Source organism: Microbacterium sp. LRZ72, from assembly GCF_033792225.1.
In the GTDB taxonomy this organism is placed as follows: Bacteria; Actinomycetota; Actinomycetes; order Actinomycetales; family Microbacteriaceae; genus Microbacterium.
The window spans coordinates 1-112,585 of record NZ_JANGEX010000003.1 but is presented as its reverse complement, the minus strand read 5'-3'; the positions used below and the strand labels follow the sequence as shown (position 1 = coordinate 112,585).

The 112,585-nt window shown below is 67.3% G+C and carries 117 protein-coding genes, 2 pseudogenes and 1 other annotated feature; of the genes and pseudogenes, 71 read left to right on the top strand and 48 right to left on the bottom strand.

Annotated features, from left to right (window positions below):
* Window positions 1–242 precede the first annotated feature (242 nt).
* The 6 genes from rpsF to M4I32_RS05310 all read left to right on the top strand — a co-directional run bounded on the left by rpsF (window position 243) and on the right by M4I32_RS05310 (window position 7,648).
* Window positions 243–608 carry a 30S ribosomal protein S6 gene (gene rpsF / locus M4I32_RS05335; RefSeq protein ID WP_319033553.1) on the top strand — a complete coding sequence of 122 codons (366 nt, stop codon included), beginning with the start codon at window positions 243–245 and terminating at the stop codon, window positions 606–608.
* Between the two features lie 5 nt (window positions 609–613).
* The gene (locus M4I32_RS05330) at window positions 614–1,108 is read left to right on the top strand and encodes a single-stranded DNA-binding protein (protein WP_319033436.1); all 495 of its coding nucleotides are present in this window, start codon (window positions 614–616) and stop codon (window positions 1,106–1,108) included.
* 95 nt (window positions 1,109–1,203) lie between these two features.
* Window positions 1,204–1,458, top strand: a complete 255-nt coding sequence (gene rpsR / locus M4I32_RS05325) for a 30S ribosomal protein S18 (protein ID WP_319033435.1) — start codon at window positions 1,204–1,206, stop codon at window positions 1,456–1,458.
* A 9-nt stretch (window positions 1,459–1,467) separates the two neighbouring features.
* Window positions 1,468–1,920: a 50S ribosomal protein L9 gene (gene rplI, locus M4I32_RS05320; protein WP_319033434.1), complete on the top strand. Its 453-nt coding sequence runs from the start codon at window positions 1,468–1,470 to the stop codon at window positions 1,918–1,920.
* 592 nt (window positions 1,921–2,512) lie between these two features.
* On the top strand, window positions 2,513–3,880 hold the full coding sequence (gene dnaB / locus M4I32_RS05315) for a replicative DNA helicase (protein WP_319033433.1): 1,368 nt from the start codon (window positions 2,513–2,515) through the stop codon (window positions 3,878–3,880).
* Window positions 3,881–4,036: 156 nt separating this feature from the next.
* Window positions 4,037–7,648: a P-loop NTPase fold protein gene (locus M4I32_RS05310; RefSeq protein ID WP_319033432.1), complete on the top strand. Its 3,612-nt coding sequence runs from the start codon at window positions 4,037–4,039 to the stop codon at window positions 7,646–7,648.
* Here the strand turns inward: M4I32_RS05310 and M4I32_RS05305 are convergent.
* Window positions 7,645–7,968 (bottom strand): hypothetical protein, encoded by a 324-nt coding sequence (locus M4I32_RS05305; RefSeq protein WP_292809371.1) that lies wholly within the window; start codon window positions 7,966–7,968, stop codon window positions 7,645–7,647. The genes M4I32_RS05310 and M4I32_RS05305 overlap by 4 nt on opposite strands.
* A gap of 284 nt (window positions 7,969–8,252) precedes the next feature.
* Here M4I32_RS05305 and M4I32_RS05300 point away from each other — a divergent pair, with 284 nt between their 5' ends.
* The 7 genes from M4I32_RS05300 to M4I32_RS05270 are packed head-to-tail and all read left to right on the top strand — an operon-like array spanning window position 8,253 to window position 15,364.
* Window positions 8,253–8,975: a TnsA-like heteromeric transposase endonuclease subunit gene (locus M4I32_RS05300; protein WP_319033431.1), complete on the top strand. Its 723-nt coding sequence runs from the start codon at window positions 8,253–8,255 to the stop codon at window positions 8,973–8,975.
* Entirely contained in the window at window positions 8,972–9,286 is a 315-nt protein-coding gene (locus M4I32_RS05295) for a hypothetical protein (RefSeq protein ID WP_319033430.1), read from the top strand. Before M4I32_RS05300 ends, M4I32_RS05295 begins: the two co-directional genes overlap by 4 nt.
* Before the next feature lie 41 nt (window positions 9,287–9,327).
* Entirely contained in the window at window positions 9,328–11,481 is a 2,154-nt protein-coding gene (locus tag M4I32_RS05290) for a DDE-type integrase/transposase/recombinase (RefSeq protein WP_319033429.1), read from the top strand.
* A complete protein-coding gene (locus M4I32_RS05285) occupies window positions 11,478–12,635 on the top strand; it encodes an AAA family ATPase (protein ID WP_138174604.1) in 1,158 nt (385 codons plus the stop codon). Before M4I32_RS05290 ends, M4I32_RS05285 begins: the two co-directional genes overlap by 4 nt.
* Window positions 12,632–14,722, top strand: coding sequence for a TniQ family protein (locus tag M4I32_RS05280; RefSeq protein WP_138174602.1), 2,091 nt, complete (start codon window positions 12,632–12,634; stop codon window positions 14,720–14,722). The genes M4I32_RS05285 and M4I32_RS05280 overlap by 4 nt, the downstream gene beginning before the upstream one ends.
* On the top strand, window positions 14,719–14,961 hold the full coding sequence (locus M4I32_RS05275) for a hypothetical protein (RefSeq protein ID WP_228179188.1): 243 nt from the start codon (window positions 14,719–14,721) through the stop codon (window positions 14,959–14,961). The genes M4I32_RS05280 and M4I32_RS05275 overlap by 4 nt, the downstream gene beginning before the upstream one ends.
* Window positions 14,962–14,974: 13 nt before the next feature.
* Window positions 14,975–15,364, top strand: coding sequence for a hypothetical protein (locus M4I32_RS05270; RefSeq protein ID WP_175987719.1), 390 nt, complete (start codon window positions 14,975–14,977; stop codon window positions 15,362–15,364).
* Here the strand turns inward: M4I32_RS05270 and M4I32_RS05265 are convergent.
* The 7 genes from M4I32_RS05265 to M4I32_RS05235 all read right to left on the bottom strand — a co-directional run bounded on the left by M4I32_RS05265 (window position 15,361) and on the right by M4I32_RS05235 (window position 26,352).
* On the bottom strand, window positions 15,361–16,161 hold the full coding sequence (locus M4I32_RS05265) for a metallophosphoesterase (RefSeq protein ID WP_274636627.1): 801 nt from the start codon (window positions 16,159–16,161) through the stop codon (window positions 15,361–15,363). The two genes, M4I32_RS05270 and M4I32_RS05265, sit on opposite strands and share 4 nt — an antisense overlap.
* Before the next feature lie 80 nt (window positions 16,162–16,241).
* Window positions 16,242–16,703, bottom strand: a complete 462-nt coding sequence (locus M4I32_RS05260; protein ID WP_138174597.1) for a zinc ABC transporter ATPase — start codon at window positions 16,701–16,703, stop codon at window positions 16,242–16,244.
* Window positions 16,704–16,831: 128 nt separating this feature from the next.
* The gene (locus M4I32_RS05255) at window positions 16,832–18,037 is read right to left on the bottom strand and encodes a Wadjet anti-phage system protein JetD domain-containing protein (protein ID WP_274636626.1); all 1,206 of its coding nucleotides are present in this window, start codon (window positions 18,035–18,037) and stop codon (window positions 16,832–16,834) included.
* The gene (locus tag M4I32_RS05250; RefSeq protein ID WP_274636625.1) at window positions 18,034–21,444 is read right to left on the bottom strand and encodes an ATP-binding protein; all 3,411 of its coding nucleotides are present in this window, start codon (window positions 21,442–21,444) and stop codon (window positions 18,034–18,036) included. The genes M4I32_RS05255 and M4I32_RS05250 overlap by 4 nt, the downstream gene beginning before the upstream one ends.
* Complete coding sequence (locus M4I32_RS05245; RefSeq protein WP_274636624.1) at window positions 21,444–22,109, bottom strand: DUF4194 domain-containing protein; 666 nt, start codon at window positions 22,107–22,109, stop codon at window positions 21,444–21,446. Before M4I32_RS05245 ends, M4I32_RS05250 begins: the two co-directional genes overlap by 1 nt.
* Window positions 22,106–23,542 (bottom strand): DUF3375 family protein, encoded by a 1,437-nt coding sequence (locus tag M4I32_RS05240; protein WP_274636623.1) that lies wholly within the window; start codon window positions 23,540–23,542, stop codon window positions 22,106–22,108. Before M4I32_RS05240 ends, M4I32_RS05245 begins: the two co-directional genes overlap by 4 nt.
* A gap of 242 nt (window positions 23,543–23,784) precedes the next feature.
* Complete coding sequence (locus M4I32_RS05235) at window positions 23,785–26,352, bottom strand: AAA family ATPase (protein ID WP_138174587.1); 2,568 nt, start codon at window positions 26,350–26,352, stop codon at window positions 23,785–23,787.
* Window positions 26,353–26,990: 638 nt separating this feature from the next.
* Here M4I32_RS05235 and M4I32_RS05230 point away from each other — a divergent pair.
* From M4I32_RS05230 to M4I32_RS05215, 4 genes are all read left to right on the top strand, one after another.
* Entirely contained in the window at window positions 26,991–28,010 is a 1,020-nt protein-coding gene (locus M4I32_RS05230; RefSeq protein ID WP_138174582.1) for a PIN domain-containing protein, read from the top strand.
* 167 nt (window positions 28,011–28,177) lie between these two features.
* Window positions 28,178–29,572, top strand: a complete 1,395-nt coding sequence (locus tag M4I32_RS05225) for a hypothetical protein (protein ID WP_138174580.1) — start codon at window positions 28,178–28,180, stop codon at window positions 29,570–29,572.
* Window positions 29,573–29,799: 227 nt separating this feature from the next.
* Window positions 29,800–30,315 carry an LD-carboxypeptidase gene (locus tag M4I32_RS05220; RefSeq protein ID WP_138174578.1) on the top strand — a complete coding sequence of 172 codons (516 nt, stop codon included), beginning with the start codon at window positions 29,800–29,802 and terminating at the stop codon, window positions 30,313–30,315.
* Window positions 30,312–30,656, top strand: a complete 345-nt coding sequence (locus tag M4I32_RS05215; RefSeq protein WP_319033428.1) for a hypothetical protein — start codon at window positions 30,312–30,314, stop codon at window positions 30,654–30,656. Before M4I32_RS05220 ends, M4I32_RS05215 begins: the two co-directional genes overlap by 4 nt.
* A gap of 228 nt (window positions 30,657–30,884) precedes the next feature.
* Here the strand turns inward: M4I32_RS05215 and M4I32_RS05210 are convergent, their stop codons facing one another.
* Window positions 30,885–31,421 (bottom strand): CGNR zinc finger domain-containing protein, encoded by a 537-nt coding sequence (locus M4I32_RS05210; protein ID WP_138174574.1) that lies wholly within the window; start codon window positions 31,419–31,421, stop codon window positions 30,885–30,887.
* Window positions 31,422–31,469: 48 nt separating this feature from the next.
* Here M4I32_RS05210 and M4I32_RS05205 point away from each other — a divergent pair, with 48 nt between their 5' ends.
* A complete protein-coding gene (locus tag M4I32_RS05205) occupies window positions 31,470–32,132 on the top strand; it encodes a LysE family translocator (RefSeq protein ID WP_228480872.1) in 663 nt (220 codons plus the stop codon).
* A 236-nt stretch (window positions 32,133–32,368) separates the two neighbouring features.
* Entirely contained in the window at window positions 32,369–33,016 is a 648-nt protein-coding gene (locus M4I32_RS05200) for a peroxiredoxin-like family protein (RefSeq protein ID WP_319033427.1), read from the top strand.
* Between the two features lie 27 nt (window positions 33,017–33,043).
* Here M4I32_RS05200 and M4I32_RS15200 read toward each other — a convergent pair whose 3' ends face one another.
* Both M4I32_RS15200 and M4I32_RS05195 read right to left on the bottom strand, forming a co-directional pair.
* Complete coding sequence (locus M4I32_RS15200) at window positions 33,044–33,205, bottom strand: helix-turn-helix domain-containing protein (protein WP_413466791.1); 162 nt, start codon at window positions 33,203–33,205, stop codon at window positions 33,044–33,046.
* A gap of 283 nt (window positions 33,206–33,488) precedes the next feature.
* The gene (locus M4I32_RS05195) at window positions 33,489–34,349 is read right to left on the bottom strand and encodes a sulfite exporter TauE/SafE family protein (RefSeq protein ID WP_319033426.1); all 861 of its coding nucleotides are present in this window, start codon (window positions 34,347–34,349) and stop codon (window positions 33,489–33,491) included.
* A gap of 63 nt (window positions 34,350–34,412) precedes the next feature.
* Between M4I32_RS05195 and M4I32_RS05190 the strand changes: the two genes are divergently transcribed.
* Window positions 34,413–35,363: a LysR family transcriptional regulator gene (locus M4I32_RS05190; protein WP_138174572.1), complete on the top strand. Its 951-nt coding sequence runs from the start codon at window positions 34,413–34,415 to the stop codon at window positions 35,361–35,363.
* A gap of 481 nt (window positions 35,364–35,844) precedes the next feature.
* Here M4I32_RS05190 and M4I32_RS05185 read toward each other — a convergent pair whose 3' ends face one another.
* From M4I32_RS05185 to M4I32_RS05170, 4 genes are all read right to left on the bottom strand, one after another.
* On the bottom strand, window positions 35,845–36,054 hold the full coding sequence (locus tag M4I32_RS05185) for a hypothetical protein (protein WP_319033425.1): 210 nt from the start codon (window positions 36,052–36,054) through the stop codon (window positions 35,845–35,847).
* Between the two features lie 18 nt (window positions 36,055–36,072).
* The gene (locus tag M4I32_RS05180) at window positions 36,073–36,252 is read right to left on the bottom strand and encodes a hypothetical protein (protein WP_212743495.1); all 180 of its coding nucleotides are present in this window, start codon (window positions 36,250–36,252) and stop codon (window positions 36,073–36,075) included.
* A 75-nt stretch (window positions 36,253–36,327) separates the two neighbouring features.
* A complete protein-coding gene (locus M4I32_RS05175; protein ID WP_138174570.1) occupies window positions 36,328–36,939 on the bottom strand; it encodes a LysE family translocator in 612 nt (203 codons plus the stop codon).
* Window positions 36,940–37,120: 181 nt separating this feature from the next.
* Complete coding sequence (locus M4I32_RS05170; protein ID WP_319033424.1) at window positions 37,121–37,999, bottom strand: AraC family transcriptional regulator; 879 nt, start codon at window positions 37,997–37,999, stop codon at window positions 37,121–37,123.
* Between the two features lie 246 nt (window positions 38,000–38,245).
* Between M4I32_RS05170 and M4I32_RS05165 the strand changes: the two genes are divergently transcribed.
* The 3 genes from M4I32_RS05165 to M4I32_RS05155 are packed head-to-tail and all read left to right on the top strand — an operon-like array spanning window position 38,246 to window position 40,304.
* Window positions 38,246–38,722, top strand: coding sequence for a GyrI-like domain-containing protein (locus M4I32_RS05165; RefSeq protein ID WP_319033423.1), 477 nt, complete (start codon window positions 38,246–38,248; stop codon window positions 38,720–38,722).
* A complete protein-coding gene (locus tag M4I32_RS05160; RefSeq protein ID WP_413466785.1) occupies window positions 38,719–39,549 on the top strand; it encodes a TrmH family RNA methyltransferase in 831 nt (276 codons plus the stop codon). The genes M4I32_RS05165 and M4I32_RS05160 overlap by 4 nt, the downstream gene beginning before the upstream one ends.
* 8 nt (window positions 39,550–39,557) lie before the next feature.
* Complete coding sequence (locus M4I32_RS05155) at window positions 39,558–40,304, top strand: hypothetical protein (RefSeq protein WP_319033421.1); 747 nt, start codon at window positions 39,558–39,560, stop codon at window positions 40,302–40,304.
* 516 nt (window positions 40,305–40,820) lie between these two features.
* On the opposite strand, the gene M4I32_RS05150 is transcribed toward M4I32_RS05155, so the two are convergent.
* From M4I32_RS05150 to M4I32_RS05120, 7 genes are read right to left on the bottom strand one after another with little or no spacing between them, the layout of a single operon-like run.
* Window positions 40,821–41,654, bottom strand: a complete 834-nt coding sequence (locus M4I32_RS05150) for an aldo/keto reductase (protein WP_319033420.1) — start codon at window positions 41,652–41,654, stop codon at window positions 40,821–40,823.
* A 16-nt stretch (window positions 41,655–41,670) separates the two neighbouring features.
* Window positions 41,671–42,447 carry an IclR family transcriptional regulator gene (locus M4I32_RS05145; RefSeq protein WP_252370903.1) on the bottom strand — a complete coding sequence of 259 codons (777 nt, stop codon included), beginning with the start codon at window positions 42,445–42,447 and terminating at the stop codon, window positions 41,671–41,673.
* A gap of 39 nt (window positions 42,448–42,486) precedes the next feature.
* On the bottom strand, window positions 42,487–43,710 hold the full coding sequence (locus tag M4I32_RS05140; RefSeq protein ID WP_138173435.1) for an NAD(P)/FAD-dependent oxidoreductase: 1,224 nt from the start codon (window positions 43,708–43,710) through the stop codon (window positions 42,487–42,489).
* 1 nt (window position 43,711) lies between these two features.
* Complete coding sequence (locus tag M4I32_RS05135; protein ID WP_005050734.1) at window positions 43,712–43,906, bottom strand: ferredoxin; 195 nt, start codon at window positions 43,904–43,906, stop codon at window positions 43,712–43,714.
* 14 nt (window positions 43,907–43,920) lie between these two features.
* The gene (locus tag M4I32_RS05130; protein WP_138173433.1) at window positions 43,921–44,235 is read right to left on the bottom strand and encodes a hypothetical protein; all 315 of its coding nucleotides are present in this window, start codon (window positions 44,233–44,235) and stop codon (window positions 43,921–43,923) included.
* On the bottom strand, window positions 44,232–44,825 hold the full coding sequence (locus tag M4I32_RS05125) for a 3-phenylpropionate/cinnamic acid dioxygenase subunit beta (protein WP_138173431.1): 594 nt from the start codon (window positions 44,823–44,825) through the stop codon (window positions 44,232–44,234). Before M4I32_RS05125 ends, M4I32_RS05130 begins: the two co-directional genes overlap by 4 nt.
* On the bottom strand, window positions 44,822–46,216 hold the full coding sequence (locus tag M4I32_RS05120; RefSeq protein ID WP_005050729.1) for an aromatic-ring-hydroxylating dioxygenase subunit alpha: 1,395 nt from the start codon (window positions 46,214–46,216) through the stop codon (window positions 44,822–44,824). Before M4I32_RS05120 ends, M4I32_RS05125 begins: the two co-directional genes overlap by 4 nt.
* 145 nt (window positions 46,217–46,361) lie before the next feature.
* Between M4I32_RS05120 and M4I32_RS05115 the strand changes: the two genes are divergently transcribed.
* The gene (locus M4I32_RS05115) at window positions 46,362–47,090 is read left to right on the top strand and encodes a class II aldolase/adducin family protein (RefSeq protein ID WP_138173429.1); all 729 of its coding nucleotides are present in this window, start codon (window positions 46,362–46,364) and stop codon (window positions 47,088–47,090) included.
* Window positions 47,091–47,141: 51 nt separating this feature from the next.
* Here M4I32_RS05115 and M4I32_RS05110 read toward each other — a convergent pair whose 3' ends face one another.
* The 6 genes from M4I32_RS05110 to M4I32_RS05085 form a co-directional block, all read right to left on the bottom strand.
* Window positions 47,142–47,972 carry an alpha/beta fold hydrolase gene (locus M4I32_RS05110; RefSeq protein WP_319033552.1) on the bottom strand — a complete coding sequence of 277 codons (831 nt, stop codon included), beginning with the start codon at window positions 47,970–47,972 and terminating at the stop codon, window positions 47,142–47,144.
* Between the two features lie 80 nt (window positions 47,973–48,052).
* Window positions 48,053–48,763 (bottom strand): alpha/beta hydrolase, encoded by a 711-nt coding sequence (locus tag M4I32_RS05105; RefSeq protein ID WP_319033419.1) that lies wholly within the window; start codon window positions 48,761–48,763, stop codon window positions 48,053–48,055.
* Between the two features lie 420 nt (window positions 48,764–49,183).
* Window positions 49,184–49,363, bottom strand: coding sequence for a LysE family transporter (locus M4I32_RS05100; protein WP_005050722.1), 180 nt, complete (start codon window positions 49,361–49,363; stop codon window positions 49,184–49,186).
* A 568-nt stretch (window positions 49,364–49,931) separates the two neighbouring features.
* Window positions 49,932–50,378 (bottom strand): nitroreductase/quinone reductase family protein, encoded by a 447-nt coding sequence (locus M4I32_RS05095; protein ID WP_319033418.1) that lies wholly within the window; start codon window positions 50,376–50,378, stop codon window positions 49,932–49,934.
* Between the two features lie 64 nt (window positions 50,379–50,442).
* Complete coding sequence (gene sigJ, locus M4I32_RS05090) at window positions 50,443–51,327, bottom strand: RNA polymerase sigma factor SigJ (RefSeq protein ID WP_319033417.1); 885 nt, start codon at window positions 51,325–51,327, stop codon at window positions 50,443–50,445.
* A gap of 290 nt (window positions 51,328–51,617) precedes the next feature.
* The gene (locus M4I32_RS05085; protein WP_319033416.1) at window positions 51,618–51,794 is read right to left on the bottom strand and encodes a hypothetical protein; all 177 of its coding nucleotides are present in this window, start codon (window positions 51,792–51,794) and stop codon (window positions 51,618–51,620) included.
* A gap of 185 nt (window positions 51,795–51,979) precedes the next feature.
* Between M4I32_RS05085 and M4I32_RS05080 the strand changes: the two genes are divergently transcribed.
* The 3 genes from M4I32_RS05080 (at window position 51,980) to M4I32_RS05070 (ending at window position 54,808) form a co-directional block, all read left to right on the top strand.
* Window positions 51,980–52,270: a hypothetical protein gene (locus M4I32_RS05080; RefSeq protein ID WP_319033415.1), complete on the top strand. Its 291-nt coding sequence runs from the start codon at window positions 51,980–51,982 to the stop codon at window positions 52,268–52,270.
* Window positions 52,271–52,368: 98 nt separating this feature from the next.
* Entirely contained in the window at window positions 52,369–53,037 is a 669-nt protein-coding gene (locus tag M4I32_RS05075; protein ID WP_319033414.1) for an NAD(P)-dependent oxidoreductase, read from the top strand.
* Window positions 53,038–53,101: 64 nt separating this feature from the next.
* Window positions 53,102–54,808 (top strand): DHA2 family efflux MFS transporter permease subunit, encoded by a 1,707-nt coding sequence (locus tag M4I32_RS05070; protein ID WP_319033413.1) that lies wholly within the window; start codon window positions 53,102–53,104, stop codon window positions 54,806–54,808.
* On the opposite strand, the gene M4I32_RS05065 is transcribed toward M4I32_RS05070, so the two are convergent.
* Complete coding sequence (locus M4I32_RS05065; RefSeq protein ID WP_319033412.1) at window positions 54,738–55,391, bottom strand: acyl-CoA desaturase; 654 nt, start codon at window positions 55,389–55,391, stop codon at window positions 54,738–54,740. The genes M4I32_RS05070 and M4I32_RS05065 overlap by 71 nt on opposite strands.
* 401 nt (window positions 55,392–55,792) lie before the next feature.
* On the opposite strand from M4I32_RS05065, the gene M4I32_RS05060 reads away from it, so the two are divergent.
* Complete coding sequence (locus M4I32_RS05060; RefSeq protein ID WP_319033411.1) at window positions 55,793–56,182, top strand: GntR family transcriptional regulator; 390 nt, start codon at window positions 55,793–55,795, stop codon at window positions 56,180–56,182.
* Complete coding sequence (locus tag M4I32_RS05055; RefSeq protein ID WP_319033410.1) at window positions 56,179–56,754, top strand: YdeI/OmpD-associated family protein; 576 nt, start codon at window positions 56,179–56,181, stop codon at window positions 56,752–56,754. Before M4I32_RS05060 ends, M4I32_RS05055 begins: the two co-directional genes overlap by 4 nt.
* Window positions 56,755–56,773: 19 nt before the next feature.
* Here M4I32_RS05055 and M4I32_RS05050 read toward each other — a convergent pair whose 3' ends face one another.
* The gene (locus M4I32_RS05050) at window positions 56,774–58,372 is read right to left on the bottom strand and encodes an FAD-dependent oxidoreductase (protein ID WP_319033409.1); all 1,599 of its coding nucleotides are present in this window, start codon (window positions 58,370–58,372) and stop codon (window positions 56,774–56,776) included.
* Window positions 58,373–58,436: 64 nt separating this feature from the next.
* Between M4I32_RS05050 and M4I32_RS05045 the strand changes: the two genes are divergently transcribed.
* From M4I32_RS05045 to M4I32_RS04985, 13 genes are all read left to right on the top strand, one after another.
* Window positions 58,437–58,988 (top strand): helix-turn-helix domain-containing protein, encoded by a 552-nt coding sequence (locus tag M4I32_RS05045; protein WP_413466783.1) that lies wholly within the window; start codon window positions 58,437–58,439, stop codon window positions 58,986–58,988.
* Window positions 58,989–59,328: 340 nt separating this feature from the next.
* Window positions 59,329–60,009: a DUF4192 family protein gene (locus M4I32_RS05040; protein ID WP_319033408.1), complete on the top strand. Its 681-nt coding sequence runs from the start codon at window positions 59,329–59,331 to the stop codon at window positions 60,007–60,009.
* A gap of 168 nt (window positions 60,010–60,177) precedes the next feature.
* Window positions 60,178–61,650, top strand: coding sequence for an SDR family NAD(P)-dependent oxidoreductase (locus M4I32_RS05035; protein WP_319033407.1), 1,473 nt, complete (start codon window positions 60,178–60,180; stop codon window positions 61,648–61,650).
* Window positions 61,651–61,759: 109 nt separating this feature from the next.
* The gene (locus M4I32_RS05030; protein ID WP_319033406.1) at window positions 61,760–62,284 is read left to right on the top strand and encodes a hypothetical protein; all 525 of its coding nucleotides are present in this window, start codon (window positions 61,760–61,762) and stop codon (window positions 62,282–62,284) included.
* A gap of 88 nt (window positions 62,285–62,372) precedes the next feature.
* Window positions 62,373–63,770 carry an MFS transporter gene (locus M4I32_RS05025; RefSeq protein WP_319033405.1) on the top strand — a complete coding sequence of 466 codons (1,398 nt, stop codon included), beginning with the start codon at window positions 62,373–62,375 and terminating at the stop codon, window positions 63,768–63,770.
* A 45-nt stretch (window positions 63,771–63,815) separates the two neighbouring features.
* Window positions 63,816–64,610: an alpha/beta hydrolase gene (locus M4I32_RS05020; protein ID WP_319033404.1), complete on the top strand. Its 795-nt coding sequence runs from the start codon at window positions 63,816–63,818 to the stop codon at window positions 64,608–64,610.
* A gap of 123 nt (window positions 64,611–64,733) precedes the next feature.
* Window positions 64,734–65,444 (top strand): HAD family hydrolase, encoded by a 711-nt coding sequence (locus tag M4I32_RS05015; RefSeq protein WP_319033403.1) that lies wholly within the window; start codon window positions 64,734–64,736, stop codon window positions 65,442–65,444.
* Between the two features lies 1 nt (window position 65,445).
* On the top strand, window positions 65,446–66,450 hold the full coding sequence (gene phnD, locus M4I32_RS05010; protein WP_319033402.1) for a phosphate/phosphite/phosphonate ABC transporter substrate-binding protein: 1,005 nt from the start codon (window positions 65,446–65,448) through the stop codon (window positions 66,448–66,450).
* A gap of 20 nt (window positions 66,451–66,470) precedes the next feature.
* On the top strand, window positions 66,471–67,295 hold the full coding sequence (gene phnC, locus M4I32_RS05005; RefSeq protein WP_319033401.1) for a phosphonate ABC transporter ATP-binding protein: 825 nt from the start codon (window positions 66,471–66,473) through the stop codon (window positions 67,293–67,295).
* Window positions 67,296–68,102, top strand: a complete 807-nt coding sequence (gene phnE / locus M4I32_RS05000; RefSeq protein ID WP_319033400.1) for a phosphonate ABC transporter, permease protein PhnE — start codon at window positions 67,296–67,298, stop codon at window positions 68,100–68,102.
* Window positions 68,099–68,938 carry a phosphonate ABC transporter, permease protein PhnE gene (gene phnE / locus M4I32_RS04995; protein WP_319033399.1) on the top strand — a complete coding sequence of 280 codons (840 nt, stop codon included), beginning with the start codon at window positions 68,099–68,101 and terminating at the stop codon, window positions 68,936–68,938. Before phnE (M4I32_RS05000) ends, phnE (M4I32_RS04995) begins: the two co-directional genes overlap by 4 nt.
* Window positions 68,939–69,010: 72 nt before the next feature.
* Window positions 69,011–69,685: an acyl-CoA synthetase gene (locus tag M4I32_RS04990; RefSeq protein ID WP_319033398.1), complete on the top strand. Its 675-nt coding sequence runs from the start codon at window positions 69,011–69,013 to the stop codon at window positions 69,683–69,685.
* The gene (locus M4I32_RS04985) at window positions 69,682–70,089 is read left to right on the top strand and encodes an amino acid transporter (protein ID WP_319033397.1); all 408 of its coding nucleotides are present in this window, start codon (window positions 69,682–69,684) and stop codon (window positions 70,087–70,089) included. Before M4I32_RS04990 ends, M4I32_RS04985 begins: the two co-directional genes overlap by 4 nt.
* A gap of 10 nt (window positions 70,090–70,099) precedes the next feature.
* Here M4I32_RS04985 and purB read toward each other — a convergent pair whose 3' ends face one another.
* Together purB and M4I32_RS04975 are read right to left on the bottom strand one after the other, a co-directional pair.
* Entirely contained in the window at window positions 70,100–71,470 is a 1,371-nt protein-coding gene (purB, locus tag M4I32_RS04980) for an adenylosuccinate lyase (RefSeq protein WP_319033396.1), read from the bottom strand.
* Entirely contained in the window at window positions 71,467–72,006 is a 540-nt protein-coding gene (locus tag M4I32_RS04975) for a low molecular weight protein-tyrosine-phosphatase (RefSeq protein WP_319033395.1), read from the bottom strand. Before M4I32_RS04975 ends, purB begins: the two co-directional genes overlap by 4 nt.
* 115 nt (window positions 72,007–72,121) lie before the next feature.
* On the opposite strand from M4I32_RS04975, the gene M4I32_RS04970 reads away from it, so the two are divergent.
* Window positions 72,122–72,415 (top strand): hypothetical protein, encoded by a 294-nt coding sequence (locus M4I32_RS04970; RefSeq protein ID WP_319033394.1) that lies wholly within the window; start codon window positions 72,122–72,124, stop codon window positions 72,413–72,415.
* A 53-nt stretch (window positions 72,416–72,468) separates the two neighbouring features.
* The gene (locus M4I32_RS04965) at window positions 72,469–73,800 is read left to right on the top strand and encodes a hypothetical protein (protein ID WP_319033393.1); all 1,332 of its coding nucleotides are present in this window, start codon (window positions 72,469–72,471) and stop codon (window positions 73,798–73,800) included.
* Here the strand turns inward: M4I32_RS04965 and M4I32_RS04960 are convergent.
* The 3 genes from M4I32_RS04960 to M4I32_RS04950 are packed head-to-tail and all read right to left on the bottom strand — an operon-like array spanning window position 73,769 to window position 74,800.
* A complete protein-coding gene (locus tag M4I32_RS04960; RefSeq protein WP_319033392.1) occupies window positions 73,769–74,164 on the bottom strand; it encodes a phage holin family protein in 396 nt (131 codons plus the stop codon). The two genes, M4I32_RS04965 and M4I32_RS04960, sit on opposite strands and share 32 nt — an antisense overlap.
* Window positions 74,165–74,222: 58 nt before the next feature.
* Complete coding sequence (locus tag M4I32_RS04955; protein ID WP_319033391.1) at window positions 74,223–74,597, bottom strand: type II toxin-antitoxin system death-on-curing family toxin; 375 nt, start codon at window positions 74,595–74,597, stop codon at window positions 74,223–74,225.
* Entirely contained in the window at window positions 74,594–74,800 is a 207-nt protein-coding gene (locus M4I32_RS04950; RefSeq protein WP_319033390.1) for a ribbon-helix-helix protein, CopG family, read from the bottom strand. The genes M4I32_RS04955 and M4I32_RS04950 overlap by 4 nt, the downstream gene beginning before the upstream one ends.
* Before the next feature lie 78 nt (window positions 74,801–74,878).
* Here M4I32_RS04950 and M4I32_RS04945 point away from each other — a divergent pair, with 78 nt between their 5' ends.
* The 17 genes from M4I32_RS04945 to M4I32_RS04865 all read left to right on the top strand — a co-directional run bounded on the left by M4I32_RS04945 (window position 74,879) and on the right by M4I32_RS04865 (window position 90,365).
* Window positions 74,879–76,003 (top strand): histidinol-phosphate transaminase, encoded by a 1,125-nt coding sequence (locus M4I32_RS04945; protein ID WP_319033389.1) that lies wholly within the window; start codon window positions 74,879–74,881, stop codon window positions 76,001–76,003.
* On the top strand, window positions 76,000–77,130 hold the full coding sequence (locus tag M4I32_RS04940; RefSeq protein WP_319033388.1) for a thiamine pyrophosphate-dependent dehydrogenase E1 component subunit alpha: 1,131 nt from the start codon (window positions 76,000–76,002) through the stop codon (window positions 77,128–77,130). The genes M4I32_RS04945 and M4I32_RS04940 overlap by 4 nt, the downstream gene beginning before the upstream one ends.
* Window positions 77,127–78,107 carry an alpha-ketoacid dehydrogenase subunit beta gene (locus M4I32_RS04935; RefSeq protein WP_319033387.1) on the top strand — a complete coding sequence of 327 codons (981 nt, stop codon included), beginning with the start codon at window positions 77,127–77,129 and terminating at the stop codon, window positions 78,105–78,107. Before M4I32_RS04940 ends, M4I32_RS04935 begins: the two co-directional genes overlap by 4 nt.
* A gap of 47 nt (window positions 78,108–78,154) precedes the next feature.
* Window positions 78,155–79,501, top strand: coding sequence for a dihydrolipoamide acetyltransferase family protein (locus tag M4I32_RS04930; RefSeq protein WP_319033386.1), 1,347 nt, complete (start codon window positions 78,155–78,157; stop codon window positions 79,499–79,501).
* Between the two features lie 212 nt (window positions 79,502–79,713).
* Window positions 79,714–80,718, top strand: coding sequence for a metal ABC transporter solute-binding protein, Zn/Mn family (locus M4I32_RS04925; protein ID WP_319033385.1), 1,005 nt, complete (start codon window positions 79,714–79,716; stop codon window positions 80,716–80,718).
* Window positions 80,715–81,527, top strand: a complete 813-nt coding sequence (locus tag M4I32_RS04920) for a metal ABC transporter ATP-binding protein (protein ID WP_319033384.1) — start codon at window positions 80,715–80,717, stop codon at window positions 81,525–81,527. The genes M4I32_RS04925 and M4I32_RS04920 overlap by 4 nt, the downstream gene beginning before the upstream one ends.
* Window positions 81,524–82,414: a metal ABC transporter permease gene (locus M4I32_RS04915; protein WP_319033383.1), complete on the top strand. Its 891-nt coding sequence runs from the start codon at window positions 81,524–81,526 to the stop codon at window positions 82,412–82,414. The genes M4I32_RS04920 and M4I32_RS04915 overlap by 4 nt, the downstream gene beginning before the upstream one ends.
* 10 nt (window positions 82,415–82,424) lie before the next feature.
* Window positions 82,425–82,838, top strand: coding sequence for a transcriptional repressor (locus M4I32_RS04910; RefSeq protein WP_319033382.1), 414 nt, complete (start codon window positions 82,425–82,427; stop codon window positions 82,836–82,838).
* Window positions 82,825–83,883, top strand: a complete 1,059-nt coding sequence (locus tag M4I32_RS04905) for a permease (protein WP_413466782.1) — start codon at window positions 82,825–82,827, stop codon at window positions 83,881–83,883. The genes M4I32_RS04910 and M4I32_RS04905 overlap by 14 nt, the downstream gene beginning before the upstream one ends.
* A 13-nt stretch (window positions 83,884–83,896) precedes the next feature.
* Window positions 83,897–84,646: a TIGR03943 family putative permease subunit gene (locus tag M4I32_RS04900; protein WP_319033381.1), complete on the top strand. Its 750-nt coding sequence runs from the start codon at window positions 83,897–83,899 to the stop codon at window positions 84,644–84,646.
* Window positions 84,636–86,072: a hypothetical protein gene (locus tag M4I32_RS04895; RefSeq protein ID WP_319033380.1), complete on the top strand. Its 1,437-nt coding sequence runs from the start codon at window positions 84,636–84,638 to the stop codon at window positions 86,070–86,072. Before M4I32_RS04900 ends, M4I32_RS04895 begins: the two co-directional genes overlap by 11 nt.
* On the top strand, window positions 86,054–86,764 hold the full coding sequence (locus M4I32_RS04890; protein WP_413466781.1) for a DNA-3-methyladenine glycosylase: 711 nt from the start codon (window positions 86,054–86,056) through the stop codon (window positions 86,762–86,764). Before M4I32_RS04895 ends, M4I32_RS04890 begins: the two co-directional genes overlap by 19 nt.
* Window positions 86,765–86,938: 174 nt before the next feature.
* The gene (gene rpmB / locus M4I32_RS04885) at window positions 86,939–87,175 is read left to right on the top strand and encodes a 50S ribosomal protein L28 (RefSeq protein ID WP_319033379.1); all 237 of its coding nucleotides are present in this window, start codon (window positions 86,939–86,941) and stop codon (window positions 87,173–87,175) included.
* A complete protein-coding gene (gene rpmG, locus M4I32_RS04880; RefSeq protein WP_013584775.1) occupies window positions 87,175–87,345 on the top strand; it encodes a 50S ribosomal protein L33 in 171 nt (56 codons plus the stop codon). Before rpmB ends, rpmG begins: the two co-directional genes overlap by 1 nt.
* A gap of 2 nt (window positions 87,346–87,347) precedes the next feature.
* Window positions 87,348–87,653, top strand: a complete 306-nt coding sequence (gene rpsN, locus M4I32_RS04875; RefSeq protein ID WP_319033378.1) for a 30S ribosomal protein S14 — start codon at window positions 87,348–87,350, stop codon at window positions 87,651–87,653.
* Window positions 87,654–88,019: 366 nt separating this feature from the next.
* Entirely contained in the window at window positions 88,020–88,307 is a 288-nt protein-coding gene (locus M4I32_RS04870) for an HU family DNA-binding protein (protein WP_319033377.1), read from the top strand.
* Window positions 88,308–88,391: 84 nt separating this feature from the next.
* Window positions 88,392–90,365 (top strand): cytochrome c oxidase assembly protein, encoded by a 1,974-nt coding sequence (locus M4I32_RS04865; protein ID WP_319033376.1) that lies wholly within the window; start codon window positions 88,392–88,394, stop codon window positions 90,363–90,365.
* 22 nt (window positions 90,366–90,387) lie between these two features.
* On the opposite strand, the gene M4I32_RS04860 is transcribed toward M4I32_RS04865, so the two are convergent.
* On the bottom strand, window positions 90,388–91,500 hold the full coding sequence (locus M4I32_RS04860; RefSeq protein ID WP_319033375.1) for a hypothetical protein: 1,113 nt from the start codon (window positions 91,498–91,500) through the stop codon (window positions 90,388–90,390).
* 75 nt (window positions 91,501–91,575) lie between these two features.
* Between M4I32_RS04860 and M4I32_RS04855 the strand changes: the two genes are divergently transcribed.
* Window positions 91,576–92,949 carry an ATP-dependent DNA helicase gene (locus tag M4I32_RS04855; protein WP_319033374.1) on the top strand — a complete coding sequence of 458 codons (1,374 nt, stop codon included), beginning with the start codon at window positions 91,576–91,578 and terminating at the stop codon, window positions 92,947–92,949.
* Window positions 92,950–93,010: 61 nt separating this feature from the next.
* Here M4I32_RS04855 and M4I32_RS04850 read toward each other — a convergent pair whose 3' ends face one another.
* On the bottom strand, window positions 93,011–93,667 hold the full coding sequence (locus M4I32_RS04850; protein WP_319033373.1) for a biliverdin-producing heme oxygenase: 657 nt from the start codon (window positions 93,665–93,667) through the stop codon (window positions 93,011–93,013).
* Window positions 93,668–93,734: 67 nt separating this feature from the next.
* Window positions 93,735–94,043 (bottom strand): DUF2470 domain-containing protein, encoded by a 309-nt coding sequence (locus M4I32_RS04845; RefSeq protein ID WP_319033372.1) that lies wholly within the window; start codon window positions 94,041–94,043, stop codon window positions 93,735–93,737.
* A gap of 82 nt (window positions 94,044–94,125) precedes the next feature.
* On the opposite strand from M4I32_RS04845, the gene M4I32_RS04840 reads away from it, so the two are divergent.
* Window positions 94,126–95,388 (top strand): serine hydrolase domain-containing protein, encoded by a 1,263-nt coding sequence (locus M4I32_RS04840; protein WP_319033371.1) that lies wholly within the window; start codon window positions 94,126–94,128, stop codon window positions 95,386–95,388.
* Between the two features lie 28 nt (window positions 95,389–95,416).
* Here the strand turns inward: M4I32_RS04840 and M4I32_RS04835 are convergent, their stop codons facing one another.
* On the bottom strand, window positions 95,417–96,394 hold the full coding sequence (locus M4I32_RS04835) for a nucleoside hydrolase (protein ID WP_319033370.1): 978 nt from the start codon (window positions 96,392–96,394) through the stop codon (window positions 95,417–95,419).
* A 149-nt stretch (window positions 96,395–96,543) separates the two neighbouring features.
* On the opposite strand from M4I32_RS04835, the gene M4I32_RS04830 reads away from it, so the two are divergent.
* Window positions 96,544–97,386: a ribokinase gene (locus tag M4I32_RS04830; protein ID WP_319033369.1), complete on the top strand. Its 843-nt coding sequence runs from the start codon at window positions 96,544–96,546 to the stop codon at window positions 97,384–97,386.
* Between the two features lie 19 nt (window positions 97,387–97,405).
* On the opposite strand, the gene M4I32_RS04825 is transcribed toward M4I32_RS04830, so the two are convergent.
* The 7 genes and pseudogenes from M4I32_RS04825 to M4I32_RS04800 form a co-directional block, all read right to left on the bottom strand.
* Window positions 97,406–97,792, bottom strand: a complete 387-nt coding sequence (locus M4I32_RS04825; RefSeq protein ID WP_319033368.1) for a VOC family protein — start codon at window positions 97,790–97,792, stop codon at window positions 97,406–97,408.
* Window positions 97,793–98,767: an NAD(P)-dependent alcohol dehydrogenase gene (locus M4I32_RS04820; RefSeq protein WP_319033367.1), complete on the bottom strand. Its 975-nt coding sequence runs from the start codon at window positions 98,765–98,767 to the stop codon at window positions 97,793–97,795. It abuts the gene before it with no gap.
* Window positions 98,768–99,143: 376 nt separating this feature from the next.
* Window positions 99,144–99,463: pseudogene (locus M4I32_RS04815) on the bottom strand (IS3 family transposase); the annotation flags it as partial.
* Window positions 99,464–99,592: 129 nt separating this feature from the next.
* Window positions 99,593–100,828, bottom strand: a complete 1,236-nt coding sequence (locus M4I32_RS04810; RefSeq protein WP_319033366.1) for an alkene reductase — start codon at window positions 100,826–100,828, stop codon at window positions 99,593–99,595.
* A gap of 173 nt (window positions 100,829–101,001) precedes the next feature.
* Entirely contained in the window at window positions 101,002–103,101 is a 2,100-nt protein-coding gene (locus M4I32_RS04805) for an acetate--CoA ligase family protein (RefSeq protein ID WP_319033365.1), read from the bottom strand.
* Window positions 103,098–103,445, bottom strand: coding sequence for a Zn-ribbon domain-containing OB-fold protein (locus M4I32_RS15195; RefSeq protein WP_413466780.1), 348 nt, complete (start codon window positions 103,443–103,445; stop codon window positions 103,098–103,100). The genes M4I32_RS04805 and M4I32_RS15195 overlap by 4 nt, the downstream gene beginning before the upstream one ends.
* Window positions 103,442–104,650, bottom strand: a complete 1,209-nt coding sequence (locus M4I32_RS04800) for a thiolase family protein (RefSeq protein ID WP_319033364.1) — start codon at window positions 104,648–104,650, stop codon at window positions 103,442–103,444. Before M4I32_RS04800 ends, M4I32_RS15195 begins: the two co-directional genes overlap by 4 nt.
* A 285-nt stretch (window positions 104,651–104,935) precedes the next feature.
* On the opposite strand from M4I32_RS04800, the gene M4I32_RS04795 reads away from it, so the two are divergent.
* On the top strand, window positions 104,936–106,570 hold the full coding sequence (locus M4I32_RS04795) for an NAD(P)/FAD-dependent oxidoreductase (RefSeq protein ID WP_319033363.1): 1,635 nt from the start codon (window positions 104,936–104,938) through the stop codon (window positions 106,568–106,570).
* Between the two features lie 103 nt (window positions 106,571–106,673).
* Here M4I32_RS04795 and M4I32_RS04790 read toward each other — a convergent pair whose 3' ends face one another.
* On the bottom strand, window positions 106,674–107,168 hold the full coding sequence (locus M4I32_RS04790; protein WP_319033362.1) for an IclR family transcriptional regulator: 495 nt from the start codon (window positions 107,166–107,168) through the stop codon (window positions 106,674–106,676).
* A 102-nt stretch (window positions 107,169–107,270) separates the two neighbouring features.
* Window positions 107,271–107,459: pseudogene (locus tag M4I32_RS15190) on the bottom strand (helix-turn-helix domain-containing protein); the annotation flags it as partial.
* Window positions 107,460–107,595: 136 nt separating this feature from the next.
* Between M4I32_RS15190 and M4I32_RS04785 the strand changes: the two are divergent.
* The 6 genes from M4I32_RS04785 (at window position 107,596) to M4I32_RS04755 (ending at window position 112,583) form a co-directional block, all read left to right on the top strand.
* Entirely contained in the window at window positions 107,596–108,399 is an 804-nt protein-coding gene (locus M4I32_RS04785) for an SDR family NAD(P)-dependent oxidoreductase (RefSeq protein WP_319033361.1), read from the top strand.
* A 28-nt stretch (window positions 108,400–108,427) separates the two neighbouring features.
* Window positions 108,428–109,273, top strand: coding sequence for a transketolase (locus M4I32_RS04780; protein ID WP_319033360.1), 846 nt, complete (start codon window positions 108,428–108,430; stop codon window positions 109,271–109,273).
* Window positions 109,257–110,240: a transketolase family protein gene (locus M4I32_RS04775; RefSeq protein WP_319033359.1), complete on the top strand. Its 984-nt coding sequence runs from the start codon at window positions 109,257–109,259 to the stop codon at window positions 110,238–110,240. The genes M4I32_RS04780 and M4I32_RS04775 overlap by 17 nt, the downstream gene beginning before the upstream one ends.
* 32 nt (window positions 110,241–110,272) lie before the next feature.
* Entirely contained in the window at window positions 110,273–111,313 is a 1,041-nt protein-coding gene (locus M4I32_RS04770) for a glycerol dehydrogenase (RefSeq protein WP_319033358.1), read from the top strand.
* Between the two features lie 449 nt (window positions 111,314–111,762).
* Window positions 111,763–112,089 carry a transposase gene (locus M4I32_RS04760; RefSeq protein ID WP_319033357.1) on the top strand — a complete coding sequence of 109 codons (327 nt, stop codon included), beginning with the start codon at window positions 111,763–111,765 and terminating at the stop codon, window positions 112,087–112,089.
* Window positions 112,047–112,175 (top strand) — a sequence feature (AL1L pseudoknot). Its footprint overlaps the gene before it by 43 nt.
* A complete protein-coding gene (locus M4I32_RS04755) occupies window positions 112,143–112,583 on the top strand; it encodes an IS3 family transposase (RefSeq protein ID WP_319033356.1) in 441 nt (146 codons plus the stop codon). It overlaps the preceding feature by 33 nt.
* The last annotated feature ends 2 nt before the right edge of the window (window positions 112,584–112,585 follow it).

The following is a 112,585-nucleotide window of genomic DNA, read 5'->3' as shown; positions in this document are numbered from 1 at the left end:
GATGCGGAGGGTTTCGCGCGAACGGTGGTTTCTAAGAGCGGCGCCGCGTCTGCAGCATCCAGCGGGCCGGGGCCGGAACCAACCCGGCCGTCCGCTATGATGTAAAGGTTGTGCGGTGACGACGGCCCTGTCCGCCCGTATCCGCACGACATGCACACACCCTCCTGCTGCCGGGAAATGCCCGTCAGCCGTTCTAGTCCGAAGGAGGTGGGTTAGTGACGCATTCGCATCAGTACGAGCTCATGGTCATCCTGCAGCCCGAGATCGACGAGCGCACGGTCGCTCCGAGTCTCGACAAGTTCCTCAAGGTGATCACGAACGATGGCGGCACCATCGACAACGTCGACATCTGGGGTCGCCGCCGTCTCGCGTACGAGATCCAGAAGAAGAACGAGGGCATCTACGCCGTCGTCGACTTCACCGCCACGAGCGCCGCGACGCAGGAGCTGGACCGTCAGCTCAAGCTCTCCGAGGCCGTCATGCGCACCAAGGTGCTGCGTGCCGAAGAGGCCATCGCCCAGGTCGCCGCCGAGCAGAAGCGCGCGGACGACAAGGCCGCTCGCAAGGCCGCCCGTCCCGCGAAGACCGCGGCCAAGCAGGACGCCTAGTCCCCATGGCCGGCGAGACGATCATCACCGTCGTGGGCAACCTCACGGCCGATCCCGAGCTGCGGTACACGCAGAACGGGCTGCCCGTCGCGAACTTCACGATCGCGTCGACCCCCCGCACGTTCGACCGTCAGGCGAACGAGTGGAAGGACGGCGAGGCGATGTTCCTGCGCGCATCCGTCTGGCGCGACTTCGCCGAGCACGTCGCCGGTTCCCTCACCAAGGGAATGCGCGTCGTCGCTCAGGGACGTCTGCGCCAGCGCTCCTACGAGACCCGTGAGGGCGAGAAGCGCACGACGATGGAGCTCGACATCGACGAGATCGGCCCGTCGCTGCGCTACGCCACCGCGCAGGTCACCCGCTCCTCCGGGGGCGGCGGCCAGAACCGGTCGCAGGGCGCGTCGGAGGAACCGTGGTCGACGCCCGCCGCCTCCTCCTCGGGAGGCGGAGCCGACGGGTGGAGCAACCCCGGCGCATACGGCGACGACACCCCGTTCTAGAAGCATTCCGGATGCCGCACGCCGGTCGGTGAGCGCGCTGCAGGCGCACCGCGACCCGGATCATCCGGCATCCACACCAACCCATAAGGAACAACATGGCTGGAAAGTCCAGCGGCGATCGCCGCAAGCCGCGGAAGGGCGCGAAGAACGCCGCTCCCGCGAAGTTCACCCGGGTCGGCGTCATCGACTACAAGGATGTCGCCACCCTCCGCAAGTTCATCTCGGAGCGCGGAAAGATCCGCGCCCGTCGTATCACCGGTGTCTCGGTGCAGGAGCAGCGTCTGATCGCCACGGCGATCAAGAACGCGCGCGAAATGGCGCTCCTGCCCTACTCCGGCGCCGGCCGCTAAGGAGCACACATGTCGAAGCTGATTCTCACGAATGAGGTCGCAGGTCTCGGCGGTGCCGGTGACGTCGTCGAGGTGGCGGGCGGATACGCGCGCAACTACCTCATCCCGCAGGGCTTCGCCGTCGCGTGGTCGCGCGGTGGCGAGAAGCAGGTGGCGTCGATCCGCGCCGCCCGCGAGTCCCGTGCGATCCACGACCACGAAGAGGCCGTGTCGCTCAAGAACACGCTCGAGAGCAAGGCCGTGAGCCTGACCGTGAAGGCGGGCCGCGAGGGCCGTCTGTTCGGTTCGGTGACGCAGGCCGATGTCGCGAACGCCGTCAAGGCCGCGGGCCTCGGCGACGTCGACAAGCGCAAGGTGCACATCCCGAGCGCCATCAAGTCGGTCGGCGAGCACGAGGCCACGCTTCGTCTGCGCGACGACGTGACCGCCGTGATCACCCTGCAGGTGGTCGCCGCCAAGTAGTGCCTGTACGGCGAGAGCCGACGCGGATGCCGCGGAGCCTTCGGGTTCCGCGGCATCCGTCGTCTGCGGCCCATTTCGGCGTCCGATTGCGCCGCGTTCCGCTGACCGGAATTGCGCCCTTGTCCCCCATATGGTGGACATTCGCCACAGAGTTGTGCACACCCACATGAGGGAAAGCGCAACCTTCAATACCGGCTTCAAACACATTTCCGCTCACAGGCTGTGAAATACGAATAGCCTGGTCAGAGGGAATAAAAAACTTCGGTTTCGGGCCGGATCCGCGAGTTGTCCACAGGTGTTGTACACAGGCAACGCGGCGTGTCGGCGGTTTTCTCCACATAGTTATCCACAGGCCGTCTTGCGGGGTGCGATACCCCGGCCCTAGCGTGATCACGCGCACTTCGGGGGGAGGCCGGATCCGTTCGATCCGGTGAGTGTCGGTGGTCTCTGCTGTGATCCGTGTGGGGCGCGGAACGCAGTGAACGAACCGGCTTCGGCGTCCTGCACGATGGGCCCGCGACGGGCACAGGCAGGTTGCGCGCCGGGAGTCGGCGTGTCGGAGCACCCCCATCGGGGTGAGGAGAGGAGCGCGGTGTCGATCGCCGATATCTCGGAAGAGCGACTGGGCGGTTCCGGTCGCACCTCGGAGCGGACCCCTCCCCACGACATCCTCGCGGAGCAGAGCACGCTCGGCGGAATGATGCTGTCGAAGGATGCTGTCGCTGACGTGATCGAGTCGCTACGCGGCGTCGACTTCTACGTCCCCAAGCACGAGCTGATCTTCGACGCGATCCTGTCGCTGTACTCGCACGGCGAGCCCACCGACGTCGTCACGGTCACCGACGAGCTGATCAAATCGGGCGACCTGCAGCGCGCCGGTGGCGCCGACTACCTGCACACCCTCACCTCGATCGTCCCGACGGCGGCGAACGCCGGCTACTACGCCACGATCGTGTCGGAGCGCGCGCTGCTGCGCCGTCTCGTCGAGGCCGGCACGCGCATCGTGCAGCTCGGGTACGGCGGCCAGGGCGACGCGGCCGACCTGGTGAACAACGCCCAGTCCGAGATCTACCAGGTGACCGGCTCGCAGACCGCCGAGGACTACGTGCCGCTGACGATGGCGGTGGATGCCGCGGTCGAAGAGATCGAGGCGGCCCGAGGCCGCGATGGTCAGATGACCGGTGTTCCCACGGGGTTCCAGGAGATGGACGATCTGACGAACGGGCTGCATCCGGGTCAGCTGATCATCATCGCCGCGCGTCCGGCGCTGGGTAAGTCCACTCTCGCGCTGGACTTCGCCCGGTCGGCCGCGATCGGCCACAACCTGCCCGCGATCTTCTTCTCGCTCGAGATGGGGCGCAGCGAGATCGCGATGCGCCTGATGAGCGCCGAGGGTGCCGTGCCGCTGCACACGATGCGCAAGGGCACCCTCGACTCCCGCGACTGGACGACGATCGCCGCCACCCGCGGGCGCATCAACGACGCGCCCCTGTACATCGACGACAGCCCCAACATGACGCTCGTCGAGATCCGCGCCAAATGCCGCCGACTCAAGCAGCGCGCCGGCCTGAAGCTCGTGGTGATCGACTACCTGCAGCTGATGACGAGCGGCAAGCGCGTCGAGAGCCGCCAGCAGGAGGTCTCGGAGTTCTCGCGTGCGCTCAAGCTGCTGGCCAAGGAGCTGCAGGTGCCGGTGGTCGCGCTCTCGCAGCTGAACCGTGGTCCCGAGCAGCGCCAGGACAAGAAGCCCGCGATCTCGGACCTGCGCGAGTCGGGCTCGCTGGAGCAGGACGCCGACATGGTCATCCTGCTGCATCGCGAGTCGGCTTACGAGGCCGAGGCCCGCGCCGGCGAGGCCGACCTCATCGTCGCGAAGAACCGTAACGGCCCCACCCGCACGGTCACGGTGGCGTTCCAGGGCCACTTCTCACGGTTCACCGATATGGCTCCGGCGGTCTGATCGGGACTGTAGGTTCCACGTGAAGATGGCATTTTCTACCGCAAGATGGCCCACAGTTGGCCATCGGGCCAGGTCTCGTGGACGGATCGTGTGTGTTGGTTGACCTGGGGTAGATGAATGGCAGACGTCGTTGGGAACGGGGCTGGTCTGGGGTTAGTGCCGCTCGTCCCAGTGCATGTGCCTGAGCAGCACAAGGTGTACAGCGACGAGCTCGTGTCGCTCTTGCAGGACGATGAGCGCCGCAAGCGGGTCTGGAACATCGCGCTGACGGGCGGGTACGGGAGCGGCAAGAGCAGCGTTCTTGCGGGGGTGCGTGAGCGTCTCGTGTCGAGGGTCGTCGAGATTTCACTGTCGTCGCTTAGCGATGTCGGGGTGCAGCCGTTCGATCGGCAGAGCAACGAGCTGACGAACTACATTCAGAAGGAGATCGTCAAGCAGCTGTTGTACCGGGAGCGCCCGATCGCCGTGCCGGGGTCTCGGTTCCGGCGGATCAGCCGGCTGCCCGTGCGCCGTGCTCTTGTGACTTCGGTGCTTGCTGGGGTGCTGGTGGCCGCGGTGTTCTGGGTGACCGGCTGGGGCGCCCCTCTTCAGCTGGGTTCGGATGCGGAGTGGTGGCAGCGTCCTGTGATCTTGGGTGCGATCGGTTTGATTGCCGCTGTGGGCACGTTTGCCGCGCAGGTGCTGTTCTCCAACCGGGTGCGGATCGACAAGCTCGGCACGTCGGCGACGTCGGTCAGTCTGACCGGCGACGCGGACAGGAGCTATTTCGACGAGTATCTGGATGAGATCGTCTACTTCTTCGAGATGACCGGGCGCGACGTGGTGATCATCGAGGATCTGGATCGATTCGAGGACCCAACCATTTACGCGTCGCTGCGGGAGCTGAACACGCTTCTGAACTCGTCGGGTCAGCTGCGTAAGCGCCCGGTCCACTTCATCTACGCGGTCCGGGACAGCGTCTTCGAGGACCTCGAGGACGCTCGGCGTGACCGGAACGGCAAGGCGCCGGCGCCGACGACGGATGCGGATCCAGGGGTGTGGCAGGCGGATTCGGCTCTGTCGGAGCCGGCGACGCAGCGGACGAAGTTCTTTGAGCTGGTCATCCCGATTGTGCCGTTCATCACCCACCGCTCTTCTGCCGACCTGCTGTCCGACATAATGAACGAGATCGATCCCGACGTGTCCTTCGACGTGATCCGGATCGTTGCCAAGCATGTGACTGACATGCGGCTGTTGCGGAACATTGCGAACGAGTATCGAGTGTTCCGTGCACGGATTCTTGCCCCGGGACTGCTGCGGGGCCTTACTCCTAGCGGGCTGTTCGCTGTCGTCGCGTATAAGAACACGCACCTGCAGGACTTCGAGCAGATCCGGGTGGGCGCGAGCGTGCTCGACACGGTCTACCGGCGGTCCCGACGGATCATCACGGCGGGGTTGGCGACGCTCGCGGAATCACTCGCCGAGCTCGAGGCGTCATCGGTTCCCCACGCGGCGACGGCCGATCGTGCCGAGCAGTTGGGCGCTGAGCTTCAGAACATGGTGGAACGTTGGCTCGCGCGCATGAGCCGCCCCACCCACAACGTCTCGTTCGTGCTTGGCGGCCGGCAGTGGACACCGAACGAAGTCATGACGGTGGAGTTCTGGGAGCAGGCGATCGACTCCGGTCACGCGATCGAGGTCCGCGACCCCTCTGATCTCGCGTTCACCCTTTCCGCGTCGGCGTTGCGTGACGACTTGGGCTCGGTCGTCCCTGGCAGTTGGGCGGCACGCGCGTCGGGTGACGTGAGCCTGGCGATCGAGCAGACTCGCCGGGATCAGCAGGAGCTACGCCGGGCGGACTTCGCCGACCTCGCCCGTCCGCGCGCGCCGATGGAACTGGACGGAGCCGATGCCGACTTCGCCGGTTGGGTGAAATCAACGGTGGACGGCGACCCGATGCTGGTCGACCTGATCTGCGAGGGATTCCTCGACCGGAACTTCCCGCTGTACGCGTCACAGTTCTACGGCGTCGTCGCCTCCGCCAACGCGATGACCTATGTCGTGCAGCACCTGCAGACCGAGAGTCCGGACATCAACTACCCCCTTCTGCCGGACGAGGTGCCCACGGTGCTCACGCTGGGTGGCGAGCATGTCTTCGAGTCCATCGGCATCTTCAACGCCGCGATCTATGACCAACTGCTCGCCGCCGACGACCCGCGACTGGATGCCCACTTGCAGATCATCGCCGCCGGGCAATCCGACGGCGTCGCATTTCTCAAGGCATACCTTCGTCAAGGTGCCCACCCCGACATCCTCGTGCGACGGCTCGCGCCGCACTGGACGGGCATCTTCGACTTCCTCGACGCTGAACTCACCGATCTCCCCGAGACGAAGGACGCGCTGGCCCCGGAAGCGTTCCTCGGCGCGGACCCGGAGCGCGACTATCACGTCCCCGATCCGATGAAGGCCACGATCGCCGCCGCCCGCCTTGAGTACCCGGACCTGGTGGATCCGACTCGGTCTCCCGACCGGGCGGTCGCGGCGCTGCAGCGACTGGGCATCCGACTCCCTTCGCTGGACGGCCTGTCACGATCCGCGCAGCGCGCCGTCGTCGCAGCACGTCAGTATGACGTGACCGCTGAGAACTTGCAGGTCGCGGTCGGAGACGGGGAGAACATCGCGCTGGATACGATCCTCGACCTGGGCGATCCGACGTTCGATCACGTCGTGCACTTCTTCGACGACTATCTCGCCGTGCTCGATGCGACGGGCCGGTCGAGCGTGACGCACGCAGATGGGATCGTCGAGGTAATGGCGGCCATCGAGAGATCCGCCCCGGGCCGATCGGCCGACGTCGAGCCGCGCATGCCCGAGGTGCTGCAGGTCGAGGACGTCCAGGGCGTTCCCGAGGAGGTGCTCGCAACACTCGCGCTCGGCCGGCGCTTCCCGCTCACCTTCGCGAACGTCACGAGCTACATCAGCGACCGGTCACTGGACGAGCAGCTGATCGGGTATCTGCGAGCGTCTCCGGAACTCGATGTGCCTGCCGAGGCCGACCCCGGTCAGCGCCAGTCGCTGGCCGCCGCGATCGTGAACGTCACGGAGCTGCCGGTCGAGGTGCGTGTTCTGCTGGCAGGCCAGCTCATCGACACGCTGCCGATCGGTCGGGATACCTCGAAGGAGCCGGAGCTGATCGCGGAGCTCCTGCGAAGCGAACTGATCTCCGACACGGCCGACACGTTCAACGCGCTGAGCCGCTCGGCGGCAGCGCAGGAGGCGTTCGTAGCAACGTCACCGACGGTGCCCGAGTACTTCTTGTCGCTGTCGGTGACCGAACCGCTGCTGGTGCGGCTGCTGCGCAACCCTGACGTGGCCGACGAGATCAAGGTGGCGATCGCCGTCAACCTGCCACGCAACCCCACATGGCAGACCGTGGACATCATCGAAGCCCTGGGCGCATGGGTGCAAGGACGCCTGTTCGTGTTTCCCGCGGACAGTATCCAGGTGATCCAGAACGCGGCTGTCGCGACGTCGACGAAAGCGGCGGTGCTCAACGCGAGCGCACAAACCCTGGGCTTCGACGCGGTCATGGGTTACGTGTCCCAGCTTCCCGGAGACTACGCCCGCCTGGTCGCTCGCAGCCATAGCCCAGTCGACATCCCCGCCTCCCCGGACTTCGCCGGCGCGCTGACCGTGCTCGAAGGCGCAGGCAGCGGACCCGTGTCGTCCTGGACACCGGAGACCTATCCGACTCGGGTATGGATGCGCCACCCGCCGGCCGATGACTAGCTCGCGACTCGGTGCTGCGGGGTGTCCGTGGCGGCTTGCGCGTACTCGCGCGCGGCGCGCATGTAGGGGTTGTCACGCACCTGGTACAGCGTGGTCTTCTCGCCGGGCACGCGGCCGAGGTACTCGATGAAGTGGCGGGACTTCAGCCTCTTGATGAGCGGGTGGACGATCCCGCCGGGAAGCCCCGTGGCGTCGATGATCTGCTTCGGGGAGAACGGCTCATCGCCGTGCCGGGTGATCTCGACCAGCACGGTGTGCATGTAGCTGTTCCCGAAGAGCGCTTTGGAGTCTTCGGGGGCAATCGGGTGGATCGCCGTCATGTTCCGAGTGTCTCATATGCGTCCGACGCCGCCGACGGCGCGGCGCAGGTTTGTTGTGTATCTGACAGGCACAACACCGGCTATAGTAGTGAATGTGACATCTAGTAGTGATTAGCTTTTTAGTGTTTTAGTACAAAGTTGATCGCTGCTTTTTGTTGCGCCGGTGAGTTCCGCTCCGACAGGGCGGGCCAACAGCATGTGTACATGCGCACGCAGCACCGTCAGGCTCCGATCGGGGACACGGGCGATGGCGGCGGGCTGTGGGTCCGGGAGCCGGGTCAGAGATGAGCTCGCCGGCGTCGATGATCCAGATCCGCTCGGTGCAGGGTCACGTCGACGTCGTTGCGTTGGCGGATGCCCGAATGGCGGTGTTCGCGGCGGCGGTGCCATGGCGGGAGTTCCGCTGGTACCGCAAGCAGCGACATTTCTCGGGCTCGTACTGGTCGGCGACGATGCAGGCGCCGGTGGGGTATGAGTCGCGGCTGGAGTACGCGAACCTGCTGCTGTGCGACTTTGATCCGCGGGTGGAGTGGATCCTGTCGCAGCCGTTCCTGATGGAGGGCGACGATCACGGCACGACCCGCAAGCACATCCCGGACTATCTGCTCTCGCGCACAGACGGGTCGGTGTGCGTTGTCGATGTGAAGCCGGCGGCGAAGCTGCAGATCGCGGCGGTGCGGGATTCGCTGGATTGGACGCGGCGGGAGGTCGAGGCGCATGGCTGGGAGTACCGGGTGTGCTCGGAGCCTGATCCGGTGCTGCTTGCGAATGTGCAGTTCCTCGCCGGCTATCGGCGCAGCTTCCAGTTCGATCCCGGGCAGGTCGATGCCGCGGCGGCTGCGCTGGGAGCCCCTGTGACGTTCGGGGAAGCGGTACGCGCCGTGACTCCGATCGCGGGTGAGCCACCGTTCGCCCGTTCCCTCGTGCTGCACCTGCTGTGGACACAGCACCTGCGCACGAACCTGTCCCACCTGTTGAGCACGACGAGCGTATTGGAGCTGACATGAGCGCACGAGACGACCTTCCGCCCACCACCACCTCCCTTCCCCCGGAAGATTTCGCCGGCCCGGGACGGTCGGCGAGGTCGGAGCGCGACCGCGAGGCCGACACGGCACGGGCATGCGAGGTGCTGGGCATCCCCGCGGCGTTGCCGGTGCCCCCGCAGTCACTCGCGGAGGACAAGGAAGCGGTGGCCCAGCTGTTTCACGCCGTTGAGGAGTACCTGCGGGAGGTGTGCGGCATGCGCACCGTGCCGCCGGCGGCGCGGCATCGTCGAGCGACGGCGGAGCGCGGTTCGTCCCTCCGTGACGCGGCCTGAGCGACGGCACCCGATCAACGACCATTCACTTGAGAGGAACCATGACGATGGACAGTTGGACGCTGCGACCTGGGATGGATTTCGTCTATGACGGGGAGGCGTGCACGGTCGTGGAGATCGCTGACGGGGCGGTGATCATCCGCGACCGCACCAGCCGGCACCGCCGACTGCGGATGATCGACGTGCTGCGGCCTGCCGCCGAGGGCGGCAAGGCCCACATCCCCGGCCACACAAGGGAAGGGGATGCTACTCCGCTGGGCGTGCTGTGGGCGGACGCGACCGACTCCGCGAAGGCGCGCACCATGGAGCGCGCCGACCATGTCCGGGAGGTGCTCACCGGATACAAGTCCGGCACGGCGCAGATCCCGCGGGATGGTGAGCCGCGCCTGGAGTACCACCCGCAGCACAGTCTGCGACAGCGGACCGCGGCGAAGGCTGCCGAACTGGGGAAGGGTGAACGGACCGTGCGCCGCTGGGTGGCGCAGTACCGGGAGTCCGGGGAGGCGGGCCTGATGGACTACCGGTCCTCCCAAGCCGGGAACGCGCTGACCGGGTTCGACCCGCGGTGGATCGCCACCGCGCAGACGGTCCTGGACGAGCAGACCCCCGAAGCGAAGGTGTCCAAGAAGATCATCATCGACCGGATCAACGCGCGCACCGAGCGCGTCCACGGCCCGGGGACGGTGAAGCACCCCTCGCGTGCGAGCGCGTACAACGCGCTGGCTGAGCTGGATCGAGGGCGAAGCACGTTCACCGGCCCCACCAAACGCAAACGGTCCACCGCGAACCGACCCCCAGCGCCGTACGGACGACTGTCGGCGGTCCGTCCGGGTGAGTACGTGCTGATGGACACCACCCCGCTGAATGTGTTCGCCGTGGCCCCGGTGACCGGGAAGTGGGTGTCGGCGGATCTCACGATCGCGATGGACCTGTACTCGCGGTGCATCCTCGGGCTGCGGCTCACACCGGGGTCGACGAAATCGATCGACGTCGCCGGGGTGCTGATGGAGGCGCTGCAACCGTTCGACACGCCCACGGATTGGGCCACATCCGCCCGCTGGCCGTACCACGGACTGCCCGACACGCTGCTGGTGGACCCGACCCGCACGAAGGTGTCCCGCTTCACCCGCGCCGGCATCCTGCCGGAGACCCTGGTCGTCGACCACGGCTCCGCCTACCTGTCGGAGCATGTCACCAGCGGGTGCGCCCGGCTGGGGATCTCCATCCAACCCGCACGGGTGTATCAACCCACCGACAAGAGCCCCGTGGAACGGTTCTTCCGAACCCTCGACGACCTGCTGCAGGAGCTACCCGGCTACAAGGGTGCCGACGTCGCCGGCCGCGGAGAGGACCCCGAAGCAGAGGCCGTCTACACGGTGCCGCAGCTGGAGCAGATCATCCGGGAATGGGTAGCCACCGTCTACCACCTTCGCCCGCACACTTCGTTGGAGGATCCACACCTGCCTGGGGTCAAGCTCAGCCCCGCGCAACGGTACGACCAGGGCCTCGCCGTGGCGGGGCAGCTGCGCCTGCCGACTGACCGGAGCGTGCTGTTGGAGCTGCTGCCGGTGGTGAAGCGGCAGTTCAACCATTACGGGGTGGAGATCCACAAGCTCCGTTACACAGGCGAGTCGGTGGCGAAGTACCGCAACCGGGCCCGGTCGATCCACCGCGATAAGGGCACCGAGTGGCCGTTCTTCGTCAACCCTGACGACCTCACCAGGATCTACTTCCATGACCCGGAGGACCACACCTGGCACACCCTCGAATGGGAGCACAAGGGCAGCTTCGACACCCCGTTCAGCCTGGACGCGTTGGAGTACGCGAAGAAGATCGCAATCCGGCAGGGTCGCCCCTCCCAGGTTGACGACGTCGCCGCGCAGCTGCTGGAGGACTGGGGCGCCGGCCGTGGTCTGACGCCATCGGAGCGGCGGATGAGCGCCCGGATGGCCGCACAGCTGAACGACAAGGAACCGGACCCGGACGGGGTGTGGTCGCTACGCACCGTGCAACGGATGCTCGACGCGGAACTGACCGCCTCGTCTGATCTCGGAACCGAGCTCACCGGCTCCGTCCGCGACCCGCGCCGACGCGTCGACACGCCCGAGACCGGTGATGATGACGACGAGGACGACATCGACGAGCCCACCATCCGCGGCGACTACCACTTCGAACCGATGGAGATGCTCCGATGACCAGCCCGACGAGCGCCCCGCAGCAGCCGCCCCGCCAACGGAGCCTCTCCACCTACGAGGGCTGGACAGACTTCGCCGAACGGCCTCCCCGCGCTCGCCCTGAGGAGCTCTCGCGCGCCCAGCTGGAGTCGTTGCCTGCTCGCGATCGCGTCGTCTACGACTTGGAGCGGCGGGTGTGGCACGCGAACATCCTGCTGCGCACACGGCAGGTAGAGGACATCGAACTGCAGCTGGCGGACATCCTCGACTCCAACCTGCAGGACTCCGACCGGGTGAAGTCAGCCGCAGCGATCGACGCCCCGCCGGCGCTCGGGAAGTCGACCGTGGTGAACAACTTCGGCCGCGTGTTCCACCAGCAGCGGATCGCGGAGGCCGGGGGATGGCTGGACGCGGACAGGGACGTGCGGCACCTGCCGGTGTGTCATGTGACGCTGACGGGGCGGCTGACGATCAAGGGCCTGCACATGATGATCCTCGGCTTCTACGCCCACCCCGCCACCGCCGGCATCCTGCACCGCTCCATGGCCGGCCGGGACCTGGCCCGGGCGGCGGCGGAGTGCATCGAACGGCATGACACCCGGCTGGTGATCGTTGACGACCTGCACTTCTTGAACATGCGCACCCGCGACGGGGTCGAAGTCGCCAACCAGCTGAAGTGGCTCGCAAACGAATACAACGCGACGTTCTTGTTCGCCGGCGTCGCCCTCCGCGCCCGCGGCCTGGTGGGTGAAGGGGAGACCGGCCGGGAGGCGGCGATGGCGCAGACCTTCCGCCGATGGACCGTCCTCGGGCTCAGCCCCTTCACGCTTACCCACAAGAGGGGCAGGGAGGAGTGGGACCGGCTGCTATTCGGCGTCGAACAAGCTCTCGTCCTCACCGGTGCTCGCCCCGGGATGCTGGTCGACCTGTCCCGGTACCTGTTCGCCCGCACCACCGGCAACATCGGATCCCTCATGGACCTGATCCGTCGCGGCGCGTCCCGCGCGATCCGCACAGGGCGGGAGGTCATCGATCGGGAACTGCTCGACGACATCCGCATCGATGAGGGCGCGGAGACGGAGCGCCGCGAGCTTGAGGCGAAGCTGGATCAGCAGCTGCGAAACCACCAGGCACGCCGCCGCAAGAACCAGGACGGCGAGGCGGCCGCCGCATGACCACGACGTCGACGATTTCCTATGAGGTGCGGGTGCTGCCGTTTCGGGTGCGGCCGCTGCCTGATGAGCCGTTCGACTCTTGGCTGGAGAAGATGGCGGCCACCTATGGGGCGACGATGAACGAGATGGCCTGCGCGCTCGGCCTCATCGAGCAGCAGGAGGGTGTGGCGGTGTCGGCGACCGCGTGGATGGCGGACAGTTGGGCCACCGCGCTGACTGATGAGCAGGCGTCGCGGCTCGAGGCGTCGACGGGCATTCCGGCGGATCAGTTCCAGGAGATGACGAGAATGCGGTTCGCGCACCATGCGATCCGGTACACCCGGCGGGGGCGGATCAGTTCGCAATGCCCGGCGGCGGGGACCGCGGGACGCTACTGCCCGGAGTGCCTGGTCGATTCGGGTGGCCGGTGGCGGATGTCGTGGCAGTTCCCGTTCGGGTTCGCCTGTTTTCGCCACCGCCGCCTGCTCGTGGACCGGTGCCCCGTGTGTGATCGTCCTGCCCGGTACCGTGCCCACCCGCTCGCGCTTGTTCCCGTTCCTGGCCGGTGCCACAATCCCGTCCAAGGGCCGGGACGGGGCCCGCAAGCGAACCGGTGTCGGGCCGACCTCACGGCCGACCCGACCCGCACTCCAGTGTCGCGGGCGGTCCTGGATGCGCAGCGGGCGTTGATGCGGATCGTTTCCACCGGCGGGGCAGGGTTCGGGATCTATGCGGAGGCGCCGCAGCCGGCGGTCGCGGTGCTGGAAGACACTCGGTTGCTGTCCCGTACCGCCCGGCACGCGATTGCCGCCGGCGATCGCCTCGACATCAGTCCGCTTGGTGAGGAGCTCGTGGCGCTGTTTAGGGCGAGCGAGGATTGGACGACGGCAGTACGGGCACGACCGGATTCTGCCGTCGGGGCCGCCGTCGGCACCACCCTCGCCGTCACCGCACTGGCGAAGCCGGGCAGTGTCGCCGCGCTGCTGCAGGGGCGGCTGGCTCAGAGTTCGTCGTACACGGCGCACACGCCGCAACTGCAGACCCTGATCGCGGCCGCGCTGGGGCGTCGTCGCCGGCCGACGGTGTTCCTGCAGTCCGCACCACCGTCAGGGGTCAGCCCGGTCGAACGAGCGCGAAAGGTACCGGCACAGTTGTGGGGCGAGTGGATCACCCGGTACGCGCCGCAACGGGTCGGCAGTGAGGTGGTGGCGTCGGCGTTGGCGGCGGCGGTGGTGTTCACGGGCACGAGGCTCACACACTCCGCCGCTCTTGCATTGCTCGATCCGCAGGCGCCGGCCCGCCAGGTGACCCATGTGATGCGTGACCTCGGTCGCAGCTCTCATGACGTGGGCACCCTGCACGCGATCCTCCGGCTGGCCGCGTTCCTCGATACGCATGACGTGCCCGTTGACTACGCCCGACGTCGCGCCCTCGACTACAGCGGGATCCTCCTCGAATCCCAGTGGCAGGAGGTGTGCCGGGTGGCGGGGGTATCGGCTGGGGGTGGACGACGATGGCGTTTGGCCCGGGCGCTCCTGCACCGGACACTGTCGGGGAATCCGATCCATTCGATCCCGCCGGAGTGGGATCAGGCAGGGGTGACCGCGCCGGCCGTCGCCCGCTTCGCCGATGGACTGCCGTCAGCGGTGCGGACGGGACTCGACCAGCTCGCCGCGGACTTCCTTCTCGTCAACGGCATCGATGAGCCCGTCACATGGACACCCGAGCCTTCGGACGGTGTCCCGGACGCGCCTGCGGCGTGGGCGCGGAGCCGCCCAGCACGATCAACGGCCGCGGACGTGATGCCTCCCGATGTGTTAGCGCGGGCGTATGCGGCGGGGGCGTCGACGTACGAGATCGCCGCGGACGTGAACGTGTCCCGGCAGACCGTGGGCCGCATCCTCGCCGACACGGGCACCAAGTCGCGTCGCGGACGACCCCCCACCTTCACCCTCGATTCCGATTGGCTACGCGACCACTATGAGACGCAAGGGAGGACTATGGCACAGATCGCGCACCTTGCCGGATGCAGCGAGATGACCATCAACCGGCACCTGCACGCCGCCGGCATCACCGTCCGCCCCCGCGGGAAAGCAGGGACGTCATGACAACTGAGAAGCGAACCTCCCGTCGGCTGCAGCAAGCCGCCAGGGAACGCATGAAGGCGACCGGAGAGAAGTACACCACGGCACTGCAAGCACTCATCGATGCGGCGCCGTTGCCGAGCACATCCTCGCCGACCGCCCCACGCGAGACACTGACATCCTCCCCTGGCGAGGATCATCCTTCTGACGACGCCCGCGCCCCTGGCTGGGCTCGGCGGCGGTATATCTGGGATGACCGCTGAGGGGAGCTGCAGGGTGGTGTCGAACGACGGTGAAGTGTACGAGAAGCCGTGGTCGGCACCGCACCTCGTGCCGCTGTTCACTGAACTCACCGCTGATGAGACAGCGCCGGTGTGGGCGCGCCGCGCCGTGAGGTTCATCCACCGCCACACCCGCGAGCGTGGTCAGCCGCCGACCTTCCGTGAGGTGTTCGCGGAGCTCGCCGCCCACGACCCCGACGCCGCGGAGCGTCAGGAGGCGTGGTCTTCGGCGTCGGTGCGGTACCTGACGATGGTGCACTGGCGGCGTCGCGGATGGATCCGCTTCCGACGGGAACCGCGTACCCTCCGATCAGGTCCCGCGGCAGGCGAACTGTTTACACTCGGGCCCACGCGGTATACGCCGACGCGGAAGTCCCGCGCCTAGACAGTCCCCGGGGGCGAGTCGGGGTGGGCGGAGTCGAACGCGCCGAGGAGTTCTTCCAGCGCGACCCGTAGCTCGTTGTAGCCCATCGTGTAGAACAGCGCGTCGGAGTTTGAGGTTTCGCTGCCGTCGAGGTCGGTAATGGTCTGGCGGGCCTCACGGATTGCGATGTCGAGCCATGGTTCGGCGTCTGGGAGGCCGCGGATCCACGCGTCGATTTCGGTGAAGGGGACGGGCGTGTAGCCGTGGGCGTCGACGCCGACGTGGAACTGGTGCCCGTTCGGTCCGTGGTCGCGGGCGTGGGTGTGGCCGTGTAGGAGTGGGATCCCGTCGTCCCAGCGCGGTCGATGGGTGGTGTGCCGATCCGACTCCTGCGAGTCGCCCTTGTATGGGTAGTGAGAAGCGAGGATCCGATACCCGCGTCGGGTGCCTTCGATGACCTCCGGCAGAATCGTCCAACCGGCCGCTTCGTAGAGCGCCGCGAACCGTTCGATCGCCTTCTTCGACTGCGTCGCCGGTGACACCCGGTCGTGGTTTCCGGGGACCAGGAATCGGCGGCCGTGCAGTTGCGCGGTGATACCGATCGATTCCTCGATCGGGCCGAGCGCGACATCTCCGAGGTGGAGCACCACCTCTGTCGGACTGACCGTTTCGTTCCAGCGGCGGATGAGTTCAGCGTTCATCTCGTCGACCGTTGCGAACGGGCGATCCGCGAGTTCGCTGATCCGCGCGTGGCTGAAGTGGGTGTCCGCGGTGACGAAGTCGACCTGGTCGAAGTCGAACCGCGGATACAGGTTCACGACGACGCCCCTCTCGCAGGTGATCGGTGTCTCGCATGATCTGGTGTCTCTAGCGTGCCAGTAGGCGACGACAGGTATCGCTAGAGCTCGTCGAGATCGATCCCGAACTTCCGAGCGACATCGGCGAGCGGGACGTCCGGGCTGTCGGCGGGACGTTCCCGGGCGATGCGGGCGATCTCCTCCGCCTCGGCCGCGTCCTCCACCGCGGCGATCGCCGCCAGCTGCTCGACCAGCACCTCGACGGGCGTATCGTCGGCGGTCGCGCGGCGTCGGATCTCGGCGGCGGCGTGGCCGAGGGTGTACATCCGCTCCCACGGGTGGTCGCCGTGCCGGTCGATGGCGACAGTGTCGCGAGTGTAGCTGCGCTCGTCGCCGGGGACGAGCCAACTTTCGGTGCCGTCCGAGGTGCGGAAGAAGTCGACGTAGCAGTTCCCGCACGGCATCCGGTACACGCCTGGCTCGGTAGGTGCGGATTCGCTGCTCCGCGCGATCATGTCGCGGATGATCTGTTCCCAGTCGGTGTGGTCGTCTGTGTGCGGCACGGTGGTTCCCCTTCCAGCAGAACAGAGCAGTCTGTCATGCCGATGACGCGGTGTCCACGGCATCGGGGATCAGAGCCCGTCCACGTCGGGGTGTCCTCGAGGTGGTCTGGGATGGTGCCACACGAGCGCTAATCGAGGACAGCGGCCTGGTCGATCGCCAGGTTGATGGTGGTTTGCGCTGTGTGCCATGGAATGCGTTCTTGTTCGAGGCGGAGCGGCGGCTGTCCAGCGTCGAGATATTCCAGCGCGGCACGTTCATCTTGCGTGAGGACTGGTTCGGGTGGGTCTACGCGACCGCTCGGGTCGGCGTTCGCGAGTGGTTCGAACTCCCGGAGAGTGTCGGCGTGCATGAGTAGGGAGGCGATCTCGGGCACCCTAGCCCGGGCACGCGACAGCAGTGTGATCCCGGCTCGATCGAGGTCTCCCCAGTACCAGGTGCGTGCGGACCGCAGCCATGGGAGCGCGTCGAGCACGTCGAGAAAGTTGCCAAGCGAATGAATCACTACAAGCCCTGCTCGGTCCTCTATTGGCGTCGCGGCCTCCTTGTTCTCGATGATCAGGACGTCATCGGGGGTGAGGGGGAGGCCGGCGACTTCTTCGACGGGTGCTCGGAGTTGGCGGATGCCGCCCACGAGTCGGCGGTCGGCGGGGTCGGCGAGGATGACGTCGACGTGGTTCGGCAGTCGCCGCAGTCCGAGTAGATCGAGGTCGTTGATGTCGAGTTCAGGGTCGACGGCTTCTGCGCCAAGATCAGCCACCCGGTTGGGGATGTCGGTTCGAAGCAGGCAGATGACGATCGCCTTGTGCCGTCCCAGCCACTTGGTGTGGAGACCTGTGACAGGGACTTGGCGGGCGGTGAGCCCGGATGCGGGGTTGTTGCGGAACCATTCCACGACGCGCAGGAGCAGTTCGAAGTCGTAATCGTCGAGGTCGACAATGCGGGGCAGGATCGGCCGCAGCTGGTCGGTGGAGACGTCGAGGTCTGCCAGTTGGGGGTAGCGGGAAATCGCGGTCTGCCAGTGGTTAGCGGTCGCGGGGTCGAGTCCAGCGAGCGCTGTTGGCCCAGGGATGTCGATGTGTGTGTAGACGACCTGAGCGCCAGCGGCCGTGCGGACGGTCGCGGTTCGCAGGCTGGTAGCGGGGTGCAGGTCGTGCCAGGCACGCCACGCATGTAGCCACGTCCGGACGGCCTCTTCTTGTGCGGGGATGGTTGACGCGGTGGGTGGCTGCAGGGGGAAGGTGATCTGTTCAGGGGAGGATTGTGTGAGCCAGGCGCGCCAGGACGACTTGTAGCGGGTGGTGATAAGACGTTCAACGTCTGCGGGGCTCCTCACGCGGCTTCCTCGATACTGAGCGCTTCGCTGATCGTCATCTCGAAGATGCGCACGCCCTGCGGGTTGGCTGGGTCGGAGTTGATGTATGCGACGGTTTCCACGTGGGACTCGAACGCCGTTGCCTTCTCACGCGGCGCGCCGATGATGAGCTGGAACCCGAGCGCGGACAAGGCGGCGAGGGCCCGTCCGGTGTAGTCGCTATCGGCTTTGACAAATCCTTCATCGAGCACGATCGACGCGTAGGTGGGAGGGGCGTCCGTTCCTTCGCCCAGCCGATATCTCAGGGCTGCGCCGAGGATGAATGCGATGAGTTCCTGCCCCTCCCCGCCGCTCATCCCGGAGACACCGTCGTGCACGATTTCGACGCCGTCGGCTCTCTTCTCGATTGCCTTGAACTCGACGTGTTCGCGCGCGTCGAATACGCGGCGACGCCAGCTCTCGCCGGTTCGGGTGAGGTCGTCGAGGAGGGCCAGTTTGCGGCGCAGCCGGTTGAAGTCGCGTTCGATCTTCTCCGCGTCGCGTTCGATGGATTGGTGGAGGGTGTTGCTGGTGTACTCCGAGATCGTGGAGCGGAACTCGTTGAGCTCACCGCTGGGTTTGTCGGAGACGTCGATCGTGAGGGTGGAGTCGACGCGGAACGCCACACGCTCGAGAACCCTATCGATGGGGGCGAGGCCTCGGACGATTGAGCGGCGATCGTCATCGATCTGGACGAGAAGTCCTCGCAGCTGTGTGTTCATGTCCTGGTCGACCTGCTCGAGCCAGCGTTGCTTGGTGCGGGGGAGGTCATCGGTGAGCAGCTGGTCGTGAATGGAGAGCAGCGCCGGCAGGCTGTCGATGCTCTCGTCGATTTCCCTCTGGTTTCGATCCTCCAGGCCGCGGAATGCACGGATGGTGGCGAGGACAGCGGTCTCGAGTGCTTCGCGTTCCTTCCTGAGTGAGACGAGCTGGTTCTGCAGATCCGTGGCCGCTTGCCCGTAGCTGGCTTCGATTGCCGCACGGAGCGCGCGACCCGTCGCCGTCGTGACATCGACGGGAGGTGCGAGGAATCCGAGTGTGCCGGTGGCCTCGCGTTCGTCGGCGTCCAACACGGCGGAGTCGTCGATGAGAAGAGATGACTCGTCTTCCAGGTCGACCAGCACTCCCCACGCTGCGTTCAGAGTCGTGAGCTTCGTCTCGATCTCGCGTGCGTGCAGCTCCGACTCGGTCATTTCTGTTCGCGCGTCGTCCAGTTGCTTCTGGAGTTCGGTGACTTCGGGGGTGTTGGCCTCGGCGATCTCCTCTTGGAGCTGTCGCACCTGGTCGGCTGCAGGTGCCGTATCGATGGATGACCAGTCGAGTTCTTCGAGGAGTGTCGTGAGGCGCTGTGCCCGATCGCGTGCGTCGTCGCGTGTGGCTTGAGCGGTGTTGGACGCGGCGTCAGCGGGTGCCAGTTCCGCGGTAAGCGACGCGAGGTTCTGCTCAAGGTCGCGGCGTAGATCGGCGGTGTCCCAGCCGATGAACGAGTACCTCTGTACCGAGTCGTCCTTCACGAACCGTCCGAATGCTGCGGTGCGCATCCCTGCGCGGGTGACGGCGCCGTTGAGGTGTGACGCACGTTTGGTGTCCAGATCCGAGTCGCGTTCCACGAGCTGGTAGGAGAATCGGTCGACGAGCTCGTTGAGTACCCACGGGGCGAACGGTGAGTCCGCCAGTTCGACAATCGCCGGTACGGTGCCGGGTACCGGCTCGCGCTGAGAGCCCTGTTCGCGAACGGGAACGAGCGACACGTGCATCCGGGTGTCATGCTCATTGATGAATCGCCGAACGGTGATGAAGTGTTCCTGATCGACGACGAGATCCTTGGCGACGCCGCGCAGAACACTGAAGACGGCAGCCTCCCATGATTGGTGCTCGGCCTTGATCTGGATGAGTTCACCGAAGAAATGCAGCCGGTCCAGCGGCACGTTGGTAGCTGCGGCGATGTCGGCGCGCAGCTGAGCCGCCTCGGGAGAGATGTTGGATCGTCGGGAGCTGAGTTGATGCAGCTCGTGTGCGACCGACTTCCGTTGTCCGGCGATCATGCCCGCGCGGAGCACCGCAGCCTTGGCCTCGGCGTCAAGAGCGATCTGTTGGGTCTCCAGTTGGGTGCGCATATCGCTGAGGTCGTCCTGCAGAAGCAACAGATCACCCTGCGAGGCGGGCAGGGTGCGGTCGAACTCAGATAGGCGACGGGAGACGGCTGCGCGGTGAATGCCGATCCGGTCCAGGTTGTGCTGGGCGGTGTCGAGTTGGACCTTGAGGAGGGGTGCTTTGTCTCCGCCGGCCGAGGTGAGGCTGAGCAGGAGGTTGTCGAACGTTGTCTTCGCGTGTGTCCTTCGCGTGTTCGCTGCCTGCAGATCTTCGTTGGTCTCTGCCGTCGTCAGGCGATTGTCATCGATCCGTGCGCGCAACCAGTCGAGGAGCTTGTGGGCGTGCCAGATCCGTAGGCGCGCGGGGGTCCCTTCGGCCCGCTCCAAGAGGAGTGAAGTCTTGCGTGTGTGGTCTTTGCCCGCGTGCTGGTACTTCTCGGCGAGCTGAGGGAGGCGGGTGAGGGTCTCCAGCTGGCGTCGGGTGGCTTCGTACTCGTCATACAGACGTGACGCCTCTCGGTACGCCTCGAGCGCGGTTCCCCACCGGTCGAGCGCGAGCGGCTCGGTGAGCACAAACTCCTTGAACAGCGCGTTGATGTTGAAAATGCCTTTGGAGGCCTGGGCGCGGCGCAGCAGGTGCATGGCAAGGCGCTGGGATTCGTCGGACTTGCCCATCTCCATCACGGAGCGCATCTTCGCGTGGATCTTGCTCTGTGAGGAATCGACGAGATCACCGCGGCTGGTGTCGATCAGGCCGCTGAGCGTCGTCTTGGTCAGGGGCGATGAGCCGGAGCGGACACCGGTGAGCCCGTTCAGGCGGTCCAGGTCGAAGTCGCCGGAGACGAACCCGTAGATCGTATTCGCGTTGATCGCGTCGGCGCCGGTGGTGTCGCTGGCAACCCATGCGAGTCGAAACACCGTGACCCGTCGGCCATCGTCATGAGCCCACGTGATCGCAGCGCCGCTGGCGAACCCGTTTGTGCCGGGTGGACGCACGTAGGTGGTTGTGCCGGAGCGTCGGTTCTCGTCACGCCGCCGGTCAGTGAGCCCACGCGCGTACGTGTATACGGTGCGCTCGCGCTTCTGGCCTTTGTCGTCGCGTGCGGCCTGGTTGAACTCTTGCGGGTTGGGAAGGATGACCGAGGCCATCGCATCGAGCAGGGTGGACTTGCCGCGTCCGGACGGTCCGAGGATCGCGGTGCCGGCACGTTCGACATGCATGACCTGTAGGTCGGAGTATCCGCCCCAGTTCAGGACCTGGACCTTCTCGATGCGGAACTGCCCATTGATTAGCATCAGGACTCCTCGTCAAGGAGCTGGGCTGAGTCTTCGGTGCCATTCCCGTCATTTGCGGTGGCGCCTGCCCCGAGCCGGTATGCCGCTTCCAGCCGCGTCAGTTCATCGACGCCGACAAGAGGTACCACGACTGGCGAGATCGTGTAGAGGTAGTTGGCGTCAGGGTCCTGGTTGAGCAGCCGCAGATCCTGCAGCTGCCGGATGGCGGCGGTGACGCGACGATCGAACTTCGCCTGGTCGCCGTCGTCATCCTGGCGGTAGGCGCTAAGGAACTCGTCGATCTGAGCCCGGGTGACCACGACGAGCTCGTCCTGGGGGTCGGCGTGGGCGCACTCCTGGCAGAGAAAGATGAGCAGGAACGAGGCGTCGCGACTGAGCGGGCGATCTTTGCGGAGGATGCGGGGAGTGTCCTCCTCCATGATCTGCCGTTTGAATGCGACGCCGTGGTCGTGGTCGATCTCCAGTGTCAGGTAGAGATCTGCGAGGCGGCCGCGGATCTCTTCTTCATACCCACGCAGGATGTCCCACACGGCGCGATTCCTCGTCCGGGTGATGAACCGGTTCGTGAGAAGCACGACGAGCGCGCGGCGGGCACCGTCAGGGAAATCCTCGGGGGCGTCAGGCGCTAGCTCTCCTGTATCGGTGGTGCCGTGTCCGTCGCTCATTCGTGCTCACCGATCATGATGGGTGTGTCGAAGCGTAGATGGGGGAGCGCGACGTGGAGTGCACGTTCCTGCGCGGGCTGGAGTGCGACGCGATCTCTGATGTGGTCTGATACCTGGCCGTAGGTGATGGCTAGATCAAGGAGGGAGACGAGTGCTCCCAGCCGTCGGAAGTCTGGCGGCGTCGCGTCGAAGACTTCGCTGCCGGTCACCGCACCGCGCTCACGGATCAGCCGGTTCACGGTCCGGGCGACGACTCTCGGGCTCGTCCCAGCCGCCAGCCGCAACGCCTCACGATCCGCAGTCGGGAGGTCTGCGTGCGGCGAGATCGCGCGGACCTGAACCTCTTGAGGTCCCCGGTCGATCCAAAACTGGGTCTGGGAGATGTCGGTGGTGTCGATCGTTCCGATGCCGAGCACGTCGCTGTCGATCACCGCGGGGCCGGGGTGCCGTTCGACCCATTCGGCGCCGGCGCTGAGCGCCCGGTCAGCGAGGGCGAGGAGGCGCCGGTGCTTCTCGTGTGTGCTCCTGGTGAGGAAGCGCCGCAGTGACGAGGTCCATTTGACGTAGCTCTGCTGTACGCGAAGTTGCGCGGCGAGCAGGGTCGAGAACATCGTCTCGAGCTGCGCCCGCTCGGTCACAGTCATGTGCTCGCGGGCGAACTCCTGGGAGAGGATCTGATCGATGTCGTCCGGGATGGATTGGGCCTGCTTGGACGTCAACAGCCTCGAAAACCCTTGGTAGGAGCGGCCCTCGGGGGTGTCGCCGAGGAGGTCGTGCTCGTGGAGGTAGTCCTCGACGAGCTCTGCTTTGGTAGGACCGTCGGCCATCGCTCGTCGGGCGACTCGCTGGTGACGGTCCTCGACAAGGGTGCGCAGTTGCCGGAAGTCCGCAGGCAGCGTGCGGGTCATCGCCAAGATCTCACGCAGCTGCTGTTGCTGCTCCTCCACGGTAGACAGCCGGGTCCGACCAGACTTGATGTCGTCCCGCTGCTTCTTGAGCCGGGAGATCTCCCGATCGATCCGACGAACCTGCACGCGCCGGTCGGGGTTGGTCATATCCGCGAGCGTGTGGACGGCATGCGCGATGCTCTCTAACCGAGCCGTGGTGACAGTGGTTTCACCGTCGACGATCTCACGGACGAACTGCAGGGCTCGCAGCGAGTAGGCGGAGAGCCGGTATCGCAGGCGGCCAGCGTCCATCTCCGTTTCCAGCCACCGGTCCTCGACCCACTTTTTACAGTGCTCGGCGGGAGTACGATCTCCCGTCATGCTCGGCAAGGCGTCGATGGTCTCAGCGACCCGCTCATGGAACCACTCCGCGGAGACGGAACCATCGATGGTCTCCAGGTGGGTGGCGAACAGCGGCAGGACCCAGTCGCGACTGTATGCGCCGAGAAGACGAAGAGTCGGGTTGGTGTCGACGGCTTCAGCCAACTGCTGTGGTGTTGCTGTCAACGGGTCCCCCCTGCCGGCCTCAGGTGTCGCCAGTATCTCCTATACCGACGACACGGTGCCGCTTTGGCGGGCGGACGGGGGCTCGAGGAGGGCGAGGATGCGTGCGCCTGGGCACCCTCATCCGCCAGATGCCCTCGGCGGTATGTGGTCGGGGTCGGCAGCCCGGGGTACGTAGCGTTCTTGTCGAGGCCGGGGTCTCCTCCCACCCGAACGACGGCCAATCACGCGCCGGCGCTGAGGTACGCGGCTCTGGCCTCGCTCAACTCTGCCCAGTGCGCCTCGAGGCCGGCCAGAGTGGGGCTGACGTTCAGGGTGGGGAGCGGCTGGGAGTGTCCGTCGATGTAGCGGCAGGCTTCTTCGAACACGCGGTTCACAGTCTCGATAGCGGCAGGCAGGGCGGCCGTCTTGATGTTCGGTAGCGCGGTCATCCGCACGTTGGGCTGGTAACGCTGCGTCACCCCCTGCAGCAGCTCAGTTTCGGTGAACACCTCGCACCAGGCCCGGATCCAGTCGTAGCCGGTGCGTACGAGCGCGGCGCGCGCATCACCCTGCTGGGACTTGGCGGCCTGGATGGTCTCGTTGATGTTCTTCTTCAGATTGCTGATGCTGTCCCAGCGGGGCCCGGTAGCTCGGGTGACCTGCCCCTTGCCGTCCTCGTCGGTGATGTGGAAGTACGAGCATCGTTTGGACGCTGCCATCAGGTTCAGCAGTGTGGTGGCGAAGAAGATGTCGTGGGTGAACACGATCACCTGGGTCGTGTCGGCGAGTGCCGCGACACGCTGCGCGACCTCGTTGATGCGGCGATGATCGAGACTGGAGACCGGGTCGTCGAAGATCACCGGTGCGGTGATGCCGGCGAGGCGTGCTTCGGCGAGAAAGTCCGCCATCGCGAGAACCTTCTGCTCGCCCTCGGAGAGGACCTTCGACGGCTTGTGCTTGCCGGTGAGGACCTTGCGGCGGTGCGCTCGTCCCTGACGGCCCACGAACTCGACTTGAAGTTCGGGTGCACGGAGCGCGGTGCGTTCTTCGGCGAACAGCGCGTCGAAGCTTTCGTTGATCATCTGGTCGCTCGCGGTTTTGGCAAGGCCAGTGACCGCGCGTAGTAGCGCAGGCATGGGCTTGGCGAGCAGTGCGAGGCGGTCGGCTTGTTTCGCGTCGCGCACCTGTTGTTCGATGATCGCCCAGGACCGGGCGAGTTCGGCGGCAGCTTCGAGTTCGACCAGTTCCTTCTTCTTCTCAGCGAGTGTTTCCGCGCGCCGCGCGGCTTGTCCTCGCAGTTCCACCAGGGCGCCGCTGGTGGTCTCGAGTGCTTCGGTGAGGCCATCTGCGTCGGCGGCCACGTGAGCCAGGAGGTCGGCTGTGACGGGGGTGTTGTCGCGGAGGTGGTCAAGGAGCGCGGTGGCAGTGCTGAGCGTGCGTTCCAGCAGTGGCAAGAACACGGGCTGCGGGTTGCTCGTGGCGTGGTCGCGCGCGTAGGCGTCGACATCGCTGGTCCGGATGCCGAACACGGGTGAGGTCAGGGCGCTGAGCCGCCCCTTGGCGGCTTCGATGTCGCCGGCGATCTTTTCCTCGAGGAACTCGGAATACTTTCCGATCAGCGCCCGTGCCGGGTCACTGAGCGGTTGGCGGCAGTAGAGGCACCGGTCTGCGTCGTGCGCGTCGTGTGCGCTCAGGTGTGCTTCGTACTCCTCACCGGCCTGGATGAACCGGGTCCAGGTGTCGTCGGGGGCGGCGGGCAGGTCCGCCGCTTCGAACAGCGCCGCGCGGAAGGCTCGATACTCCTCCTGCAGGTACGCCAGGGCGGTGAGCTCGCTGCTGTACGTGGCGGGGCTGAACCGACCGAGAATCTGTGCGGCCGTGCTCGCCTCGGCGAGGACACGCTCGGCGCGTTGTTGCAGGGTGATCTCGGCGCTGATCGTGTCGGCCTCCAGCGCGGCCACGGTGCGGCGCAGTGTCCCGATGCGGGTATCAGCGTCGGTGTGGTGGTCGGCCATCGCCCTGAGCTGGTCCAGGTCTGTCGCGGCGCCGAGCGTCTCGATCAGCGGGTACACCGACGCCGCTCGCGGGAATCGGCCCAGCAGTCCTGTGGGGCCGGATCGCAGGTCGCTGATTGCCGCATCAATGCGGGCCTGGACGGCCTTGATTCCGGCGATGACGTGGTTGAACAAGGCAAGCGCGGCGGGGACGTACACATACTCGAGGTCTTCGTCGACATGGAAGCTCACCGATGGGCTGTCGAAGATCGAGATGCGCGTGAACGGGGCAACCCCCCGTTGCCCTGTCCAGGCGTACGTCTTCGCTTCCGCTCCGAGTTGGTAGCCGATCGTCGCGGACGGGGATTGCGGCGCCGTCGCCTCGATATCCCCGAGGATGACGTCCGCGGTGCGGCTGGCAGCAAGCGCTTTGAAGATTCTCGAGTACCCGGTCTTGCCGGTGCCGTTCTCACCGAACAGGATGGTGAGGCCCTGATGCGGTTCGATGACCCCACCACCGATCAGAGCGTTCACCCCCGCAACCTCTGACAGTGAGGTCACGGTCAAAGGTTCGAGCGCCTCGTCCTCCCCGTCGATCATCGCGAGCTGATCCTCGGTCGACAGTTCCCGGGCGTCCAGCGCCTTCTCTTGCCGGAACAGCGTGTACGCGTGGTCCTCTTCGTCGGAGTTGAGAGGGCCAGCTCCGGTGAGTACGACGCGCACGATGTACCGCACCCATTCGTCGGAACTGTTCGCCCACGCGCCAAGAAGCTGACGGGGGTCCACCCGTGTGTCCGCTTGCACCGCGTCCGTCATCGACCGACCTCCGTCGCGACAGCGGTGTCCATGGAACGCGCTGCTCACCGCCGACTCTATCGTCGCCCTGACAGAACGCCGAGCTGTGCGTCGCGCGGGCCGCTGGAGTTGGTGCGGGAGATGGGGCACGCTGATCGGATGACTGAACGAAACACCTGGCCACGCAACCGGTCGACGCTTCCTGGCGGTGGCCTGTCGACGCTTCCTGGTGGCGGCTTGTCCACCCTGCCGGGTGACGGGGCCTCTACGCTTCCCGGCGGTGGTCTGTCGACACTCCCAGGTGGTGGCCTGTCGACCCTTCCTGGTGGCGGTTTATCCACGCTCCCTGGTGGCGGTATGTCGACGCTTCCTGGCGGTGGTCTGTCGACGCTTCCCGGGGGCGGCTTGTCTACGCTTCCTGGCGGAGGTCTCTCATCGCTGCCTGGGGGTGGGCTGTATGACGGTGCAGACCCGAACCCGTACCGCTCGAATCAGCCACCCATGACCCACTTCATCCCCTACCTCCGCCATCAGGGGCTGAACGATGTCGCCGATCTGCTGGCGCGTGCTCACGGGCTGAACCTGTAACGAATCACGAGCTCTGCTTCATCGGAGCGGCCCCACGTTCACCTTGACACTCCACCGGGTACCGTCGAGCTGTGTTCTTGCTGCTTGACGCCAACGTGATCGTCGGCAATCCGCTTCTGCGCGGGCGGCAGTGGGACGCCGTCGCGGATGCGGTCGCTTCCGAAGCGCTCGATCTTTATGTGCCCGAGCTTGCGGTCGATGAAGCCGTGGCACGGTACCGCGACAGTGCAGCATTGCGTGAACGCGAGGCGAAGAAGGCTCTCAAGACATGGCCGCCGAGGTCACGGGAACTCGTCCAGGAAGCCATCAACGCTTCAGAGTCCTTCGCCGCCGAGTACGAGAGTCTTCTGCGGGCGCGCCTCGAACAGATGGGTGCAGAGATCGTCGGCTACCCGGAGGTAGAGCATCGTGAGGTCGCGTTGCGGGCGATCTCACGGTCGGCACCGTTCGACAGGGAGGGCAACGGATACCGTGACGCGCTGCACTGGTACGTCTTTGTCGATCTGCTTCTCACGTGCGAACCCGAAGATCCGCACGCGTTTCTTCTGTCGGCTGACAAGCGTGCGTTCGGACCAGCGCGACGGCGGGAACTCTTGGCCGAGATCGAGAAACTCGATGTGGAGTGGGAGGTGAAGATCCTTGAAAGCATCTCCGATTTCAAGGTTCCCGGGCAGTTCCTCGATGACGAGGGCTCATTGGACTACGAGCAGGAGCGACAGCTTCACGACGCGGTACAGGATGCGGTGCTGGCAGGCGGAACACCCAAGGACTTCACTCACTCGCTGGCAGCGAAGACCGAGTTCGACGTTGCTGATGTGCTTGAAGTCTTGTTACTGGATGTGAACGTGGAAGGGGTGCAGATCGAGCGAAAGTCGCGCGATCTATGGATCAACTACACCGCCCAGGCAACGTGCCTCGTGAAGCTCGAGAGCGTCGAGATCCTCGACGAGGACGCCGGCGACTACGCCACCCATCGGGACACCGCCGTATGGGTCCTGGATCTCAGCGGCAATGCTTACTCGTCAGGGAACCGCATCGACGAGGTCGCCTCCCTGCGTCTCGACACCATCGAAGGAGACGCACCGGCATAGATCGAAGGAGACGCACCGGCATAGACAGTGGGCGGGTAGGAGCTACCTCGAGGGCCGCCGGCGCGGCCGCCGCTGTTCAGGTGGGGCGTGCATCTGATCGGCACTCGGCTGTCCTCGCTTTATGTCGGCGGCCTTCGCGGTTCGGCGGTGACGCTCGGCAAGTCATCATGGACTTCGTGTACCGACGCCGAGTGTTCGAGGTTGCAAATGAGCTCGGCGTTGACGTGCGCACCGTGCTCGACGCGCTGCGGAGCCTGGGTGAGGCGGAAGTGCGCCCTGAGGCGCAGCTGAGTGAGTCGCTCGCTCGCAAGGTGCGAGTGCATTTGAATGGTGGCGGGGCTGTGCCGGAGCGGCGGCGGGGTGTGGAGCCAGCGCGCCGCCGGTCGAGGTTTGCTCAAGGCATTCGGGAGCAGCATGACGACGCAATCCGTCGCGTCATCCCCACCATCGCGGCGGGCTTGACCGTTGCCGCTCGGCTGCCCGAGGGTAACGAAGTCATCGTCGCATTCCACAACCGTGACGCCGTCGCGCGGTACGGGTTCTGCACCCTGTCGGGCGGGCCGCTGCCACCCACTGTGCTCAACGCTTCGGATGCACGGAGGCTGTTGGCGCCGTTGCGGGACGTTGACCGCGACTATGTCGCTCGCGGGTGGACGCCACCCAATCTCTACATCGCCTTCGACCTCGCCCATCAACACGTCTGGCTAGGAAGGTCGCTGAAGACGATCGGGCATCCTGGTGAACGATTGGCTGCGGACTCGCTCGTGCGGGTGCCACCCCCTAGCGCCGGTGAACCGCCCCGCATCAACCCTCGCGCACAGCTCTTCACCGCCAACAAAGTGCCGTCCGTCGTCGCGGCGGTCGGCGAGGGGTCGGATCGTCCCGAAGAAGCGTTCCTCCTTCACGAAGAGCTTCTGCGTCTGGCTGTCGACAGCCTCGTCGACGCGGACGTTCTCGATCCGCTGCCCGTGCATATCAACGCGATCTGGTTCTTCGCGCGCCCGATCGTGATGCAGCGGGCGGGCGACAGCGACCGCCATGTCCGCGCGGTCTGGTACCGGCAGGGCGGCTCGATGTGGCGCATACGCACATACGTTGCTGGCGTTGCGGGATCCGGCGCGGTCAATGTCAAACAGGTCGGGCCGCAGCTGTCCGGCCGCGTGCCATTCGTCCCGGTCTGGGATGACACCCGACCGGAACAGAAACTGCTTGCCGCGGTGTGGGCGTTAATGGCCCAGGGCGGCATAACTGAGTCGGAACGCGTCACAGGCGTCGTCGTGCCCAGCGGCGAGCCGCAGGGCGAGCTGACGATCGTGCGCGTGCAAGCGGGCAGCGATCACGTATCCGTCTATCGAGAGGGGAGCGACGGCGAGCCGCCCGATCGTGCGGCCTGGTCGGTTCGCGGCCACTGGCGGCGACAGCCCTACCCCTCACTCGGGCTCGACGACGACGGCCACGTGCGCACCCGACTGATCTGGATCGCGTCGTATGTGAAGGGTTCCCACGGAGCACCAGTCGAACCCAAGGTAATCGTGGTCAGTTCAAGGCCGGGAGAGGCCTGAGGGCCGACACGACCGGCAGTTGAAGGTTCTCGATACGAGATGCCAATTCCACGAGGTCTTTCGAGCGAGTTGCGAATTGCAGTGTCGTGGGGACGTAATCGCCGCCGCCGCCGCTGCCCGCCGCCCGCCGCCGCTGGCGCGCCAGCCAAGGGGCCGCGTGTAGATCCGCTCGAAGTGGGCGTATTCTCCGACGAACGGGGCCGCGGTGCGGGAGTCTGGTCTAATCGGTGGATGGTCGCAGCTTCGTTGAAGCCGTTCCCAAAGTCCGTCCGGGTGATCGTGTCGCCGTGATCTCGCCGGCATTCGCCGCCCCAGCGATTTCGCCCGTTCTCCACGAGCAAGCGATGCGGCGTCTGAAGGAGGCGACCGGGTTCATCCCGGTCGAGTACCCCACGACGCGGCAACTCGGCGCGAGCGCGGAAGCCCGTGCGGCAGACGTGAACGCGGTGTTCGCGGATCGGAGCATTCGCGCGGTGCTGGCCGCCATCGGTGGTGATGACCAGATCACTGTCATTCCGCACTTCGATGCCGCCGTGATCGCGGCGAACCCGAAGCCGTTCCTCGGGTACAGCGATAACACGAACCTGCACAACCTTCTTTGGAACCTCGGCGTGCGGAGCTTCTACGGTGGATCCGGTCGACCTCGTCTACCCGTTCACGGGGAGGTGGCTCGTGCAGAACAGTCCGGCGAACCACGACCGACTCTGACCAGTCGCTCGCCTGTGCGCATCACGGAAGCATGACGTCCCCGGTTCGGTTCACCGAGCTCGCTGGGTGGACGCCGCAGCCCTACCGCTCCGTGTTCGTCTGGGTCGCGTTCGAGGAGCGCCTCGTCGCGACCGGCGAGAGGTACGGTCCCGACGATCACGCGGGAGTCTGGACGGCGGACGGGTTCCTGTCGCGGTGGTCCAGTCGGCTCGTCGATCGGGGATGGGAATGGATGGCTCCGCTCATCCGCCGACTCGCGGACGGCGAGGACCCGGAGCACGTGCGCACGGACGCGCTCCATGAGTACGCCGCTCGCCACGACGGCGCGGAACCGAACGTGACCATCTGGAACCTGGGCGTCGACCGACTCCGGTGAGGGCGAGTCAGCCGCGTTGCCGCCCCGCTCGTGGAGCCACGGCATGCGACGTTGGTGCCGTACTTTCCCCGGCGTCGGCGCCTTCCTCGAGGAGGTCGAGAGGCGTAGTTCCGTTTCTGAGCGGGCCAGCGGGAGGCGACGATGCCGCCACCGGCGTGTGGGATCCGGTGCTGCTGGCGATGAGGCTCATTGCGATGTGGGTGGCCGGGCGTAGTCAGGTCTCCATGTTCACGCGTGTCGCGCGCGGTGCCGACGTACTGCAGCGCGGTTGGCGCAGCGGACGCTGCAGTACCGCTGGCGGCCGTTGCGCGTGACGTCTACCACGACGTTGTGGCACGGGTCACCCGGGACTTTGCCGGCGTCGCATCGGTGAAGGCGGTGCATTCCCCGCGTTGTCAGGTGGAGTGCGGTGCCGACGCTGATGACGGCCTCCAGCACATGCGGCAGGGCTTGGTCTTGGTCTCGATAGTGGAGGTGCCAGCCTTCATCATGGTGGTCGGTTAGGCGCGGGTAGGCGGCCGCCTCTGCGAGGTGTTGGTTGAGGAGGTCGGCGCGTCGTTGCGGCAAAGGTTCATCAACGACTTCGAGCCATCGGTCGATTACCCTGCGGACACCGGTGTAGTCGTCCGCTTGCGGATTCGCGAACGGCGTCTGCATCCCATAAGACTCCGCACGGTCGACAATGCCCGCTCGATCTTCGGGCCAGTCGTTTGCCAGTGACGCGGCGAGCAGGACCGCGTACTCGCCGTAAGGGTTGAGATGCATAAGGGCATTACATCACACTGGAACGTGAATCGTTGGAAGGAACTGACTATGACGGTGCTGGGTACTGGACTCCCGTGGGCCGCGGTCGGCGGGATGGGGTTGGCGGCGTTGGTAATGGTGCTCACGCCTGGGCCGAACATGATCTATCTCGTGTCGCGCAGTATCGCTCAGGGGCGAATCGCAGGTCTGGTCTCGCTGGCGGGGACGGGCGTGGGATTCCTCACCTACATGACGATGGCGAACCTGGGGCTCAGTGTCGTGTTCGTTGTGGTTCCGTGGCTCTACATCGGTCTGAAGGCCGCAGGAGTGCTGTACCTCGCCTGGCTCGCGTTCAAGACGTTCCGCCCAGGAGGGACAGGACTGTTCGAACCCGGACCGCTCACCCGCGATACGCACGGGAAGCTCTTCCGGATGGGGCTGTTTACCAACCTGCTGAATCCGAAGGCGGCGGTGATGTACCTGGCGATCATCCCGCAGTTCATCGACACATCGCACGGCAACCCGATTGCGCAGGGGTTCACGCTCGGCACAGTCCAGATCACTGTCAGCGTGATCGTCAACGCAGCAATCGTGCTGGCCGCCGGGACGATCGCAGGATTCATCGGAACCCGCCCGTCCTGGCTCAAGTGGCAGCGCCGCATCACCGGCAGCCTTCTTGCCGCGGTCGCCGTCATGCTGGCCAGGGAAGTGCCCCAGGCTGCCCGCGCGTAGACAACCTGCAGGTGGTCGCGCGCGTGTGGCCAGCGCGCCAGCCATCGCAGCGCCGATGTAACCTGAAATGGACGAATCCGTTCAACCGATTCGTTGCGACATCGACTGATCGCTCTCGCGGCACACGTCGTGAGTGCCACGTGCGCACGAGCGCCGACGACGGCGACCCCGTACATCAGAAGCCGAGGGCGTGGACAGCTGAGCGTGTATGTCAACGGCCGCAGAATGGGAGCGAGATGAACCTGCGGGAAGAGCTTCTGCGTGTCTACGAGGACGCGCGGTCCAACCGGTCCTCCGAGGAGAACGAGACGACGGATCGTGCGGCTGCGGAGCTCTTCGACGCCGGTACGGCAGACCGCGCGAAGGCCGTCGGAGATGTGGCGCCGGTGTTTTCTCTCCCCAGCGCCACTGGCGAAACGGTGACCTTGAGTGATCTGCTTGAGGATGGCCCCGTGGTGCTGAGCTTTTACCGAGGCAGCTGGTGCCCGTATTGCAATCTCGAGCTGCGGGCGCTTCAAGCGAACATCATGGAGTTCAAGGCGCGCAACGCGCGGCTCGTTGCGATCTCGCCGCAGGTGCCTGACGAGTCATTGTCGACCGCTGAGAAACACAGCCTCACTTTTGACGTTCTGAGCGACGTGGGGGCCACTGTCTCCCAAAGCTACGGCCTGTCCTTCGTCATTCCTACGGAGCTGGCTGCGCTCTACGAGCGACGAGGTCACGATCTCATCCGTCGAAACGGTGGCGATGGTCGAACGCTTGTGATCCCCGCGACCTATGTGATCAGGCAGAGCGGGTCTATATCGTGGTCGTTCGTGGACAGCGACCACACCAGACGTGCGGAACCGCGGGACATCATCGCAGCGCTCGATGCGATCCGCTGACTGCTGCAGAGGCGACGGACGGAGGAGTCACGCGCCTCTCGTGCGACCGTGCGCGCTGCGACGCAACTCCCGGCTGGTTGTGGACGGAGATCGGTCATGCAGCGCGGCGATCTCCGTTGGCCGCGCACCTCGGCTCGCGAGATCGGCGATCAGAACGCGCTCCTCTTCGAAAAGAAGCCTCGAGGAGATGGGGAGAAGCGAAAGCGGGCCAGGGCTGTGGCACGACCTTCACCGCGCTATCCTTGCGCCGCACCGCGGTGCCATCGCGCCGGGGGTACGCGGTCGTCCGCATCGCGCCGACCTCGCGGGCGGCGGCCGCCAGCGGCTGCACTGAGCGAGCAACTCCGTGAACCGGTTCCACGTCAACGAGTTCGGCCTACGCCCGGGGCCCGGACGGGCAGATCGATCGTCGCGTGCCGGGGTGATTCCGGCGCTGACATCTGGCTCGACCGTTCCTGCCGACCGAGGGTGGTCAATGGCTTAAGACCGTTGCCGTGACGGTGGTGATGCCGACGATGACGACGAACCCGCGGAACAGGCCTGCGGGGAGTCGTCTTGCGAACCTGCCGCCGACCAATCCTCCCAGGATCGAGCCGAGAGCAACGAGGGCGACGATGGGCCACGAGATCAGTTCTGGTGAGACGAAGATGAAGACCGTGGCGGCGATGATGTTGACCGCGGCGACGCTGGCGTTCTTCACGGCGTTGAGTTCTTGCATCAGCAACGTCGTCGTGATCCCGAGCAGGGCGACGAGGAGGATCCCCTGCGCTGCACTGAAGTAGCCACCATAAACTCCGAGCAGGAACGCGCCGACCACGGAGGCGACTTTCGAACCTCGGCGAGGGAATGGCGTCGCGTCGACGTCGTCGGTTGCCGCCACGCGGCCGATGCGGTTCTTGATGGCGGGTCCGCTGAGTACCAGAAGCGTACCGATACCAATCAGCCAAGGGATGACGGCAGCGAAGATGTCGGCGGACAAGTGCAGGAGGAGGAGCGCGCCGGTGACGCCGCCGGCGCTGGATGAGGGAAGCAGTAGGCGAGTAACGCGGTAGTGTGCGCGCAGCTCGCGTCGGTAGACGAGTACCCCCGACAGGCTGCCGGGCACGATGCCGACCGTGTTCGCCATCGTCGCCGTCAACGGCGGAAACCCCAGCAGAACGAGGATGGGGAAGGACGCCAGTGTCCCCGCGCCTACGACGACGTTCAGACCTCCTGCAAGGAAGCCTGCGCCGACGACCGCCGCTCCTCGCAGAAGCGGCGCGATTTCTATCAGCACGTTGGCCTCCTCCTCGCCCGGGTCACAAGATGTCCCGGAGGCCTTCAAGGCTTCCAAAAGTGCGCTGGACGCAGGTTGATAGAATCGGAAGGGATGTACGCGAAATCCGAAAGCTAGTTCGTGGCGCCCAACTTGCGGGATCTGGAGCTGTTCGTCGCGATCATCGACGCCGGCTCGATCACGGCGGGCGCCCGCGCCGTGGGGGTCTCGCTGTCGTCGGCCAGCAGCCGGATCGCTCTACTGGAACGGCAAGAGCGAGTCGAGCTGTTGTCGCGTCGACGAGGTGGGATCGTGCCGACCACGGCCGGCACGACCCTGGCGATACATGCCCGTGCCCTTCTCGAACGTGCTGATGAACTGCGGCAGGCGATGGACGGGCTGCGCGGGGACTCTGCCCACGAGATCCGGCTCGCCAGCAACACATCAGCCGTCGATACCTTGACCGAGTTCCTGGCCGCGACTCTCGCACGATTCCCTACGATGCGGATCGCGGTGGTCGAGACAAGCAGCGTCGAGGTCGCGTCTCGGGTCCGCGAGGGGGGTGCTGACCTCGGGATCGTTTCCCTCCCACCGACGGGCGACGGTTTGATCGCTCGTGAGTTATGGGCGGATCCCCTTGTCGTCGTTCGTGGCTCGGTGTTCCGCGGAGACGACGTGGCTCCTTCCTTCGAGGAGGTGATGCGGGGGCCGCTGATCGGGTTGCCAGCGGCAAACCCGCTTCAGACACTCATCGACGAGCAGGCGCGCATCCTCGGTGTGTCACCGGCGTACCGCGTGCGGTTGCCAACCCTCAACGCGGTGTACGCCGTCGCCAGCACTGGGGCTGGCGCGGCGATCGTCCCGTATGGGACCGTCAGCCGCTCTCCCACACTGCCTGCTGCCATACATCCGGTGGCAGAGGAATGGGCCGACCGCCGCGCACTCCTCATCACTCGGTCTACCTACGTTCCGTCCCCCGCGCAGCAGGAGTTCATCGACGCGCTTCTGCGCTACCGGGATGAAGTCGATGTCACCGAGCCGCTCGGAGTCGTCATCCTCGGCTCGCCCCCTGAGCAAGCCCGCCGCGGGTAGCGAACCCGATACGAGATCCACCCCGGTCGGTGATAGAGCTGTACGCCAAGCTCGGAAAGGACCTCGGCACCAGTTAGTGAGCGTTGCCGAGCGTAACGACTCGCTGGCGCAGCGCGGCAAGATTCCGGCTGGCCCAAGCAACCCAGACCGCACCGAGAGCGTCTGTTACTGGAATGCAAGGTCGGCTACCGATCGGCGATCCTCCCCTCACCCCCTCCGAACGGGAGCAGATGCTCAGCGCACCGATGTTGTTGACGACCACGAGTGCATGGAACAACGCGCGTAGGCAGTCTGCCGTGGCCCGTGCCAATTCCACTCATCGTGGCCGGATTCATATCCGGAGCCCGCGACGATGATCGTGAAGCAAATGGCCGACACCACGAGCGCCACAATGACGGGCACGAGCGCCCTGAACTATCGATAACAACTCGTGGGCGCAGCGAGGACCCCGGCGTTCACGTCCGGCGCTGTCAGAGCTCGATCACGTACTTGACTCCGCGTGAGCGGCCGCCGGCGCCAAGCCGTCGGGCACGCGCGCGACGTGGGCACTGGTCACGAGAACCTTCTCCGCCCAGGTGCCGCTGCCACCGGGCAGGGGCGCCTCGTGGACGAGGTCGAACACGGCGATGGGAATCGCGTAATCGAGTGAGACGGCGTTGCACAGGTCGACGAGCGGGTGGATCGAGGGCAATTCCCCGTCGCTCTTGAATCAGCGTGGCAGCGCTTCCGACGCGCACCGGTACTGGGTGGGTTTGAGTCCCATCTGACTGAATGCGCGCCGCCAGGCGACGATCTCGGGGAACTCGCTCTCCGGTCGTTCGGAGAGGCGCATGGAGGCCCGCTCGCGGAATGGTGCCGCGGTCGCCGAGACGTCCGCCGTGTCGGTCACGCCATCGAGGGTGAGTGTCGCGACGGCGAGCTGAGGGAAATGAGCGCGCAGCGCCGAGTCATGAACTGAGCTGCATCAGCGGGTTTCGAGGGCGAGACGGCCGGCGAGCAGCCCATACGTGCCCGCGAAGGTGCGACGCAGCCACGCCATGACCTTCGGGCGCGTGATGACCTGGTTGCGCATCCCCGCGGCGAACACCCCATACAGCGCAAACACGACGAACGTCAACGCCATAAACACAAGGCTGAGCCAGATCATGTGCCACGTGCCTTTCGCCTCGCCCGCGGGAACGAACTGAGGGAGGAACGCGAAGAAAAAGATGGTCAGCTTCGGATTAAGCAGGTTGATGAGCACGGCGGTACGGATGACCCGCCAGAACGAAACCGGGGCGGGGTTCGCGTCGCCGTCGATCATCGTCTTGTCGCGGAATGTCTGCCAGGCGAGGTAAAGCAGATAGGCGACACCGAGCCACTTGATCGTCTGGAACGCGATCGCGGAGGCATTCAGGATCGCGGCCAGTCCGGTGATCGCGGCCACCATGTGAGGGATGACCCCGAGGGTGCAGCCGAACGCCGCAATAATGCCAGCCTTTGCGCCGCGGGAGAGCCCAGCGGCGATCGAGTAGACGGCGCCGGTGCCGGGGGTGGCGACCACCACGAGGGTGGTCAGCAGGAATGCAATGCTCATCGTCGTCCTTCGAGAGTCGTTGCTTCCGCACAGTACCGCGTCCGCGTAATCCCGAAATACACGAGCGATCAGCCGAAGACGAGCGAATCGCCCAGATGGACACCGTGTAGACATTCGTCCGCGAGATCGGGATGGCATGAAGTCGCGCCCCTCGGGTAGCGAGGTCATGGTCGTGTCGCGGTTACACGTCATCACGCTGGCGGACGATCGGCAGCCACAACTCCGTCGTCGCGGAACGGAAGTCTTCAGCGCGATCGAGGATCGCGACGATCGAGGGGCCTGGTCGCAGCAGCCACGGGTTCGACGGAAACCACTCGGATGCCGATGCCGCATACGTCTCCTGCAGAGCCGCGGGATATGGTCCAGATGCCCGGAACACAGCCCACGTGCCGGCAGGAACCTCGATCACGTCGAGTCCTTCCGGCGTGGTCGTCGCGGCGTCCCGGGCAACGCCGTGCAGATAGGTCAGTGTGCTTCCCTCGGTGTAGTCGGAATCGACATCTGCGCTTATCTGAAGCAGTCCGTGAGGATCCGTGTTGCCGAGCGCCGTCAGTCGCGCGTGCTCGTGCGCCGGCAGAGAAGCGACGTGCGCTTGGATGTGAGGATTCGCGCTCCGGTGGATGAGCGGAACGCGTGCAGCATGGCCGACGAGCCGGAACGCGGGTCGATCCACGATACGCGTGTCCATCGACGTGGCGCCGTGGACAGTCAGTCGCAGCGTGAGTTGCGGCTGTGACGGAAGCGGGCCGCCGTTCGTCCGCACCTCGATAGGCGCCGCACCGTGGACCGCCCGGAACGCACGTCCGAATGCCTCGGCCGAGCCATAACCAAATCGAACCGCAACCTGGAGAAGCGGATCGCCCGCGATGACGTCGGCCGCGGCGACCGTCATCCGCCGACGCCGCACATACTCGGACAACGGCATGCCGACAAGCGATGCGAACATCCGCCGCAAGTGGTACTCCGTGGTGCCGAAGGAAGCAGCCAGCGCACCGATGTCGAGGTCGTCGGACAGATCCGCTTCGACGACCTCGATGAGCCTGTTGAGCTCACTGATCACACAAGCCTCCCTTCATTCCAATTCTGTTTGCCGGGTGCAGTGGTTTGTCCGAACGTGCGACTCCGATCCGAGCGGGCCGGCTCGTGACGGCCGGCGACGTCCGACGACACGCAACACCACACACCATCAGGCGTCCCGGGCGCCTTCACCCGACTTGATCGGTCTCCAATTGTCGGGCGCCGGACCCGGCGTGACGAACACCCTGGAAATCGTCTCGCACCACGAGAGTCCAAGCTGAAGGGAAGCATGTTAGACGCCCGTATCGTCGAGCGGACGGCCTTCCGCCTGATCGGTTACGCAGCGCGCGTCCCGGTCGTGTCGGAATTCCGGAATCCTCATGTCGAGGCACACATCACGGCGCTGTCTGCGGAGAACGTGGAGCGGCTCCGAGCACTGGGCTGCTCGGAGCCCTCGGGTCTGCTTCAGGTGAGTACGGAGGTCGACGCCGACTACGCAGTGAACAGTCGGTTCACGTTCATGGTCGGTGTCGCCCTCGATGCGGCTCCGCCCGCACCTGAGCGCCTCGATGTGATCGAGGTTCCTGCCGGCAAATGGGCGGTGTTCCGCACGGGCGCTCCTTTTGCGTCGGCCTGGATGGACATTGTCAGCGAGTGGTTTCCGTCACACCCGTGGCGCCTGCGTCCGGGGCCGTCGATCGTCACTGAGCGCCGACCAGGCGAGCGAGCAGCGCGCCGCAACCGCCGAGGTCTGGATTCCCGTTGAACGCGCGTAAGCCAACTCTGCGCGTCTCCCGGCCGAACGCAAGATTCCAACAGTGGGAAGCTCTGCTCCACAACCGCAACAAGCGCCAGCGGGCCGGCGAGTTCATCGTGCAGGGTGTGCGCCCCATCAGCCTCGCACTCGAGCGGGGCTGGCCGATCCGCGCAGTCCTCTATGACGCGGATCGGCCGCTGTCGCGGTGGGGTGCACAGGTTATCGAAGGATCAGGAGGCGAGCGGATAGCCGTCGCGGCTCAGCTGCTGCATCAGTTGAGCGACCAAGACGACGGCTCCCCCGAGCTGATCGCCGTAGCCGCCGTGCCGGACGATCAGCTGTCTCGCATACCTATGGGGCCGTCGTTCCTCGGGATGGCATTCGACCGCCCCTCCCTGCCCGGCAACATCGGCACGATCATCCGTTCATTGGATGCCATCGGCGGGTCGGGCCTGATCGTCACCGGACACGGCGCAGATCCGTACGACCCCAGAGCCGTCCGCGCCTCCACTGGGTCGCTGTTCGCGGTGCCGGTGATCCGACAACCATCTCATCAACCACTGGTGACCTGGGTACGGGAGCAACGCGCTGCGGGCATCCCCCTCACGATCGTCGGAACCGACGAGAACGGGTCCGACGACATCGCCGACGTGGATCTGACAGGCCCCGTCCTGCTCGCGATCGGCAATGAGAACGCCGGACTCAGCGCGGGATGGCGCGATGCGTGCGATGTCGTCGCGCGCATCCCCATCGGCGGCGCCGCCAGCTCGCTGAACGCTGCCAACGCGGCATCGATCGCTCTCTACGAGGCCGCGCGCCAGCGCGGACGGGCATAGGCACGCGAATGGCCTACCGCTACGCCGTCACGCGAGAGAGTTACGCCGACCTCTCCGGCGGCGTGCTCCACTCTGCCCCCGGGTTCCCCGCCCTCCCCGCACGCCTCGCCAGCGAGATGTTCCAGCGAGCATTGGCGCTCACCCCGAACCCCACCGCCCAGGTATGGGATCCATGCTGCGGCAGCGGCCACCTCCTCACCACTCTCACACTCCTGCATAGAGACAGAATCACCAGCGTCCTCGGCTCCGACGTCGATCACGCGGCGCTGGAACTCGCCCGGAAGAACCTCGCCCTTCTGAGCAAGCACGGCATGACCGCCCGCGCGAATGAACTGCAGGCCCGCGCCGAGCGCCTGAGCAAACCCGCCTACCTCGATGCCGCCGCCGCTGCACAGCGACTCGCTCGCCGGCTCGCGTCAGGCGACGGCTCATTCGACTACAACATCGCACCAGCCGACGTCTTCGACCCCGCACAACTCCGGCGCGCGTTGAACGGGCGACGCCCCAATGTCGTGGTCACCGATATCCCCTACGGCGAGCAGACAGCGTGGCACGGACCGGATGCTGCACGAGGCCTCGACGGCATGCTGAATTCGCTGGAAGAGGTACTCGACGAGGGAACCGTGATCGCAGTGACGACCCGCGCCCGCAAGGTGCGCCTAACCGGCCCCCGGCGACCTCTCGCATGGTTCCGAATCGGAACCCGAGCAGTCATCCTCTGCCGCATCGCCAGCCGACTCCAGCATCGAGTTTGAATCTTCCGTGTAGCTCGTCAGCATTGTTCCTTCGGGCAGAAAATTCGTGGGGCTGCATAGAGCCCGGTTACAGCGTTGAGCACTGTCTTGGTTCCGACCGTACTGGCCGGCGACGTTGTTGGAAGCTAGCAGCGATTATCGCCCAAGCACCATCGGACCACGGATCAGATCGGCTACGCAGCGAAGTGTTCTTCGTAAAGGATCCCCTCACGGCCGAAGCGGCGTTTGCAGATCTTCCCGAAATGCGCGAGGGCGTCGACGCGATGGCAATCGGGCCGGGTGTCCTGTACTTCTCGCGGGTAGCCGCACAAGCGACCAAGACCCGCGTTCAGCGCGTACTCGCTATGCCGATGTTTCAACAGATGACAGTCCGAACCTGGCGCGTAACTACACGGCTGCTCGAACTGCTCGACAACGGTTAGCCTCCGCACGCATCCCGAAATTGATCGTTTCCGGATTCGACGTGATCGCTCGGCCCCTGAAACTTGAAACGCGATCGAGTCAGGGAGAAACGCGCTAATGTCCGTTCTCTTTTGAGTCGGAATCTCGTGCCGCTGATTCACCGCGATCGAGGTTCCTCAGCTCCGCAAGGTCGTCGTGAGTGAGGTTGAAATCGAAGATCTGCGCGTTCTCCCGCAGCTGTCTGGGGTCGTCCGCGCGCGGAATCGGGACGATGTTGTGCTGCACATGCCACCGCAACAACACCTGCGCGGGGGTGCGACCGACCCGGTCTGCGATGTCTACCACGACGGGATCTGTGAGCAAGGGGCCGCCGCGCCCGAGCGGACTCCAGGCCTCGGTCACGATGCCCCACCGCTTGTGCAGATCACGGATATCGTCGCGCGCCAGGTCGGCACTCAGTTGGATCTGGTTGACGTCGGGCACGCGTCCGGTAGCGGCGACGATCCGTTCCAGATGTGGTCGTTTGAAGTTTGAGACGCCGATCGCCCCGACCCGCCCCTGCTCGACGAGTCTTACAAGACCCCGCCAGGCCGCAACGTAGGTGTCGAGCCAAGGCACTGGCCAGTGAATGAGGAATAGATCGAGGTAGTCGAGCCCGGTCCGTCTGAGGCTCTCGTCATAGGCGCGCTGGACACCATCTACGCTGTGATTCTCCTTGTTGAACTTGCTGGTGACGAAGATCTCCTCGCGAGCGATCCCGCTCTCTCGGATCGCCGCGCCAACCGGGGCCTCGTTGAGGTACTTGTGAGACGTGTCGATCAGTCGATAGCCGATGTCGAGCGCCAGCGCGACCATCTCGTGCACCGCGTCGCCCTTGAGCGGCCACGTGCCGAGACCCAGACGCGGAATCGAGTGTCCGTGGAGGAGTGGGATCGGGGCGGGGTTCACTGGAGCACCCCCGTGATTAGCCCAACGCCTCGCTCAACCGCATCGAGGCGTCCTTGAGTGCTCGCCCGAAGGTCGCGACTTTCGAGACCGGAAGACGATGGACTGGGGCAGCGAGGTTGATGGCGAGATTGATGCCTGCTGAGTTCGCGACCGAGACTGCGACCGATGCCACACCGTCCTCGCTCTCCTCGCGGTTCGTCGAGTAGCCCTGGCGCCGAACGGTTTCGAGTTCCTTCTCGAGGTCCGCAAGGGACTGAACGGTATGCGAGGTCACCGCGGGGAGTGAGTCCGTTGGAAACAAGCGCCCGAGCTGTTCTGTCGGCAGGCTGGCAAGCATCGCCTTGCCGGTCGAGGTCGCGTACGCCGGGATCTCCCGTCCGAGGCGTGAGGCGACGCGGACTGCCGCCGCCGGCTCGGACGCCGCGATGAAGCGGACGTTCGCGCCTTCGAGGGTGCCGAGATGGCTCGTCTCGCCCATCGAGGAACTGAGATCCTCGAGGATCGGCTGCGCCAGGCGCGGAAGATCCATGCGCCGGAAAATTGAGAAGGCCACGCTCGTGAGTGTCGGACCCGGACCGTAGGTCTTCGTGCGCGGATCCTGACGGGCGAATCCGCGCCAGATGAGCATTGCGAGGATGCGGTGCGCCGTCGAAGACGCCACCCCGAGTTCGGCGCTGACGTCGGTCAGCCTTACCTCCGTACGCTCGCCAAGAAGGATGAGCAACCGCAGTGCGTTGTCCACTGACTCGATCGGGTATTGGGGCGCTACACCGTCGCCGGGCGATTTCTGCACAACAGAAATCGTATCGCCTTGTGGTCACGGGGACCATCCTCAGACCGCGGGCGTGACCGACCGCGCGCCGTCGCCGGTCAGGCGCGCCGCGACCTCGGCTCGATCGGTTCTCGTAGCCACCGCTCGCCGCGTGCTAACGAGCGCCCGCGGCCAGTTGACGACGAGCGCGCCGGTCAGTGAGTCGTCACTCTCCGAGTAAAGTACGGCGAAGCGCTGGTCCTCCTCGGACCCGATGATGACGATGTCGTCGGCGCCGGTGCGCCCGACCACCTGGATCTTCCAGTCGTACTGGTCGCTCCAGACATACTCGGTCGTGTCGTAGTCCTCGCAATCATCAGGGTGGACGATGTTGTGTGCGACGACGCGAGCCTGATCAACGGCATTGGTCCAATGTTCGAGGCGCAGCGAGACGTTGCGCGACGCACTCGCCCAACGTGCGATATCGCCGACGGCAAAGATCTCAGGATGCCCGATGGCCCGCAGCCCAGAGTCGCAGGTCACCCCGTTGTCGAGTTCGATGCCGGAACCCTCGAGCCACTCTGTGTTGACCACAGCTCCGATACCGACGAGAGCTGCATCGGCCTCGATGATCTCGCCGCCATCGAGCACCACGCGCACCCCGTCTGCCGTCTGTTCGACGCCTTCGACTGTCCTTCCGAAGTACTCCTCGACGCCCTCCTGGGCATACTTGCGGCTGAAGATCTGGCCGACTTCGGCATTGAGCACCCGCGACATCGGCGCCGGGAACGGGTCAACCATGCTGACCCGTACGCCCGCCGTGATCGCCGTTGCGGCAGCCTCCCCCCCGATGAAGCCTGCGCCGATGACCACAAGGTGCCGCGCTGTGGCCAGCTCATCCCGCAAGCGCTCGGCATCGCCGCTGGTACGCAGCAAGTGAATATGCTCACCTTCACCCCACGGAGAGCGACGGGCGCGTGACCCGGTGGCGATCACGAGTGTGTCGTATGAGACGGCTGTACCGTCCTCGAGCGTCACAACCTGGCCTTCGAGGTTGAGGGATGCCGCGGGCGTGCCGAAGATTGAGATGGCTCCGATCCCCCGCGTCTCGTGCTCGGAGAGAAGCTCGATCTCGTGTCGCGCCGTCTCACCGGTGAGGTACTTCTTCGAGAGCGGAGGTTTGTCGTAGGTGGGATGGCGTTCCTGGTCAATCAGGACGATCTCGCCCTCGAATCCCTCGCTTCGAAGGGCTTGGGCGGTCTTGAGCCCACCAACAGAGGCGCCGACGATGACGACCCGCGACACGTCAGTCCTCCACAACCAAGGCGGAGACGGGGCAGCTGCGCGCCGCCTCCTCTACTCGCTTGCGGTCACTGTCGGGCAGGTCCTCGCGCAGAACGATCACTAGGGCGTCGTCATCTAGGTCGAAGTAGTCGCCCGCGGCGACAACGCAATTGGCGTAGCCCTGGCAGGCGCTGCGGTCGGCGATGATCCGTGCCATCGGTCTCTCCTTTTCTACTGCGGTCGCATTTCGGGAAACATCGGCTGGTCAGGCCGCGCGATCATCTCGGAGAACGTCTGCGTGGTCTGCCAGGTCAGGGCCTCGAGTTCCATGGGATCGATCGCGATCCACTGGCCAGTTTTCGGGGCGTCGATCAGTAGCCTCGTGCCGTTGTGAGTTTCCACGCGGCGCACTTCGATCTCCGAAAACTCGTTGGCGATGACGAGCGGCTCTCCGACGGTGCGGGCGACAAGACGCTCGCGCTCCGCCGCCGCAGCCGCCGCGGCATCACGATCGACGTCGGCACCCTCCCAGTCGAGGCCGCTCACAGGAAGATCGCCAGGTTCTGGGTGCGGAGCACCGACTCGTCCACCATGATCACCCGACGTGCCAACTGCAGGTCGTCACCGACGCGACGCAATACGTCCTCGCGGTGAGCGGAGATGATTGACGGCTCGTTGACGTCTCCCCGGCTGCGGAACAGCAGGACGGCGGAGTCGACGATGAGCTCGTCCTCGACCGAGGACAGGAACACACGCACGTTCGTCACGTAGTGACGCAGGCGTGAGGGAGGGTCCTCCGTCCAAGCGTGTTCAGTCAGGAATCGCGCGACCCGGCGGCTGAGCGAGTACTTATTCTCGTCCCAGTGCGACATCCCCCTCGCCGTCGTGAAGGAAGACCCGAGAGCCGTCGTCTGACGCACCGGCATGATGTAGTGAATATCCTCTGTAAGCGTCTCAAGCCAGTGCTCGTACCGTTGCTCGTCGAGGGTGTAAGCCTCTTCAATCAACCAACGATGCGCCTCGAGATGCAGTTCGTCGGAGAACAGTAGGGACCGCCCGACTCGATCGGCGCGCGTGGCGTGGGCGCCGAGAGGCGATTGCCCGGAAATCTGGACACCGGTCTCGGTGTTCATCATGCGGGTGCCTCCCCGTTGTTGGTGATGCCTGTACCGATGCTCGCGACCTGCACCTCGACTTCGTCATCGGTGTCGAGGTAGTCGGCCCAACGATCGAGCAGATGACGCTGGTTGTACTCGCCGTAACCAACGTGCGCGACGCCTGGACCGGCGAACTGTTCAGGCGTCAGCGCAGCGACGACCGGAGTGTCGTCTTTGAGAGTCCCCATCCGACTGTTGAGCAGGAGCCGTCGAGCCATCGAACCCTTGGCAGTCGTGGTCAGCGAGACCCAGTTCTCGACATCGTCCTGCTCGAACATTCCCGTGCTACCGAAGCACATAAGGTAGGCCTTGTACGAGAGCTCCTTGAACTCCTCCGGCGCCTCGGCATCGACCGCGAACCAGGAGTAGACCTCCGTCTCGTTCTCGCTAATGGGCTGCCACGAACGGATCGAGATGAAGGGCAGCACGTCGTCCCCGTCCTCCACCTTCGGCCAGTTGTGCACGAAACTCATGTTCGGGAAGAGCGATGCCGCTGAGATCATAAACCCGTCACGGCCAATCACATCGAGCTGCTCCGGCGACCATTGCTCCTTCATCCGCTCGATCATCGCGTCGGGATATCCGACGTAGCGCAGCCGCTCCTCGAGGCTGCCCGGCGGGAGCTTGTAGGTCGTGCCGCCGCCGTTGCCGGCCCAGTACGTGTTGCCGTCCTTGCGCTTCTCCGCCTTCGGCTCACGGAACAACCCGATCTCGACGACCGAGGTGTGGGTCTGGGGCGTGTGATACATGTCGCCGGCGAAGTTCTCGGCGCCGATCTTCCAGTTCGCGTTGACGCGCCACCGCTGCGGGCCACGCAGCTCGATGCCCTTGGCGCTCTGCCCGGTGTAGTAGTCGAGGTAGAACGCGAAGTCGCCGATGTATTCCCGCAGGGTCGGCGCGTTCGGGTCCATGCTGATGAAGATCAGACCGTTGTATGTGTCCAGGTTCGGCGCCGGGAGCAGTCGTGCACCCTTCTTGTTGAACCCTGCCTCACCCCCGTAGGCCTCCTCGTGGAACGGGAGGCCCATAATCCGGCCGTCGTTGCGGTATGACCACCCGTGGTAGGGGCAACGGAAGTGGGAGGCGTTGCCGACCTCGGCGCGGCATACCTGCATCCCGCGGTGCAGGCACATGTTGAAGTGCGCCCGAATCTCACCACTCTCGTCGCGCACGACGATAAACGAGTCGTCGAGCACATGCCGCACCACGTAGTCACCGGGCTGAGGGATCTCGGATTCATGTCCGACGAAAATCCACGCGCGGCTGAAGAGCTTGCTCTTCTCCTGCTCGAAGATCTCCTCGTCGTTATAGATGTGCGCCGGGATCATGCCGCGCCGCACGTCCTCGAAGATCGTCGTCTTGCTCGCCATTGGGCCGCTGCTTCCTGATGTCAGAGTCCTATTCCGCGCCTTGAAGATGACGTCGGTCGAGACCGGTTTTCTTTAAGACAGAATCTGATTCTGCTAGATTTTCCAGGAATTCGCAATCGGAGATCACGCCTCGAAGGAGAAGTGGATGATGAACGACTACGTCGACGAACGCATGCTCGTCGCCAATGCTTGCCGCGTGCTCGCGGTCCGGGGGCTCGTGGACGACATCCTCGGGCACGTCAGCCTGCGGGTCGACGACGACACCGTCCTCATCCGAGCCCGCGGACCGCAGGAGCGGGGGCTGCGTTTCACCACCGCCGACGACATCCTCGCCGTGCCCCTCGAGGGATCGTTCGAGCTCGCCGGCGGGTACCGGGCGCCGAACGAGCTGTCTCTGCATCTTGAGCTGCTGCGCCGCAATCCTGCGGCCCGATCCGTCGTCCACGCGCATCCGCCGGCTGTCGTCGCGTTCTCGCTAACCGGACGGACACTGCTACCGATTGTCGGTGCCTTCAACATCCCCGCTATGCGGATGGCGCGCGACGGCATCCCCGCGCACCCCTCGTCTGCGCTGATCCGCAACCACGCACGCGCGACGGCCATGGCGGACGATTTCGGCACGCGGCCGGTCGGCATCCTGCGCGGTCACGGCCTCACGGCCGTCGGCGAGAGCGTCCCGCAGGCCGTCATCCGCGCGATCAATGTCGACAGCCTCGCTCGCGTGCACCTCGCCGTTCTGCAGGCAGGGGCCGAGCCTATACCGATCGATGACAACGACCTCGCCGACCTGCCCGACCTGGGTGACGCATTCAACGACGGGCATCTCTGGCGATTCCTGCTGCAGGAACTTGCTGAGCAACGGCTCCTGCTGTAGTCGGGCCATCACAGATGTCCGGAGCCCGGGTCGCGATCAACTGCACCATCCTCACCGCCGCAGGCGCACATTTGGACCGAGCCACTCCGTCACCAGGGTGAGTACCGCATCGCTGTTCGACTCCTGCATCAGCATGTGGCCGTTGCCAGCCACGTTCGCTGCCGTCAACGCGACGAACCTGACATCGCCGCCTCGCTCGGCGAGCCAGTCAGCAGTCGCGCGGTCCGACTCGATCGGATGATCGGTGTCGTGGGTACCGACCATCACGAGGGTCGGTAGGCCGTCCAACTCCCTGTCGCCGATATGGACCTGCGCACCGCGGACGTTCTGCCGCTCGAGGAGGAGCCCGGCTGGGATTGGCACCAGCTGCGAACGGAGCTCGTCCAGGTGACCGGGTGGGAACTGCTCGCTTGCACCGACCAGCTTCGCCTCGATGAACTCTGGTCCGGGATGCCACCAGCCGCGACGGGGAAGCCTCCAGGTGAGCGGGCGTCCCTGGACGACGATGTGATCGGCGTCCTCTTCCAGCACGGCGGGCTCGGGCTGGATGTCCCCGGGGGGAGCGGGTGCCAGCGCGACTAGGGCGATCAGTGAATCCCGATGGTGGAAAGCGACCCGATAGCCGAAAGCGGCGGACATGGAGTGGACCACGAGGACGACCGGGCCGCCGAGCGCAGCGATTAGCTCGACGATCGCGCCGGCGACCGCCGCCCCATCCAGCCGCGTGTCGGGGTCCCATGCGCCGCCAGCCGACAACCCAGGCCACGTCATCACGACCGCGCGGTATCCGGCTTCGGCGAGACGGGGTGCCCACCCGGGTCGCCCGCCGATCGCTCGACTCCAGCCACCGGGGCCCACCCCCCCGCCGTGAACGAGCAGCACCGTCGCACGGGCGGGGCCGCCGGGCAGCCATTCGGCGTAAGCGACGGTCCCAGCGGAAGTCGCGAAAGAGCGAAACGTCGTCACGACATAACGGAGACGATGGCTGCTGCCAGCTCCACCGGGCGCGTCAACATGGCCTGATGGCTCCCCGGCGAGCTCGCGGTCGTCGGGTTCGTGAGCCGGTCTGCTGATGCGCGGTACAACTCCTGCGGCACAGCCCGATCCTCTTGCAGGAAGATGTAGCCGCTCGGCACGTCACCGGTGCCGGCCGTCCGAAGACGGATCGGCTCGTCGAGCCAACCGCCAGGCGACGGCACCAGACGAGGCTCGACCTGCGCGTGAAGCTCCTCCGATCCGTCCTGCAAGAAAGCCGTCATGAATAGCGGCGGGATCGGCACGCTCTGGTCGGGCGAGGACGCGGCTGTGCCACGGGCGAAATTCGCCAACTCGGCGGGGAGGATCGCATTGATCGACTCGCCGTCGGCGAGTACCCACGCGTCGATGAAGATCGCCTGCTCCACCTGCTCCGGCATCGCCTCAGCTACGAGTTGGATGAGCGGGCCGCCGCCACTGTGGCCGACTACGACGAACCGGTCCCACCCCTTGTCGGCGATCCGGCCGATGAGATTGTCCGCCATGGTCGAGAGCGTGACACCTGCACGGTCGTCGTTGTCACCGAGACCCTGCAAGGTTGGGGCCCATACCTCGTGGCCTGCCTTCGTGAGCTCAGCGACAACGCCGTCCCACGCCCAACCACCCTGCCAACCTCCATGAACCAAGACGATGCGCATTCTGGAACTCCTTTGTTCACCGACGGCGGGTTCCGTCGGATGGAATCCCACTCTACCTAGCAGAATCTGTGCAGAACAACAGTCCTGTTCAATCCCTTCAGAAAGGGTCATTCGTACTCGTCGAGCTTCCGGAGGACGGTCTATCTGAGCGGCGTCTCACGGAGGTCCTGCAGCATGATCGCCCGGTTCATTGGCGAGCTGCATTGCGGGACCTCTCTGGCCAGCGTGACCGCCACTGCGCCGAGCGGGGTGCCGGATCCACGTGAGTCGCGTCGACACGAATCCGGAGATTGTGCCGGCGCCCAGCACGATGAGGGAGTTGACGATCATCCTGACGATGATCTGAACTCCGCCGAGAACGAATCCCTGAGCGGTCGTGTTTCCCTGCCCGTGATCTATGAACTGCGGGATGATCGCGAGTTACATGACAGCGGCCTTGGGGTTGAGCAGGTTGGTGACGAGCCCCATCCGGAACAGCTTCGACCGGGAGTCGCGCGCGTGGGATTGTGTCTCGAATAGCCCGTTGCCGCCGGGGCGCAGGGTTGCGGACGCCAGCCACGCGAGATAGAGCACTCCAGCGGCTGTCCCGGTCCAGCTCACCTTGACAGGGCTCTCAGGGGTGAGTGCTCGACCGGACGATCCCCCGCGGACTCGCCATGGAGCCACGGCCAAGGAATGCGGAGATCGAGGACGCCGGTCGCGCTGAGCAACACCGGGATGAGGAGAAGAGTGAGCCGCCCCGTCGGCGATCGCCCTCGCCTCTGAACGGCGCGGCTGCTCACTCGTTAACACACTCTAGGTCGATCTGCCTGCCGCAAGCGGGCATCTGAGTTGAGTCGGACCAACTGTAGGAAAATGCCATTTCGCGTGGAATCCTGGCCCTGAAACCGTTGCCAACTACCGTGGAATCGCGAGGGGTTCATGCCATCTCGAGCGGGAACCTACAGGGACCTATTGGTCCTCCCCGTGGAGCGCGCTTGACTCTGCGGCCCGCCGTTCCTCGCCCCCGTCCCTCGCCCGTTCTTCCCTTCGCTCGGCTGTCGCGTACCGACCGCTTGACGCGGTTGGCACGCGGTTTGCGACAGCCGAGCGCGTGTGGGAGACCGCGCTCGCTCCTACCGCGAGGAGGCGGGCACCGCGGATGCCGCGTGCAATCGCAGCGCGTGCGTCACGCCGAAGATCGGGATGGCGAGGCGATCGCCGGTGGCGAGGGGCGCCTGCCGGATGGGAACGAGTTCGGCCGTGTGGCGTCGATCTCTTCGCCGGCGCACAGCACCGTCGCGCGGCCTGCGGCGAGCACGTTGCGGAGCCACTGCGTGCCCTCGCCGTAGGGCAGGGTGATGTACAGCTCGTCGCCCGCGCGCGTGACGCCGACCGGGGTGTCATAGACCTTGCCGCTGACCCGACCCGCCACGCGCACGATGGCCCAGGGCGAGCCGGGGCTGCCGGCATCCCGGAGCGCCCCCGGGTTGAGCATGTCGCGTTGCACGACACGCGCGAAGCGCAGCACGCCGGGATGCCGGGTGCGCACGCCCACCACGAAGACGGCCAGGCCGATGAGCGCGACGCCCACGAGAGCGGCGACGGCCGTGGACAGTGCCCGGATCAGGGTCATGGCCCTACTCTGGCCAGGTGGAGCGGGTGCCGCAAGCGTCCCGCCTGAAACGTGAGGCCGAGGATCAGCGCCAGCTCGTGAGCTTGTCGGGGTTGCGCACGAGCCACACGTCCGTCACGCGGTCGGCGCGCACGCCGAGCACCATGACGGTGTCGACCACCCCGTTCTCGCTGACCAAGAAGCCCAGCCCGTCGGCGGTGGCGATGGGGGCGACCTGCGCATCCGGGCGCTGGGTGAGCACCCCCAGAATGAAGCGGGCGACGTTGACGGCGCCAAGCACCGGGCGCCTCGCCGCGCTGACCTTGCCGCCACCGTCGGACGTCAGCGTCACGCCGGGGTCGAGGATCGCGACGAGTGCGTCGAAGTCGCCCGAGCCCGTCGCTGCGGCGAAGGCCGCCGCCACTTCGTCGTGCCGCTCGCGGGGTGCCGCATCGTCGGTGCGCGAGCGCACCTTGCGGCGGGCGGAGGTGGCCAGCTGCCGTGTCGCCTCCACCGATCGTCCGACCGTGTCGGCGATATGCGCGAAGGGCAGCTCGAACACGTCGTGCAGCACGAACGCGACGCGCTCGGCCGGGGTGAGGGTGTGCAGCACCACCTGCAGCGCCATGCTCACCGAGTCATCGAGCGTCACCCGATCCAGCGGGTCGGACGACGGAACGGCGTCGACACTCGCGGGCACCGGTTCGGGAAGCCACGGGCCGACATAGCTCTCGCGTCGCGCACGGGCCGACCCGAGCATGTCGAGGCAGATCCGCGAGGTCACCCGCATCATCCATGCCCCCGGGTTCTCGATGCCCGCACGCTGTTCGTCGCCGAGGCGCACCCAGCGCACGAACGCATCCTGCACCGCGTCCTCGGCGTCGCTGAGACAGCCCAGCATGCGGTACGCAAGGCCCCGCAGCGCGGGCCGCTCCGCCTCGAGGGCCGCGGTCGCGGCATCATCCGGCATCCGGTCTCTCCGATCTTGTTCCCCGGGCAGCGTGTCGCTCACAGCATCGCGAATGTCGGCGCCGAGCGCGACCTCCACCCCTCGCTCACCACGACGATGCAGCGCGGGCGAATGTGAGCCTCACGTTTCCGACGCCCGCGTCGTCGGGAGGGCAGGACGTCGTTCGGGGCGTCCGGAACGAGAAGAGGGACACGATGAGAATCGCCATTGCAGGAGGAACCGGGCTCATGGGCGGGCTCGTGGATGCCGCGGCCACCGCCCGTGGTCACGAGACCGTCATCCTGGCGCGCTCACGCGGGATCCATCTGGCCACCGGCGCCGGCCTCGACGACGCGGTGCGAGACGCCACGGCCGTCGTCGATGTGACCAACGTCGCCACGCTCAAGGCCGATCCCGCGACGCAGTTCTTCGAGACGGTCACGCGCACGCTGCTCACGGCAGAACAGCGCGCCGGCGTCGATCGGCACGTCGCGCTGTCGATCGTCGGCGTCGACCGCGCCCCTACGACTACTACGCGGGAAAGCGGGCGCAGGAGCGGGCGATCGAGGCCGGCCCGAGGCCCTGGACCATCCTGCGGGCCACGCAGTTCCACGAGTTCGCCGAGCAGATCCATTCGTCGGCGAAGGTGGGGCCGCTCCACCTCGCGCCGAAGATGCGCACCCAGCCCATCGCCGCTCGCGAAGTCGCTGCGCGGCTGGTCGACCTCGCCGAGTCGCCGGCGCACGGCGGCTACATCGAGATCGCCGGGCCGCGGGAGGAATCGCTCGTCGACATGGTCCGCCGCTGGGCGCGGGCAACCGGCCACCGCGGATGGATTCCCGCAGTGGCGCTGCCCAGGCCGCTCGGCACGGCGCAGCGCGAGGGCACCCTGCTGCCGGGAGGCGGCGCCGAGACCGGCGTCGAGACCTTTACCGCGTGGCTGGAGCGCACCACTCGCCGGTGAGTATCCGTCGCCGACGGAATTCCGCAGTCCCGCCGCGACGTTGCCCCTGATGTAGACCGATGTGCCTCGCGGGGCGCAGACCGTGAAAGGACAGCACAATGGCACGCATCACGATCCTGGGTGGCAGCGGATACGCCGGTTCGGCCCTCGTCGCCGAGGCCGCACGCCGCGGACACGACGTCACCTCCGTCAGCAGAACGACACCGGAGGAGCGGGTCGCCGGAGTCGACTATGTCGCCGGAGACGTGGTCCACCGCGAGACGCTGACGTCGGTCATCGAGGGGCGTGACGCCGTCGTCGTGGCGCTGTCTCCGCGCGGCGACATGGTCGGCAAGGTCGAGGGCGTTCTCGAGGACCTCATCCGCACGCTCGAGGGCACCGACACGCGCCTCGGCTACATCGGCGGCGCCTCGTCGCTTCACCTCTCCGAGGGGGGACCCACCCTCTGGGACGTGTCGCACGAGCAGCTTCCCCCCGAGGTCAAGCCCGAGATCGAGACCGGACTTCACGCGTTCGACATGCTCAAGGCCAGCCCCGAGAGCCTTGACTGGTTCTACGTGAGCCCGCCGTCGGACTTCGGGTCGTGGCTCGGCACGGCGTCGCGCGGCTCGTACGTGCTCGGCGGCGACGTGCTGCTGAAGGACGACGAGGACGCCTCCACCATCTCGGCCGACGACCTTGCCCTGGCGATCATCGACGAGGTCGAGCAGCCGAAGCACCGTCGGGGCCGCTTCACCGCGATCTGGGGGCCGAAGACCGAGAGCTGATCTCGTCCGGCGGCGCGGCGGGCATCGCACAGCAGTGAGGCGTGCTCGCCGCTACCGTCGAACCATGAGCGTTTCTGAGGCGGTCGGCGAACCGCAGGCTCCGACGCGGCGTGAATGGCTCGCCCTGGCGGTATTGTCGGTCGGCCTCGGCCTGATCGTGCTCGACGGCACGATCGTGGGCGTGGCCCTGCCCGACATCATCGCCGACCTCGGGCTCGACCTCACCGACGCCCAATGGGTCAACAGCCTGTACGCGGTCATCCTGGCCGCCCTCCTGTTGTCGACCGGAAGCCTCGCCGACCGGTGGGGCCGCAAGCGACTCCTCATCGCGGGCGTCGTCGTCTTCGTGCTCGGCAGCGCGCTGGCCGCCGCTGCCGGGTCGGCCGGAATGCTCATCGGGGCGCGGGCGGTGCAGGCGGTCGGGGCCGCGCTGATCATGCCCTCGACGCTCTCCACCGTCAATGCCGTGTTCCGTGGCCGCTATCGGGCCGCCGCCTTCGGCGTGTGGGGAGCGGTGATCTCCGGGGCGGCGGCGGTCGGACCGCTCGCCGGCGGCGCGCTGACACAGTGGGCATCCTGGCACTGGATCTTCCTGGTGAACATCCCTCTCGGGGCTCTCGTGCTCATCGCCGCGGTGATTCTCGTGCCCGAGACCCGCGGCAGAAGGCGGCTTCGCGGCATGGATGTCGACGGCGCCCTGCTGTCTGCGATCGGGTTCGGATCGCTCGTGTTCGCCATCATCGAGGGCCCCGACCTGGGCTGGTGGACGCCGACGAGCGAGCTGGTGATCTTCGGCGTCACGTGGCCGACGGATGCCGCGATCTCGGCCGTCCCCGTGGCCTTCGCGGTGTCGGCGGTAGCCCTTGTGCTGTTCGTCGTCTGGGAGAGGCACCGCGAGAAGGTTCGGCGCGCCGCCCTGCTCGATCTCAACCTGTTCACGCTGCGCACGTTCTCCTGGGGCAATGTCACCGCCGCGATGGTCGCGGTGGGGGAGTTCGCCATCATCTTCGTGCTGCCGCTCTACCTGATCAACGCCCTCGGTCTCGACGTGATGGGGGCCGGTCTCGTGTTGGCCGCCATGGCGCTGGGAGCGTTCTTCGCGGGCGCTTCGGCACGCCACCTCGCCGCCCGCGTCGGATCCCCCGGAACCGTGCTCATCGGCCTGGGTCTCGAGGTCGCCGGCGTCATGGCGCTCGCGTTCCTGATCACGGCGACCACACCCGGATGGCTCGTCGCCCTGCCGCTCGTGGTGTACGGCCTGGGTCTCGGCCTCGCGTCCGCGCAACTGACGGGCACCGTGCTGCGCGACGTCCCCCTCGACATCTCCGGGCAGGGGTCCGCGACCCAGAGCACCGTGCGCCAGATCGGTTCGGCGCTCGGAACGGCATTCGCGGGCGCGGCGCTGTCCGTGTCTCTCGCAGCGACTCTGCCCGCCGCGCTGGCCGCATCCGGTATCAGCGGCGACACCGCCGACCAGCTCGCGAACCAGACGCGCCAATCGGCGGGAACGACGATCGAGCAGCTGCGCCTGCAGGGCGAGTCGAGCGTGCTCGGCGACCAGACCGCGACGGCGGTGGAGGCACTCGCGCGCGGCTTCGCCGACGGTGCGCGCTGGTCGCTGCTCGTCGCCTCGGCCTTTCTCGTTCTCGGCTTCGTCGGTGCGGCTCGTCTTCGCCGCGTGGCTGAGCGGCGGCCGCCCGCTACACCGACTGACGCTGCTGAAGCAGCGGGCACTCGAACGGGTCCCGCTCGCCGAGGCCGACCCGGTTGATGTAGCGGACGACGATGCCGTACGACTCCCACAGCCCCGTCTGCGTGTAGGTCACCCCCTTCTCCCGGCAGTACGCCGAGATCATGCCGGATGCCGCGCGCAGATGCGGCCGGGGCATCGACGGGAACAGGTGATGCTCGATCTGGTAGTTCAGCCCGCCCATGACGGTGTCGAGCAGGCGACCGCCGCGGATGTTGCGGCTCATCAGCACCTGACGCCGCAGAAAGTCGCCCTTCGTCTCGCGCGGCACGAGCGGCATCCCCTTGTGGTTGGGGGCGAAGACCATGCCCATGTACACGCCGAACAGGCCCAGCTGCACGCCGAGGAAGGCGAACGCGATCCCGGGCGAGAGCACGAGGAACACCAGCAGCAGATAGCCGATCGTGCGCACCGCCAGAAAGGTGATCTCGATCGGTCTGCGCCGCAGCGGTTCGCGGGAGAGCACCCGGCGAACGCCCGAGGCATGCAGCGAGAGACCCTCGAGCAGCAGGATGGGAAAGAAGAACACGCCCTGATGCGCCATCAGCCAGCCCAGCGGACCCTTGCGCCGGCGCGAGGCCTGGCCCGGGGTGGTGGAGATCACCGGCAGCCAGGACGGGCGCCGCCAGCAGCTTGGTCCAGTAGTAGCCGTACCCGCGCCGCATCAGCCCGCTGGCTGCGACGCGGCGCGAGAGTTCGGTGAAGTCGTTCGGGCGTTTCGCGGCTGCCGCTCGGGTGGATCGGGATGCCGCCCCAGGCAGAGCGTCGGCCATGGCTAATCCCTCTCGATCGTGGGTGAGGCGGTTCCTGCCTCACGTGAACGACGGGGTCCGGGTCGTATCGCGCCAGGCTATCGGGCCAGGCGCGGAAGCAGATAGGCCTTGACAGCTCCCCCTCACCTGTCGCACACGCGAATCCTCCCGGAAGTGCGACACGAGCGCGCTCTCGACGAGCGGGCGGATGCCGGCTGCCCGGGCGGGGGCACGCGGCCGTACGATCGAGGCGATGCACACGCCCGACCCCGAGCCGCTCACCGCGATCGCCATCGACGCGCGGTCGGCCGTTCCCGCCTCCGAGCAGCTGCGGGCCCAGCTCGTCGCGGCTGTCTCCGCCGGCGACCTCGCCCCCGGAGCACGCCTGCCGCCGGTGCGTCGTCTCGCGGAGCAGCTCGAGCTCGCGCCGGGCACGGTGGCGCGCGCGTATCGCGAGCTCGAGGCATCCGGCATCATCGAGACCCGGGGTCGCAACGGCACCTTCGTCTCGCCTCACGGCGATCCGGTCCGCCGGGAGGCGCAGCGCGCGGCGGCGGCGTTCGCCGAGCACGCTCGCGCGCTGAAGATCGATCCCGACGAGGCCCTCGCGCTCGTCGCCGCGGCGCTGCGGGGCGGGGCATGACCGACCCGTTGCCCTTCACCGTCGCCGACGTCGGCGCCTGGCGCCGCTGGCTCGATGCCCACGAGCACTCCTCGGACGGCGTATGGCTCGTGCTGGCCAAGAAGGGCACGACCGAACCCACGTCGCTCACGTACGCCGAGGCCCTCGACGAGGCGCTGTGCAGCGGCTGGATCGACGGGCAGAGGCGTACGAGGGATGCCGCCACGTACGTGCAGCGATTCACCCCGCGGCGCGCGCGCTCGATGTGGTCGCTGCGGAACGTCGACCACATCGCGCGCCTCGCAGATGCGGGACGCCTGCGGCCCCGCGGCCAGGTCGAGGTCGACCGGGCTCGGTCCGACGGCCGCTGGGAACGCGCGTACGCCGGCCCCGCCACCGCGGAGGCTCCCGCCGAGCTGACGCGCGCTCTCGACGCGTCGCCGGTGGCGCGGGAGCGATTCGCGGCTCTGAGCAGTTCCGCGCGGTATTCGATCCTGCATCCGCTGCTCACCGCCGCATCGCCCGAGACGCTCACCGCGCGCGTCACCCGAGCCGTGGCGTCGCTTGAGGAGGAGCCGGCGTCCGGCTCGTGATCCGCAGCGCGGTCCCACCTCAGCGGCGCCTCAGCAGCAGGATGGAGTCCTCGAGCGTCGCGCTCTCGCCCGACGGCCCGGTCGCGCGGCGCTCGCGGACCTCGGCGGTCACGACGTCCCACTCGTCCTCGTCGAGAGCGAGGGCGGCGAGCTCCTCGTCGGGTCGGGGGAAGTGCGCCCGGTGGTCGTCTCCGGCATGGCTGTGCGCCGAGCCGGCCCAGGGCGGCGCCGCCGCGTGCGCGACGACAAGCAGGTGGCCGCCGGGCGCCACGCGATCGGCCGCCCGTCGCAGGATCCCCTCCCGCGGCAGCGGCACCGGCGACTGCAGAAAACTCGCGGTGACCAGGTCGAATCTCTCTTCCGTCTGCCAGGAGGCCAGGTCCGCGACGACGAACCGTGCACGGTCGGCCGGGATACCGGCGTCGATCCCCGCTCGGCGCGCTCGTTCCACCGCCGCGGGCGAGATGTCGATGCCCGTCGCCGTCCAGCCGTTGTCGGCGAGCCAGACCACGTCGGCGCCCTCGCCGCACCCCAGATCCAGCGCTGCGCCTGGCGTGAGGGAGCGGGCGACCGCGACCACCGCTTGATTGGGGTTGCCCGACCACACGGCGTCGCGGGAGCGGTAGCGCTCCTCCCAGAAGGCGGCGGCCTCGACGGGCGGGGCGTCCCGCTCCGCGCGATCGAAATCCTCCGCCGTCAGGGCGGCGTTCACCGCTGCACCGGTCATTGAACCGGCGCCCATCGAGGCGGGCACGTTGCCGAATGGGATGACGACGTTTCCCGTGGCCCAGATGCGCGGATGGCTCGTCCTGCCCACGGCGTCGACCGCGAGCACGTTCCCCATCGGTGAATCGGCGCGCGCGAGGTCGAGATCCGCGACAAAGCCATCATGCGGCCGCGGCGTTCCGGCGGTGAACAGGGCCTCGATTGCGACGTGTTCGCCGTCGACGGTGCGCACGCCCGTAAGCTCCGTGCCCTCGCCCGTGAGCTCTGTCACCGCAGCCGAGACGAGGCGGATGCCGCGTGCCGTCAGGCGCGCGGTGGCCTCGGCGTCGAGCTCGCCCGTCAGTCCCGTGAAGACGGTGACCGACGCGCTCAGCTGGCGCGCGAGCTCGGCCTGATGCACTCCGGCCGGCGAGGTCAGCAGCACGCCGAGTGCGCGGTCGCGCACCTCCCAGCCGTGGCAGTACGGGCAGTGCAGCACGCTCTCCCCCCACCGCTCGACGAGACCCGGGATCGCGGGCAGCTCATCGCTGATGCCGGTGGCGACGACGATGGCGCGTGCCTCGAGGGTGTCCGCGGATGCCGAGGCGCCCGGCATCCGCACCCGCATCAGGTCACCGTCGTCGGCGACGTGCTCGACGCGTCCCTCGTGGAACTCGACACCGTAGGCGGCGGCCTCCGCACGCCCCTTCTGCGCGAGCTCACGGGGCGAGAGTCCCTCGAGCCCGAGCACGCCGTGCATGTGCGCGGCGAAGCGGTTGCGCGGCAGGCCCTCGTCGATGACGAGCACGCGCCGGCGTGACCGGCCGAGCATGAGCGCCGCGCTCAGGCCGGCGGGGCCGCCTCCGATGATGATCGCGTCCCAGGGTGAAGATTCTGTGGTCGAAGAGCGCATGGATGAAGCATTCAGCGAGTATGCTTGTACGGCAAGCTAACTTGCAGAAATAGCAAGGGGAATCGTGCGAGAGCTGGAACAGGTGGGGCCGCGCCTGCGCGCCGTGCGCGCCGCCCGGGGGTGGACGCTCGACGAGCTGGCGGAGCGTGCGGGGATGTCGGCGAGCACCCTCTCTCGCCTGGAATCCGGCAAGCGCCAGGCGAGCCTGGAGCTGCTGCTGCCCCTCACGCGCCAGCTCGGCATCCGCGTCGACGACCTGCTGCCCGAGCCGGAGCGCGACCCGCGGGTGCGACGGGCGCTGGTCCACCGTGACGGGCTGGTGATCGCGCCCCTCACGCCCGAGGACTCGCCCGTGCAGACGTACGAGATCACCTACCCGCCCGCCGCCGAGCCGCCCGCGCAGCGGACTCACGACGGCTTCGAGTGGCTGTATGTGCTCTCGGGGCATCTGCGCCTGTGGCTGGGCGAGCAGGATCTGGTGCTCGCCCGGGGCGAGGCGGCGGAGTTCGACACCCGCATCCCCCACTCGATCTCGGCGGCCGGCGCGCGCCCGGCCCAGGTGATCAGCATCTTCAACGCCGACGGAGTGCGCATGCACACGCACGGGGCCGAGTGAGCGGCGCCGCTCCTTTGCCGGGGCGAGGGAATCTGCCTGGACGAGGACCGGATCGGCCGATTCCTGCCTCGCACCGGCAATCGTCCTCGTCTCGGCAGCGGGGTGCGGCGCTGTACACGATCGCGGCGTCCTCGGCAGGTGCGGCACGAGGGGATGTGCCCTCCACATAGGCGTAGACGCTCGGTTATCCCCCGTAGGCGAGTGCCGAGACGAGGGGAGGCCCGGCGGGCGCCAGTCTTGCGTCATGCCCGAGATGCCACACGCGATTCGCCCCGCTACGATTTCTGACACCACGATGTCGGTCAGATTGCCTTCCGCGGATCCCGAATCGTGCACGGAGGTGCGAACCAGGCTCCTGGCGAAGCTGGGAGCCCTGCCGGAGGTCACCACGCTCATGCCGATAGCCGAGGCCGAACGTCTGGCGCGGGAGGCGCCGAGTCACGGCGAGTCGATCGTCGCGATCGTGCCGCTCGTCGAGATGCTTCTGGACGAGTCCCGCAACACCGGTTCCGCCGACATGGTGGCGGATCTGGCCTTCCTCTGCATGATGCCCAGCATTCCCCAGGCGATGGCGGTGCAGATCGCGTTCGGCCGGTCCGTCGGCGAGAAGCACGCGCTGAAGATCGCGCGGATCGTCTCTCGCGCGGAGCGCCGGGGCATGAGCGTCGATCAGTACGTTGCGGAGCTGGCCGCGACCGACGCGGTGCCGCACGACACGATTGTTCGGCTGTTCCTCGGCGAAGCCCGGAGGCAGCCCGATCGGGATCGCGTGCGCCGCGGCATCCGGTTGCTGCGGCGCAACGCATCGCTGCTTCCCCCGCCGTTTCGCACCGACATCTTCTGTGTCATCGCCTGGCTGCACTGGTCTCAGGGGCAGCGTGCGATCGCCTCGGCGTACCTTTCGGACGTGCTGCGGGAGAACCCCGACGATGTGCTCGCGGGAGGCCTGCGCGCTCTGTTCTCCCGCTCGCTGCCGGAGTGGACCACGTCAGTGGCGGCACCGCGGCGGAGGAATTCCTGACGATGCGTGCGGCGATCATGGTTCGTCTGCCGGGGCGAGGGAATCTGCCCGGACGAGGACCGGATCGGCTGATCCTTGCCTCGCGCCGGCAATCCGCCTCCTCTCGGCAGCGGCGTACGGCGGCATCCGCCTGCCCGGCAGCGGCGCCACCGCGGCGTAGAATCTCGTGTGCCCTCCGAGAATCCCCCCGCGCCGGCCGCCGGAATCGACCCCGCCGAGCTCGCGATCGTACTCAAGGTGCTCGCCCGGATGCCGGAGCTGCACGAGACGCACCCCGACTACGTCACGGTGCGCCGGGCGACCGCCGGGATGTTCAAGGCCGTGAAGAAGGAGCGGCGCCGCGAGATCCGCGCGGCGATCGCCGACGCCGACCGCAGCGTCGTCGCCGCCACGGCCACCGGGGCGCCCGACCGCATCGACGACGAGACCCGCGGCATCCCGATCAGCACCCGCACGACGGCGCCCACGGCGGGCACGCTCAAGAAGGCTCGTGGCTGCTACATCTGCAAGCAGCCGTACACGCTCGTCGACGCGTTCTACCACCAGCTCTGCCCCGCCTGCGCGGCGATGAGCCACGCCAAGCGCGAGGCGCGCACCGACCTGACGGGAAAGCGCGCGCTGCTCACCGGCGGACGCGCCAAGATCGGCATGTACATCGCGCTGCGCCTGCTGCGCGACGGGGCGCACACCACGATCACCACCCGCTTTCCCCGCGACGCGGTGCGCCGTTTCGCCGGCCTGCCCGACGCGTCGGAGTGGCTCGACCGGCTCAAGATCGTCGGCATCGATCTGCGCGACCCGGCGCAGGTGATCGGGCTCGCCGACGACGTGGCCGCGGCGGGCCCGCTCGATATCATCATCAACAACGCCGCGCAGACGGTGCGCCGTTCCCCCGGGGCGTACCAGCCGCTGGTGGATGCCGAACTCGCACCCCTGCCGGACGGGCCCCTGCCCGAGCTCGTGACCTTCGGACACACGAACGACCAGCATCCGCAGGCGCTGGAGCGATCGGTCGCCGCGCACCCGGTGCTGGCCGCCGCTGCGGCCCGCGCCGAGACCCTGACCGAGCAGGCGCTCACCGCCGGCTCGAGCTCGCTCGAGCGTCATGCGGCCGGCACCGCGATCGACGCCGGCGGGCTCGTGCCCGACCTGCACGACGTCAACTCATGGACGCAGGCCGTGGACCAGGTCGATCCGCTCGAGATGCTCGAGGTGCAGCTGGCCAACACCACGGCGCCCTTCCTGCTCGTGTCGAAGCTGCGGGCCGCGCTGGCCGCGAGCGAGGCGCGGCGTACCTACATCGTCAACGTCAGCGCGATGGAGGGGGTGTTCGGGCGCGGGTACAAGGGCCCGGGACACCCGCACACGAACATGGCGAAGGCGGCGCTGAACATGCTCACCCGCACGAGCGCGCGGGAGATGTTCGAGACCGACGGCATCCTGATGACGAGCGTCGACACCGGGTGGATCACGGACGAGCGTCCGCACCCGACGAAGGTGCGTCTGGCCGAAGAGGGCTTCCACGCTCCCCTCGACCTCGTCGATGGCGCCGCCCGCGTCTACGACCCCATCGTTCGCGGCGAGGCCGGCGAGGATCTGTTCGGCGTCTTCCTGAAGGACTACGCGCCCGGGTCCTGGTGATGCTCGCGGCGCATTGTGCGTCTCGCCGGTCCCGGCCGCAAGGCCCTGGATGCCGCCGACACCTTCGCACAGGATCGGCGGAACGATCGACGAACCTCGGGAGTGAGCCATGGCACGCACATCGACCAGCATGCGCCGCTGGCGCGGGCGCCTCGCCGCCCTCGGCATGAGCGCGCTCGTCGTCACCGGACTCACCGCCTGCGACGCAGGCGACACCGGTGTCGATGTGGAGGACATCACCGAGGAGGGCGCCCGTGAGGGGGATCAGTTGGATGATCCGGGTATCACCGGCTACGACGGCGCCTACACCGAGCTCTTCATCACCGACGATTACGTGGGCGACACCGTCGTGCTGACCGCCGAGATCGGTCAGGTTGTGAGCGATCAGGCCTTCGCCATCGGCAGCTCGCCCGATGTCGAGCCGCTTCTCGTGCTCTCGGACGAGGCCGTGGACGGTCTCGCCGTCGGGGAGAGCGTGCGTGTGGGCGGGATCGTGGAGGAGCCGCTCGTGCTCGCCGATCTCGAAGCCCGATGGGACGTCGATCTCGATGACGCGGCCTGGGCCGCGTGGGAGGACGCCACCTACCTGAACGCCACGATCGTCGAGACGGGAGTCGAACTCGACGAGGAGTGACGTATCGCTTCCGTCGGGTCGCGCGCGTCCGGGGCAAGACGGCTGACCCGCGGGCTGGCGCCGCACGGCATGTGGTTTGCTGGTGCCGATGAATGACGTCGGCTTGAGATCGGAGCGGGGACCGATCCTCCTGGCGCTCATGCTCGCGATCTTCCTCATCGCGATCGACACGACGATCCTGTCGACCGCGGTCCCGACGATCGTCGCCGAGCTCGGCGGCTTCGACCAATACCCGTGGCTGTTCTCGGTGTATCTGCTGGCTCAGGTGGCGACGGTGCCCGTGTACGCGAAGCTCGCCGACCGAATCGGCCGCCGTTCCGTCATGTTCGTCGGGATCGGGCTGTTCGTGCTCGGCTCGGTTCTGTCGGCGCTCGCGTGGAGCATGGGCTCGCTCATTGCTTTCCGTGCCGTTCAGGGCTTGGGTGCCGGGGCGATCATCCCGACGGCACTCACCGTCGCCGGAGACATCTACACGGTTCGAGAGCGCGCGCGGGCGCAGGCCTACATCGCGAGCGTCTGGGCCCTGTCTTCTGTCATCGGTCCGACTCTCGGCGGGCTCTTCTCCCAATTCCTGTCGTGGCGCGGGATCTTCTGGGTCAACGTGCCGCTTGGCGCGATCGCCCTCGTGCTGTTCTGGCGCCACTATCGCGTGCCCTTCGAGCGGCAGCCCCAGCGCATCGATATCGGCGGGGCCATCCTGCTGACCTCGGGTCTGGTGCTGCTCGTCCTCGGCGTGCTCGAGGGTGGCCAGGCCTGGCCCTGGGTCTCATGGCCGAGCGCGTTGCTCTTCGGGGGATCGCTGCTGCTGCTGCTCGCGTTCGCTCTTGTCGAACGTCGGGCTCACGATCCCATCATCGAGCCCTGGCTCGTCCGCAGCCGGGTTGTGGTTGCCACCGCCTTCGTCTCGCTCGGCGTCGGCGCCGTGCTCCTCGGCCTGACCTCGTTCGTGCCGACGTTCATCGAGAGCGCGACGGGAGTCGTGCCCGTGGTCGCAGGGCTCACCGTTGCCGCTCTCACATTGGGCTGGCCGCTCAGCGCCGCCCTCGCGGGCCGCTTCTACCTCAGGATCGGGTTTCGCGCCACGGCGATGGTCGGTTCATCGGTCGCTACCGTCGGTGCGCTGTTTCTGACGACGACGGCCGTTCTCGTCCCCTCAGTCGGATGGACGGCCGCTGGTTGCTTCATCGTCGGACTGGGCATGGGACTTGTCGCCAACCCTGCATTGATCGCTGCACAATCCTCTGTCACGCAGGAGAAGAGGGGCGTCGTCTCCGGGACGAACGTCCTTGCACGCTCCATCGGCAGCTCCGTGGGAGTCGCGATCTACGGCGCGGTGGCCACGTCGGTCATCGCGGCCGGAGGCGGCGCCGATTCGCCTGCGGCCGTGCAGGCGGGCGCCGTCGCCGTGTTCGTCGGCGTTGCCGTGACGACCGCTGTGCTGCTCATCGCGTCGGCGGTCATCCCGCACGTCCCCATCGACGACTGATCACCCACAACGCGCGAGCCGCGGGGGGGTGGGATGCTGGGACCCATGAACGCCGCCACTCCCTCCCTCACCGAGATGCCCGACCCCCAGTTCGTCATGTCGAACGAAGGGCACCGGATCGCGACCTACACGTGGGGCGACGAGGCCGCGGACCCGGTGCTGTGCGTCCACGGATTCTCGTCGAGCTGCCGCGACAACTGGGTGGCCACCGGCTGGGTGCGCGACCTCACCCGCGCGGGCTTCCGCGTGATCGGTGTCGACCAGCGCGGGCACGGTGCGAGCGACAAGCCCCATGACCCGCGCGCGTACACGATGGACGCCCTGCTCGCGGACCTGGAGAGCGTGCTCGAGACCTATCTCGTCGACGAGGCGCGGTACGTCGGGTACTCGCTCGGCGCACGTGTCGGCTGGCAGCTGGCGGTCGACGCGTCGCTGCGGGTCTCGCGAGGGGTGCTGGGCGGCATCCCCGACGGCACGCCGCTCGGTCGGCTGAAGCTCGACCAGGCGCGGGCGTTCGTCGAGGACGGCACCGAGATCGCCGACAAGGTCACCCGCAACTACGTCACCCTGTCCGAGCGCGTGGCGGGCAACGACCTGCGCTCGCTCGTGGCCCTGGCCGAGGGCATGCGGCTCGGCGACTCCGATCCCGACCCCGAGAGTCCGCCGCAGCAGCCGATGCTGTTCGCGACCGGAAGCGAGGACGCCATCCTCGAACGTTCCCGCGGGCTTGCCGAGGCGACGCCGAACGGCACCTTCTTCGAGGTGCCGGGGCGCCACCACTTCAACACCCCGGGGTCCCGCGACTTCCGGCAGGCAGCCGTGGCGTTCCTCCGCGACTGACCGCCCCGCCTCACTCCCCGGGCAGATGAAACCTGTTGTTCATCTGTTCGTGGTCCTTTCGTCCACACGCGCTGCCTAGTGTGGACACTACGTCCAGATCCTCCGGACGCAGAGGGAGCGGGAGTGACAGGAACAATCGTCTTCGACTTCGACGGCACCCTCGCGCTCGGGCGCGGGCCGATCGTCGCCTACGCCCGGTCGCTCGCCGCATCCGCCGATGACGAGGGGTTCTTCGCTCGCGCTCATGCGGCGATCGACGATTTCGAATCGGGTGCGTCGACCTATCGTGACGGCTATCACGCCGTCGGGGCGCTGGCTTCCGCGTCCGGCATCGATCCCGCGGCGCTCGCCGCCGCGTACGGCGCGAGTCGCGAGGCACTCGGGACGACGGATGCGGCGGTGCACGCGCCCGACGGCCTCGCCCCGTTCCTTGAGCGCCTGAGCGGCCGTGCACGCCTCCTCCTCGCGACCAACGCGCCCGGGACGGGCATCGCACGGGTGCTCGACACGTGGGGCGTTGCTCCGTTCTTCACCGCGACGCACTTCACCGTCGGCAAGCCCGAGGGGCTGACGAAGATCATCCGCGAGGCACTCGCCACCGGTCCCGTGCTGTCGGTCGGCGACATCGTCGACTTCGACCTCGTCCCCGCGATGCAACTGGGCGCCGACACCGCACTCGTCGGGGTCACGGCGATGATCTCGGACGCACCCGTCGACCTGCGCGGCCGGACGGTCGCCGACCTGTACGCCGACATCGAATCCTGGGCCGCAGCAGCGTCATCCAGCACCCCCGTGCCCCTCGGCACACCGCTCCCCACCGAAAGGCAGTCCTGATATGCGCAAGTTCCTGCTGGTACCGAGCGTCGTCGCGGCGACGGCGATCACGCTCGCCGGATGCAGCGCCGACGCGTCAGCCCCCGCATCCGACGGCGAATGGCCTGAGTCGATCACGCTCTCGCTCGTGCCGTCCGTGGAAGGCGAGGACCTCGCAGAAGCGCTCGACCCGCTGACGACCTACCTCTCCGACGAGCTCGGCATCGAGGTCGAGGGCGTCGTGGCGACCGACTACGCCGCCACGGTAGAAGCGCTGGGAGCCGACCAGGCGCAGGTGATCATCACGGATGCCGGATCGCTCTACAACGCGATCGAGCGCTACGACGCCGAGCTCGTTCTGAGAGACGTGCGGTTCGGTGCGACCTCGTACGCGTCGGTCGCGATGACGAACAACCCGGACAAGTACTGCGAGGACGAACCGGCCATGTCGACGTATGCAGCCAGCGGCATCGAGCTGTCGTACTGCAACGGCATCGAGCAGCCGGGTGAGAATGCGACGGGACAGGGACCGGCGGGGACCGACGCTCTCGCCGCGATCGACGAAGGCACCGAGGTGGCGCTGCAGGCGGCCACCTCGCCCGCGGGCTATCAGTACCCCGTCGTCGCCATGCGCGAGGCGGGCGTCGACACCGACGCGGGCATCGCGCAGATCCCGGTGGAGGGCAACAACAACGCCGTGCTCGCCGTGTACAACGGCGACGCCGAGGTCGGCTTCGCCTACTGGGACGCCCGCACGACCGTGACGGAAGAAGCGCCGGATGTCGCGGAGGAGGTCGTCGCCTTCGCCTACACCGACATGATCCCGAACGGCGGCGTCGCCGTGTCGTCGTCGCTGCCGGAGGACCTCGTGACCGAGCTGACGGCGCTGATGGACGGCTACGCGGAATCCTCTCCGGAGGCCGAGACGGTGATGTTCGACCTGGTCGGGCTCTCCGACTGGACCGCCGAGACGGCGGAGGACGAGATCGTCCGCTACGGCGAGATCCTCGCCGAGTTCTCGAGCTGAGCACCGACCACATCAGCCTCATGCAGACGAACAACAGCGAGACGGAGGCCGGGACCGCACGCCCGGTCTCCGTCTCCTGGGGGATCGCGCTCGACCGAGTGTCGGTCACCTATCCCAACGGCACCGCGGCTTTGCGGGACGTCACCCTTCGGGTGGAGCCCGGGGAGATGGTCTCGGTCGTGGGCCTGTCGGGCTCGGGCAAATCGACGTTGATCCGGACCATCAACGGCCTCGTCGAGGCATCCGCGGGCACCGTGACGGTCGGACCGCACACGCTGACGCACATGCGCGGAGCGCGACTGCGGCAGCTGCGCGGGCACATCGGGATGATCTTCCAGGGGTTCAACCTGGCGGAGCGCACGAGCGTGTACCGCAATGTCATGGTGGGGCGCTTCGCCCACACGCCGACGTATCGAACCGTGCTGGGATTGACCTCCCCCCGTGACCGCGAGATCGCTCTGAGCGCGCTGCACGCGGTCGGCATGCTCGAGAAGGTATGGATGCGGGCCGGCGCGCTGTCCGGGGGTCAGAAGCAGCGCGTCGCCATCGCGCGCGCCCTCACCCAGGAGCCGAGCGTGATGCTCGCGGACGAACCGGTGGCGAGCCTCGATCCGCCCACCGCCCACGCAGTGATGGACGATCTGCGGCGGGTCAACGCCGAACGCGGCCTCACTGTGCTGGTCAACATCCATCTGATGGACCTGGCGCGCCAGTACACGAGTCGCATGATCGGACTGCGCGCCGGCGAGGTCGTCTACGACGGCCCCGCCGCCTCTGCCACCGATGCCGACTTCGAGCAGATCTACGGGCGGCGCATCCAGGGTCGCGACGCGCTGGGGGCGTGAGTGTCGGAATATCGTGAACTCCGGGTACCGCCTCGGCCGACGCGTCGCCTGCGGACCGCGGGCATCATCGCGGCGTTCGCGGCGTTCACCGTCGCCACCTGTCTGCCCGCGATCGGCGGAGTCCAGCTCGACTTCGGCTCCATCGTGGAGAACTGGCGAAACGGGGCCCAGACGGGTGCGCAGCTGCTGCAGCCGAACTGGGCATTCGTGCCCCGCACGATCGGCCCGATGCTCGAAACGGTGCAGATGGCCATCGCGGGGGCTTTCGCCGCTGCCGTGCTCTCGGTTCCGCTCACACTGTGGGCGGCCAGGCCGACGAACCCGAACGGCCCTACCAGACGGATCGTGCGGGCAGTGATCAACGTCGTCCGTGCTGTGCCGGACCTCGTATACGCGACGATCCTGGTCGCGATGGTCGGCGTCGGCGCGCTCCCCGGCGTGCTCACCCTCGTGCTGTTCGACATCGGCATCATCGTCAAGCTCGTCTCCGAAGCGATCGACTCCGCGGATCATCCCTATATGGAGGCCGGTCGGGCCGCGGGAGGCACGCAGGCACAGATCAACCGGCTGACCGCCTTGCCTCAGGCTTGGCCCCTCTTCGCGAATCAATGGCTCTACACCCTCGAACTCAACATCCGCATCTCCGCAATTCTCGGCATCGTCGGTGCCGGCGGGGTGGGGCGTCTGCTTGACGAGCGCCGAGCGTTCTACGCGTACGGCGATGTCGCCATCGTGATCATCGAGATCCTCGTCGTGGTGATCGCGATCGAGTTGTTCTCCAACTTCCTGCGCAGGAGACTCGTATGAGCGCCACGCCCCGGCCCGCGCCCGCCTTCGTTCTGCCAGGCCGCCCGTCGAAGGTCGTCCCCACGGTCACCGCGGCCGCCGTGGGCGTCGTCGTGCTCCTGTCCGCTGTGGGGCTCGACATCAGGTGGTCCGACGTCGCGGCGATTCCCGGCGAGCTGCTGCACTACGGCGAGCTCATGTTCGCCTCCCCGGACTGGGAGAAGCTGCCGCGCGCGCTGCTGGAGACCTGGCGATCGATCTCGATGGCCTGGCTCGGCGCCCTCCTGTGCGTCGTCTTCTCCCTTCCGCTCGGGATGCTGGCAGCGCGCACCGTCGGCCCGGCGTGGGTCCGCACGCCGCTTCGCGGCGTGTTCGCCGTGATCCGAGCCGTGCCTGAAGTGATCATCGCGCTCATCCTGCTCACCGTCACCGGACTGACGCCGTTCACCGGCGCTCTCGCGCTCGGCCTCGCCGGCATCGGCACGCAGGGAAAGTGGACCTACGAGTCGATCGAATCGGTGCAAGAGGGGGCTTCCGAAGCGGTGCGGGCAGCCGGCGGCTCGACCGCGGAGGTCGCACGCTGGGCCCTCTGGCCCGCCGCCGCGCCCGCGCTGATCTCTTTCGCTCTCTACCGTTTCGAGATCAACATCCGCATCTCGGCGGTGCTCGGGCTGGTCGGGGCGGGCGGCATCGGGGCAATGCTCTCGAACTACACGAACTTTCGCGAGTGGTCGACCGTCGGGATGCTGCTCATCGTCGTGATCGTCGCGACGATGCTCGTGGACGCGATCTCGGGTGCGATACGTCGTCGGATCATGAACGGACCCGGGCGGCGTCGCCTGATGCGGATGCTGTAGACGAACCGGCCTTCGGACGCTGCCCGGCACGAGGATCATCCCGCCGCCACGATCTAGACTGGGGACATCCCCATGACTACGCCCAGCCCCATCGCGTCGGCCTCACACGCCTCTTCCGCACGCTTCGCACCGCGTCACGTGCAGCTGGCGCGCGCCGTGGCAGCCGCGATCGCGGCCCTCATGATCACGTTCACGCCGGATCACTCGGCCGCCGTGGGGCTGGCAGTGTTCAGCGGCTTCGGCATCCTCACGGCACTCGTCCTGCTGCTGGCGGCGTGGCTGACGTACGGATCGGGACAGCGTGGCATGCCGATACTGCTCGGCGTTCTCGCGCTGATCGCCGGCATGGCCGCGGGGGTCGGCCCCTGGCGCACCGACGTGACGTTCTACGTCGTGGTGATCGCCTGGGCGCTGACGACGGGAATCGCGGAGGTCGCGTGGGGCTGGCGGGGACGCCGCGCGGTGGATGCCGCGCGCGATCACCTCGCCATCGGCATACTCACCCTCGTGCTCGCTGCCGCCCTGCTGGTCATCCCCGCCGGCTACTCGCTCGAGTACACGATCGAGGCGGCCGGCACCTTCACCCTGACCGGGACGACGATCGCCGTCGGAGTGTTCGGCGGATACGCCGCGATCGTGGCGGTCTACCTGGCCATCGCGGGGTTCTCTCCGCGCCCGTCGCCCTCGCCCTCGGGCGACCTCGGTGCGGGCGGGGAGCCGGCCCCCCGACGAGAGGGCTCCGCATGAGCGATCGACCCACCCGCCGCGATCTTCTGCGCCCCGTGCAGCTGCTGGGCGTCGCGTTCGCGTGTGCGCTCTTCGCCGGGGGCGTGACCTTCGTCACGACGGGCGGGTTCCAGTCCGGACCGGGCACCGGCGTCGCCACGCTGCCGCTGACCGCGATCGTCGCGGGCGTGACCTTCATCGTCGTGCTGCTCGGCCTCTCTCTTCTGCTGCTCGCCGTCGATCCCGCGCAGGTGAGCACCCCCCTTGATCGCCCGGTGCTGCACGATCCTGACGACGCCGAGGATGCGTCGGCCGATCATTCGCCGAGCGGCAGCGAACCGAACGGTGCCGCGTCGCGCCGTGCCGAGTCCGACCGCGACGCGCCGAAGCCTCCCGAGCCGGGCGCGGACGACCAGCGGCCGTAGCCGCCCGTCTTCAGTAGAGTTCGGCGGCGAGCCCGGTGTACGTGCGCGGTGTCAGGGCCAGCAGACGTGCGCGTGCGTCGTCGCCGATATCGAGGCCTCGCACGAACTGCGCCAGGTCGTCGGGACCGATACGGCGTCCGCGCGTCAGCTCTTTGAGCAGCGCATACGGGTCGGCGATCGAGGAGCGTCCCGCGACGACCTCGGCGCGCACGACGGTCTGGATCGCCTCGCCGAGCACCTCCCAATTGCCGTCGAGGTCGGCCAGCAGCAGGTCCTCGGCGAGGGAGATCTCATCCAGGCCCCGGCGCAGGTTGTCGAGGGCGAGCAGCGAGTGTCCGAAGGCGACGCCGATGTTGCGCTGGGTCGACGAATCTGTCAGGTCGCGCTGCAGACGGCTCGTCACGAGGGTCTGCGACAGCGAGCCGAACAGGGCTCCCGAGATCTCGAGGTTGGCCTCGGCGTTCTCGAACCTGATCGGGTTGATCTTGTGCGGCATGGTCGAGGATCCGGTCGCGCCGGCGACCGGGATCTGCGCGAAGTACCCGAGCGAGATGTACGTCCACACGTCGGTGGCCAGGTTGTGCAGGATGCCGCCGGCGTGCCGCGCGAGGTCGTAGAGCTCGACCTGCCAGTCGTGCGACTCGATCTGGGTGGTCAGGGGGTTGAAGTCGAGACCGAGCGACTCGACGAACTCCCTGGCGACGAGCGGCCAGTTCACGTCGGGGTTCGCGGCGAGGTGCGCCGACCACGTGCCTGTCGCGCCCGAGAACTTGCCGAGGTACTCCGAGGCCGCGACCCGGGTGGTGACGCGGCGCAGACGCGCAGCGAAGACGGCGAGCTCCTTGCCCATCGTCGTGGGGGTGGCCGGCTGGCCATGGGTGCGCGAGAGCATCGGCGCCTCGCGGTGGGCGTCCGCCAGCTCGTCCAGGCGCCGGGTCACGGCCTGCAGTGCGGGCAGCCACACCTCGGTGACGGCTCGCTTGACCGTGAGGGCGTACGAGAGCGAGTTGATGTCCTCGCTCGTGCACGCGAAGTGCGTCAGCTCTGCGATCGCATCGAGCCCGAGCGCCGCGAGGCGGTCGCGCACGAGGTACTCGACGGCTTTCACATCGTGCCGCGTGATGGCCTCGCGCTCGGCGAGCCAGTCGATCTCGTCCTGCCCGAACGACAGGTAGAGCGTGCGCAGCGCCGTCTTCTTGTCCTCCGGCAGGGGTGAGGTGCCGAACAGCGACCGGTCGGTGAGTGCGATGAGCCATTCGACCTCTACCTCGACGCGGGCGCGGTTCAGTCCCGACTCCGAGAGGTGGTCCGCGAGTTCGGTGACGACGGGTCGGTATCGACCGTCGAGGGGGCTCAGCGGCTGAGGAGGGAGGGAAGTCACGACGAAGCTCCGGGAGGGACGGTGGCGGATGGCGGCCCGCCGGCCAGATCCGGCTCGAGCCGGAGGAACAGTGCGCGGGTCGCGTCCTCGATCATAGCGAGCACGTCGTCGAAGGCCTCCGGGCCCGCCTGGTAGGGGTCGGGCACGTCGGTCGTGCTCGCGTTCTCGGCATAGGCCATCAGCGACGTGATCTTGCGGGCCTCGGCCTCGGATCGTGTCAGCGCGCGAAGCATGCGGGCGTGGCCGGCGTCGAGGGCGACGACGAGGTCGTTGCGGTCGAAGATGTCGTCGGCGACCTGCTGCGCGCGGTGCGCCGCCCCGTCGTAGCCCCGGCGGGCGAGGGCGTCGATCGTGCGGGGGTCGGCACCGCCGCCGACGTGCCAGTCTCCCGTGCCCGCGCTGGTCACGACGAGCCGCTGCCCGTACCCCGCGTCGTCTGCGAGTCGTCGCAGCACGACCTCGGCCATGGGCGACCGACAGATGTTGCCCGTGCAGACGAAGACGACCCGGACCGGAGGGTGTTCGGCGGTGTGCATGGGTCCATCCTCTCAAGCGGAGGATCCGCTCTCCCCAGCTCGCCCGGCGGACGGGCCGTCCCCGATCGGTTCGTCTCGGGAGGTCGGGAGCGCGCGCGGACGTCAGGGTGGACGCGTGCCCACACCCACCCCCGAACTGGTCGCGGCATGGGCCCGCACCAGAGACGCGCTCGAGTCCGCGTGGACGGTGCTCGCCGCTCCCGTGGACCAGATGGATGCCGCGACGACGGCCGCCCGCACCCTGCGCGACGAGGTGGCCTGGGAGGGGCAGGCGGCCGATGTGTTCAGGGTCGCCGGCGACGACCTCTCCGAGCGCGCGGCGCACCTGATGCTGCGCGTCCACGACCTGCGCGAGGGCGTGCGGGGGCAGGGCCTGCTCTTCGACGCACGCATGGACGGTGCGCTCTGAGTGGCGGGCTCTCGATCAGCTCGGGGGGCACGACGCTGGTCGACACCGCGTCCTTGCGGGCCGCCGCCCTCGAGGCGCGCTCGCTGGGCCTGCGGCTGCGTGACGCGGCCACCGGCATCCGCGCGGCCTGGTTCGAGGTGGAGCCGGTCGCAACGACGCTCGCCGTGCGCTCTCTCGAGCGCCGCCTGGACGCGCTCGCGACCGACACGGTGCGCGTGGCCGAGCGCGCCGAGCAGCTCGCGGACGACCTGGTTCACGCCGCGGACCGCTACGAACTCGCCGAGTTGCGGGCGCGCTGGCTGGCGCTGCCGCGCTCGGCGGCGCCATCCGGTGTCGGCGTCGAATCGGAGCGCGCCGTCATCGCTCGACGGGTGGCGCAGCTGGCGGGCCGGTATCTCGGCGCAACGGAGGCGGACCGATCGACCGAGGATCTGTTCCGCGCCCTCGACGCGACGGGCGCTGTCGCGGACCGGCACAGCATCGACCACCTCGCCTATCAAGTGCTGATGGGCGGCACGGCGACGCTCGGGCCCCTGCCCGGTGCGCTCGCGGCGGGGCTGGTGGCGATGTTCCGCGCCACGGTGCTGTCCCACACGGCCGCGGTGCGTGCCCGAGGCATCGATCCCGCGTTCGCGGCGACGGGCCGCGCTCGCGTCGACCCGGTGCGCCGCGCCCCCACGCAGGCGCCGGTCGGTCTCACGCAGGTTGCGACGCGGATTCCGGGCGGGGCGGCGGCTCGCGTGCGGGTGGAGCGCTACGACATGCCCGCGGGGCGGCGCGAGTGGGTGGTCTACGTCGCGGGCACACAGTCGTTCGGCGGCGGGGACGAGCTCTTCGACATGGACTCGAATCTCGAGCTGTACGGCGGCCGTGGCGCGGCGAGCTCGGATGCCGTGGCCGCGGCGCTCGCCGACGCCGGGCACCGGGAGGGCGAGACCGTGCATGCCGTGGGGCACTCGCAGGGCGCGATGATCGCCTCGATGCTCGCCGCGAGCGACCCGGACGTGCGCACCCTCGTGGGGTTCGGCTCCCCCGTGCTGCCACCGGCCTCCGCCGACGTGCTGTCGGTGGATGTGCGGCACAGCGACGACGTGGTCGCCGCGCTCGCCGGACCGCCCGTACCAGGGCCGAGCGGGGCGCCGGGCAGCTTCATCGCCGAGCGGCTCGCCGACCCACTGCCCGGCATCCGTGACGGATGGCTGCCCGCGCATCAGATGGACGGTTACATCGAGACGGCCGCACTCATCGACGCGTCGACCGATCCCCGTGCACGCGGGCTGTCGGGCCTCTGGGCGCATCTGGGCGACGCCGAGTCCGTGACGGCGACGGAGTACGCGGCGCAACCGCGCCCGGTCAGTCCTTCTTCTTCTGCGGCCGCAGGATGAGCCCGAAGATCGCGTTGATGATCGAGATCAACAGCGCGGCGACGACCCCCCACCAGAAGTGCTCCACGACGAGCCCGAACCCGAAGAACGACGTGATCCACGCCGTGAACCAGAGCAGGAAGCCGTTGATCAGCAGCGAGATCAGGCCGAGGGTGAGGATGTAGAGGGGAATCGCGACGATGCGGATCAGCGTGCCGATGATCGTGTTGACGATCGCGAAGATCGCGGCGACGAGCAGCAGCGTCAGCACCAGCTGCAGGGTCTCGCCGGGGGCGAACGGCGTGACGCTCACCTGCAGCGCCGGGATCAGGGTGACGACCCAGATGGCGAAGGCGTTGACGACGACGCGGACGATGAAGCGCATGGTGCTCCCATCCTGGCACGCGTCGCGCACGCCCGCGACGGCCGGGTGACGCGCTCTCTCAGCCCGCCAGCGCCACCATGTGCGCACGCAGCTCGGCGGCGATGTCGACGAGCTCGAGACGACGCTGTGCGACGGCGAGGACGAGGTCGAAGGCTTCGTCGTTCGTGAACGTCACGCCGATCCCATTGACGCGCAGGAAGGCGAAGGTCAGATAAAGGGAGAGCCGCTTGTTACCGTCGAACAGCGGGTGATTCTGCGCCAGCGACGAGAAGAGTGCCGCTGCCTTGTCCTCGATCAGGGGATACGCGTCTTGGCCGAACATCGCCGCAGCGGGACGGGCGAGTGCCGACAGCAGCAAGCCCTCGTCGCGGATGTGCAGGCCGAGGTGATGGACGACCGCCAGTGCTTCTTCGGGGCCGATGTTTTCGGTCATGCGTCCCGCAGGCGCTCGATCGTGTCTCGGTACTGCGTCCCGACCGCGTCCACGGCCTCAAGGAGGCGAGCGGTCTTCGCTTCGGTTCGCACGAACCGATCCGTCGCCTCGATGAGCAGCGCGTGCTTCGACGTGTGCCGCTCCTCGGCAAGGGCGGTGAGGGCGCGGTCGAGTTCGGGCGGGAGGCGGACGGTCATAGCCATACCACGATGGTACCGATACCACACCGGTACCACGCGATATCCCGGCCGCGGCATCCACCCGCTCCTAGACTCGTTCGCGTGAGCGACTCCCCCGCCGCGCCGCCCGTGCGCCTCCGCCCCGAGATCGCGGCCCTGCCCGCCTACAAGCAGGGCAGACACGCGGATGCGGCCGCCTACAAGCTCTCGAGCAACGAGAACCCTTTCGCGCCCCTTCCGGGTGTCCTGGCCGCTATCGCCGCCGCCGACGACATCAACCGCTATCCCGACGCTGCCGCCACCCGCCTGCGCCAGGCGCTCGCCGGCCGCTGGGACGTCGAGGTCGATGCGGTGCACGTCGCGGCCGGCAGCGTGTCGATCCTGTCGCAGCTGCTCAGCGCCGTCGCCGGTCCGGGTGACGAGATCGTCTACGCATGGCGGTCGTTCGAGGCCTATCCGCTGCTCGTGACGGTCACCGGCGCCGCGAGCGTGACGGTGCCGGTCTCCGCCGAGGGCCGGCACGACCTCGACGCGATGGCCGCCGCGGTGGGCGAGCGCACCCGGGCGGTGCTCGTCTGCAGCCCCAACAACCCCACGGGACCCGCGGTGCACCGCGACGAGCTCGAGGCGTTCCTCGCGCGTGTCCCCGCCGATGTGCTCGTGGTGCTCGACGAGGCCTACGCGGAGTTCGTGACCGACCCGCGCGCCGTCGACGGGCTGAGCGGCCTGCCCTACCGCGACAGGGCGAATGTCGTCGTGCTGCGCACGTTCTCGAAGGCCTACGGGCTCGCGGGGCTGCGAATCGGCTATGCGATCGGCGATCCGCGCGTGCTCGACGCGGCGCGCAGCACCGCGATCCCCCTGTCGGTGACAGGGCACGCCGAGGTGGCCGCGCTCGCGAGCCTCGAGTGCGAGGATCAGCTGCTCGAGCGGGTGCATGCGCTGGCCCGTCGCCGCGACGAGCTCGCCCAGGCCCTGCGCGACGCCGGCTGGCGGGTTCCCGATGCACAGGGCAACTTCGTCTGGCTTGCCGCCGGGGAGCAGACGATGGATGTCGCGGCCGCATTCGACGCGGGGGGGATCGTCGTCCGCCCGTTCGCCGGTGACGGCATCCGGATCTCGGTCGGCGAGGAGGAGTCTGTGGAGAAAGTGGTACGCATCGCAGCATCCGTTGTAGAGAACCTCCCGCCGGAGCACGAGGGGAGGGCGTTAGCGTGGGGCAAATGATGCCGCTCGAATCCCCGGACGTCGTGCGTGTGCTGGCGGCCGATGGCACCCTCGCCCCCACACCCTCCGCGGAGCGGTACCAGCCGATCATCGACGCGCTGGGCGACGCCGAACTCGAGACCTTCTACCGCGACATGGTGCGCAGCCGGGCCTTCGACCGTGAGGCGACGAATCTGCAGCGGCAGGGCCACCTCGCGCTCTGGCCACCGAGCCTCGGCCAGGAGGCCGGCCAGGTCGGCTCCGTGCGCGCCGCGCGAGCGCAGGATCACTTCTTTCCGTCGTACCGGGAACACGCCGTCTGCCAGATCCGCGGCGTCGACCCCGTCGACATCATCCGCGTCATGCGGGGCCTGACGCACGGCGGCTGGGACCCGTTCGACCCCAAGAACGGCAACACCCACATCTACACGCTCGTGCTGGCCTCGCAGACGCTGCACGCCGCGGGATTCGCGATGGGACTGGCCTTCGACGGCCGGTGCGGCACGGGCGACCCCGAGCGCGACGAGGCCGTGATCGTCTACTACGGCGACGGGGCCTCGAGCCAGGGCGACGTGCACGAGGCGATGGTCTTCGCCGCGAGCTACGACGCGCCGCAGGTGTTCTTCCTGCAGAACAACCAGTGGGCCATCTCGGTGCCCGTCGCGACGCAGTCGCGGGCGCCGCTGGTGGAGCGCGGCCGGGGGTACGGCATCCCGAGCGTGCAGGTCGACGGCAACGACGTGCTCGCCAGCTACGCCGTCAGTCGTGTCGCCCTCGAAGAGGCGCGGGCGGGCGGGGGCCCGCGCGCGATCGAGGCCGTCACCTACCGGATGGGTGCGCACACCACCAGCGACGATCCGACCAAGTACCGCACCTCGGATGAGGAGCAGTACTGGGCCGAGCGCGATCCCATCGCGCGGATGCGCGCCTTCCTCGCGGCACGCGGCGCGTCCGAGGCGTTCTTCGCCTCGGTGGATGCCGACGCGGCCGAGGTCGCCGAGGACACCCGCGCGCGCACGGTGACGCTGGTCGAGCCGGATCGCGAGGCGATGTTCGCTCACGTCTACAGCGAGCCGCACCCGCTCATCGACGAACAGCGCCGGTGGCTGCGCGACTACGAGGCATCGCTCGAGGAGGGGCCGGCATGACCGACACGACGCTGCCCCTCGGCCGGGCGCTGAACGCCGGTCTGCGCCGCGCGCTCGAAGACGACGATCGCGTGATGCTCATGGGCGAGGACATCGGCCCGCTGGGCGGGGTGTTCCGCATCACCGAGGGCCTGCAGGCCGACTTCGGCCCGAAGCGCGTCGTCGACACCCCGCTGGCCGAGTCGGGCATCATCGGCACCGCGATCGGCCTGGCGATGGCGGGGTTCCGCCCCGTCTGCGAGATCCAGTTCGACGGATTCGTCTTTCCCGGGTTCGATCAGATCACGAGCCAGCTCGCGAAGTTCACGAACCGGCATGAGGGCTCCCTGCGCATGCCGGTCGTCATCCGCATCCCGTACGGCGGGCACATCGGGGCGATCGAGCACCACCAGGAGAGCCCCGAGGCGTACTTCACGCACACGCCGGGCCTTCGCGTGGTGAGCCCGTCGACCCCGAACGACGCGTACTGGATGATGCAGGACGCGATCTCGTCGGACGACCCGGTCGTCTTCCTCGAGCCGAAGAGCCGCTACTGGCAGAAGGGCGAGATCGACACCGCCGAGCGGGCACTGCCGCTGCACGCCAGCCGCCGGGTGCGGCGAGGCACCGACGTGACGCTCGTGGGGCACGGGGCCATGGTCACGACGCTGCTGCAGGCGGCTGCGCTCGCCGAGTCGGAGGGGGTCAGCTGCGAGGTCATCGATCTGCGCTCGCTCTCGCCCGTCGACTACGGCCCGATCCTCGATTCCGTCCGCTCGACGGGTCGCATGGTGTACGCGCAGGAGGCCCCCGGCTTCACGAGCCTCGGCAGCGAGGTCGCCGCGACGGTGGCCGAGCGGGCGTTCTACTCTCTCGAGGCGCCGGTGCTGCGGGTGTCGGGCTTCGACGTGCCCTTCCCCGCGGCCAAGCTCGAGGGTGTCTTCCTGCCCGATGCCGACCGCATCCTCGAGGCCGTCGACCGGGCCCTGGCCTACTGAGGACACCGCATGGCATCCCCGGTGCGCCCACTCGAAAGGATTCCCCGATGAGCACGCAGACCTTTCTCCTCCCCGATGTGGGCGAGGGGCTGACCGAGGCCGAGATCGTCTCGTGGCACGTCGCGCCCGGCGACACCGTCGCGGTCAACGACGTGCTCGTCGAGATCGAGACGGCCAAGTCGCTCGTCGAGCTGCCCTCCCCCTTCGCCGGCACGGTGGGCGAGCTGCTCGCGACCGAGGGTGAGACCGTCGAGGTCGGCAAGCCGATCGTGACGATCGCGGATGCCGGGGACCCGGCATCCGATTCCGACCCCGCCCCGGAGCCGGAGGCGGCGTCCGACGAGGGCGGGGGGGCGGTGCTCGTCGGCTACGGCGCCGCGGGCCAGGTCTCGTCGCGTCGTCGCAAGAAGCCCGAGCGCCCGGTCGCAGCGTCGGTCGGCGTGGTCGCCAAGCCCCCGATCCGCAAGCTGGCCAAGGACCTGGGCGTCGAGCTGGGTGATGTGCAGCCGAGCGGCCCCGCCGGCGAGGTCACTCGCGAGGACGTGCTGCGGCACGCGTCGCAGGCCAGCGTGTTCCGCAACATCGAGACGCCCGCATGGGGCGACGTGCGGGAGGAGACGATCCCCGTGGATGCCGCTGCGCCGGCGCCCTCGGCATCCATCGCCCCGCCCGAGCCCGCCCCCGCCGACAGCGCCCGCGAGGAGTCGTTCCCGGTGCGGGGCGTGCGCAAGGCGACGGCGAACGCGATGACCAGCAGCGCGTACACCGCGCCGCACGTGTCGGTGTGGGTCGACGTCGACGCGACGCGCACGATGGAGTTCGTCAAGAGGCTGAAGGCGTCGCCGGATTTCGCCGACGTCAAGGTGTCGCCGATGCTGATCATGGCGCGGGCGATGATCTGGGCCGTGCGCCGCACCCCCATGGTCAACGCGGCGTGGATCGACACCGACGAGGGCGCCCAGATCCGAGTGCGCCACTACGTCAACCTCGGGATCGCGGCGGCGACCCCGCGCGGGCTGCTGGTGCCCAACATCAAGGACGCGCAGCAGCTCAACACGCGCGAGCTCGCCCGTGCGCTCGAGAAGCTGACGCTGACGGCGCGCGAAGGCAAGACGCGGCCCGAGGACCAGCGCGGCGGCACCATCACGATCACCAACATCGGCGTGTTCGGCGTGGATGCCGGCACCCCGATCATCAATCCGGGCGAGGTCGGCATCGTCGCGCTCGGCGCGATCCGGCAGAAGCCGTGGGTCGTCGACGGCGAGGTGCGCCCGCGCTGGGTCACGACGGTGTCGGGGTCGTTCGATCACCGCGTCGTCGACGGCGACGGCGTCTCGCGCTTCATCGCCGACATCGCCTCGGTGCTCGAGGAGCCCGCACTGCTGCTGGACTGATCGCTCACGCCGTCTGCTCCCCGTTCCCTCTTCGCCCGCGCGCGCTCGCCCCGCGGCCCTTCCCCTCCCCAGTTCGCTCGCCTGTCGCGAACCGCTCGCGTGGCGGGCCTCACGCGTCGATCCGCGACAGATGAGCGGCGGTGTGGGCGAGGAGGGCGCGAGGAAGCGCTCGCAGAGTTGAGAACGATTATCAATACCTATAGACTCGCAGTGTGAACAGCCGACGACTCCCTGCCGCCCTCATCCTTCCCGCCGTCTCGGCGCTCGCCCTGGCCGGCTGCGCCGGCACGAGTGAGCCCGGTGACGAGAGCGACACGCTCACCGTGGTCGCCTCGACGAACGTGTACGGGCAGATCGCCCAGGAGATCGGCGGGGAGGACGCCGAGGTCGTCTCGATCATCGATTCCGGGGCGCAGGACCCCCACGAGTACGAGGCCACGGCGCAGGACCAGCTCACCATCGCGGAAGCCGACCTCATCATCGAGAACGGCGGCGGGTACGACGCGTTCGTCGACGGTCTGATCGAGTCAAGCGGCACCGACGTTCCGGTGCTGACCGCGGCGGAGTACGCGCACGACTGGCCGGGAGACGAGCACTCCGAGGAGGAGCACTCGGACGACGAGCACGCGGAGGACGAACACGCCGAGGAGGAGCACGCGGAGGACGAGCACGCCGGCCACGACCACATCGAGGGGTTCAACGAGCACGTCTGGTACGACCCCCACACGATGGAGCACCTCGCGGAGGACATCGCCGCGCAGCTCAGCACGATGCTGCCGGAGCGCGCCGAGGTCTTCGAAGACAACGCCCAGGCGTTCATCGACGGCATCGCCGAGCTCGAGGTCGACCTCGCCGAGCTCGAGGCCGAGCAGGGCGGTGCCGAGGTGTTCGTGACCGAGCCGGTTCCCGTGTACCTCATCGCCTCCGCGGGGCTCACCGACGTGACCCCCGCGGCCTTCAGCGAGGCGGTCGAGGAGGGCCAGGACGTGCCGCCCGCGACCCTGCTCGAGGCGCTCGAACAGCTCGACAGCGGCGACGTGCGAGTCGTCATCACGAACGCGCAGACGGGCGGGGCGGAGACGACGCAGGTGATCGACGCCGCGGATGCCGCCGGCATCCCGGTGATCGAGTTCTCCGAAACGCTCCCGGAGGGCCAGACTTACCTTTCGTGGATGACGGAGAACATCAGCGCCCTCTCCGGCGCTCTGGCGGAGTGACCGACACGGCACCCCTGCGCATCCGGGGCGCCGCGCTGCGCCGCGGCGGGCGGGAGCTGTGGAGCGGCCTCGACCTGGATGTCGAGCCCGGGGAGTTCATCGCCGTCCTGGGCCCGAGCGGCTCGGGAAAGACCACGCTCCTGCGCGCGATCCTCGGTCTCGAGCACCTGAGCGAGGGCTCGATCACCGCGCTCGGAGCGCGGGTGGCGCGCCCCGGCAATCGCCGCATCGGCTACATCCCCCAATCTCGTCCACTGCCTCCGGATGCCGCGCTGCGCGGCCGCGATCTGGTGGCCCTCGGCGTCAACGGGCACCGGTTCGGTCCGCCGATCCCGCGCCGGCGGGACCGCGAGCGCATCGAGTCGCTCATCGAGGAGGTCGGGGCGCGCGAGTTCGCCCACCGGCCGATCGGGCTGCTCTCGGGCGGTGAGCAGCAGCGGCTGCGGGCCGGACAGGCCCTCGCCGACGACCCGCGCCTGCTGCTGTGCGACGAGCCGCTCACGAGCCTCGATCTCGCCAATCAGCAGTCGGTCATCTCGCTCATCGACCGGCACCGCCGCGAGACGGGGGCGGCCGTGCTCTTCGTCACCCACGACATCAATCCGGTGCTCGGCCGCGTCGACCGCATCCTCTACCTGGCCGGGGGCCGGTTCACGCTCGGCCGCCCCGACGACGTGCTCAACTCCCGCGTGCTCACCGACCTGTACGGGGCCCCCGTGTTCGTCCTGCGCGCGGGCGATCGCCTGGTCGTCGTCGGCGCTCCTGACGCCGAAGCGTCTCACCATCACCACGACGAGGTGGGCGGATGAACGCCGAGGAGATCTGGGACGCCCTCCTGGGGGGACTGCCCGACTACGGCGCGATCTTCGCCCTCGTGTCGAACTCGGTGATCGCCGGGGCGGTGCTCGGCTTGGTCGGCGGCCTTGTGGGCGTGTTCGTCATGCAGCGCGACATGGCGTTCGCCGTGCACGGCATCAGCGAGCTGTCGTTCGCCGGCGCCGCGGCGGCGCTCCTGATCGGCCTGGATGTCGTCGCGGGATCGATCGTGGGATCGCTCGTCGCCGCGGGGCTCATCGGCTGGTTCGGCGCTCGCGCTCGCGATCGCAACTCGATCATCGGGGTGCTGATGCCCTTCGGGCTCGGTCTCGGCATCCTGTTCCTCTCTCTCTACAGTGGGCGGAGCGCGAATCGCTTCAGCCTGCTCACGGGACAGATCGTCTCGGTGCAGGCCGACCAGCTCGGCTGGCTGATCGCGATCAGCCTCGTCGTGCTCGCGGGCCTGATCCTGGTCTGGCGCCCGCTGCGCTTCGACTCGCTCGACCCCCAGTCGGCCGCGGCGCGAGGCGTGCCCACCACCGCGGTCTCGCTCGGCTTCATGCTGCTCCTCGGCCTCATCGTGGCCGTCAGTGTGCACATCATCGGCGCGCTCCTCGTGATGGCGCTGCTCGTGACCCCGGCCGCCGCCGCCATGCGCGTGAGCTCCGGAGCGGTGGCGGTGCCGCTGCTCGCGGCGACCTTCGGCTTCGTCTCGGCCGTGGGCGGCATCCTGCTCGCGATCGCGGGCACCTTGCCGGTGAGTCCCTACATCACGACGATCTCGTTCCTGATCTACGTTGTCTGCCGGATCGTCGGGGGTCGTCGCGGGCGAGTGGTTCGCGCCGCGTCCTCGGGGTCCTCCAAGGTGCCGGCCGCTTAGAATCGTCGGCATGGCCAAGCGGAACACGTGGCAGCGCGACAGCGTCCGCGACGCGCTCGACGACAGCGCGGGATTCGTGAGCGCCCAGTCGCTGCACGCGCGGCTGCGTGACGACGGCACGGGGATCGGACTGGCGACGGTCTACCGCGCACTCGCCGACCTGGCCGCCACCGGCGACGCCGACAGTCTGCAGAGCCCGGAAGGCGAGAGCCTGTACCGGGCATGCCGCACGCCCGGGCATCACCACCACCTCATCTGTCGCTCGTGTCTGCTCACGGTCGAGATCGAGGCGGACGAGGTCGAGGTGTGGGCGCAGCGCACAGCCTCGTCGCACGGCTTCACCGAGGCCGCCCACATCGTCGACGTGTTCGGGCTGTGCGCCGCCTGCACGGCCGCCGGAACAGCCGAGCGTGTCACTCCGTAGCCCGGCGCGCTCGCGCACCTCATCCCCGTCCTCGCCCCCGTCCCCGCCTCGTTCGGCGGGTATCCGGCGCGGTCCCCTCATCGGGCTGGCGATCGGCGCGGTCACCGTCGCGGCGCTCTTCGCGGTCGACGCGTGGGCGCCGGGCTTCTTCGGCGCTTCGCTGCCTACCCGCGCCCAGGACGGCTTCACCCTCGGTCTCTCGGTGCTCATCGAGTCGCTGCCGTTCATCGTGCTCGGACTGCTGCTGTCGGTGGTCGTGCAGGTGTGGGTGCCGCCCGGGCTCGTGGAGAGATGGATGCCGCGCCGGGCGTGGGCGCGCCGCGCGACGCTGTCGCTGCTCGGCATGTTCCTGCCGGTGTGCGAGTGCGGCAACGTGCCGCTGGCTCGCGGCCTGCTGATCCGCGGGTTCTCGGTGCCCGAGGCCCTGACCTTTCTCATCGCCGCTCCGATCGTGAACCCGATCGTCATCCTGACGACGCACCAGGCGTTCGGCTGGGACGGCGGCATCCTGGTCGCCAGGCTGCTCGGGGGGTACCTCATCGCCAACCTCATCGGCTGGCTCTACTCCCGTCATCCCGACCCGGGGAGCCTGCTGACGGCTCGCTTCCGGGCCGAGTGCGCGCACGATCACGGCCTGCACGGCTCACAGGCCACGCAGAGCCTCGAGATCTTCGTGCGGGAGCTGCGGGCCGTGATGCCCGCACTGATCATCGGCTCGGCGATCGCGGGTGCTGTGCAGGTGCTCGTGCCGCGCGACGTGCTGATCGCGATCGGCTCCAACCCGGTGCTCTCGATTCTCGCGATGATGGCGCTCGGGCTCACCGTCGCGATCTGCTCGAACGTCGACGCGTTCTTCGCGCTGTCGTTCGCCTCGACCTTCACCCCGGGATCGCTCGTCGTGTTCCTGCTCGTCGGACCCCTGGTCGACATCAAGATGCTGGCGCTGTTCCGCACGACCTTCACGACCCGCACGATCGCGGTCATGGTCGCGGTGGTGCTCTCGTCGGCATTCGTCATCGGCATGGGGGTGAATCTGCTTGCGTGAGGGAAGTGCGCTCGTGACCCGCTGGCTCGGCGTCGGCCTGGCCGCCGCGATCGCCGTGGTCACGGTCGGGCTGTGGGCCACGGGACGGCTGGGTCTCTACATCAACCCCGACTCGGCGTGGTGGTACGTGTCGATGTCGCTGGTGCTGCTGGTCGGCGCCGTGCTCTCCTGCACGGTGCGCATCGACCACGATGACCACCACCACGACGATGACGTGCCAGTCGACACTGCTCCGACGGTGGCGTCGCGACCCCGGTTCCGACTCGCCGGCCCCGCCGCCGTCATCGCGGGAGGGGTCTCGTCGGTGCTCGTGGTCTCGGCGATTCTCCTGCCCCCGGCATCCCTCTCGCCCGAGCTGGCGCTGGCGCGCGCGTCGGGGGCGCCCCCCGTGCTCTCGACATCGGCGACGCTGGCGCTGGCCGCGAGCGAGGACACCTCGCAGTTCGGGGTAGGCGAATGGTCGCAGGCGATCGCGACCACCACCGACCCGGCCCGGTTCGTGGGTGAGGGCGCCACCCTCACGGGTTTCGTCGCACCCGGCGCGGACGGCTTTCTGCTCACCCGGCTCGTGATCGTGCACTGCGTGATCGACGCCCAGGCCGCGAGCGTGCCGGTTGCCGAGACGTCGTCGACCGCCGCGCTCGATGAGGGTCAGTGGGTCGAGGTCGAGGGGCGCTTCACCCGTGCCGACGGCGGTGAGCTGGTGCTGACCGCGGAGTCCATCACCCCGGTGGATGAGCCCGAGGATCCGTATGAGTACTGAAGCGGGGGTGCGCGCCGGTGAGACGAGGGGATCGCGCCGTCGCAGACGGGAGCGCTCGGGTTTCGTCCGCAGCCTGTCGGTCGTGCTCGCCGTGCTGCTCGTCGCGGCGATCGCCGGCTCGGTGCTCAGCCTCACGCAGGGGCCGCGGGCCAGCACCGTCGTCGTCGACACCGAGGCGATCGCCGAGTCGGCCGGGCAGCGTGTCGTCTTCACCGCGAGCCAGCCACTCGAGCAGATCGACCCCGCGCAGATCACCGTCGAGCCCGCCGCGCCCTATTCGGTCGAGACCTCGGGGCGACACGTGGCCGTGCAGTTCACGTACGCCCTGGACCCCGACACGTCGTACGAGGTGACGATCGACGACGTCGTCGGCACATCGGGCGGGCCTGAGTCGACGCTGTCGCACGATTTCACGACCGCCGTGCCGCCGCTCTACGTGCTCCAGCGCAGTGAGGACGGCGACGATGCCGTGTTCTTGACCAACCTCGAGGGCGACCGTGCGGTCCCCGTCTTCACGCACGGCCAGATCGAGGACTTCCGCGAGTCGCGCTCCGGTCTCGTCGTGCAGACGACCGACGACGACGGTGCCGCCGCCCTCACCGTGACGGCCCGCGACGGCGGCGATCCCACCCCGCTGTCGCTGCCGGGCGCGGGCACCGTCTCGGGGCTTCAAGCCGCCGACCGTGGGGGCCTGATCGGCTACACCTACACCGATCTCGACGTCTCGGACGAGGGCGGGATCGAGTCGAGGCTCTATCTCTCGCGCATGGACGATCCCGGCACGCCCCCGCGGGCGGTCGATCTCGGCGACGAGTCCCGGGTGTCGCAGTGGTCGTTCGTCCCCGACACCTCGTCGCTGCTGGTGCTCACTTTCGACGGACAGCTGCGGCTGGTCGATCCGCAGGATCCCGATGCCTCGCCCGTGAGCCTCGGCACCGCGATCAGCCTGTCGGGCGTGGAGCGGGGAACCGGGCGCGCCATCGTGGAGCGCGCGGACGGAATGGTCACCATCGACCTGACCGACCTGAGCGAGGAGGCGCTCGTGACGACGACCGCCATCGAAGAGCTCGGGCTGCCCGGACCGGTGCGGCCGTTCGCCGAGGGCGAGACGCTGCGCACCTTCACCCGGATGGGCGCCGACGGCTACCCGGAGTCGCAGTCGGTCGTGACGGTCGGACCCGAGGGCGAGGTCGCACCCGTCCTGACCCTCGCCGACTCCGGCGACGCCGTCATGCAGGCCTGCGCCTCGCCGAGCGGCCGCTACGCGGCCGTGACCGTCGCGCCCGACCTCGCCCAGAACCCCTACGACACCTATGCGCGCCCCCTCCCGGTCACGCTGCAGACGCACATCATCGACACGGATGCCGGCGAGACGATCACGGTCATCGACGGCACCGACGTCTCGTGGTGCCCGGTCGCCCCGTGATCTCGCACGGCACCCGGCCCGCGACGCGCGCCGATCTCGGGAGCACGCCCCTCGAGGTGGCCCCGCGACTGCTGGGCGGCGTGCTCACGACGTGGGTCGACGGCATCCCGGTGTCGGTGCGCATCACCGAGGTCGAGGCCTACCACGGGCTGGGCACCGGTGACGTGCCGGACCCGGGTTCGCACGCCCGGATGGGTCCGACGGCCCGCAACCGCACGATGTGGGGCGCTCCGGGGCACCTGTACGTGTATCTCAGCCACGGCATCCACTCGTGCGTCAACGTGGTCTGCGGGCCCGAGGGGACGGCCGGCGGGGTGCTCCTGCGGGCGGGCGAGGTGGTGGAGGGGCGGGATGCCGCCGCCTCCCGCCGCCGTGCCGCGCGGGTGCCGCGCGACCTGGCGCGCGGCCCGGGCAGGGTGGGGCAGGCCCTCGGGCTGCGGCATCCGGTGCACGACGGCATCGATGCGGTGTCGGGTGAGCCGCACGACGGGGCCCGGGCCCGGCTGCGGCTTCGCGACGAGCCGGTCGACGACGTGTCGACGGGCCCGCGCGTGGGAGTGGCGGGGATCGCGGGGACGGCGGCGTTCCCCTGGCGGTTCTGGGTCACCGGCGACCCGACGGTGTCGGCGTTCCGCTGGGGACGCGGGGCGGCCGAGGCCGCGGGCGGCGAGGGACTCGCGCCGGGGGAGTAGGCGCCGACCGCTCCGTGCTAGGATGACTCTTTGTCTGCGCGCACTCCAGCGCGTAGTTCGCCTTCCGGCTCATTCGTCTCGGCATCCTCGCGGATCCCGAACACGCGCGTGTCGGGATGCAGACAAGGGATCTTGGGTGAAGCCGTCCGGCTTCACGGTACAGAAGGAGACACCATGGCAGCAGTGTGCCAGGTGACCGGAGCGGTTCCCGGCTTCGGTCACAACATCAGCCACTCGCACCGCCGGACGAAGCGCCGCTTCGACCCGAACGTGCAGAAGAAGACCTACTACGTGCCCTCGCTGGGTCGCAGCATCAAGCTCAACGTGTCCGCCAAGGGCATCAAGGTGATCGATGCACGCGGAATCGAGTCGGTCGTGAAGGACCTGATCGCGAAGGGTGTGAAGCTCTGATGGCGAAGAAGGCTCAGGACGTACGTCCGATCATCAAGCTGCGTTCGACCGCCGGCACGGGATACACCTACGTGACGCGCAAGAACCGCCGCAACAACCCCGACCGCATCGTGCTGAAGAAGTACGACCCGGTCGTCCGCAAGCACGTCGATTTCCGAGAGGAGCGCTGATCATGGCGAAGAAGAGCAAGATCGCGCGCAACAAGCAGCGCCAGGAGGTCGTCGACCGCTACGCGACCAAGCGTGCCGAGTTGAAGAAGGCCCTGGTCGACCCGACGTCGACCGACGAGCAGCGCGAGGCTGCCCGCCTCGGCCTGCAGAAGCTTCCCCGCAACGCGTCGCCCGTGCGGCTGCGCAACCGCGATGTCATCGATGGGCGCCCGCGCGGCAACCTGTCGAAGTTCGGCATCTCGCGCGTGCGGTTCCGCGACATGGCGCACCGCGGCGAGCTGCCCGGCGTGACCAAGTCGAGCTGGTAGCACGCACGGCATCCACGTCCGAGAGGGGCGGGTCACCCACGGGTGCCCGCCCCTTTCGCATGCCCGCGCGGATGCCAGGGCCCCAGGCCACCCTGCTCGCCTGTCACGGAGCGACCGTCGCGGCCGTCGGTGCGGTCGATCCGCGGCAGCGGAGCGGGGGAGACGGCCGCCCGGTGGTTCACACGTGTCACAGCAGCCCCATGAATCACGTGAAACGCGCTCGAGCTTCTCGAAAATCCGCGCAAATACGCGGTTCGCGGGCGTTCCCCGGTAGATTCGACGCGGTCGATCGACCAACCGGCCCCGTCGGGGACCGGCAACACAAACGTATGGGCGGCGGTCGAGCCGCCGCTGGAGGTAATCCGAATGGCTGACAAGTCCATCACCAAGACCGAACTGGTCGCGAGCATCGCCAGCGCCACGGGCGAGAGCCAGGCCACGGTTTCGCGCGTCGTCGACGGCCTGTTCTCGACCGTCTCCGAGGCCGTCGCCCAGGGCACGAAGGTGTCGATCCCGGGCTGGATCGCCTTCGAGCAGGTCGACACGGCCGCGCGCACCGGCCGCAACCCGCAGACGGGCGAGGAGATCAAGATCGCCGCGGGCAAGCGGGTCAAGGTGACCGCCGGCTCGAAGCTGAAGTCGGCCGCGAAGTAGTCGTCCGCTTCACCACGACGAGGGGGGATGCCGCAACGCGCGGCATCCCCCCTCGTCGTTCGCCATGGCGCTTAGGCTGAGGGAGTGAGCCCCCGCATCCTGCGCATCGCCGGGCCCGCGATCCTCCTCGTCACCGCCCTGGTGTCACTGGCGATCGCGCTGGCCTACGGCGGCGCCGCCGCGCCCCTCGCCCTCGGCGACCCGGGTCCGCTCGTGCGCTGGGGGCTGCCCCTGGCCGACCTGATGGTCAACCTCGGCGCGGCGACGATGGTGGGCTCGCTCGTGCTCGCGCTGTTCGCGCTGCGCGCCGGCACGGGGGAGTTCGACCTTGCCCTCGACGTCGCCTCGATCGGCGCCGCGGTGTTCACCGTGGCCGCGGGCGCCACCGGGTACCTCGTCTTCCTGAACGCCTTCAACGCGACGCCCAGTCCGGATGCCGTCTTCGGGCAGCAGCTCGGCCGGTTCCTGCTCGAGCTCGAACTGGGGCAGTCGTGGCTGATCACCACCCTCGCCGGCGCGGTGATCACCGTGCTCGCGTTCGCGGTGCGCACCTGGACCCCCACCCTGTTCGTCGCGATCCTCGCGCTCGCGTCGCTGGTGCCGATGGCCACGACCAGCCACGACGGCGCGGCGGCGAACCACGACGACGCCGTCACGACGCTCGCGCTGCACATCATCGGCGCCGCCGTGTGGCTCGGGGGGCTCGTGCTGCTCGTGATCCTGCGCCAGTCCTCCACACCGGCACGGCTGGCACAGGTGCTGCCGCGCTACTCGAGCATCGCGCTCGTCGCGTTCATCGTGGTCGCGTTGTCGGGCTACGCGCGCGCGGCCGTCGGCATCGGCGCGCTGAGCCAGCTCGCCAGTGCCTACGGCGTGCTGATCCTGGTGAAGGCGGGTGCCCTCGTCGGCATCGGGATTCTCGGGGCCGCCTATCGCCGACGGCTGATCCGCCGGATGGGCGATGACGCGGCATCCCGCGCCTTCTGGGGGCTCGTCGCGCTGGAACTGGGGTTCATGGGCGTGGCGAGCGGCGTGGCCGCGGCGCTGGCCCGCACGGCACCGCCGCTCGGCGATCAGCCCATCCTCGACCCGACCCCGGCGGAGGTGCTCACGGGTGAGCCTCTGCCACCCGAGCTGGACGCCGGCCAGTGGCTCACGGCATTCAGCCCGGATCTGCTCTGGATCCTGGTGTGCGGCTTCCTGCTGTTCTTCTACCTCGCGGGTGTCGTGCGCCTGCACCGACGCGGCGATTCCTGGCCCGTCCTGCGCACCGTCTCGTGGGTGGGGGGGGTGCTGATGCTGTTCTGGATCGTGAACGGCCCCGTGGCCGTCTATGAGAACTACCTGTTCAGCATGCACATGATCGGGCACATGACGCTCACGATGGCGATCCCGCTGCTGCTCGTCCCGGGGGCGCCGGTGACGCTCGCGGCGCGCGCGATCCGCAAGCGCGACGACGGCACGCGCGGCGGGCGCGAGTGGATCCTGTGGGCCGTGCACTCTCCCGTGGCGCGTGTGCTGACCAATCCGCTGGTCGCCGCCGCGCTGTTCGTCGGATCGTTGTGGATCTTCTATTACACCGACGTGTTCCGCTGGGCGCTCTACGACCATCTCGGTCACCTGTGGATGGTGACGCACTTCCTGATCACGGGGTATCTCTTCGTGCTCACGTTGATCGGCATCGACCCGGTTCCCTACCGACTGCCGTACCCCTTCCGCCTCGTGCTGCTCATCGGGGTGATGGCCATGCACGCGTTCTTCGGCATCTCGATCATGATGCAGTCCGGGCTGATGCTGGCGGAGTGGTTCGGGGCCATGGGGCGCACCTGGGGGCAGACGCCGCTCGAGGATCAATACACGGGTGGCGGTGTGGCGTGGAGCGTGGGCGAGATCCCGACCCTGATCCTCGCCGTCGCCGTCGCGGTCCAGTGGAGCCGCAGCGACGATCGCGCGCAGCGCCGGCGCGACCGCGCCGTGGACCGCGCCGGCGATGCCGAGCTCGACGACTACAACGCCCGGCTCGCCGCACTCGCCGATCGCGACGCACGCACACGCTGACGACCGCCCGTGGCGGCGGTGTTCAGCCCGAGCTCACGCGGATCGAGACGGTTCCGTCGGGCTGCAGCGCGACGTCAGCCGAGAGCGCGAAGGGCACGTCCTCGCTCAGGGGACGCACCGTGCCGTCGAAGAGCGAGAGCTCGTCGACCTCGAGGTGCGCGACGCCGGCCGTCGAGGGCACCGCCCAATCCGCGCCATCCGGAACGAGCTCGACCACGGGGTAGTCGCGGATCGACCAGCTGGGCAGGCTCGCGATGCGGTTCCGCAGCACGTATCCGAAGGGGCACGCGGTCGGCTGCAGCACCTGCTGCTCGGCGCACGCGTCGAGAAAATCGTCGACCTCGTCCTGAACCACCGACACGAACTGCTCGGTGGGCTCGGCGTTGACCTCGACGCCGACGCCCGCGAGTGGGACGTCGGCGAGCACATCCACGCCGCGCGTCGACGAGATGACGGTGTCGACGGCGACACGGTAGCGGCCCGGGGAGAACACCAGCATCGACATGCTCTCGAGCGGGTCGGCGTCCGCGCCGAGGGGTGAGATCTGGCGCTTGTCGAGCGTGAATCCGTTCACCTCGAAGCTCATCGACCCGTTCACCGTCACGTCCAGCACTGCGAGCGGGCTCTCGACGAACCGCCACGCGGGCACAACCCCGGCCCAGCCGTTCCGATCCACCAGGTAGGTCGAGGTGCCCGTGTACGAGCCGGACCGGTACGACAGCGTCACGGCGACGCCGTCGTCGGTCACCTGCTCGTCGACGACCTCGATGTCGCCCATCGCGCTGAGGGCGTCGCGGCGCAGGAGCGCATCGGATGCCGTCTCGGGCAGCCCCGCCGCGGCCAGCTCGGTCGAGTCCACCCGCACGCCCGGCACCTCGAGCGCATCGGCGGCCCGTCCCTCGGCGAGCAGGCCCACGTAGCGTTCGACGAATGCCGAGGGCCCGTAGAAGGCGTGGTAGAGGGTGATGCCGCCGGCCGCGAACGCCGCCATGAGGAGCACCCCCACGACGAGGAGCACCGCCAGGTCGGCACGACGCCGGTCCCGTCGCCGCATGCGGCGCGCAACGGGGTCGCGCACGGCGCGGGCCTCGCCCGGCGCAGGCGCGTCGGTCGAGCGCGTGACCCCCTGATCCACACCGGCAGTCTAGGCGGGTGCGCCTGTGCGCCCGCCGACGAGCGACGCGGGGTGCAACCCGAATAGCATGAACCGATGACCACGCCACCGCTCTCCGTCGAGCAGGAGGCGCTGTTCCGCCGCATCGAGGACACCCGCGACCACATCTTCGTGACGGGGCGCGCGGGGACGGGCAAGTCCACCCTGTTGCAGCACCTGGCGCACAACACCGCCAAGCAGATCGCGGTGTGTGCGCCCACGGGGGTGGCGGCGCTCAACGTGGACGGGCAGACCATCCACTCCCTGTTCCGCTTGCCGATCGGCCTGATCGCCGACCAGCAGCTCGAACAGTCCGACGCCACACGCAAGCTGCTCAACGCCATCGACACGCTCGTCATCGACGAGATATCGATGGTCAACGCCGATCTCATGGACGGCATCGACCGCGCGCTGCGACAGGCGCGGGGGCGGCGCGCCGAGCCCTTCGGCGGCGTGCAGGTCGTGATGTTCGGCGACCCCTATCAGCTCGCGCCCGTTCCGCCGCGAGGCGACGAACTCGCCTACATGCGCGATCACTACCGCTCGTCGTGGTTCTTCGATGCACGCGTGTGGACGGGACATGATGCGGGCGCGGAAGGCGAGGGAGCTGCGCTCGGCGGCTTCGCGGATCTGGGCCCCTACGGCGTCCGCCTCGGCATCCACGAACTGGGTACGATCCACCGGCAGTCCGACGACGGGTTCAAGGCCATGCTCAACGCCGTGCGCCACGGCCGCGTCACGGCCGAGATCGCCGGGATCCTCAATGACACGGGGGCACGCACTCCCCCGACCCCCGAGGCCGCCGAGGCGCCCATCATCACGCTTGCCAGCCGCAACGACATCGTCGCCGCGATCAATCGGCGGCACCTGGATGCGCTGCCCGGCACGGCGCAGACGGCGCGGGCCGAGATCACGGGCGACTTCGGCCGGGGCGAAGGCTCGTACCCGGCCGATCTCGAGCTGCGGCTCAAGGTCGGCGCACAGGTGATGTTCCTGCGCAACGACGTCGGGGGCTACGGTGAGCCCCCGCGGTGGGTCAATGGCACGATCGGCACCGTGACGCGTATCGCCGGCGGCGCCGTGCGCGTGGAGGTCGACGGCGCCGAGCACGACGTCGAACCCGCCGTGTGGGAGAAGTTCCGCTACAGCTACTCCCCGCTGTCGAAGAAGATCAGCCGTGACGTCGTCGCCGAGTTCCACCAGTTCCCCCTGCGGCTGGCCTGGGCGGTGACGATCCACAAGTCGCAGGGCAAGACCTACGATCGCGCCATCATCGACCTCGGTGCGGGTGCGTTCGCGCCGGGGCAGACCTATGTGGCGCTCAGCCGGCTGACGAGCCTCGAGGGGCTGTATCTTTCGCGTCCGCTGCGGCCGAGCGACATCCGCGTCGATCCCGACGTGCAGCGATTCATGTCCAACCGCTCGGCGTAGGCGACCGTCCCGCTTCGGCCCTCGGGCGTTGAGCGAGCGAAGCGAGTCGAGACGGCGCGCCTCAGGCGACCGAGGCGTTGCGCTTGGCGTGCTCGAGATCCTGGAACAGCTCGGTGTTGAAGCGGTAGGCGCGCAGCACCTCGTCGACGACGCGCTCGCGCTCCTCCTCGTCCCACGGCACGGTGTCGAGTTGCGCGCGGTAGACCTCCTTGAAGGCCTTGGGGTCGGCGATGTCGTCGAACAGGTAGAAGCCGACGCCGTTCGTCTCGAAGCCGAACCGGCGCTGCATCATGCGCCCGATGAAGATGCCCCCCGACAGGTCGCCGAGGTAGCGCGTGTAGTGGTGGGCGACGAAGCCGCCCGGCCAGGTCTCGCCCACCTCGCGGATGCGGTCGACGTAGCGCTGCGTGGTCGGCAGGGGGACGATGCGCTCGCGCCAGTCCTGGCCGACCAGGAACTCGAGGTCGGCCTCGAGGGCGGGCAGCCGGGTGAGCTTGTCGGAGATGAAGGGGGCCGCCACGGGGTCCGACGTCATGTGGGCCGCGGCGGACTCGAGCGCCTCATAGATGAAGTAGTGCTGGGCGACCAGCGAGACGTAGTCGTCGCGCGTGCCCTCGCCCTGCAGCAGGTCGGACATGAAGCCCTGGCCTTCACTGTCGGAGTGGGCGCCCTGCGAGCGCTCGCGGAGGAGAGTGGAGAACGGGACGACGTTCGGCATGCCGCCAGTGTAGCGGTGAAGTTAGGTTGACCTAACCCCTACTTCGGGATGGATGCGTCGCGACTGCTCAGGAGTGCGGGCGGGGAGGGATGCCGAGCCGTGTGCAGGCCGCGTCGTAGAGCGCCACGATCTCGCGTCGCACCTGCCCGCGCTCGGTGATCGGCCCGCCCGGCCAGGGCACGCGCACCGGCGTGGCGACCCCGCTCGGGCCGTCTGCCGACCAGACGCCGCCGGCCCCGTCGAAGCCGCTCATCGTGGCCGACTCGGCCTCCGGGGCGCCGAACGCGCGTACGATCAAGAGGTTGTCGTCGACATGATCGTCGTTCATGTGACGCAGCACGGCAGTCACCACGTCGTCGTCGAAGGTGAACGCCATGGCGCTCAGCCTACGGCGCGCGGGAGTCGAGTGATGATCTGCGCTGGGTAGAATCGACGACGATACACCGGGGGGTGAACAGATGGCGGCACGTTCCTGGCGCCGTCGTGCGTGGGCGCTCTGGGGTGGGCTGGCCGGCATGGGTCTCATGCTGACGGCGTGCTCTCCCGAGGTGACGCTCGACGTCGATGTGCCGGAGCAGGCCGAGCAGGCGCTGCCCGACGACATGTCGGAGGAGCTGGACGAAGCCGTGCGCACGGCGATGGAGGCCACGGGCTCGAGTGGGGCCATCGCGGGTGTCTGGGCTCCCTGGAGCGGCAGCTGGGTCGAAGGGTTCGGCACCGACGCGACGGGGGCCGACGTCACGTCCGACATGACCTTCCGCATCGCGGACGTCACCCGCCTGATGACCTGCGATCTGCTCTACACGGTGGCGGGCGAGGGCGAGCTCGCTCTCGACGACCCCGTCACCGACTACGTCTCCGGGTACCCGAATCTCGAGGACGTGGCGCTCGTCGACCTGTGCAACGGCACCGGGGGCCTCGGGTCGTACACCCCGAGTCTCGTGGATGGATGGATCGAGAATCCCGACCGCGTGTGGGATCCCCTCGAGCTCGCGTCGTTCGGCCTGGGACAGCCGCGGTCGGCCGTGGGGTCGCAGTACCGCGACTCGGATGCCGGGTACGTGCTGATCGGCCTCGCGCTCGAACGCGCAACCGGCATGTCGGCGTCGCAGCTGTACGAGACCTATATCTTCGAGCCGCTCGAGCTCGAGAGCACCCTGCTGCCGTCGGCGACGGCATCCGTGCCGGGCGAGCGGCCGATGCACGGGGAGTGGATTCCGAGCGACGGGGACGGCGAGCTGCGGTGCGAGGAGCCCAAGGACGTCTCGCTCCTGTCGGCATCGGCGGGATTCACCAACGCCGGGGTCGTATCGACGGTTCCCGAACTCGGCCGGTACCTGCAGGCGCTGGGGGCCGGCGCATTCCAGGACGACGACCAGCCCGAGCGGTGGCAGCCGGCGCTGCCGGCCACCTCGAGCGCCCCGGCCTGGTACACGGCCGCGGGTGGCGGCATCATCGCGGGGCCGCTCATCGGTCAGAACGGGTCGCTGCCCGGCTACATGACGGCGGGATTCACGGATCCGGAGACGGGCCTGACGGTGGTCGTCACGCTGAACAACTCGACCACCGGGGCGAACGCCGCGGCCTACCTCGCTCGCCAGCTCGCGGCGATCGCCGCGGGAGCGCCGGCGGCATCCGGGTTCACCGACCCCGCGCTCGGGCTGCCCTGGACGGCGGAGCAGTACCGCGAGACCATCGCGGGCATCAACGTCTGCCGGTGACGCCGACCCCCGACCGTCGGATGCAGCGTCAGCGCGGATCGACGCCGTAGCCGACGAGGGTCTGCACGAGGTGCGGGGCGAGGGGCTCCGCGGTCTCGAGCACGACCCGCACGCGCGACCCCTCGTGGTCGACGGGGCCGAGTCGCTGGCCCCGCAGGTCGGCGATGGTCTGCCCTCGCCCGGGGCCCTGGGTGGTGTCGACGGTCACGGGAACGCGCGGGGCCCGCGATGTCACCGACCCGCCCGCTGCGAGGGCGGCCGCCAGGGGATCGTGCAGGGCGCAGCTGCGCACGCCGTAGAGCGGGCGGTAGAAGTCGAAGTAGTGGTCGAGGATGTCGCCGACCGCGCGGATGAACGCGCTCGGCGCGGCGGTGAGCGCCTCCCGGTCGGCGTCGGACAGGGTGTGCTCGAGCGTCACGTCGAGCGGAACCAGCGTGACGTCCCAGTCCGCGGCGAGCAGCGCGGCTGCCGCCTCGGGGTCGTTGTGGATGTTGGCCTCGGCGACGGGGCTGATGTTGCCCGTGCTGAGGGCCGCCCCGCCCATCGTCGTCACGTGGCTCACGCGGTGAGGCAGGGTGGGGTCGGCGGCGAGCGCGTGGGCGATGTTCGTGACGGGGCCGATGGTCAGCACGTGCAGGCGGCCGGCGTGACGGTGCGAGAGCTCGAGCAGCAGGTCGACGGCGCCCGCGGGGTGCTCCGCGCGGGTGGCTCGGGCAAGCTCGACCCCGCCGATGCCGTTCTCGCCGTGCACATGGGGTGCGCCCCCGCCGTAGCCGTGGCTCAGATGGTCGTGCGCGCCGGTGGCGACGGGGATGTCGTCACGGCCGGCGAGCGCGAGCAGGTCGAGGGTGTTGCGGGTCGCCTGCTCAGCGCTGGTGTTGCCGCTGACGGTGCCGATGCCGACGAGATCCACGCCGGGCGAGGCGAGCAGGTAGGCGAGGGCGACGGCGTCGTCGACGCCCGTGTCGCAGTCGAGATAGACGGGGACGGGGGTCGCGTGCGTCATGGGGGCCTTCCGATGGCGGGACCGACGACGCTGGCGGGCGCCCGGGAGCGGACGCACTATGCGTTATACCGCGTGGGAAGGGCCGCGGGCAATCCGAGCCGGCGCTCCGGCGAGCCGCGCGCCCCGGCCGCTCGTGATGGAATGAGCGCATGGCAGCGCACAGCATCCCGCCCCTGGTCGTCGTCGGCAGCATCAACGTCGACCTGACGGCATCCGTGGCACGCCTGCCCGGCCCCGGCGAGACGGTGCTCGGCGGCACACTCTCGCGTCAGCCCGGCGGCAAGGGTGCCAATCAGGCGGTGGCTGCGGCCCGGCTGGGAGCGAGCGTGCGCATGGTGGGCGCCGTGGGTGATGACGCGGACGGTCGGTGGATGCTGGAGAACCTGGCCGACACCGGCGTCGGCGTCGGCGACGTATGGCTGGGCGACGCGGCCACAGGAACGGCGCTGATCACGGTCGACGAGTCCGGCGAGAACCAGATCGCCGTGTGCCAGGGCGCCAATGCCGACGTCGGGCTCGACGGGGTGTCGTTCACCACGGACGAGGCGGTGCTCGTGCAGCTGGAGATCCCCCTGGCGACCGTGGAGATGCTTGCTCAGACGGTGCCGGGCTTTCTCGCCGTGAATGCGGCCCCCGCGACGAGCCTGCCCCACGTCCTCGTCGAGCGTGTCGACCTGTTCATCGTCAACGAGACCGAGTACGAGCTGCTGCCCGAGCTGCGCGACGCCCGGCTCGTCGCGGTGACGTATGGGGCAGCCGGCGCCGCGCTCGTCGAACGCGGCGAAGAGGTCGCGCGGGTGCCGGCGCCGAAGGTGCGCGCGATCAGCTCGGTCGGTGCGGGCGACGCCTTCTGCGCGGCGCTCACCCTTGCGCTGTGTGCACGCTGGTCGTATGAGGAGGCGCTCCGTGCGGCCTGCGCCGTGGGTGCGGATGCTGTGACCCACATCGGGGCGCAGCCGCCGCTGCGCGCGCTGGCGAGCTACCTCGGCTGAATCGGCGGTCGGCCGCGACCTATCGTTGGTCCTGACGGATGGGATGGTCATCGGGGACCTGGACCAGAACGATGCGCACACCATCCGGGTCCTCGATCCAGCTCTCGACGAGGCCCCAAGGCTCTTGTTCCGGCGGTCGAAGGATTGACACCCCCTCGGCGGCCAATCGCCGATGTTCCGCAGAGGTGTCGCGCACTTGGACCCAGAGCGAGAGGTTCAGGTTGGTGCCTGGCTTCGCTCGTCCCGACACTTCGAGGAACCCGCTTCCCAGGAAGAAGACCAGTCCAGGGTCGCCAGGGTCGCCGAACTCGCGGTAGACGGCGAGGCCGAGGAGATCTCGATAGAATCGGCGGCTACGTGCGGGATCCGTCGGGCGCAGGAGGATTCGGCTGCTCAACACTTCCACCTATCGATTCTGCCTGACGGCGATCACGACGTTGCCGATCTTTTGGCCGGTCTCGACAAAGCGGTTAGCCGCGACGATGTCCTCCAGCGGGTAGGTGCGGTCGATGACCGGCCGGAACGTCCCGCCGTCGAGGTGGTCGCGAATCTCCTCCACCACCGCCTGATCGTCCTCGGGGAACGGAAACACCACACGTCGGCGCCTACGTCGCATCATGCCGAGGAGCGACAGCGGCAGGTTCTGCCAGCCCGGCCCCAGTTCAGAGGAGACATAGACGCCGTCCGGTCGCAGAATCCGGCGGCACTTCCCGAAGGTGGACGTGCCGATTGCGTCGAAGACCACCTCGAACTGCTGCGGCAGACGGGTGAAGTCCTCGGTCGTGTAGTCCACGACGTGGTCGGCGCCCAGCCCCCGCACGAGGTCCGCGTGCTCAGCAGCGCATACCGCGGTCACCGTGACGCCCATAGCCGCGAGCTGCTGCACGGCGGCCGAGCCGATCCCGCCCGTGGCACCGTTGACCAGCACTCGGTCGCCGGGCTGGATTCCCGCGCGGCGGATCGCGGAACGGGCGTAGTGGAATCCCTCGGTCGCGGCGGCGGCCGTCGGCTGGTCCACTCCAGCGGGCACGGTGGCGACTGAAGCGTCCTGGTGCACCACGGCATACTCTGCGTGTGCTCCGAACCGGCCCTCGAGGTAGCCGAAGACCCGATCTCCTCCCCTGAACTGATTCACCTGCACGCCGATGCCGACCACCTCGCCGGCGAACTCGGTTCCCAGGATCGGCCGTCTGGGGCGGCGCAATCCGGTCAACAAGCGCATGAAGAAGGGCCGAGCGGCACGGTAGGCACAGTCGGTGCGATTGACGGTCGTCGCGTCGACCCGGATGAGCAGCTCACCCGCACCTGGCTCGGGCACAGGGACGTCGGTGACCGTGACGACTTCCGGTGGCCCGTAGCTGGTGTTCACCGCTGCTCGCACGTCGCCAGCCTACGGCGCCGGGTTGCGGAACCCCAGGTTCAGGCCGTCCGGGAAAGTCTCACGAACCGAGAGAAATCGCAGTGAGTAGTGGATGTCACTTCTCACGCAGGCTGGCACTGGTACCGGCGGATTCTCATCTCGTGGCACCGATGATTTCGTGCTTCAGCGAGCAGGTAGCGTCCGACTGCTTCTCAGCCTTGATGGCACTTCATTCGCCTTTACAGGCTGACGAGAGGTGAATCTTGATCGAGAGTCTTCGTGACACCAGGCTTGGTCAGGTCAGTGAGGCCAGCCCGGTCCGGACTGCTCGTAGGCGCGCTGCTTACGCCGCCGCTAGTGCTCGCGGTCGATGGGTAGGCCGTCCACGGCAGCGCGCAAGCGCCGGTCGCGGGGGTCGAGTTCCCCCGCGAAGGAAGTCGTTGCTGCTCTCAGCACTGTGACGTCCTCACGCAGACGCCGGCTCTTGGCCTTCGGGCGCTTGATCTCCGTATGCTCTTCGCTGGTCTGGCCCTCGCGGTCACCGGCGTCGATGTCAGCCTGCACCACCCAACGGCGCAACGACTCCGCATCGATGCCCTGCTGCTGCTGACGGGCGACAGCCGCGATGACCTTCGCGTTCGACGGGTAGTCCGCCCGATACTCTCGCACGAGCCTCACGGCTCGCTCCCGGAGCGCGGGATCAATCCTCTTTGGCATGATGACATCCTTCCAACTCGAAAAGGTGCGGCATCAAACCTGGCGCGGTTCATAGAGAGCTACCGCCAGGTCAGCCGTGAGGAGGCAGCGCGGCGCCACCACCTGCACTTGTCGGCATGCCCCCGGTTCTCAAGCGTCTTGAATCCTTCGGTACCGCGACAGCGCCCATGCAGCCTCCCATTCGGAGTATGAAGTCGAACCGCCGAACTCGGCGCTAGACAGATCTGCTTCCAGCTCGCGTTCGAACCGACTACCGGACTCAAGTTCGCGCAAGAGCTTCTCTGCCTCGAGAGACGGCCAATCAACGTAGCCCTCGTCACCAGCGGTGTAGAAGGTCGTTCGGTCCGGCGGAGTCAGCGCTGCGCGAGCACGCAAGCGCACGGGAAGGTCCGGATTCGAGGTGAAAAGGCGGCCGAACGCCACCGCGTCAACCTGACCCGCTTCCACCGCCGCTTCAGCCGACTCTGCCGTATAACGGCCCGCAGCGATGAGGCGCCCTGGATAGCGCGCGCGAATCCACGCCGAATCGATACCATCGGCGTGGCTGCGATGTGACTCGGATCCTGAGACGCCAGGCTCGACGACGTGAAGAAAGGCGAGGTCGAACTCAGCAACAACCTCGAGTACCCGGGCCCAGAGCACGTAGGGCTCCGAATCTTGCATGCTCTGAAACATGCTGGAGGGCGAGATGCGCAACCCGACGCGTTCCTTGCCGAGGGTACCCGTGACAGCCTCAAGCACCTCGCGAAGGAAGAGCGTCCGCGCCTCGACACTACCGCCGTATTGATCGGTGCGGACGTTGCTGCCGTCCTGCAGAAATTCGTCGATGAGGTAGCCGTTCGCGCCGTGCAGCTCGACTCCATCGAAACCGGCTCCGATAGCATTCTCCGCGGCGACAGCATAGTCGGACACCACGCGGGCGATCTCACCGGTCTCGAGCGCCCTGGGTACGGTCGACGGAATGATCTCACCGTCGAGCTCGCGATCCTTCTCGATCGCAATTGCGGACGGCGCCACGGCTGGTTCACCGCCCGCCTGCAGCAGCGGATGCGACGCCCGACCAGTGTGCCAGAGCTGCGCGACGATCAGACCGGCGCGCGCGTGCACGGCTTCCGTGACCGTACGCCATCTCGCGATCTGCTCGTCGGTCCACAACCCCGGAAGACGGCGATCTCCGATGCCTTCCGCGGAGATGCAGGTTCCCTCGCTGACGATGAGACCGGCATCCGCGCGTTGAGCATAATACAGAGGAGCACTGGCCGATGGCACCGCCTGAGGGTCAGCGCGTCGCCGCGTCAGCGGTGCGAGTACGACGCGATTGCGCAGCGCGAGATCTCCTAGTCGGGTGGGCGTGAACAGCCTCATAAACTCCTCCATTGCAGTAGAACGGCCGATTCCCGGGCAAAAATCACGGGTGCTGTCGACTAATCTTCGGGGCCCCTCGGTTGGATAATGTCTCATTCCGCTCCGGTACGAGGGCGTTCTGTGGCTTACCGAGCTCGGCCCGTTAAGCGTCACAATCGGATCGATAAAACCTGTCAACCGCCCTTCACGACCACCGCATCGACCGCCTGGACGGTTGGCTGAATAGCTCCGTCAGCAGCCAACAGCATCAGCGGGTTCACATCGAGTTCCGAAATCTGGAATCGCTCCTGGATGATGGCATCGCCCAGATCCACAGCGGCGGCAGCCCACGCCGCGATATCGACCGCCGCTTCCCCGCGGACGCCTCCGAGAAGCGCCGCGATCCGCAACCGACCGATAGCCCGCATCGCGTCCTCAAGTGAGAACGGGGGTAGGAGCACCTCGGCATCCGGTAGCGCTTCAATGTAAGTTCCACCTGCGCCGACCATCACCACCGGCCCGAACGACGGATCGAGGTGTGCCCCGAGCATTCCCTCGTGAATGCCTTTCACCATTCGCGCGATGATCGCGCCCTCGTTCGCGATCCCCTCCCGCTCCATGACGGTGAACATATCGGCGACGACGCGCTCGGCGTCGGCGACGGTGCTCACGCCGACCTTCACCAGACCGAGTTCGGACTTGTGGGTCACGTCAGATGAGCATCCCTTAATCACAACCGGCACGCCACCAAGCCTTTCGATGGCGCCCGCAACCTCGTCGGCGCTCGTGACGAGCGCATGCTCGACAACAGGGATGCCGATCTCACGCAGGAGGCCAAGGCTCTCAGCCTCATTCAACGTCCCTCGAACGGCAGATAAGGTCGGACGCACAAGCGGGCCAAGTGCCCGTGCCCGTGCCTGCTGAATAAGGGTGTGGTGCTTGAGGTACTGTGCAAGAGCGCGCACTGCTTCTGACTCGTCGGAGAATACGACCAAGCCGTGGTCCCTGAAAACCTGAGCGATCCTGTCCTGCGGAACTACCAAGACGAGCGGGATCTTGCTGTGCTTCTCGAACTCCGTTGCGTCCGCAGCGAACCGATCGACGTCATATCCGCGCCCCGACACAGGGATTCCGATCAGACACGCGTTTGTGGACGGATCGCGCCCGAGAACGGGCAGGACACGACCAAAAAGCGAGCTGTCAGTGAGGAGCGCTGCGGTGACATCGATCGGGTTGTTGACCGAAGCGAAGGCAGGTAAGGCCTGGGTGAGCTCCGACCGAGTGGCGTGGGAGAATTTCGCGAGTGGCAATCGGTGCGCGTCCGCGGCGTCCGCGGCCAGCACACAGATGGCACCCGAGTTGCTTACGATCGCGAGTTCATCGCCGACCGGCTTTACTGGTCGCAGGTAGAACTCGACAGCCGAGACGAGATCACGTGTGCTGCGAGCGCGCCAAATCCCGTGCTTTTCGAAGAAGGAATCGACAACGCGTTGCTCGCTGGCGAGAGCACCGGTGTGTGAAGCTGCTGCCCGCTGGCCGTCTTCACTGCGGCCGCCCATCAGCGCGATAACGGGTATATCGCGGTCAAGGGCCGTACGAGCCATTTTCACAAGAGCGTTCGGATCCTTGATGTCCTCGAAATAGAGTAGGAGTAGTTTCACGTCGGGGTCCGTCACTACTTCCGCCGCGAGTTCGGCAGCGCTGACATCGATGTCATTGCCGGTCCCGTGGGCATATCGCACTCCGATGCCAGCGTCTCGTAACAGTCCGTACGGTACGGAGCACAGCGCACCGCTCTGACTCACGATCGCCACCGGGCCATCCTCAGGTGGCTGCTCGGTGAACAGGGTCGAGAAGCTCAGCACGGCGCCGGTTGCGAAGTTGGCGAGGCCCTGCGAGTTCGGTCCGATGATCCGCATTCCCGTCCGACTCGCGGCGTCGAGCATCTCACGTTGCCAGGCCGCACCTTGCTCCTCGCCAGTCTCGCCGAAACCGGACGCCATGATGAGGCAGCCTTTTACCCCGAGTTCGGCGCAGCGCACCACCTGAGCGACAGCGTTCGTCCCGGATACCGCCACGATTGCAACGTCGGGAACCACCGGCAACCGATCGATGGAGGCGTAGGCCTCGATCCCCTGCACATTGTCACGAGACGGGTTGATGGGATAGATCTCGCCGTCGTATCCGCATTCGCGCATATAGCGAATCGGGCGACCGCCGATCTTGTCGGGGTCGTTCGACGCACCGATGACAGCAACGGAACGTGGGCTGTGAAAAAAGGACAAGGAACTCATTTGGACAATACCTCGCAGTACGGGAGCAGTTGACCGGCCTCATCTCCGACGATTGTCGTCTTGACCCGAGTCCCGATCGGGGTCCCGGGCAGGTACCGTGCCATGATCCTGATCCCGTCGTCGAGGTCAACAAGAGCGATACCGACAGGATCGTCCTTCCCGTCGACACGACGGTGGATCGTCGTTCCGGTGAAGATCGTCCCCAGCCCACTCGGTTCGAACAAGCTAACGTCTGCGCCGCACTTCGGGCATCGAAGTCGAGGCAGATACCAGCGGTGACCGTTCGCGCACTGTTGCGCGAGGAGACGGGGATCACCACTCGTCCAATCCGACGCGGGGGTCATGCCGTCGCCCCAATCGCCGTACGAACGTTGCTCGAGTGGCGACCGCCAAGAACGAGCGACACATGGGCCGACAGGACGCCACCGTCGGCATGCAGAAGCCCGAGGTCGGGGGATCTCTTGAGCTGGCGAACTCCTGCCTCACCACGAATCTGGGTCACGACTTCCGCCATGTGGGCCATACCACCGGCAACGCCCGAATGCCCGTACGAGAGCAAACCGCCGTGCAGGTTGAGTGGATACCGGCCCGTGGCGGAGAAGGCCCCTTCGTTCGCGCGTTTCCCCGCAGTACCCGGTTCGGCAAGCCCAATGGCCTCGAGAAGAATGGCGAGCGTGATCGTGAAGCTGTCGTAAATGCCGAAGACGTCGAGATCTGCGAGAGTGACACCGGCAGCTCTCATTGCCTGCTCTGCGCTTTCGCCCGCGCCGAAGCCGTCGAAGTCCGCCTCACTCACGTGCTGGTGCGGATTCGTCTGACCGATCCCGGCAACGGCGACGCTTTTGCTATTAGTGTCGCGGGACGAGATCACAAACGCCGCACCACCGTCCGAGATCGGGCAACAATCCAGGAGGCCAAGGGGTTCCGCAATAAGTCGTGCTCCAACAACATCCTCCACGGATATCGGTTTCGAGAACTGGGCACCGGGGTGGGACGCGGCGTTCTGCCGCATCTGCACTGCGAGTGGCGCCAAGGCTCCCCGCTCCAGTCCATGACGGTGGAGGTAATCGGAGGCCAGGAGAGCGTAGTAGGACGGAAGATTCGCGCCCAGGGCGACCTCGTGCGTTTCATGCCCGACCTGGGCGAGCGTCGAAATGGCGGTATCGCGGCTCTGACCGCTTGCGCGATCTTCTCCGCCAACGACGAGAACTGTATCCGCCGAGCCGCCTCGAACCAGCCGCGACGCTTCTGCAACCATCGCGAGCCCAGTGGCCCCGCCGACGTTCATGCCGAAGGCGAGCGCTGGACGGATGCCCAGGTACTCCGCAAGGAGATTGGCTGGCATAATATGGTTCAGTGTGGTGGCGTATCCAACGATCACGGCATCCACAGTGTCAGCGGCGATGCCCGCGTCATCAAGCGCAGCCGCCGCTGCCCTTGCCTGAATCTCAAGGGCGTTCTGCCCCGGAAGCCGGCCGAAGCGGGTCAGCCCCACGCCGTTCACGAGCGCAGCCCGCTTTGTCGTCTCGTCTCTCTCCGGCATGGTCATTTCACCTGTCTTCTGCGCCTCGCACATCGGGGATCGGGCTCGACATCAATCCGTAGCACGTGTCCCAGGGTTGGTCGTCCTTCCATTCTTGACGCCCATATGGTCGAGACGCTGTCCCATATTGCAACGCCGGCCGAGACAGCCGGAAACCCCGATGGCGCCTCACCGGCGATCGTCTCGAAATGGGACAACGATCGCCGCTCGTCCCCGCGCAGACTGGCTGTCCAGGGCCGTCGGGCGACTTGTCGCGCGGCCAGTCTCTACGAGAGAAGGGAACATCCGACGATGAGCAACGTCGCCACACGGCCGGACGTGATCGAGGTAGATGCGGTTGTGATCGGGGCCGGGTTTGCCGGTCTGTACTCCGTCCACAAGCTACGTAACGACTTGGGCCTAACGGTGCAGGCTTTCGACAATGCCGAGGAGGTAGGCGGGACCTGGTTCTGGAATCGCTATCCTGGCGCTCGATCTGACACCGAGGTCAACGCGTACTGCTACTTCTTCGATCGCGAGCTGTACGAGAACTGGCAATGGACCGAGCGCTACCCGCGGTACCCTGAGATCCGTGCCTACCTGAACCACGTCGCCGACAAATACGACCTTCGTAAGAGCTATCAGTTCAGCACCCAAATTGAGAGTGCGATCTTCAACGAGGACTCCAATCGCTGGATCATCACGACCGATAAGGGTCAAGAGCTCTCCGCTCAGTTCCTAGTCGAGGCGGTGGGTCTGCTCTCGGCGACGAACATTCCGGAGTTCAAGGGCCAAGATTCCTTCACGGGAGAGATCTATCACACGGCGCGGTGGCCGCAGGAAGGCGTCGACCTTTCCGGAAAGCGCGTGGCCGTGATCGGCACGGGCTCGAGTGGAATCCAGGTCATCTCCGAGATCGCTCCGACTGTGGAGCACCTGACGGTCCTGCAACGAACCCCGCAATGGGTTGTGCCGTCGCGGCATCGTCCCATCGACCCCGACCTCCTGCAGCGGATCCGGGAAGATTACGATGGGTACCACCACAGCTTGCTCTACTCCACGACGGCGTTCGGCTTCGAGGAGAGCGACATATCCGCCGAGAGCGTCCCTGAACCTGAACGGCTGTCGCGATTCGAGCAAGTGTACGAAGACGGCGGGGGGTTTCAGTACATGTTCCGTGCCTTCAACGACGTGGCGACTAGCCTCGTGGCCAATAAGGCCGCGACGGACGTCATCGAGAAAAAGATTCGTGAGACGGTCACGGCCCCCGAAGTCGCGGACAAGCTGGTCCCCACGGAGCTATACGCGAAGCGACCCCTCTGCTGCGACAACTACTACGAAACGTACAACCGAAGCAACGTGACGTTGGTCGATGCAAAGGAGAATCCCGTCCTCGAGTTCACGCCAAACGGCATCCTGGCAGGGGATACCGAGTACGAGGTAGATGTCATCGTCTTGGCAACCGGGTTCGATGCCGTCTCGGGCAACCAGCTGCGAATCTTCCAGCAGGGTCGGAATGGTTTGACCCTTCAGGACAAGTGGCGCGACCGACCCCACGCGTATCTGGGCATGACGACAGCCGAGTTCCCCAACCTGTTCATGGTGTACGGTCCGATGGGCCCGTTCACGAATCAGCCACCCGTTCACGAGGCGCAGGTCAACTGGATCGCCGACGCGATCAAGTACACGCTCGAATCCAGAGCGGAGACAATCGAACCCACGCGGCAAGCCGAAGACGAGTGGATGACACTGTGCGATGAAGGCGCAAACGCGACTCTGTTTCCCCAAGTCAACTCATGGATCAACGGTGCGAATGTCCCCGGCAAGCCCGTGGTGAACTACTTCTTCATGGGGGGCATGGCCGCCTACATGGGGCACATGATCGCGGACACTGAATCGAATTATCGAGACCACTTCGCGTTCCACGGTGCGAGGGTGTCAGCGTAGTCGAAAGTCTGGCGACAGGGCTTGCGGCCGCCCGGCGAGATCGCCAAGTCCTGTCGCCTTCGCTCTCGCGTTCTACCTGCCCAACTCGCCGGTTGGACCAGACTCAGCGAGGCTGGTGACCAAGACGTGATGAGATCCGAGCCGCTGACACTTGCAACGCTTCAGCGAGCTCCTCCTCGTGCTCGAGCAATGAGCCGAGCATCCCCGCCACGCTGAGAGCACCAACGGCCGTGCCACGTGCGTCAAAGATCGCAGCACCAAGTGCACCGATGCCCGGGGTGACGTCCTCCAAGCTCCGTGAGTAGCCCCGTTGCCGCACATCCTCGAGCCGTTCGCGCAACGACGACTCGTCGAACATCTCTTCCCCGGACGTATCGAGATTCCAAAGCGCGATGACGCCAGGGAGCAACTCCGTCTCCCGCGCAGCCAGCAGAGCTACTGGGCCCCCGCCAACGTGCAGCGGGAACGACCGACCAACATCGAGCGCCATGACACGCACCGGAGTTTTTCCCTCGATCCGCTCGATGCAGACTGCGCGGGTGCCATCGGCAACGACGAGATAAACGTCTTCACCCGTAAGAGCGGCGAGTTCCGACATGTCGTGGCTAGCCTCTGTCCTCAACTGGAGGGAACTGACCGCTACGGCGCCGAGTCGAAACACTCGCAAGCTCAGTCGATACCGGTCGCCGGTTCGTTCCAGCCAGCCAAGGACTTCGAGCGTCGAACACAACCGGTGAGCGGTTGTCCGCGTTAGGGAGGAGCGATCAACGAGTTGCGCGAGCGTCAGCTGCGGCTCTGCATGTGTGAATAGCTCAAGCAGACGCACGGCCTTCGCCACCGAAGCTACGTGGTTCTTCACGTCTAGGACGTCGCGTTCAGTAGGGGGCATGGGGCTCCATCGAGAGACCTTTGGCGGCGGGTGTCTTGACACATTAAACCGCATCCGACAGGATTGTCCGTATTCCGGAACTGCACTCCGGAATACGGACAATCGATCCCGACTGCGAATATGTAGGAGGAACACCTTGCCCGCGGAGCTAGGGGTCAACTTCCACTCGGCGCTGCCGAGTGGAAAACGCGTCGCGCTCGTCACCGGTTCCGCGCAAGGGCTCGGGCTTGCCGTCGCGCGAGCGTTCCTCAACTGCGGCTACCGGGTCGTTTTATCCGATGTCAACGAGGAATCGCTCATTGCGGCGCACCTCGACCTCCGCCAAGCGCACGAGGTAGACGTGATCGCCGCCGCTCACGCGGACGTGACGGATGACGACTCCGTATCCACCTTGGTTGGCCGCGTCGCAGACTGGGCGGGGCGGCTCGACGTACTTGTCACGAATGCGGGACTCATCATGCGTTCGCCCACCGAGGCCCTCGACTTTGCAGCTTGGCAGTCCGTCATCGACGTCAATCTGACTGGCGCCGTCCGGTGCGCGAAGGCTGCGTTTCCCATGCTGCGGGACTCGTCAGGGAGCATCATCAACATCGGATCAGTAGGCAGCTCGCTCGGGATGCCGCAGCGGGCTGCCTACAACTCGTCGAAAACCGCGATCATCGGCTTGACTCGTACTCTGGCCGCCGAATGGGGGCCCCTCGGCATACGGGTCAACGCTATCGCGCCGGGCTTTATCGATACTTCGATGATGCGATCAGGATTCGAGAAGGGCCTTCTGAACGAGGATTCCATCATCACGCGTATTCCCCAGCGACGGCTTGGGGCGTCCAGCGAGGTCGCTGGAGCTGCCGTGTTTCTCGCATCACCCGCCGCTTCGTACATCAACGGCGCATGTCTTCCCGTCGATGGCGGTGTAACGATCGACGGCACGTTCTTCTGATCTCCCATCACCAAGTGAAGGAACCAACATGACGAAAGCGGCCACGGAGGCCCAGTGCACCCCGTCAGAACTTGCTGACATCGCACATGCACTGCGGATGCGCATGATGCGCATGGCAGCGGGAAAGGGGGAGGGCTATATCGCTCAAGGCCTGGGCATCGCCGATCTGCTCACGGTCCTTTACTGGAGGGAATTGCGGTTCGACACAACCAGCCTCAACGATCCAAAACGTGACCGCTTCCTCCTATCAACCGGCCACTACTCCATCGCCCTCTACGCCGCACTCGCAGAGCTCGGTGTGCTATCCGAAGAGGAGACCGCGACGTACGCCCTCAATGGCAGCAACCTTCCCATGAGTACCTTCGACGAGACCCCGGGCGTAGAAATTACGAGTGGGAGCCTCGGACACGGACTCGGACAGGGGGTGGGAATGGGGCTCGGCCTCCGCCTCGACGAGTCAGATGCCGATGTCTATGTAGAGATCTCCGACGGAGAACTTCAGGAGGGATCTACCTGGGAGGCAGCAATGGCAGGCGCGAGCTTCAAGCTCGACAACCTCTGGGCCCTGGTGGACTGCAACGGCATCCAAGCCGATGGCCCTATGGTGCTCGACATCGAGTCGGTCGCTGAGAAATGGACCGCGTTCGGTTGGAACGCAGCGGAGGTAGCGGGCAACGACCTGGTTTCGATCGTCGACGCGTTCGATCGATTGCGCGACAGACCCGGGCCGAAGGCGATCATCCTTCGCACCACACCGGGTTACGGCGTGCCCTCCCTCGTCTCTAGGGAGCGCGCACATTTCGTCCGCGTCGCCGAGGACGAGTGGAGCGGCCTTACTCAAGAGCTGGAGGACAATCGTGAACAACGTCGGTAGCCGCGCGGGTGGAATGGGCGAGCTGGCCGAGGTGACTGGTCCCTTCGAGGTCGCACCATTCGGCAAGACGCTGGCCGAACTGGGTGCCTCGATGCCTCAGATCGTCGGCATTACCGCCGACATGGGTCGTTACAGTGATATCCACCCCTTTCGAGATGCCTTTCCGGATCGCTTCTTCAATGCCGGCATGGCGGAACAGGACACGATCATGATCGCGGCGGGCCTCGCAAAAGTCGGGAAAGTCGCCTTCGCCGCAACGTACTCAGCGTTCCTCACGAGGCGTGCTCTGGATTTCATGGCCATCTCCTGCGCCCACTCGCGCGCGGATGTGAAGGTCATGGCTGGCTCTCCAGGTCTCGTCAATCCGTATGGAGGCACGCACCAGGCTCTTGAGGACCTTGCCGTCATGCGCGCCATACCCAATATGACGGTCATCGATCCGTGCGATGCCACCGAACTAAAGCAGGTAGTCCACGTTGCCGCTGAGACGCCGGGCACGTTCTACATTCGCAACCTGCGCGGCAAAGTCCCGGTGGTGCTCGATGAGCATTATGAGTTCCAGCTCGGAAAGGCGGCAATGTTGCGCGAAGGCACCGATGTAGGGATCGTATCTACCGGTTTTATGACCGCCCGCGCACTTGATGCGGCTGATCGTGCCGCGCGCGTCGGCGTCTCCGTCGGCGTACTGCATGTGCCGACGATCAAGCCGTTCGATGTCGAGAGCGTCCTGACTTTCGCGTCGACGGTCAAACGACTGGTAACCGCCGAGAATCACCTCCGCACTGGCGGCCTTGGCACCCTTGTGCTGGAGTCGTTGTTCGATGCAGGCGAGGCGAAACCGACGATTCGGATCGGGCTCGGCGACCGCTTCCATCCATGTGGCTCGCAGGACTACCTTGACAGACTGTACGGCCTGGACACGAACGCCATCACGGATGCCGCCGTGACCGGACGGTGGAACTATTGAGCGTCCGCACCTTCAGCGCACCACATAGGTACGTGCAAGGTCCTGGTGCGATCCATGAGGTCGGCGCGCTGAGCGCACTGCGTCATCAGCGCGCCGCGGTGCTGATAGACAGCACGATCGCCGACCTCCTTGAACAACCGCTCACCGCCAGCCTCGGACAGGCGGGGGTCGCGACGTCGGTCGCACGCGTGTCCGGCGAGGTGACGGAGAACACGATGGCGACCCTGGCGGAGAGCGTCCGCGCGCACGCGCCTGACGTTGTCATCGCGGCGGGTGGCGGGAAGACTCTCGACATCGGCAAGGGCGTGTCCATGCTCCTTCGGGTTCCTGTGATCACGGTGCCGACGATCGCGTCAAATGACGGGCCGACGTCTCGGCTCATCGCTCAATACGATGAGCAGCACCGCTTGATCGACACACCAACACTCACGCATAACCCTGAGGCCGTCGTCGTCGATTCCTCGCTTGTGTCTGCCGCCCCCGCTCGGTTCCTTCGCAGCGGAATCGGTGACGCGCTCGCAAAGAAGTTCGAAGTGCTTGGAACGGTGAGGGCGCAAGGCCAGACGTCGCATGGATCGCTATCGTTCCGACTCCCGGTAACGATAGCGTCAGAATGCTTCGAGACGATCCTGCGTGATGGCGTAGCCGCAGTGGCCTCGCTAGGAAGAGAACGGGTAAGCGAGGAACTTGAGAACGTCATCGAGGCGGTCGTCCTCATGTCGGGACTCGCATTCGAGAATGGTGGCCTCTCAGTGGCTCACGCGCTCACTCGTGGGCTCATGATCACCCCGGGAGCCGACCGACACTTGCACGGCTACCACGTCGCGTACGGCCTCCTGGTTCAGCTGCAACTAGAAGGGGAACACATCGAGATCGCACGACTGCGAGCGTTATATAGGGAGCTGGACCTGCCATGCTCGCTAGCCGACCTTGGCGCGAACTCTGATCCCGACGTTTTCGCGCGGATAGCACGCGCGACGCTCGTTGCCCCTCACTCACGACACATAGTTCCAGCGCCCACCGAGCCCGCTCTAATCAAGGCGATGTGTCGACTGGAATCAGAGCACCGTTGAAGAACGTTTCCGGGCGCCGGTGATTCCACGACTCAGCGTGCGGTCCCAGAACACCCACTCGAGCTCGACGACGAGCTACGCGTCGCTGACGGCCTGCGCTGACTCCGACCGAGACTTGAATGCGTAGTGGCCGGACGGGGCGATCGGTACGGCGTGCTCGCTCGGTGAGCACCCGGCAGATCGCCTCCGTTCCGAGCCGAGCACGGCGAGCGTCGATGAACTGAACTACCACCGCAGTCGCGGGTCGAGCTCCCGCGCGAAGAAGGAGGACGCCGCCAACAGAATCGGCGGATTCAACCGGTGGTCACAACGAATTTTGTGAACTCCTCCGATGGTGTCATGTATCCGAGGGTCTTGCGCGGCCGGCCGGCCGTTGAGAGAGGCCTGAATCGCGGTCTGAATCGCCCCGGGTGTCGTGGAGGGTCTGATTCCCCGAGAGGATGATGACTATGCCAGCACCGAGGAAGTATCTCCCGGAGCTTCGTGAGCGTGCGATGCGGCTTGTTGCCCAGGCCCGGAAGGAGGATCCGGAGCTGTCGTTGAACGCGGCGGTGATCCGGATCGGGCAGCGTGTCGGGGTCAATCCCGACACGCTGCGGGGCTGGTGCAAGCAGGCTGAGATCGATGCGGGCGAGCGTCCCGGGACCACGACGAGCGATGCTGCTCGGATCAAGCAGCTCGAGGCGGAGAACCGCGAGCTCAAGCGTGCCAACGAGATTCTGTTGGCGGCGTCCTCGTTCTTCGCGCGGGAGCTCGACCCGCGACTGCCGTGGTAGTTCAGTTCATCGATGATCATCGTGACCGTTTCGGGGTCGAGCCGATCTGCCGGGTGCTCACCGAGCATGCCGTGCCGATCGCCCCGTCTGGTTACTACGCGTTCAAGAAGCGACCCGCATCCGCGAGAGCGGTCGCGGACGTGGAGCTGGTCGTCGAGATCGAGCGGGTGTTCTGGGACCGCACGCTGGGTCGCGGGATTAGCGGCGCCCGGAAGGTTTGGCGGTTGCTGCAACGCGAGGGCGTCGTGGTGGCCCGCTGCACAGTCGAACGCCTCATGCGCCAGCAGGGGCTGCGTGGGATTCGGCGCGGGAAACAGTTCGTCACCACAAGAGCTGACGGCGCTGCCTTCCGTCCACCGGATCACGTGGAGCGCTGCTTCCGCGCGGACCGGCCGAATGAGCTCTGGGTCGTCGACTTTGAGCGCCACGAGGCGCTCTTGAACCTTGCGGTGGTGAAAGGACACCGCTCGACGCCTGTCGCAGCAGGCGTGTGATA

Bases quoted from the DNA above. Each gene is read 5' to 3' on its own strand.
- rpsF (WP_319033553.1), top strand. From the start codon at position 243: ATGGTCATCCTGCAGCCCGAGATCGACGAGCGCACGGTCGCTCCGAGT.
- M4I32_RS05330 (WP_319033436.1), top strand. From the start codon at position 614: ATGGCCGGCGAGACGATCATCACCGTCGTGGGCAACCTCACGGCCGAT.
- rpsR (WP_319033435.1), top strand. From the start codon at position 1,204: ATGGCTGGAAAGTCCAGCGGCGATCGCCGCAAGCCGCGGAAGGGCGCG.
- rplI (WP_319033434.1), top strand. From the start codon at position 1,468: ATGTCGAAGCTGATTCTCACGAATGAGGTCGCAGGTCTCGGCGGTGCC.
- M4I32_RS05305 (WP_292809371.1), bottom strand. From the start codon at position 7,968: ATGACGGCGATCCACCCGATTGCCCCCGAAGACTCCAAAGCGCTCTTC.
- M4I32_RS05300 (WP_319033431.1), top strand. From the start codon at position 8,253: ATGAGCTCGCCGGCGTCGATGATCCAGATCCGCTCGGTGCAGGGTCAC.
- M4I32_RS05295 (WP_319033430.1), top strand. From the start codon at position 8,972: ATGAGCGCACGAGACGACCTTCCGCCCACCACCACCTCCCTTCCCCCG.
- M4I32_RS05290 (WP_319033429.1), top strand. From the start codon at position 9,328: ATGACGATGGACAGTTGGACGCTGCGACCTGGGATGGATTTCGTCTAT.
- M4I32_RS05285 (WP_138174604.1), top strand. From the start codon at position 11,478: ATGACCAGCCCGACGAGCGCCCCGCAGCAGCCGCCCCGCCAACGGAGC.
- M4I32_RS05280 (WP_138174602.1), top strand. From the start codon at position 12,632: ATGACCACGACGTCGACGATTTCCTATGAGGTGCGGGTGCTGCCGTTT.
- M4I32_RS05275 (WP_228179188.1), top strand. From the start codon at position 14,719: ATGACAACTGAGAAGCGAACCTCCCGTCGGCTGCAGCAAGCCGCCAGG.
- M4I32_RS05250 (WP_274636625.1), bottom strand. From the start codon at position 21,444: ATGCTAATCAATGGGCAGTTCCGCATCGAGAAGGTCCAGGTCCTGAAC.
- M4I32_RS05245 (WP_274636624.1), bottom strand. From the start codon at position 22,109: ATGAGCGACGGACACGGCACCACCGATACAGGAGAGCTAGCGCCTGAC.
- M4I32_RS05235 (WP_138174587.1), bottom strand. From the start codon at position 26,352: ATGACGGACGCGGTGCAAGCGGACACACGGGTGGACCCCCGTCAGCTT.
- M4I32_RS05225 (WP_138174580.1), top strand. From the start codon at position 28,178: ATGGACTTCGTGTACCGACGCCGAGTGTTCGAGGTTGCAAATGAGCTC.
- M4I32_RS05215 (WP_319033428.1), top strand. From the start codon at position 30,312: ATGACGTCCCCGGTTCGGTTCACCGAGCTCGCTGGGTGGACGCCGCAG.
- M4I32_RS05210 (WP_138174574.1), bottom strand. From the start codon at position 31,421: ATGCATCTCAACCCTTACGGCGAGTACGCGGTCCTGCTCGCCGCGTCA.
- M4I32_RS05205 (WP_228480872.1), top strand. From the start codon at position 31,470: ATGACGGTGCTGGGTACTGGACTCCCGTGGGCCGCGGTCGGCGGGATG.
- M4I32_RS05200 (WP_319033427.1), top strand. From the start codon at position 32,369: ATGAACCTGCGGGAAGAGCTTCTGCGTGTCTACGAGGACGCGCGGTCC.
- M4I32_RS05175 (WP_138174570.1), bottom strand. From the start codon at position 36,939: ATGAGCATTGCATTCCTGCTGACCACCCTCGTGGTGGTCGCCACCCCC.
- M4I32_RS05165 (WP_319033423.1), top strand. From the start codon at position 38,246: ATGTTAGACGCCCGTATCGTCGAGCGGACGGCCTTCCGCCTGATCGGT.
- M4I32_RS05155 (WP_319033421.1), top strand. From the start codon at position 39,558: ATGGCCTACCGCTACGCCGTCACGCGAGAGAGTTACGCCGACCTCTCC.
- M4I32_RS05135 (WP_005050734.1), bottom strand. From the start codon at position 43,906: ATGGCACGGATCATCGCCGACCGCAGCGCCTGCCAGGGCTACGCCAAT.
- M4I32_RS05125 (WP_138173431.1), bottom strand. From the start codon at position 44,825: ATGATGAACACCGAGACCGGTGTCCAGATTTCCGGGCAATCGCCTCTC.
- M4I32_RS05120 (WP_005050729.1), bottom strand. From the start codon at position 46,216: ATGGCGAGCAAGACGACGATCTTCGAGGACGTGCGGCGCGGCATGATC.
- M4I32_RS05115 (WP_138173429.1), top strand. From the start codon at position 46,362: ATGATGAACGACTACGTCGACGAACGCATGCTCGTCGCCAATGCTTGC.
- M4I32_RS05105 (WP_319033419.1), bottom strand. From the start codon at position 48,763: ATGCGCATCGTCTTGGTTCATGGAGGTTGGCAGGGTGGTTGGGCGTGG.
- M4I32_RS05095 (WP_319033418.1), bottom strand. From the start codon at position 50,378: ATGACCCTGATCCGGGCACTGTCCACGGCCGTCGCCGCTCTCGTGGGC.
- sigJ (WP_319033417.1), bottom strand. From the start codon at position 51,327: ATGCCGGATGATGCCGCGACCGCGGCCCTCGAGGCGGAGCGGCCCGCG.
- M4I32_RS05080 (WP_319033415.1), top strand. From the start codon at position 51,980: ATGCGCACCCAGCCCATCGCCGCTCGCGAAGTCGCTGCGCGGCTGGTC.
- M4I32_RS05075 (WP_319033414.1), top strand. From the start codon at position 52,369: ATGGCACGCATCACGATCCTGGGTGGCAGCGGATACGCCGGTTCGGCC.
- M4I32_RS05070 (WP_319033413.1), top strand. From the start codon at position 53,102: ATGAGCGTTTCTGAGGCGGTCGGCGAACCGCAGGCTCCGACGCGGCGT.
- M4I32_RS05060 (WP_319033411.1), top strand. From the start codon at position 55,793: ATGCACACGCCCGACCCCGAGCCGCTCACCGCGATCGCCATCGACGCG.
- M4I32_RS05055 (WP_319033410.1), top strand. From the start codon at position 56,179: ATGACCGACCCGTTGCCCTTCACCGTCGCCGACGTCGGCGCCTGGCGC.
- M4I32_RS05050 (WP_319033409.1), bottom strand. From the start codon at position 58,372: ATGCGCTCTTCGACCACAGAATCTTCACCCTGGGACGCGATCATCATC.
- M4I32_RS05030 (WP_319033406.1), top strand. From the start codon at position 61,760: ATGGCACGCACATCGACCAGCATGCGCCGCTGGCGCGGGCGCCTCGCC.
- M4I32_RS05025 (WP_319033405.1), top strand. From the start codon at position 62,373: ATGAATGACGTCGGCTTGAGATCGGAGCGGGGACCGATCCTCCTGGCG.
- M4I32_RS05020 (WP_319033404.1), top strand. From the start codon at position 63,816: ATGAACGCCGCCACTCCCTCCCTCACCGAGATGCCCGACCCCCAGTTC.
- phnD (WP_319033402.1), top strand. From the start codon at position 65,446: ATGCGCAAGTTCCTGCTGGTACCGAGCGTCGTCGCGGCGACGGCGATC.
- phnC (WP_319033401.1), top strand. From the start codon at position 66,471: ATGCAGACGAACAACAGCGAGACGGAGGCCGGGACCGCACGCCCGGTC.
- phnE (WP_319033399.1), top strand. From the start codon at position 68,099: ATGAGCGCCACGCCCCGGCCCGCGCCCGCCTTCGTTCTGCCAGGCCGC.
- M4I32_RS04990 (WP_319033398.1), top strand. From the start codon at position 69,011: ATGACTACGCCCAGCCCCATCGCGTCGGCCTCACACGCCTCTTCCGCA.
- M4I32_RS04985 (WP_319033397.1), top strand. From the start codon at position 69,682: ATGAGCGATCGACCCACCCGCCGCGATCTTCTGCGCCCCGTGCAGCTG.
- M4I32_RS04975 (WP_319033395.1), bottom strand. From the start codon at position 72,006: ATGCACACCGCCGAACACCCTCCGGTCCGGGTCGTCTTCGTCTGCACG.
- M4I32_RS04960 (WP_319033392.1), bottom strand. From the start codon at position 74,164: ATGCGCTTCATCGTCCGCGTCGTCGTCAACGCCTTCGCCATCTGGGTC.
- M4I32_RS04955 (WP_319033391.1), bottom strand. From the start codon at position 74,597: ATGACCGAAAACATCGGCCCCGAAGAAGCACTGGCGGTCGTCCATCAC.
- M4I32_RS04950 (WP_319033390.1), bottom strand. From the start codon at position 74,800: ATGGCTATGACCGTCCGCCTCCCGCCCGAACTCGACCGCGCCCTCACC.
- M4I32_RS04940 (WP_319033388.1), top strand. From the start codon at position 76,000: ATGATGCCGCTCGAATCCCCGGACGTCGTGCGTGTGCTGGCGGCCGAT.
- M4I32_RS04935 (WP_319033387.1), top strand. From the start codon at position 77,127: ATGACCGACACGACGCTGCCCCTCGGCCGGGCGCTGAACGCCGGTCTG.
- M4I32_RS04930 (WP_319033386.1), top strand. From the start codon at position 78,155: ATGAGCACGCAGACCTTTCTCCTCCCCGATGTGGGCGAGGGGCTGACC.
- M4I32_RS04915 (WP_319033383.1), top strand. From the start codon at position 81,524: ATGAACGCCGAGGAGATCTGGGACGCCCTCCTGGGGGGACTGCCCGAC.
- M4I32_RS04910 (WP_319033382.1), top strand. From the start codon at position 82,425: ATGGCCAAGCGGAACACGTGGCAGCGCGACAGCGTCCGCGACGCGCTC.
- M4I32_RS04895 (WP_319033380.1), top strand. From the start codon at position 84,636: ATGAGTACTGAAGCGGGGGTGCGCGCCGGTGAGACGAGGGGATCGCGC.
- rpmB (WP_319033379.1), top strand. From the start codon at position 86,939: ATGGCAGCAGTGTGCCAGGTGACCGGAGCGGTTCCCGGCTTCGGTCAC.
- rpmG (WP_013584775.1), top strand. From the start codon at position 87,175: ATGGCGAAGAAGGCTCAGGACGTACGTCCGATCATCAAGCTGCGTTCG.
- rpsN (WP_319033378.1), top strand. From the start codon at position 87,348: ATGGCGAAGAAGAGCAAGATCGCGCGCAACAAGCAGCGCCAGGAGGTC.
- M4I32_RS04870 (WP_319033377.1), top strand. From the start codon at position 88,020: ATGGCTGACAAGTCCATCACCAAGACCGAACTGGTCGCGAGCATCGCC.
- M4I32_RS04855 (WP_319033374.1), top strand. From the start codon at position 91,576: ATGACCACGCCACCGCTCTCCGTCGAGCAGGAGGCGCTGTTCCGCCGC.
- M4I32_RS04850 (WP_319033373.1), bottom strand. From the start codon at position 93,667: ATGCCGAACGTCGTCCCGTTCTCCACTCTCCTCCGCGAGCGCTCGCAG.
- M4I32_RS04845 (WP_319033372.1), bottom strand. From the start codon at position 94,043: ATGGCGTTCACCTTCGACGACGACGTGGTGACTGCCGTGCTGCGTCAC.
- M4I32_RS04840 (WP_319033371.1), top strand. From the start codon at position 94,126: ATGGCGGCACGTTCCTGGCGCCGTCGTGCGTGGGCGCTCTGGGGTGGG.
- M4I32_RS04835 (WP_319033370.1), bottom strand. From the start codon at position 96,394: ATGACGCACGCGACCCCCGTCCCCGTCTATCTCGACTGCGACACGGGC.
- M4I32_RS04830 (WP_319033369.1), top strand. From the start codon at position 96,544: ATGGCAGCGCACAGCATCCCGCCCCTGGTCGTCGTCGGCAGCATCAAC.
- M4I32_RS04810 (WP_319033366.1), bottom strand. From the start codon at position 100,828: ATGAGGCTGTTCACGCCCACCCGACTAGGAGATCTCGCGCTGCGCAAT.
- M4I32_RS04805 (WP_319033365.1), bottom strand. From the start codon at position 103,101: ATGAGTTCCTTGTCCTTTTTTCACAGCCCACGTTCCGTTGCTGTCATC.
- M4I32_RS15195 (WP_413466780.1), bottom strand. From the start codon at position 103,445: ATGACCCCCGCGTCGGATTGGACGAGTGGTGATCCCCGTCTCCTCGCG.
- M4I32_RS04800 (WP_319033364.1), bottom strand. From the start codon at position 104,650: ATGACCATGCCGGAGAGAGACGAGACGACAAAGCGGGCTGCGCTCGTG.
- M4I32_RS04795 (WP_319033363.1), top strand. From the start codon at position 104,936: ATGAGCAACGTCGCCACACGGCCGGACGTGATCGAGGTAGATGCGGTT.
- M4I32_RS04790 (WP_319033362.1), bottom strand. From the start codon at position 107,168: ATGTCGGAACTCGCCGCTCTTACGGGTGAAGACGTTTATCTCGTCGTT.
- M4I32_RS04780 (WP_319033360.1), top strand. From the start codon at position 108,428: ATGACGAAAGCGGCCACGGAGGCCCAGTGCACCCCGTCAGAACTTGCT.
- M4I32_RS04760 (WP_319033357.1), top strand. From the start codon at position 111,763: ATGCCAGCACCGAGGAAGTATCTCCCGGAGCTTCGTGAGCGTGCGATG.